Source organism: Albidovulum sediminicola (assembly GCF_025751575.1).
Lineage (GTDB): Bacteria > Pseudomonadota > Alphaproteobacteria > Rhodobacterales > Rhodobacteraceae > Albidovulum > Albidovulum sediminicola.
In genome coordinates this window covers 1-110,295 of sequence record NZ_JAOWLA010000009.1, presented here as the reverse complement: position 1 = coordinate 110,295, position 110,295 = coordinate 1, and the positions used below count along the sequence as shown (strand labels likewise).

The 110,295-nt window shown below is 67.3% G+C and carries 110 protein-coding genes, 1 tRNA gene, 1 other RNA gene and 1 riboswitch (1 of these 113 only partly in view); of the genes, 68 read left to right on the top strand and 44 right to left on the bottom strand.

Annotated elements, in window-relative coordinates:
- Positions 1–71 carry the 3' end of a glutathione synthase gene (gene gshB, locus OE647_RS11100; RefSeq protein ID WP_263721794.1) on the top strand. The gene continues 898 nt to the left of window position 1, outside the view, so the window shows 71 of its 969 coding nt (coding positions 899–969); its start codon lies off the left edge, out of view; its stop codon occupies positions 69–71.
- 455 nt (positions 72–526) lie between these two features.
- Here gshB and OE647_RS11095 read toward each other — a convergent pair whose 3' ends face one another.
- Positions 527–2,041 carry a YifB family Mg chelatase-like AAA ATPase gene (locus OE647_RS11095; RefSeq protein ID WP_263721793.1) on the bottom strand — a complete coding sequence of 505 codons (1,515 nt, stop codon included), beginning with the start codon at positions 2,039–2,041 and terminating at the stop codon, positions 527–529.
- 57 nt (positions 2,042–2,098) lie between these two features.
- Positions 2,099–2,974: a glutathione S-transferase gene (locus OE647_RS11090; protein WP_263721792.1), complete on the bottom strand. Its 876-nt coding sequence runs from the start codon at positions 2,972–2,974 to the stop codon at positions 2,099–2,101.
- Between the two features lie 153 nt (positions 2,975–3,127).
- On the opposite strand from OE647_RS11090, the gene coaBC reads away from it, so the two are divergent.
- From coaBC to OE647_RS11050, 8 genes are all read left to right on the top strand, one after another.
- Positions 3,128–4,333 (top strand): bifunctional phosphopantothenoylcysteine decarboxylase/phosphopantothenate--cysteine ligase CoaBC, encoded by a 1,206-nt coding sequence (gene coaBC / locus OE647_RS11085; RefSeq protein WP_263721791.1) that lies wholly within the window; start codon positions 3,128–3,130, stop codon positions 4,331–4,333.
- Between the two features lie 49 nt (positions 4,334–4,382).
- Positions 4,383–4,850, top strand: a complete 468-nt coding sequence (dut, locus tag OE647_RS11080) for a dUTP diphosphatase (protein WP_263721790.1) — start codon at positions 4,383–4,385, stop codon at positions 4,848–4,850.
- On the top strand, positions 4,847–5,884 hold the full coding sequence (locus OE647_RS11075; RefSeq protein WP_263721789.1) for a HesA/MoeB/ThiF family protein: 1,038 nt from the start codon (positions 4,847–4,849) through the stop codon (positions 5,882–5,884). The genes dut and OE647_RS11075 overlap by 4 nt, the downstream gene beginning before the upstream one ends.
- Before the next feature lie 61 nt (positions 5,885–5,945).
- Complete coding sequence (locus OE647_RS11070) at positions 5,946–7,970, top strand: M3 family metallopeptidase (RefSeq protein ID WP_263721788.1); 2,025 nt, start codon at positions 5,946–5,948, stop codon at positions 7,968–7,970.
- Positions 7,971–8,076: 106 nt separating this feature from the next.
- A complete protein-coding gene (locus OE647_RS11065; protein WP_263721787.1) occupies positions 8,077–9,156 on the top strand; it encodes an NAD(P)/FAD-dependent oxidoreductase in 1,080 nt (359 codons plus the stop codon).
- Positions 9,157–9,158: 2 nt separating this feature from the next.
- Positions 9,159–9,815, top strand: coding sequence for a class I SAM-dependent methyltransferase (locus tag OE647_RS11060; RefSeq protein WP_263721786.1), 657 nt, complete (start codon positions 9,159–9,161; stop codon positions 9,813–9,815).
- Positions 9,816–9,910: 95 nt separating this feature from the next.
- Positions 9,911–10,246 carry a carboxymuconolactone decarboxylase family protein gene (locus tag OE647_RS11055; protein ID WP_263721785.1) on the top strand — a complete coding sequence of 112 codons (336 nt, stop codon included), beginning with the start codon at positions 9,911–9,913 and terminating at the stop codon, positions 10,244–10,246.
- 81 nt (positions 10,247–10,327) lie between these two features.
- Positions 10,328–11,095, top strand: coding sequence for a glycoside hydrolase family 25 protein (locus OE647_RS11050; RefSeq protein WP_263721784.1), 768 nt, complete (start codon positions 10,328–10,330; stop codon positions 11,093–11,095).
- A gap of 58 nt (positions 11,096–11,153) precedes the next feature.
- Here OE647_RS11050 and OE647_RS11045 read toward each other — a convergent pair whose 3' ends face one another.
- Both OE647_RS11045 and OE647_RS11040 read right to left on the bottom strand, forming a co-directional pair.
- Positions 11,154–13,655 carry a GcvT family protein gene (locus OE647_RS11045; protein WP_263721783.1) on the bottom strand — a complete coding sequence of 834 codons (2,502 nt, stop codon included), beginning with the start codon at positions 13,653–13,655 and terminating at the stop codon, positions 11,154–11,156.
- Positions 13,656–13,780: 125 nt separating this feature from the next.
- Positions 13,781–14,413: a TetR/AcrR family transcriptional regulator gene (locus OE647_RS11040; protein WP_263721782.1), complete on the bottom strand. Its 633-nt coding sequence runs from the start codon at positions 14,411–14,413 to the stop codon at positions 13,781–13,783.
- A 125-nt stretch (positions 14,414–14,538) separates the two neighbouring features.
- On the opposite strand from OE647_RS11040, the gene OE647_RS11035 reads away from it, so the two are divergent.
- On the top strand, positions 14,539–15,789 hold the full coding sequence (locus OE647_RS11035) for a Zn-dependent hydrolase (protein ID WP_263721781.1): 1,251 nt from the start codon (positions 14,539–14,541) through the stop codon (positions 15,787–15,789).
- A 90-nt stretch (positions 15,790–15,879) separates the two neighbouring features.
- Positions 15,880–17,337 carry a dihydropyrimidinase gene (gene hydA / locus OE647_RS11030; protein WP_263721780.1) on the top strand — a complete coding sequence of 486 codons (1,458 nt, stop codon included), beginning with the start codon at positions 15,880–15,882 and terminating at the stop codon, positions 17,335–17,337.
- Between the two features lie 44 nt (positions 17,338–17,381).
- On the opposite strand, the gene OE647_RS11025 is transcribed toward hydA, so the two are convergent.
- Complete coding sequence (locus OE647_RS11025) at positions 17,382–17,777, bottom strand: cupin domain-containing protein (RefSeq protein ID WP_263721779.1); 396 nt, start codon at positions 17,775–17,777, stop codon at positions 17,382–17,384.
- A gap of 74 nt (positions 17,778–17,851) precedes the next feature.
- On the opposite strand from OE647_RS11025, the gene OE647_RS11020 reads away from it, so the two are divergent.
- From OE647_RS11020 to OE647_RS11005, 4 genes are all read left to right on the top strand, one after another.
- The gene (locus OE647_RS11020; RefSeq protein ID WP_263721778.1) at positions 17,852–18,652 is read left to right on the top strand and encodes an ABC transporter ATP-binding protein; all 801 of its coding nucleotides are present in this window, start codon (positions 17,852–17,854) and stop codon (positions 18,650–18,652) included.
- 129 nt (positions 18,653–18,781) lie between these two features.
- Complete coding sequence (locus tag OE647_RS11015) at positions 18,782–19,645, top strand: ABC transporter permease (RefSeq protein WP_263721777.1); 864 nt, start codon at positions 18,782–18,784, stop codon at positions 19,643–19,645.
- Positions 19,642–20,493 (top strand): ABC transporter permease, encoded by an 852-nt coding sequence (locus OE647_RS11010; RefSeq protein WP_263721776.1) that lies wholly within the window; start codon positions 19,642–19,644, stop codon positions 20,491–20,493. Before OE647_RS11015 ends, OE647_RS11010 begins: the two co-directional genes overlap by 4 nt.
- Before the next feature lie 20 nt (positions 20,494–20,513).
- Positions 20,514–21,494, top strand: a complete 981-nt coding sequence (locus OE647_RS11005) for an ABC transporter substrate-binding protein (RefSeq protein ID WP_263721861.1) — start codon at positions 20,514–20,516, stop codon at positions 21,492–21,494.
- 88 nt (positions 21,495–21,582) lie between these two features.
- Here the strand turns inward: OE647_RS11005 and OE647_RS11000 are convergent, their stop codons facing one another.
- The gene (locus tag OE647_RS11000) at positions 21,583–21,858 is read right to left on the bottom strand and encodes a glycine zipper 2TM domain-containing protein (protein ID WP_263721775.1); all 276 of its coding nucleotides are present in this window, start codon (positions 21,856–21,858) and stop codon (positions 21,583–21,585) included.
- Positions 21,859–22,015: 157 nt separating this feature from the next.
- On the opposite strand from OE647_RS11000, the gene OE647_RS10995 reads away from it, so the two are divergent.
- The 5 genes from OE647_RS10995 (at position 22,016) to OE647_RS10975 (ending at position 27,742) form a co-directional block, all read left to right on the top strand.
- On the top strand, positions 22,016–22,189 hold the full coding sequence (locus OE647_RS10995) for a hypothetical protein (protein WP_263721774.1): 174 nt from the start codon (positions 22,016–22,018) through the stop codon (positions 22,187–22,189).
- 82 nt (positions 22,190–22,271) lie between these two features.
- Positions 22,272–23,582, top strand: a complete 1,311-nt coding sequence (locus OE647_RS10990; RefSeq protein WP_263721773.1) for a helix-turn-helix transcriptional regulator — start codon at positions 22,272–22,274, stop codon at positions 23,580–23,582.
- Between the two features lie 66 nt (positions 23,583–23,648).
- Positions 23,649–23,918, top strand: coding sequence for a hypothetical protein (locus OE647_RS10985; protein ID WP_263721772.1), 270 nt, complete (start codon positions 23,649–23,651; stop codon positions 23,916–23,918).
- 2 nt (positions 23,919–23,920) lie between these two features.
- Positions 23,921–26,611, top strand: a complete 2,691-nt coding sequence (locus tag OE647_RS10980) for a sensor histidine kinase (RefSeq protein ID WP_263721860.1) — start codon at positions 23,921–23,923, stop codon at positions 26,609–26,611.
- Positions 26,612–26,677: 66 nt separating this feature from the next.
- Complete coding sequence (locus OE647_RS10975) at positions 26,678–27,742, top strand: FliM/FliN family flagellar motor C-terminal domain-containing protein (protein ID WP_263721771.1); 1,065 nt, start codon at positions 26,678–26,680, stop codon at positions 27,740–27,742.
- Here the strand turns inward: OE647_RS10975 and OE647_RS10970 are convergent.
- Genes OE647_RS10970 through OE647_RS10960 form a run of 3 tightly spaced genes read right to left on the bottom strand, consistent with a single transcriptional unit; the run spans position 27,739 to position 29,043 of the window.
- Positions 27,739–28,164: a protein tyrosine phosphatase family protein gene (locus tag OE647_RS10970; RefSeq protein ID WP_263721770.1), complete on the bottom strand. Its 426-nt coding sequence runs from the start codon at positions 28,162–28,164 to the stop codon at positions 27,739–27,741. The two genes, OE647_RS10975 and OE647_RS10970, sit on opposite strands and share 4 nt — an antisense overlap.
- A gap of 10 nt (positions 28,165–28,174) precedes the next feature.
- Positions 28,175–28,606 carry a DUF6691 family protein gene (locus OE647_RS10965; RefSeq protein ID WP_263721769.1) on the bottom strand — a complete coding sequence of 144 codons (432 nt, stop codon included), beginning with the start codon at positions 28,604–28,606 and terminating at the stop codon, positions 28,175–28,177.
- A complete protein-coding gene (locus OE647_RS10960; RefSeq protein ID WP_263721768.1) occupies positions 28,606–29,043 on the bottom strand; it encodes a YeeE/YedE family protein in 438 nt (145 codons plus the stop codon). The genes OE647_RS10965 and OE647_RS10960 overlap by 1 nt, the downstream gene beginning before the upstream one ends.
- Positions 29,044–29,190: 147 nt before the next feature.
- Between OE647_RS10960 and OE647_RS10955 the strand changes: the two genes are divergently transcribed.
- Complete coding sequence (locus OE647_RS10955) at positions 29,191–29,514, top strand: TraR/DksA family transcriptional regulator (protein ID WP_263721767.1); 324 nt, start codon at positions 29,191–29,193, stop codon at positions 29,512–29,514.
- Positions 29,515–29,558: 44 nt separating this feature from the next.
- Here the strand turns inward: OE647_RS10955 and OE647_RS10950 are convergent, their stop codons facing one another.
- Positions 29,559–29,774, bottom strand: a complete 216-nt coding sequence (locus tag OE647_RS10950) for a hypothetical protein (RefSeq protein WP_263721765.1) — start codon at positions 29,772–29,774, stop codon at positions 29,559–29,561.
- 156 nt (positions 29,775–29,930) lie between these two features.
- Here OE647_RS10950 and OE647_RS10945 point away from each other — a divergent pair, with 156 nt between their 5' ends.
- Positions 29,931–30,191: a DUF2312 domain-containing protein gene (locus OE647_RS10945; RefSeq protein WP_263721764.1), complete on the top strand. Its 261-nt coding sequence runs from the start codon at positions 29,931–29,933 to the stop codon at positions 30,189–30,191.
- A gap of 277 nt (positions 30,192–30,468) precedes the next feature.
- The gene (locus OE647_RS10940; RefSeq protein ID WP_263721762.1) at positions 30,469–30,606 is read left to right on the top strand and encodes a hypothetical protein; all 138 of its coding nucleotides are present in this window, start codon (positions 30,469–30,471) and stop codon (positions 30,604–30,606) included.
- Here the strand turns inward: OE647_RS10940 and OE647_RS10935 are convergent.
- A complete protein-coding gene (locus OE647_RS10935; RefSeq protein ID WP_263721761.1) occupies positions 30,576–31,448 on the bottom strand; it encodes a hypothetical protein in 873 nt (290 codons plus the stop codon). The two genes, OE647_RS10940 and OE647_RS10935, sit on opposite strands and share 31 nt — an antisense overlap.
- A gap of 88 nt (positions 31,449–31,536) precedes the next feature.
- Here OE647_RS10935 and OE647_RS10930 point away from each other — a divergent pair, with 88 nt between their 5' ends.
- The 4 genes from OE647_RS10930 (at position 31,537) to OE647_RS10915 (ending at position 34,905) form a co-directional block, all read left to right on the top strand.
- Positions 31,537–33,225, top strand: a complete 1,689-nt coding sequence (locus OE647_RS10930; protein WP_412174946.1) for an ABC transporter permease — start codon at positions 31,537–31,539, stop codon at positions 33,223–33,225.
- A gap of 66 nt (positions 33,226–33,291) precedes the next feature.
- Positions 33,292–33,367, top strand: a tRNA-Thr gene (locus OE647_RS10925).
- A gap of 95 nt (positions 33,368–33,462) precedes the next feature.
- On the top strand, positions 33,463–34,386 hold the full coding sequence (locus OE647_RS10920) for a DMT family transporter (protein ID WP_263721759.1): 924 nt from the start codon (positions 33,463–33,465) through the stop codon (positions 34,384–34,386).
- Positions 34,387–34,437: 51 nt separating this feature from the next.
- Positions 34,438–34,905 carry a CAP domain-containing protein gene (locus OE647_RS10915; protein WP_263721758.1) on the top strand — a complete coding sequence of 156 codons (468 nt, stop codon included), beginning with the start codon at positions 34,438–34,440 and terminating at the stop codon, positions 34,903–34,905.
- Between the two features lie 10 nt (positions 34,906–34,915).
- Here OE647_RS10915 and dtd read toward each other — a convergent pair whose 3' ends face one another.
- From dtd to OE647_RS10895, 4 genes are all read right to left on the bottom strand, one after another.
- Positions 34,916–35,359, bottom strand: a complete 444-nt coding sequence (dtd, locus tag OE647_RS10910; RefSeq protein ID WP_263721757.1) for a D-aminoacyl-tRNA deacylase — start codon at positions 35,357–35,359, stop codon at positions 34,916–34,918.
- Complete coding sequence (locus OE647_RS10905; protein ID WP_263721756.1) at positions 35,359–36,282, bottom strand: carbohydrate kinase family protein; 924 nt, start codon at positions 36,280–36,282, stop codon at positions 35,359–35,361. Before OE647_RS10905 ends, dtd begins: the two co-directional genes overlap by 1 nt.
- Before the next feature lie 230 nt (positions 36,283–36,512).
- Entirely contained in the window at positions 36,513–37,499 is a 987-nt protein-coding gene (locus OE647_RS10900) for a DUF2927 domain-containing protein (RefSeq protein WP_263721755.1), read from the bottom strand.
- A 104-nt stretch (positions 37,500–37,603) separates the two neighbouring features.
- Positions 37,604–39,343: a pseudouridine synthase gene (locus tag OE647_RS10895; RefSeq protein ID WP_263721754.1), complete on the bottom strand. Its 1,740-nt coding sequence runs from the start codon at positions 39,341–39,343 to the stop codon at positions 37,604–37,606.
- Between the two features lie 105 nt (positions 39,344–39,448).
- Here OE647_RS10895 and OE647_RS10890 point away from each other — a divergent pair, with 105 nt between their 5' ends.
- The 3 genes from OE647_RS10890 to OE647_RS10880 all read left to right on the top strand — a co-directional run bounded on the left by OE647_RS10890 (position 39,449) and on the right by OE647_RS10880 (position 41,442).
- Positions 39,449–39,907 carry a nucleoside deaminase gene (locus OE647_RS10890; protein WP_263721753.1) on the top strand — a complete coding sequence of 153 codons (459 nt, stop codon included), beginning with the start codon at positions 39,449–39,451 and terminating at the stop codon, positions 39,905–39,907.
- Positions 39,908–39,951: 44 nt separating this feature from the next.
- Positions 39,952–40,833 carry a sulfotransferase domain-containing protein gene (locus OE647_RS10885; protein ID WP_263721752.1) on the top strand — a complete coding sequence of 294 codons (882 nt, stop codon included), beginning with the start codon at positions 39,952–39,954 and terminating at the stop codon, positions 40,831–40,833.
- 378 nt (positions 40,834–41,211) lie between these two features.
- Positions 41,212–41,442: a hypothetical protein gene (locus OE647_RS10880; protein ID WP_263721751.1), complete on the top strand. Its 231-nt coding sequence runs from the start codon at positions 41,212–41,214 to the stop codon at positions 41,440–41,442.
- A 48-nt stretch (positions 41,443–41,490) separates the two neighbouring features.
- Here the strand turns inward: OE647_RS10880 and OE647_RS10875 are convergent, their stop codons facing one another.
- Entirely contained in the window at positions 41,491–42,183 is a 693-nt protein-coding gene (locus OE647_RS10875) for a metal-dependent hydrolase (protein WP_263721750.1), read from the bottom strand.
- Between the two features lie 80 nt (positions 42,184–42,263).
- On the bottom strand, positions 42,264–43,301 hold the full coding sequence (locus OE647_RS10870; protein ID WP_263721749.1) for an acyltransferase family protein: 1,038 nt from the start codon (positions 43,299–43,301) through the stop codon (positions 42,264–42,266).
- Between the two features lie 183 nt (positions 43,302–43,484).
- Between OE647_RS10870 and gatC the strand changes: the two genes are divergently transcribed.
- From gatC to rpmG, 6 genes are all read left to right on the top strand, one after another.
- A complete protein-coding gene (gatC, locus tag OE647_RS10865; RefSeq protein WP_263721748.1) occupies positions 43,485–43,772 on the top strand; it encodes an Asp-tRNA(Asn)/Glu-tRNA(Gln) amidotransferase subunit GatC in 288 nt (95 codons plus the stop codon).
- A complete protein-coding gene (gene gatA / locus OE647_RS10860; protein ID WP_263721747.1) occupies positions 43,769–45,256 on the top strand; it encodes an Asp-tRNA(Asn)/Glu-tRNA(Gln) amidotransferase subunit GatA in 1,488 nt (495 codons plus the stop codon). Before gatC ends, gatA begins: the two co-directional genes overlap by 4 nt.
- A 32-nt stretch (positions 45,257–45,288) precedes the next feature.
- Complete coding sequence (locus OE647_RS10855) at positions 45,289–45,846, top strand: hypothetical protein (RefSeq protein WP_263721746.1); 558 nt, start codon at positions 45,289–45,291, stop codon at positions 45,844–45,846.
- 2 nt (positions 45,847–45,848) lie between these two features.
- Positions 45,849–46,517, top strand: coding sequence for an N-acetylmuramoyl-L-alanine amidase (locus OE647_RS10850; protein WP_412174945.1), 669 nt, complete (start codon positions 45,849–45,851; stop codon positions 46,515–46,517).
- Positions 46,518–46,528: 11 nt separating this feature from the next.
- Positions 46,529–46,926: RNase P RNA component class A (gene rnpB, locus OE647_RS10845), an RNA gene on the top strand.
- A gap of 159 nt (positions 46,927–47,085) precedes the next feature.
- Complete coding sequence (gene rpmG / locus OE647_RS10840; RefSeq protein WP_017928995.1) at positions 47,086–47,253, top strand: 50S ribosomal protein L33; 168 nt, start codon at positions 47,086–47,088, stop codon at positions 47,251–47,253.
- Positions 47,254–47,390: 137 nt separating this feature from the next.
- Here the strand turns inward: rpmG and OE647_RS10835 are convergent, their stop codons facing one another.
- Positions 47,391–48,170, bottom strand: a complete 780-nt coding sequence (locus OE647_RS10835) for a Bax inhibitor-1/YccA family protein (RefSeq protein ID WP_263721745.1) — start codon at positions 48,168–48,170, stop codon at positions 47,391–47,393.
- Between the two features lie 112 nt (positions 48,171–48,282).
- The gene (locus tag OE647_RS10830; RefSeq protein WP_263721744.1) at positions 48,283–48,528 is read right to left on the bottom strand and encodes a DUF1127 domain-containing protein; all 246 of its coding nucleotides are present in this window, start codon (positions 48,526–48,528) and stop codon (positions 48,283–48,285) included.
- Between the two features lie 118 nt (positions 48,529–48,646).
- On the opposite strand from OE647_RS10830, the gene OE647_RS10825 reads away from it, so the two are divergent.
- A complete protein-coding gene (locus OE647_RS10825; protein ID WP_263721743.1) occupies positions 48,647–49,504 on the top strand; it encodes a LysR family transcriptional regulator in 858 nt (285 codons plus the stop codon).
- On the opposite strand, the gene OE647_RS10820 is transcribed toward OE647_RS10825, so the two are convergent.
- Complete coding sequence (locus OE647_RS10820) at positions 49,486–50,451, bottom strand: NADPH:quinone oxidoreductase family protein (protein ID WP_263721741.1); 966 nt, start codon at positions 50,449–50,451, stop codon at positions 49,486–49,488. The genes OE647_RS10825 and OE647_RS10820 overlap by 19 nt on opposite strands.
- 333 nt (positions 50,452–50,784) lie before the next feature.
- Here OE647_RS10820 and OE647_RS10815 point away from each other — a divergent pair, with 333 nt between their 5' ends.
- The 3 genes from OE647_RS10815 (at position 50,785) to OE647_RS10805 (ending at position 53,505) form a co-directional block, all read left to right on the top strand.
- Positions 50,785–51,147, top strand: a complete 363-nt coding sequence (locus OE647_RS10815; protein WP_263721740.1) for a helix-turn-helix domain-containing protein — start codon at positions 50,785–50,787, stop codon at positions 51,145–51,147.
- A 62-nt stretch (positions 51,148–51,209) separates the two neighbouring features.
- Complete coding sequence (hisN, locus tag OE647_RS10810) at positions 51,210–52,016, top strand: histidinol-phosphatase (RefSeq protein WP_263721739.1); 807 nt, start codon at positions 51,210–51,212, stop codon at positions 52,014–52,016.
- Positions 52,017–52,167: 151 nt separating this feature from the next.
- Positions 52,168–53,505: an 8-oxoguanine deaminase gene (locus OE647_RS10805; protein ID WP_263721738.1), complete on the top strand. Its 1,338-nt coding sequence runs from the start codon at positions 52,168–52,170 to the stop codon at positions 53,503–53,505.
- 75 nt (positions 53,506–53,580) lie between these two features.
- On the opposite strand, the gene guaD is transcribed toward OE647_RS10805, so the two are convergent.
- Complete coding sequence (gene guaD, locus OE647_RS10800; RefSeq protein WP_263721737.1) at positions 53,581–54,864, bottom strand: guanine deaminase; 1,284 nt, start codon at positions 54,862–54,864, stop codon at positions 53,581–53,583.
- Positions 54,865–55,013: 149 nt separating this feature from the next.
- On the opposite strand from guaD, the gene mgtE reads away from it, so the two are divergent.
- From mgtE to OE647_RS10780, 4 genes are all read left to right on the top strand, one after another.
- Positions 55,014–56,399, top strand: coding sequence for a magnesium transporter (mgtE, locus tag OE647_RS10795; protein ID WP_263721736.1), 1,386 nt, complete (start codon positions 55,014–55,016; stop codon positions 56,397–56,399).
- Positions 56,396–56,950: a 5-formyltetrahydrofolate cyclo-ligase gene (locus OE647_RS10790; protein ID WP_263721735.1), complete on the top strand. Its 555-nt coding sequence runs from the start codon at positions 56,396–56,398 to the stop codon at positions 56,948–56,950. Before mgtE ends, OE647_RS10790 begins: the two co-directional genes overlap by 4 nt.
- Positions 56,951–57,039: 89 nt before the next feature.
- Complete coding sequence (locus OE647_RS10785) at positions 57,040–57,852, top strand: TIGR00282 family metallophosphoesterase (RefSeq protein ID WP_263721734.1); 813 nt, start codon at positions 57,040–57,042, stop codon at positions 57,850–57,852.
- Between the two features lie 72 nt (positions 57,853–57,924).
- Entirely contained in the window at positions 57,925–59,703 is a 1,779-nt protein-coding gene (locus OE647_RS10780; RefSeq protein ID WP_263721733.1) for an SLC13 family permease, read from the top strand.
- Between the two features lie 6 nt (positions 59,704–59,709).
- On the opposite strand, the gene OE647_RS10775 is transcribed toward OE647_RS10780, so the two are convergent.
- The gene (locus OE647_RS10775) at positions 59,710–61,479 is read right to left on the bottom strand and encodes an SLC13 family permease (protein ID WP_263721732.1); all 1,770 of its coding nucleotides are present in this window, start codon (positions 61,477–61,479) and stop codon (positions 59,710–59,712) included.
- Positions 61,480–61,627: 148 nt separating this feature from the next.
- On the opposite strand from OE647_RS10775, the gene OE647_RS10770 reads away from it, so the two are divergent.
- The 3 genes from OE647_RS10770 to OE647_RS10760 all read left to right on the top strand — a co-directional run bounded on the left by OE647_RS10770 (position 61,628) and on the right by OE647_RS10760 (position 64,028).
- Positions 61,628–62,371, top strand: coding sequence for a YebC/PmpR family DNA-binding transcriptional regulator (locus OE647_RS10770; protein WP_263721731.1), 744 nt, complete (start codon positions 61,628–61,630; stop codon positions 62,369–62,371).
- A 112-nt stretch (positions 62,372–62,483) separates the two neighbouring features.
- Positions 62,484–63,086, top strand: a complete 603-nt coding sequence (locus OE647_RS10765; RefSeq protein ID WP_263721730.1) for a LysE/ArgO family amino acid transporter — start codon at positions 62,484–62,486, stop codon at positions 63,084–63,086.
- Positions 63,087–63,122: 36 nt separating this feature from the next.
- A complete protein-coding gene (locus OE647_RS10760) occupies positions 63,123–64,028 on the top strand; it encodes a DMT family transporter (protein ID WP_263721729.1) in 906 nt (301 codons plus the stop codon).
- Positions 64,029–64,043: 15 nt separating this feature from the next.
- Here the strand turns inward: OE647_RS10760 and choV are convergent, their stop codons facing one another.
- From choV to choX, 3 genes are all read right to left on the bottom strand, one after another.
- Positions 64,044–65,087: a choline ABC transporter ATP-binding protein gene (choV, locus tag OE647_RS10755; protein WP_263721728.1), complete on the bottom strand. Its 1,044-nt coding sequence runs from the start codon at positions 65,085–65,087 to the stop codon at positions 64,044–64,046.
- A complete protein-coding gene (gene choW / locus OE647_RS10750; protein WP_263721727.1) occupies positions 65,084–65,944 on the bottom strand; it encodes a choline ABC transporter permease subunit in 861 nt (286 codons plus the stop codon). Before choW ends, choV begins: the two co-directional genes overlap by 4 nt.
- Before the next feature lie 91 nt (positions 65,945–66,035).
- Positions 66,036–66,962: a choline ABC transporter substrate-binding protein gene (gene choX, locus OE647_RS10745; RefSeq protein ID WP_263721726.1), complete on the bottom strand. Its 927-nt coding sequence runs from the start codon at positions 66,960–66,962 to the stop codon at positions 66,036–66,038.
- Between the two features lie 213 nt (positions 66,963–67,175).
- On the opposite strand from choX, the gene betI reads away from it, so the two are divergent.
- The 4 genes from betI (at position 67,176) to OE647_RS10725 (ending at position 71,030) form a co-directional block, all read left to right on the top strand.
- Entirely contained in the window at positions 67,176–67,778 is a 603-nt protein-coding gene (gene betI, locus OE647_RS10740) for a choline-binding transcriptional repressor BetI (RefSeq protein WP_263721725.1), read from the top strand.
- A 3-nt stretch (positions 67,779–67,781) separates the two neighbouring features.
- Positions 67,782–68,774: a threonine ammonia-lyase gene (locus tag OE647_RS10735; protein ID WP_263721724.1), complete on the top strand. Its 993-nt coding sequence runs from the start codon at positions 67,782–67,784 to the stop codon at positions 68,772–68,774.
- A gap of 10 nt (positions 68,775–68,784) precedes the next feature.
- Positions 68,785–70,434 carry a choline dehydrogenase gene (gene betA, locus OE647_RS10730; protein ID WP_263721858.1) on the top strand — a complete coding sequence of 550 codons (1,650 nt, stop codon included), beginning with the start codon at positions 68,785–68,787 and terminating at the stop codon, positions 70,432–70,434.
- 62 nt (positions 70,435–70,496) lie between these two features.
- Complete coding sequence (locus OE647_RS10725) at positions 70,497–71,030, top strand: DUF1003 domain-containing protein (RefSeq protein ID WP_263721723.1); 534 nt, start codon at positions 70,497–70,499, stop codon at positions 71,028–71,030.
- A 9-nt stretch (positions 71,031–71,039) separates the two neighbouring features.
- On the opposite strand, the gene OE647_RS10720 is transcribed toward OE647_RS10725, so the two are convergent.
- Positions 71,040–71,666, bottom strand: a complete 627-nt coding sequence (locus OE647_RS10720; RefSeq protein ID WP_263721722.1) for an aminotransferase class IV family protein — start codon at positions 71,664–71,666, stop codon at positions 71,040–71,042.
- On the bottom strand, positions 71,630–72,760 hold the full coding sequence (locus OE647_RS10715) for an aminodeoxychorismate synthase component I (protein ID WP_263721721.1): 1,131 nt from the start codon (positions 72,758–72,760) through the stop codon (positions 71,630–71,632). The genes OE647_RS10720 and OE647_RS10715 overlap by 37 nt, the downstream gene beginning before the upstream one ends.
- 212 nt (positions 72,761–72,972) lie before the next feature.
- Here OE647_RS10715 and OE647_RS10710 point away from each other — a divergent pair, with 212 nt between their 5' ends.
- Entirely contained in the window at positions 72,973–73,212 is a 240-nt protein-coding gene (locus OE647_RS10710) for a YdcH family protein (protein ID WP_263721720.1), read from the top strand.
- 16 nt (positions 73,213–73,228) lie between these two features.
- On the opposite strand, the gene OE647_RS10705 is transcribed toward OE647_RS10710, so the two are convergent.
- The 3 genes from OE647_RS10705 to purD all read right to left on the bottom strand — a co-directional run bounded on the left by OE647_RS10705 (position 73,229) and on the right by purD (position 77,233).
- The gene (locus OE647_RS10705) at positions 73,229–74,623 is read right to left on the bottom strand and encodes a helix-turn-helix domain-containing protein (RefSeq protein ID WP_263721719.1); all 1,395 of its coding nucleotides are present in this window, start codon (positions 74,621–74,623) and stop codon (positions 73,229–73,231) included.
- Between the two features lie 63 nt (positions 74,624–74,686).
- Positions 74,687–75,901: a multidrug effflux MFS transporter gene (locus OE647_RS10700; RefSeq protein ID WP_263721718.1), complete on the bottom strand. Its 1,215-nt coding sequence runs from the start codon at positions 75,899–75,901 to the stop codon at positions 74,687–74,689.
- A gap of 69 nt (positions 75,902–75,970) precedes the next feature.
- A complete protein-coding gene (gene purD, locus OE647_RS10695) occupies positions 75,971–77,233 on the bottom strand; it encodes a phosphoribosylamine--glycine ligase (protein WP_263721717.1) in 1,263 nt (420 codons plus the stop codon).
- 67 nt (positions 77,234–77,300) lie between these two features.
- On the opposite strand from purD, the gene xseA reads away from it, so the two are divergent.
- Positions 77,301–78,803, top strand: coding sequence for an exodeoxyribonuclease VII large subunit (xseA, locus tag OE647_RS10690; RefSeq protein ID WP_263721716.1), 1,503 nt, complete (start codon positions 77,301–77,303; stop codon positions 78,801–78,803).
- A gap of 6 nt (positions 78,804–78,809) precedes the next feature.
- Here xseA and OE647_RS10685 read toward each other — a convergent pair whose 3' ends face one another.
- Together OE647_RS10685 and OE647_RS10680 are read right to left on the bottom strand one after the other, a co-directional pair.
- The gene (locus OE647_RS10685; RefSeq protein ID WP_263721715.1) at positions 78,810–79,199 is read right to left on the bottom strand and encodes a hypothetical protein; all 390 of its coding nucleotides are present in this window, start codon (positions 79,197–79,199) and stop codon (positions 78,810–78,812) included.
- 59 nt (positions 79,200–79,258) lie between these two features.
- Positions 79,259–80,329, bottom strand: a complete 1,071-nt coding sequence (locus OE647_RS10680; protein ID WP_263721714.1) for an alkane 1-monooxygenase — start codon at positions 80,327–80,329, stop codon at positions 79,259–79,261.
- Between the two features lie 90 nt (positions 80,330–80,419).
- On the opposite strand from OE647_RS10680, the gene ftsY reads away from it, so the two are divergent.
- The 3 genes from ftsY (at position 80,420) to OE647_RS10665 (ending at position 83,161) form a co-directional block, all read left to right on the top strand.
- Positions 80,420–81,568 carry a signal recognition particle-docking protein FtsY gene (gene ftsY, locus OE647_RS10675; RefSeq protein WP_263721713.1) on the top strand — a complete coding sequence of 383 codons (1,149 nt, stop codon included), beginning with the start codon at positions 80,420–80,422 and terminating at the stop codon, positions 81,566–81,568.
- Between the two features lie 81 nt (positions 81,569–81,649).
- Positions 81,650–82,549 carry a DMT family transporter gene (locus OE647_RS10670; protein ID WP_263721857.1) on the top strand — a complete coding sequence of 300 codons (900 nt, stop codon included), beginning with the start codon at positions 81,650–81,652 and terminating at the stop codon, positions 82,547–82,549.
- Between the two features lie 3 nt (positions 82,550–82,552).
- Complete coding sequence (locus OE647_RS10665; protein WP_263721712.1) at positions 82,553–83,161, top strand: inner membrane-spanning protein YciB; 609 nt, start codon at positions 82,553–82,555, stop codon at positions 83,159–83,161.
- 8 nt (positions 83,162–83,169) lie between these two features.
- Here OE647_RS10665 and OE647_RS10660 read toward each other — a convergent pair whose 3' ends face one another.
- Positions 83,170–83,871 (bottom strand): glutathione S-transferase N-terminal domain-containing protein, encoded by a 702-nt coding sequence (locus tag OE647_RS10660; protein ID WP_263721711.1) that lies wholly within the window; start codon positions 83,869–83,871, stop codon positions 83,170–83,172.
- Positions 83,872–83,937: 66 nt separating this feature from the next.
- The gene (locus OE647_RS10655) at positions 83,938–84,192 is read right to left on the bottom strand and encodes a hypothetical protein (RefSeq protein WP_263721710.1); all 255 of its coding nucleotides are present in this window, start codon (positions 84,190–84,192) and stop codon (positions 83,938–83,940) included.
- Positions 84,193–84,291: 99 nt separating this feature from the next.
- Positions 84,292–84,370: riboswitch (SAM riboswitch) on the top strand.
- 45 nt (positions 84,371–84,415) lie between these two features.
- Here OE647_RS10655 and metZ point away from each other — a divergent pair.
- Entirely contained in the window at positions 84,416–85,591 is a 1,176-nt protein-coding gene (metZ, locus tag OE647_RS10650) for an O-succinylhomoserine sulfhydrylase (RefSeq protein WP_263721709.1), read from the top strand.
- Positions 85,592–85,687: 96 nt separating this feature from the next.
- Positions 85,688–86,785, top strand: coding sequence for a GTP cyclohydrolase FolE2 (folE2, locus tag OE647_RS10645; RefSeq protein ID WP_263721708.1), 1,098 nt, complete (start codon positions 85,688–85,690; stop codon positions 86,783–86,785).
- An 87-nt stretch (positions 86,786–86,872) separates the two neighbouring features.
- Here the strand turns inward: folE2 and OE647_RS10640 are convergent, their stop codons facing one another.
- The gene (locus OE647_RS10640) at positions 86,873–88,432 is read right to left on the bottom strand and encodes a trimethylamine methyltransferase family protein (protein ID WP_263721707.1); all 1,560 of its coding nucleotides are present in this window, start codon (positions 88,430–88,432) and stop codon (positions 86,873–86,875) included.
- Positions 88,433–88,557: 125 nt separating this feature from the next.
- Here OE647_RS10640 and OE647_RS10635 point away from each other — a divergent pair, with 125 nt between their 5' ends.
- Positions 88,558–89,457 carry a LysR substrate-binding domain-containing protein gene (locus OE647_RS10635; RefSeq protein ID WP_263721706.1) on the top strand — a complete coding sequence of 300 codons (900 nt, stop codon included), beginning with the start codon at positions 88,558–88,560 and terminating at the stop codon, positions 89,455–89,457.
- Between the two features lie 37 nt (positions 89,458–89,494).
- On the opposite strand, the gene OE647_RS10630 is transcribed toward OE647_RS10635, so the two are convergent.
- Genes OE647_RS10630 through OE647_RS10620 form a run of 3 tightly spaced genes read right to left on the bottom strand, consistent with a single transcriptional unit; the run spans position 89,495 to position 92,968 of the window.
- Positions 89,495–89,788 carry a helix-turn-helix domain-containing protein gene (locus OE647_RS10630; protein ID WP_263721705.1) on the bottom strand — a complete coding sequence of 98 codons (294 nt, stop codon included), beginning with the start codon at positions 89,786–89,788 and terminating at the stop codon, positions 89,495–89,497.
- The gene (locus OE647_RS10625; RefSeq protein ID WP_263721704.1) at positions 89,785–90,498 is read right to left on the bottom strand and encodes an AraC family transcriptional regulator; all 714 of its coding nucleotides are present in this window, start codon (positions 90,496–90,498) and stop codon (positions 89,785–89,787) included. The genes OE647_RS10630 and OE647_RS10625 overlap by 4 nt, the downstream gene beginning before the upstream one ends.
- Positions 90,499–90,520: 22 nt before the next feature.
- Positions 90,521–92,968, bottom strand: coding sequence for a GcvT family protein (locus tag OE647_RS10620; RefSeq protein ID WP_263721703.1), 2,448 nt, complete (start codon positions 92,966–92,968; stop codon positions 90,521–90,523).
- Between the two features lie 189 nt (positions 92,969–93,157).
- On the opposite strand from OE647_RS10620, the gene OE647_RS10615 reads away from it, so the two are divergent.
- Positions 93,158–94,072, top strand: coding sequence for a LysR substrate-binding domain-containing protein (locus OE647_RS10615; protein WP_263721701.1), 915 nt, complete (start codon positions 93,158–93,160; stop codon positions 94,070–94,072).
- 9 nt (positions 94,073–94,081) lie between these two features.
- On the opposite strand, the gene OE647_RS10610 is transcribed toward OE647_RS10615, so the two are convergent.
- Positions 94,082–94,408, bottom strand: coding sequence for a hypothetical protein (locus tag OE647_RS10610; RefSeq protein ID WP_263721700.1), 327 nt, complete (start codon positions 94,406–94,408; stop codon positions 94,082–94,084).
- Between the two features lie 399 nt (positions 94,409–94,807).
- Between OE647_RS10610 and OE647_RS10605 the strand changes: the two genes are divergently transcribed.
- The 4 genes from OE647_RS10605 to OE647_RS10590 all read left to right on the top strand — a co-directional run bounded on the left by OE647_RS10605 (position 94,808) and on the right by OE647_RS10590 (position 99,184).
- Positions 94,808–95,260, top strand: a complete 453-nt coding sequence (locus OE647_RS10605) for a universal stress protein (RefSeq protein ID WP_263721699.1) — start codon at positions 94,808–94,810, stop codon at positions 95,258–95,260.
- Between the two features lie 658 nt (positions 95,261–95,918).
- On the top strand, positions 95,919–96,335 hold the full coding sequence (locus OE647_RS10600) for a universal stress protein (protein WP_263721697.1): 417 nt from the start codon (positions 95,919–95,921) through the stop codon (positions 96,333–96,335).
- A 48-nt stretch (positions 96,336–96,383) separates the two neighbouring features.
- Positions 96,384–98,024 (top strand): BCCT family transporter, encoded by a 1,641-nt coding sequence (locus OE647_RS10595; RefSeq protein WP_263721696.1) that lies wholly within the window; start codon positions 96,384–96,386, stop codon positions 98,022–98,024.
- Positions 98,025–98,104: 80 nt separating this feature from the next.
- Positions 98,105–99,184, top strand: a complete 1,080-nt coding sequence (locus OE647_RS10590) for a threonine aldolase family protein (RefSeq protein ID WP_263721695.1) — start codon at positions 98,105–98,107, stop codon at positions 99,182–99,184.
- Between the two features lie 23 nt (positions 99,185–99,207).
- Here OE647_RS10590 and OE647_RS10585 read toward each other — a convergent pair whose 3' ends face one another.
- Positions 99,208–100,797: a trimethylamine methyltransferase family protein gene (locus tag OE647_RS10585; RefSeq protein ID WP_263721694.1), complete on the bottom strand. Its 1,590-nt coding sequence runs from the start codon at positions 100,795–100,797 to the stop codon at positions 99,208–99,210.
- A gap of 178 nt (positions 100,798–100,975) precedes the next feature.
- Here OE647_RS10585 and OE647_RS10580 point away from each other — a divergent pair, with 178 nt between their 5' ends.
- On the top strand, positions 100,976–101,890 hold the full coding sequence (locus OE647_RS10580; protein WP_263721693.1) for a LysR substrate-binding domain-containing protein: 915 nt from the start codon (positions 100,976–100,978) through the stop codon (positions 101,888–101,890).
- Here OE647_RS10580 and OE647_RS10575 read toward each other — a convergent pair.
- The 3 genes from OE647_RS10575 to OE647_RS10565 are packed head-to-tail and all read right to left on the bottom strand — an operon-like array spanning position 101,874 to position 106,458.
- Complete coding sequence (locus tag OE647_RS10575; protein WP_263721692.1) at positions 101,874–102,608, bottom strand: aspartate/glutamate racemase family protein; 735 nt, start codon at positions 102,606–102,608, stop codon at positions 101,874–101,876. The genes OE647_RS10580 and OE647_RS10575 overlap by 17 nt on opposite strands.
- 56 nt (positions 102,609–102,664) lie before the next feature.
- Positions 102,665–104,119 (bottom strand): aldehyde dehydrogenase family protein, encoded by a 1,455-nt coding sequence (locus tag OE647_RS10570; RefSeq protein WP_263721691.1) that lies wholly within the window; start codon positions 104,117–104,119, stop codon positions 102,665–102,667.
- Positions 104,116–106,458, bottom strand: coding sequence for an FAD-dependent oxidoreductase (locus tag OE647_RS10565; protein ID WP_263721690.1), 2,343 nt, complete (start codon positions 106,456–106,458; stop codon positions 104,116–104,118). The genes OE647_RS10570 and OE647_RS10565 overlap by 4 nt, the downstream gene beginning before the upstream one ends.
- Positions 106,459–106,568: 110 nt before the next feature.
- Between OE647_RS10565 and OE647_RS10560 the strand changes: the two genes are divergently transcribed.
- Complete coding sequence (locus OE647_RS10560; RefSeq protein ID WP_263721689.1) at positions 106,569–107,462, top strand: LysR substrate-binding domain-containing protein; 894 nt, start codon at positions 106,569–106,571, stop codon at positions 107,460–107,462.
- Positions 107,463–107,505: 43 nt separating this feature from the next.
- Here the strand turns inward: OE647_RS10560 and OE647_RS10555 are convergent, their stop codons facing one another.
- Positions 107,506–108,423, bottom strand: a complete 918-nt coding sequence (locus OE647_RS10555; protein WP_263721688.1) for a LysR family transcriptional regulator — start codon at positions 108,421–108,423, stop codon at positions 107,506–107,508.
- Positions 108,424–108,523: 100 nt separating this feature from the next.
- Between OE647_RS10555 and OE647_RS10550 the strand changes: the two genes are divergently transcribed.
- Both OE647_RS10550 and OE647_RS10545 read left to right on the top strand, forming a co-directional pair.
- Entirely contained in the window at positions 108,524–109,360 is an 837-nt protein-coding gene (locus OE647_RS10550) for a hypothetical protein (RefSeq protein WP_263721687.1), read from the top strand.
- A gap of 5 nt (positions 109,361–109,365) precedes the next feature.
- Entirely contained in the window at positions 109,366–110,121 is a 756-nt protein-coding gene (locus tag OE647_RS10545) for a sulfotransferase-like domain-containing protein (RefSeq protein ID WP_263721686.1), read from the top strand.
- Positions 110,122–110,295 lie beyond the last annotated feature (174 nt).

Below are 110,295 nucleotides of genomic sequence, written 5' to 3'. Positions count from 1 at the left end.
TCGCCGCGATGATCTGGGAGGTCATCGAGGCGCGCCGGGAAGGGCATCGGGCCTCAGGTTCCGGGTCCTGAACGCCACCCTGCGCGTGGCCGTCAAACCTGCGCTGCCGCGGCAGACCGACCCGGTCGCCGTGCGCGAGTCGTACGTTCGGAGTTCGGCTGACGCTGGCCCGGATAAGCGGCGCGGGAAATTTCGTTTGTGCGCCAGCGTAACGGCTTGCGCCCAAACATCCCTTCCCCGCCGCATGCGAGGACCCGCAGACCGTAGGGGATAGCCTTATTGTCGCGGGTCATGGCGCTGATGACGTTGCGCTCGGGGCGTGGCGCCGGGGGCGGGCGCAGTCCGGCTGGCCGACCAGTAGCACGCGACAACGCCGCGTCGGGCGACGGTGCCCTGGCGCCCTTCACCGACAAGACGGGACCGGGGGCCTTGCCGCGCTGTCGCCAGGCGACCGATGTCCTGCCGCCGTTCGAACGGTTCAGGGAACTGACCGACCGCGCGCCGGGGGATGGGCGCGACCCCGCCGCTAGAGCGTCTTCGCGAGCGTCAGGCGATAGCTGACCGCTTCGGCGACGTGGGGCTTGCGGACCCTGGCCGAGCCGTCAAGGTCCGCGACCGTGCGGGCGACGCGCAAGACCCGGTGGTAGCCGCGCGCCGACAGGCCGAAGCGCTCTGCCACCTTCAGAAGCAGGTCGCGCCCCTCTGTGTCCGGCGCCGCGATTTCTTCCAGAAGCGCGCCCTCGGCTTCGGCATTGACCCGAACCCCCGGCTGATCGCGAAAGCGCAGCGTTTGCACCTCACGCGCTGCGGCCACCCTGCTGGCAACAGTGGCGGAGCTTTCGCCGGTCGCGGGCAGGTCGAGGTCGGCAAAGGCGACCGGGGGAACCTCGACCCGAAGGTCGATCCGGTCCATCAGCGGACCCGAGAGTCGGCCCAGGTAATCCTCGCCGCAGCCGGGGCTTTTCGCGCAGGCGCGGGCGGGATCGGAAAGATAGCCGCAGCGGCAGGGGTTGGCGGCGGCCACCATCAGGAAGCGGCAGGGGTAGCGCACATGGGCATTGGCGCGGGCGACCACGACCTCGCCGCTTTCGATCGGCTGGCGCAGGGTTTCAAGGACGGGCCGGGGAAATTCGGGCAGTTCGTCCAGGAAAAGGACGCCGTTATGGGCCAGGCTGACCTCTCCCGGCTTGGCGCCGCGCCCGCCGCCGACGATCGCGGCCATGGAGGCGGTGTGATGCGGTTCACGAAAGGGCCGCGCGCGGCTGATGCCGCCTTCGTCCAGAAGACCCGCGAGCGAGTGGATCATCGAGGTCTCCAACGCCTCGACCGGGGACAGCGGCGGCAGGATGCCTGGGATGCGCGCGGCCAGCATCGATTTGCCGGACCCGGGCGTTCCCACCATCAGCAGGTGATGGCGCCCCGCCGCCGCGATTTCCAGCGCGCGCTTGGCGCGTTCCTGTCCCTTCACGTCGCGCAGGTCGCGGGTGCCCGCGCTGGCGCGGACCTCGCCCGGCGTTGCGGGGGCGATGGGCGCCTGGCCGGTGAAGTGGCGCAGGACCTCGGCCAGGGAGGCCGCGGCAAAGACCGGCGTCGCCCCGACCCAGGCGGCTTCCGGACCGCAGGCCCTGGGGCAAAGAAGCTGCCGTTCCTCCTCCGCCGCGGCCATGGCGGCGGGAAGGGCGCCCGCCACCGCGACCAGCCGGCCGTCCAGAGACAACTCCCCCAGCGACACGGTCGTCTCGGCGTCCTCGCGCGGGATGATGTCGATCGCGGCCAGCAGGGCCAGGGCGATCGGCAGGTCGAAGTGCGAGCCTTCCTTCGGCAGATCGGCGGGCGACAGGTTCACCGTGATCCGCTTCGACGGCAGCGCGATCGAGAGCGCTGACAACGCCGAGCGCACGCGGTCGCGCGCCTCGCTCACCGCCTTGTCGGCCAGCCCGACGATGGAAAAGGCCGGAAGGCCGTTGGCGACGGCGCACTGAACCTCGACGGTTCGCGCCTCGACCCCCTCGAAGGCCACCGTGAAGGTGCGCGCCACCATCCGCCCGTCTCCGCTACCCCTGCGCCAAGGGGTAGCGGGGCGAGGGTTTAGGAATGGTTAACGCGCGCTTTCCACCATCGCCATGAACCTCGGCCAGACCTCCGGGTCGTGGAGCGTCTTGTCGCGGCAAAACGCGTTGCAAAAGCCCCAGACGCGGCCGTCGAGGCGCAGGAAATGGGTGACGGGCTTGCCCGAATAGGGACAGGCGTCGTTCAGCGAAGGCCCTTCGCAGGCCTCGGCCACCAGGGGCGCCGGGCCGGGCCAGGGGCGCTCGGCGTAGGGTTTGTAATAGCTCGGCTGGACCAGGTTTTCGGCCCGGCCCATGGCGCGCCACCGGCGGAAGGACGGATCGGCCAGATGCGCATCGACATAGGCCTGGGCTGCCGCCGACACCGGCAGGTTGTAGGTGGCGATGCGGGTGGCGACCGGGGCAAAGAAGGCATCCGCGCCGCTGTAGCGCCCGAAAAGCCAGGGGCCCTCCACGCCGAAACGGTCGTGGGCGCGCGCCCAGATCAGCTCGAGCCGGGCGAGTTCCGCCAGAACCTCGGGACGCGGCGCGCTGTCCTCGTAGCTTTTGAGGAGGTTCATCGCGCAATCGCCCCTGAGCGCGGTGAAGCCCGCGTGCATCTCCGCGACCATGTAGCGCGCCATGATCCGGGCCGCAGGGTCCGTCGGCCAAAGCCCCGCGTCCGGGTGGCGCTCCGCCAGGGTTTCGAGGATGGCGATGCTTTCGCCGATGACCTCGCCCTCGGGCGTCTTGACCGCGGGCACAAGCCGGGCCGGGGCGAAATCGGCCAGCAGTTTCTGCACCTCGTCGGTGTAGAGAACGCAGCGCCGCGTCGTCGCCGGGATTCCGAACTTTTCAAAGAAGAGCCAGCCCCGGAGCGACCAGCTCGAATAGCTGCGGTCGCCGATGGCGAGTTCGTAGGTCATCTGCGCCTCCTTGTTCGGCGCGACCCTAGTCGCGGGGCGCGGGGAATGCACACCATGAATTGTGGCCGCGGTCATCACGGATCGTGAACGATGCCCCGGCTTGTCATTACCCGCCCCCGCGCCTAATCCTGAGGCAGGCAAGGGAGAGGGCCGATGCTGACAGGCAAGCGTATCCTTCTGGTGATCGGCGGTGGAATCGCGGCCTACAAGGCGCTCGACCTGATCCGGCGCCTGCGCGAACGGGGCGCGTCGGTGACGCCCGTCCTGACCTGCGCGGCGGAGGAGTTCGTGACCCCCCTTTCGGCGGGTGCGCTGGCGGGGGCGAAGTGCTTCCGCCACCTTTTTGACCTCACCGACGAGGCCGAGATGGGGCATATCGAGCTGTCCCGTTCCGCCGATCTGGTGGTCGTGGCGCCGGCGACGGCGGACCTGATGGCGAAGATGGCGGGGGGGCATGCGGACGACCTGGCCTCCACCCTTCTGATGGCGACCGACAAGCGGGTTCTGGTCGCGCCGGCGATGAACGTGCGGATGTGGCTGCACCCCGCCAATCAGCGCAACATCGCGGCGCTGAAACGCGACGGCATCCTTTTTGCCGGTCCGAACGAGGGCGACATGGCCTGCGGCGAATACGGGCCCGGCCGGATGGCCGAACCGTTGGAGATTGTGGCGGCGGCCGAGGCGGCGCTGGGAGAGGGGCCGCTGAAGGGCCGCCATGTCGTCGTGACCTCCGGCCCCACGCATGAGCCCATCGACCCGGTGCGCTACATCGCCAACCGATCGTCGGGCGCGCAGGGAACCGCGATCGCGGCGGCGCTGCGCGATCTGGGCGCGCGGGTCACATTCGTGACCGGCCCCGCCTCGGTTCCGGCCCCGGGCGGGGTCGCGGTCCAGCGGGTCGAGACCGCGCGGGACATGCTTGCGGCGGTCGAGGCGGTGCTGCCTGCCGATATCGCGGTTTTTGCCGCAGCGGTCGCGGATTGGCGCGTCTCGAACGCCGCCGGGTCCAAGATGAAGAAGGACGGGTCGGGTCGTGCGCCCGCGCTTGAATTCGCAGAGAACCCCGACATCCTCGCGACGGTGTCGCGAATGACGCAGGGGCGGCCCGCGCTTGTCGTGGGCTTCGCCGCTGAGACCGATGACGTGATCGCCCATGCGACCGCCAAGCGCGCGCGCAAGGGCTGCGACTGGATCGTGGCCAACGATGTCTCGCCCGCGACGGGGATCATGGGGGGCGGTGAAAACGCGGTGACGCTGATCACTGCCGCGGGGGCGGAGGAATGGCCGCGGCTGCCGAAGGACGAGGTCGCGCGGCGGCTGGCCCTGCGCATCGCCGAAACCCTGGGGACGAGTGGCTAGGGCGGGTGCCTCCGGCGGGAGTATTTGGGCCAGAATGAAGGGGTAGGCGATGGTGCCGGTGATCCGGGTGATGCGAGAGGACTGGGCCGATCCGGCCGTGGACCTGCCGCGCTATGAAACGGTGGGCGCGGCGGGCGCGGACATTCGCGCGAACCTGCCGCCGGATCTGCGGGTCGAGGGGATCGTGCTGGCGCCCATGGCGCGCGCCTTGGTGCCGACAGGCCTCAGGATCGAGATCCCCGAGGGCTACGAGGCGCAGATCCGCCCACGCTCTGGCCTCGCGCTGAAACACGGCATCTCGCTGGCCAATACGCCCGGTACCATCGACAGCGATTATCGCGGGCCGTTGGGGGTGTTGCTGATCAACCTTGGGGCGGAGCCATTTGTTATCGCCCATGGCGACCGGATCGCGCAGATGATCGTAGCGCCCGTCGTCCAGGCCCGGTTCGAGGCCGCCGGGACGCTGGGCGAGACGGCGCGCGGGGCGGGCGGCTTCGGCTCGACGGGGCGGTCATGACCGTCCTTCTGATCGCGGCGTTCCTGGTGGCGCTCGGGCTGGTGCTGAAGTTCCCGGCCCAGATCGTCTGGGGGATGCTCCTGGTGCTTTGGGGCGCCGTGGTGTTGGCCCATCTTCTTTTGCCTCAGGGGCATGCGCTGGCGCGGGCGTTGGGTGGGAGCTTCGAACACTGGCTGGTCGCGGGTGGGGTCGTGGCCATGATCCTGACCTATCGCAAGGGGCTGGGCGTCCTGCGCGGGCGCGTCCGGCCGGCGCCGCCGCCAGCCCAGACGGGCGCCTTCAGCCCGGCCGAACTGGACCGCTATGCCCGCCACATCGTGCTCAGGGAGGTCGGGGGGCCGGGGCAGAAGCGCCTGAAGGGCGCGAAGGTGCTGGTCGTGGGCGCGGGCGGGCTGGGGTCGCCCTCGCTGCTGTACCTGGCAGCGGCGGGGGTGGGAACCATCGGTGTGATCGACGATGACATCGTGTCCTCCTCAAACCTCCAGCGGCAGGTGATCCATACCGACGCCCGCATCGGCCAGCCCAAGGTCTTTTCGGCCGAGGCGGCGATGAAGGCGCTGAACCCCTTCATCGAGATAAGGCCCCATAACCGGCGGCTTTCGGAGGCCGAGGCGCCCGCGCTTTTTGCCGGGTACGACCTGATCCTCGACGGGTCGGACAATTTCGACACCCGCTACATGATCAATGCCGCGGCGGTCGCGGCGGGCAAGCCGCTGATCTCGGCCGCGATCACCCAGTGGGAGGGGCAGATCTCCCTTTACGATCCCGCGCGGGGCGCGCCCTGCTACGCCTGTATCTTCCCCGAGCGCCCCGCCGACGGGCTCGCCCCGGCCTGCGCGGTCGCGGGTGTCATGGGGGCGCTTCCGGGCGTGGTCGGCGCGATGATGGCGGTGGAGGCGATCAAGGAGATCACCGGCGCGGGCGAGGGGCTGCGGGGCCGGATGCTGATCTATGACGCGCTTTACGCCGAGGCGCGCGGCATCACGTTGAAGCGCAACCCCGACTGTGCGGTCTGCGGCGGGGTGCACGGCTGATCGGGCGCTCTGGCAATTCGCCGGGCGCGCCCCTAGCTTGCGTGGCAAACAGGAGACCCAGATGACGAACCCGCTGCTTGCCCCCTGGACCGGCGCCTATGCGCTTCCGCCCTTCGCCGCGATCCGGGACGAGGATTTCGGCCCTGCCTTCGATGCGGCGCTGGCCGAGGCGCGCGCCAGTATCTCGGCGATCGCGGACAGTGAGGCGCCGCCGAGCTTTGCCAACACCATCGCCGCGATGGAACTGGCGGAGGAGACGCTGTCGCGCGTGGCGGGCACGTTCTACAACCTCGCGGGTGCCGACAGCACGCCTGCGCGCGAGGCGCTGCAACGCGAACTGGCGCCGAAGCTTTCGGCCTTCGCCTCGGAGGTCACGATGAACGAACGGCTTTTCGGCCGGATCGAGGCACTGTGGCAGGCGCGCGAGACCCTTGGGCTTGCGCCAGAGGAGGCCCGGGTGCTGGAGCTGACGCGGCGGAGCTTCGTCCGCGCGGGCGCCAAGCTGGAAGGCCCGGCGCGGGACCGGATGACCGAGGTCAAGGCACGGCTCGCCGTACTGTCCACCGAGTTCACGCAGAACCTTCTGGCCGATGAGCGCGACTGGTTCATGGCGCTGGAGGAGGCGGACCTGGAGGGCCTGCCCGATTTCGTCGTGGCCAGCGCCCGCGCCGCCGCCGAGGAACGCGGGCGCGCGGGGCATGTCGTTACGCTCAGCCGGTCGCTGATCGTGCCGTTCCTGCAGTTTTCCGCCCGCCGTGGCTTGCGCGAAAAGGCCTATGAGGCCTGGGCCGCGCGCGGTGCTGGCGGCGGCGCCACCGACAACCGCGCCATCGCGGCTGAGATCCTGGCGCTCAGGGAAGAGCGGGCCAAGCTTCTGGGCTATCCCAGTTTCACGGCCTACAAGCTTGAAACCGAGATGGCGAAATCGCCCGAACGTGTCCGGGAGCTTCTGCTTCGGGTCTGGGAGCCCGCCCGCGCCAAGGCGCTGGAGGACGCGGGCATCCTCGCCGGCATGATGCATGAGGACGGGATCAACGGCGCGCTCGAAGCCTGGGACTGGCGTTACTACGCCGAAAAGCGCCGGGCGCGGGATCATGCGCTGGATGAGGCGGCGCTGAAGCCCTACCTCTCGCTCGATGCGATGATCGGCGCGGCCTTCGACTGCGCCACGCGGCTTTTCGGCCTGTCGTTCAGGCCGTTGGAGGTCGATCTTTATCACCCTGACGCCCGCGCCTGGGAGGTGACACGCGATGGGCGCCATATGGCGGTCTTCATCGGCGACTACTTCGCCCGCCCCTCGAAGCGCTCTGGTGCCTGGTGCTCGGCCTTCCGCCAGCAGCGCAAGCTGGGGGGCGAGGTGCGCCCCGTGGTCGTCAACGTCTGCAACTTCGCCAAGCCCGCCAAGGGGGAACCGGCGCTCTTGTCCTGGGACGATGCGCGCACGCTCTTCCACGAATTCGGCCACGCGCTGCACCAGATGCTGTCGGACGTGACGTTCGAGAGCATTTCCGGCACCTCGGTCGCGCGCGATTTCGTCGAATTGCCGAGCCAGCTTTACGAACACTGGCTGGAGGTGCCGGAGGTGATCGAGGCCCACGCCCGCCATGTGCGCACAGGCGAGGCGATGCCGAAGGACATGCTGGACCGGCTCCTGGCCGCGCGGAACTTCGACCAGGGGTTCGCGACGGTGGAGTATGTGGCTTCGGCCCTTGTCGATCTGGCCTTCCATGAGGGCGCCGCGCCCAAGGACCCGATGGCCGCGCAGGCGGCAGTGCTGGAGGGGATCGGGATGCCCTCTGCGATCCGCATGCGCCACGCGACGCCTCATTTCGCCCATGTCTTTGCCGGCGACGGCTATTCCTCGGGCTATTACAGCTACATGTGGTCCGAGGTCATGGACGCCGACGCCTTCGAGGCTTTCGAGGAAGCGGGCGATCCCTTCGACCCGGCGACGGCGAAGCAACTGGAAACCTGGGTGCTGTCCGCTGGCGGCTCGCAAGAGGCCGAGGCGCTTTACACCGGGTTCCGGGGCCGGATGCCGGGGGTGGAGGCGCTCTTGCGCGGGCGGGGGCTGGTTGACTGCTGACACGCTGGTGTCAGCAGTCCCGGCGCGGGGCCGGGTGAAGTGAGTTTTGCAAGGGCCTCACCCGCAGCCCTTTTTTCTTTCCAGAACGGAGTGACGTGGTGCGGCCATGACAACGGATTTCCTGATCATCGGTGGTGGGATCGCGGGCGTATCGGCGGCGGCGCGTCTGTCGCATCTGGGCTCGGTCACGCTGGTCGAGGGCGAGACGGCGCTGGCCTGGCACGCCTCCGGCCGGTCCGCGGCGCTTTACGAGCCGGGCTATGGCCGTGGCGCCGTCAACGACCTTACGGCGGCCAGCGGCAGCTATCTGGCGGAGGCCAACGGCGGCGTCCTGTCGCCGCGCGGGCTCCTGCTGGTCGGCGGGCCCGGGGAGGACGCCGCATTCGCCGAGGAGGCGGGGGCGATGAACCTTGCCCGTATCCCGGTTGACGAGGCGCGCGCGCTGGTGCCGATCCTGTCGCCGGAACGGGTGACGATGGCGGCTCACACCACGCGGGCGCAGGACATCGACACCGACCTCTTGATCCAGAACTTCGCGCGCGAGGCGCGGGCCAATGGCGCGCGGCTTGAAACCGGCCGCCGTGTCACCGGAATCGAGCGTCTGGACGCTGGCTGGCGCGTGGTGACGGCCGGGGGCGATCTTGTCGCGCGCGTCCTGATCAACGCCGCCGGGGCCTGGGCCGACGATGTTGCCCGCATTGCAGGGGTCGTGCCGCTGGGCCTGCGGCCGTTCCGCCGCTCCATGGCGCGCATCCCGGCGCCGGGCAGGCAGGATGTCGCGGGCTGGCCGATGGTCTTCGGCGCGGGGGAAACCTGGTACATGAAGCCCGACGCTGGCGCGCTGATCGTCTCTCCGGCCGAGGAGCATCCGATGGAGCCCCATGATGCCTGGGCCGACGACATGGTCCTGGCCGAGGGGCTGGCGCGCTACGAGGAGTTCGTGACCGAACCCGTCACCCGGCTTCTGGCCTCCTGGGCGGGGCTCAGGACCTTCGCCCCTGACCGGGTCCTGGTGATCGGCGAGGACCCCGAGGTCAAGGATTTCTACTGGCTGGCCGGGCAGGGCGGCTACGGGTTTCAGACCTGCGCCGCCGCCAGCCGCCATATCGCCGATCTGATCGGCGGCTGCGCGCCCGAAATCGGCGCGCGGGCCACGGCGGCGCTTTCGCCCGCACGGTTGCGCTGACGATGGCGCCGCGCAAGCTGATCTTGCCCTACAGCGCCCCGGGCGAGGGGGACGATGCGCGCCGGTTTGCCCCCTCCGCCGGGCGAAATGCGGCGGCCATCGTCGCGGTGTTGGGCCGTCATGCGCCCGGACGCGGACGGGCGCTGGAACTGGCCGCAGGCACAGGCCAGCACTCGGTTGCCTGCGCGCGGGCTTTCCCCGGCCTCACCTGGCAGCCGACCGACGGGTCGGAGGATGCTCTGGCATCGATCGCGGCCTGGCGCGCGGAGGCAGGCCTGCCCAACCTCGCCGCGCCGGTGCTTCTTGATATCTCCGAGCTGGATTGGGGGCGAAGCCTTGGCGGGCAAGACCTCGTGTTCGCCGCGAACCTTCTGCATCTGATCAGCCTGGCCGAGGCGCAGTCGGTCCTGGGGGGCATGGCGCGGGTGCTGGTGCCGGGTGGCACGGCGGCGCTTTACGGGCCCTTCCGCCGGGGCGGCGCGCTGACCAGCCCAGGCGACATCGCCTTTGACGCCAACCTTCGCGGCCAGGACCCGGCGATCGGCTACAAGGACGATGCCTGGGTCCTCGCCACCGGCGAGACCGAAGGGCTTTTGCCCGTGACGGTCGAGGAGATGCCTGCGAACAACCTGTGTTTCATTTTCCGCCGTCCGGTGTGACGCAGAGTTGCATTCGTTTTCTTGAATGACATGACCTTGATCAAGGCGCGCGCCATCGGACCATGGAAGATCGCGGCAAAACGCAAGGAGTTCTCATGTCCTACAAGGAAAAGATCGACGAGATGCGCAGCGAGCTGCGCGTTCTGAACCGCACCATCCCCGGTGCGATGGGCGGCTTCGGGACACTGTCGAAGGCGGTGAAGGAAAACGGCCCGCTGAGCGTGAAGGAAAAGGAATATGTCGCGCTCGGCATGGCGGTGGTCATGCGCTGCGAGCCTTGCATCAACTTCCATGTGGAGGCGCTGATGAAAGCTGGCGCCACGCGCGAGGAACTGGGCGACGTCCTGGCCATGGCGATCCAGATGGGGGGTGGGCCGTCGGTCATGTATGCCGGCCATGCGCTGGCCTGCTGGGACGAACTCGCGGCCTGAGGGCGCGCCTTTCGGGACGGTGACAGAAACGCCTTTTGAGCCTATGCTGCGCCTAAACGCGAACAACAGCGTGAGGCAGACATGCGGGCAGTTTCCAGTCTTCTCTTGATGGCCATCACCGCCGCCGCGCTGGCGGGCTGCGGTGGCGGCCATCCGCGCGGCATCCCGAGCCGCTTTGACGACGCGGATCCCTACGCCTGGCGGCAGAACGCGCCCGACACCTACCCGGTGCACGGGATCGACGTGTCGCGCTGGCAGGGCGCGATCGACTGGCGCCGGGTCGCGGGGTCCGGCGTGAGTTTCGCCTTCATCAAGGCGACGGAGGGCGGCGATGTTGCCGACCCGCTTTTCGCGCATCACTGGCAGGGCGCCGCCGCCGCAGGCATCCCCACGGGGGCCTATCACTTCTATTACCATTGCAGGGGCGGGGCGGAACAGGCGCGCTGGTTCCTGGAAAACGCGCCGCCGCGCGCGGGCACGCTGCCACCGGTCCTGGACATCGAATGGACCCAGTCGCGCAACTGCCCGAGCCGCCCGGACCCCGAGACCGTTCGGGCCGAGGCGCAGGCCTTCCTGGATACGGTGACGCTCGCCTGGGGCAAGACGCCGATTATCTACACCACCGTCGATTTCTGGGAAGAGAACGAGCTTTGGCGGCTGGGCAACTACCCGTTCTGGCTGCGCTCGGTCGCGGGCCATCCGCACGATACCTTCGGGCACCGGGGCTGGACCTTCTGGCAGTACACCGGCACCGGGCTTGTGCCAGGGGTGCGCGGCCAGGTCGATCTGAACGCTTTTGCCGGAAGCGAGGGCGCCTGGCAGGCCTGGCTCGCGGCCGCGACGCTCTGACGCGAAAGGGGCCGGTTTCCCGGCCCCTTTCCTAAATTGGTTGCGATCGGTCGGGCGATCAGCCGTTGACGCGGATGCGCTCGTTCTTCGGGTCGAAGGGGCTGTCCTCGACCACCTCCGCGTCCCATTCCTGGCGCAGCATCCGCACCTTCAGCTTGGTGCCCACGGCGGCGAGGTCGGGGCGGACATAGCCCATGCCGATCTGCTTGCCAAAGGCGACCGAGTAGCCGCCCGAGGTCAGGCGCCCGATCTTTTCGCCGTTCAGAAGCAGCGCTTCCTTGCCCCAGGGATCGGTGTCCGACGGACCGTCGATCAGGAGCGTGACGCACATGGCGCGGATGCCGGTGTCGAGCATCGCCTGCTTGCCGTGGAAGTCCTTCGACATGTCGATGAACCGGTCCAGGCCCGCTTCGGCCGGGGTCGCGTCGCGGCCAAGCTCGGTCCCGAAGGCGCGGTAGGATTTTTCCTGCCGCAGCCAGTTCTGGGCGCGTGCGCCGACCAGCTTCATGCCGTGCTTTTCGCCCGCGGCCAGCAGCAGATCCCAGAGGTAGCGCTGCATCTCGATCGGGTGGTGAAGTTCCCAGCCAAGCTCACCGGTGTAGGCCACGCGGATCGCGTTGACCGGGCACATGCCCAGTTCGATCTTGCGGGCCGACAGCCAGGGGAAGCGCTTGTTCGACAGCGCGGTGTCGGGATCGGCATCCTTGATGATCTCTTTCAGGATGTCGCGCGACTTAGGACCCGCGATGGCGAAGACGCCCCACTGGGTGGTGACATCGTTGATATCGATGTGGCCACCACCGTTCGCCATGAAGTCCTCGGCCGACTTCCTGAGGAAGTCCGCGTCATAGGCGGTCCAGGCACCGGCGGAGACGAGGTAGTAGTCGTTCTCGCCGTTGCGGACGATGGTGTATTCGGTCCGCGTGGTACCCGCCGAGGTCAGCGCGTAGGTCAGGTTGATCCGGCCGATCGCGGGCAGCTTGTTGCAGGTGAACCAGTCCAGGAACTCGGTCGCGCCGGGGCCACGCACGGTGTGCTTGGTAAACGCGGTCGCGTCGATCAGGCCGGCGGTCTCGCGGATCGCCTTGGCTTCATCGACGGCGTATTGCCACCAGGCGCCGCGCCGGAACGAACGGCTGTCGTGGTCGAACGACGCGGGCGCGTCCTTCGGCCCGTAGTAGTTCGGGCGTTCCCAGCCGTTCACCTGGCCGAATTGCGCGCCAAGCGCCTTCTGGCGGTCATAGACCGGCGCGGTGCGCAGCGGACGGCAGGCTTCGCGCTCTTCGTCCGGGTGGTGCAGAACGAAGACGTGGTCGTAGCACTCCTCGTTCTTGCGCGCGGCATATTCGGTCGTCATCCAGCTGCCGTAGCGCTTGGGGTCGAGCGAGGCCATGTCGATCTCGGCCTCCCCGTTCACCATCATCTGGGCCAGGTAGTAGCCGGTGCCGCCCGCCGCGGTGATCCCGAAGGAGAAGCCCTCGGCCAGCCACATGTTGCGCAGGCCCGGGGCGGGGCCCACCAGCGGGTTGCCGTCCGGCGTGTAGCAGATCGGGCCGTTGAAGTCGTCCTTCAGGCCCACGGTTTCCGAGGTCGGGATCCGGTGGATCATCGACATGTATTCTTCCTCGATCCGCTCCAGGTCGAGCGGGAAGAGGTCGGCGCGGAAGCTTTCCGGCACGTCGTAGAGGAAGCGGGCCGGGGCACCCTTTTCATAGGGCCCGAGGATCCAGCCGCCGCGCTCTTCGCGGACGTACCACTTGGCGTCGGCGTCGCGCAGCACCGGGTGCTCCGGGTTGCCAGCGGCGCGCCAGGCTTGCAGTGCCGGATCGGGTTCGGTGACGATGTACTGGTGCTCGACCGGGATCGCGGGGATCTTGATGCCCAGAAGGCGGGCGGTGCGCTGGGCGTGGTTGCCGGTGGCGGTGACGACGTGTTCGGCGTGGATCTCGGCCTTTTCCTCACCCGGGACCAGGTTGCCGCCCTTCTCGACCATCTTCGTGACCGAGACGATCCATTCCGAGCCGGTCCAGCGGTAGCCGTCCACCTGCCACTTGCGCTCGATCGTGACGCCCAGCTGGCGCGCGCCCTTGGCCATGGCCTGGGTCACGTCGGCGGGGTTGATGTAGCCGTCCTGCGGGTGGAAGAGCGCGCCCTTCAGGTCCTCGGTCCGGACCAGCGGCCAGCGCTCCTTGATCTGGGCGGGGGTCAGGAATTCATGATAGACCCCGGCGGTCTCTGCGACCGACGAATAGAGCATGTATTCGTCCATCCGCGCGTCGGTCTGCGCCATGCGCAGGTTGCCCACGACCGCGAAGCCCGCGTTAAGCCCGGTTTCCGCCTCGAGCGTCTTGTAGAAGTCGACCGAGTACTTGTGGATGTGGGTCGTCGCGTAGGACATGTTGAAGAGCGGCAGCAGACCGGCCGCGTGCCAGGTCGAGCCCGAGGTCAGCTCGTCCCGCTCCAGCAGCATCGTGTCCCAACCGGCTTTCGCAAGGTGATAGGCGATTCCGCATCCGACGGCACCGCCGCCGACGACTAGGGCTTTGACATGGGTCTTCATGGGCCGACTCCTCGGGGGAAATGATTGGCTCCTAATTGCCAGAGGCGTGGTTATTCTGAAAGGTCAGCCCGACGCTTGTTGATTTAAAAGCGACACAAGCACTCGTCGTTTTCGGCGCCACCGCCTCAGAGCGCCCCGATGCCGCGCAGGATGATCGACCTGACGCTTTCCTTGGCTTCTTTCCATTGCCGGTCCGACAGCGGCTTGCCGCCGTTCAGCGTCTCGATCTGGTGACCGAAATCGGCGTAGTGCTGGGTCGTCGCCCAGAGCATGTAAAGCAGGTGCCGGGGATCGATCGACGCCATCTTGCCCTCGTCGATCCATTTCTGGATCAGCTTCGCGCGGCCCCCCGTCCACTCCCTGAGCGTCGTTTCGAGGTAGTCCTGGATCACCGGCGCGCCGTGCATCACCTCGCTGGCCCAGACCTTGGAGCCGAACGGATGGCGGCGGGAGATTTCCATCTTGGCGTCGATATAGGCGCCGATCGCCTCGACCGGGCCGGGCGCGTCGTCGAAACTGTCGGCCGCGTGCAGCCAGATCTCGAAGATCTGCTGCACGACCTTGCGGTAAAGCTCTTCCTTGGTGGCGAAGTAGTAATGCAGGTTGGCCTTCGGCAGCCCCGCCATGTCAGCGATCAGCTGCATCGTCGCGCCGCCGAATCCGGCCTCGGCAAAGACCTTTTCGGCGGCCGACAGGATGCGCGCCTCGTTCTCCTGCCGGATCGCGCCGCGCTTGGATATGCGTTCGACTTCGGCCATGGCCCCCAAGATAATCGTTGACCGGTTGGTCAGGTTGTGGTGGTCTCAACCTTGACCATATGGTCAGGAAGCGAGTCGCCGCAAGGGGCATCAAGACCCCGGCAGGGCGGCCAAGGGAGATAGCTATGGCAGCACCCGGAGAAAACCTCCGCATCGATTCCGCGCGGCTGTGGGACAGCCTGATGGAGATGGCCAAGATCGGCCCCGGCATCGCGGGCGGCAACAACCGCCAGACCCTGACCGATGCCGACAGCGAAGGCCGCCACCTGTTCCAGAAATGGTGCGAGGGCGCCGGCATGACCATGGGTGTCGATGCCATGGGCAACATGTTCGCGACCCGTGCGGGCGAGGACCCGGAGGCGCTTCCGGTCTACATGGGATCGCACCTCGACACCCAACCCACGGGCGGGAAATACGACGGCGTTCTGGGGGTCCTGGGCGCGCTGGAAGCGGTGCGGACGATGAACGACCTGGGCATCCGGACCAAGCACCCGATCGTCGTCGTCAACTGGACGAACGAGGAGGGCACGCGCTTCGCCCCCGCCATGCTCGCCTCTGGCGTGTTCGCGGGCAAGCACACGCAAGACTGGGCCTATGAGCGCGTCGATCACGACGGCAAGACCTTCGGCGACGAACTGAAGCGCATCGGCTGGGTCGGCGACGAGGCCGTCGGCGCCCGCAAGATCCATGCGCTGTTCGAGTTGCACATCGAACAAGGTCCGATCCTGGAGGCCGAGGGCAAGGACATCGGCGTCGTCACCCACGGGCAGGGCCTGCGCTGGATCGAATGCACGGTCACGGGCAAGGAAAGCCACACCGGATCGACGCCGATGCATATGCGCAAGAATGCGGGCCGGGGTCTCGCGCTGGTGACCGAACTCGTCCACGAGATCGCGATGAAGAACCAGCCGAACGCGGTGGGCGCGATCGGCCATATCGATGTCTATCCCAACAGCCGCAACATCATCCCCGGCAAGGTCGTCTTCACTGTCGACATGCGGACCCACATCCTGCCCAAGCTGAACGCCATGGTCGAGGAGTTGATGGAGCGCGCGCCGAAGCTCTGCGCCGATATCGGCGTGGGGTTCGAGGCCAAGATCGTTGGCCAGTTCGATCCCCCCGCCTTCAATGAGGGCTGCGTGAAGGCCGTGCGCAACGCGGCCGAGCGGCTTGGCTACAGCCATATGGATATCGTCTCCGGCGCCGGTCATGACGCCTGCTGGATCAACGACGTCGCGCCGACCGCGATGATCATGTGCCCCTGCGTGGATGGCCTGAGCCACAACGAGGCCGAGGAGATCAGCCCGGAATGGGCGGCGGCGGGGGCGGATGTGCTGTTGCACGCGGTTCTGGAGACCGCGGAGGTCGTGAGGTGAGGCGAGGCCGGGGGCTCTGCCCCCGGACCCCCGGGATATTTTTGAAAAGAAGATGGAGCGGCACGCCGCTTTCCGGACAGGGAGTGAAACATGGCGACCACAGTCATCAAGAACGGCACCATCGTCACCGCCGATCTGACCTACAAGGCGGATGTGCTGGTCGAGGGCGGCAAGATCACCCAGATCGGCGAGAACCTGAAAGGTGACAAGGTTCTGGACGCCACCGGCTGCTACGTCATGCCGGGGGGGATCGACCCGCATACGCACCTGGAGATGCCCTTCATGGGCACCTATTCCTCGGACGATTTCGAAAGCGGCACGCGCGCGGCGCTGGCGGGCGGGACGACGATGGTGGTGGACTTCGTGCTGCCCAGCCCTGGTCAGGGGCTGCTGGACGCCAAGCAGATGTGGCACAACAAGTCGGGCCGGGCGAATTGCGACTATTCCTACCATATGGCGGTGACCTGGTGGGGCGAGCAGGTCTTTGACGAGATGAAGACGGTGGTCGACAAGGAAGGCATCACCACCTTCAAGCATTTCATGGCCTACAAGGGCGCGCTCATGGTCAACGACGACGAGATGTACGCCTCGTTCCGCCGACTGGCGGAACTGGGCGGTATCGCGCTGGTGCACGCGGAAAACGGCGACGTCGTGGCCGAGCTTTCGGCGAAGCTTCTGCGCGAGGGCAATGCCGGGCCGGAAGCCCATGCCTATTCCCGCCCCCCGCAGGTCGAGGGGGAGGCCACCAACCGTGCGATCATGATCGCCGACATGGCCGGCGTGCCGCTTTATGTCGTCCACACCTCTTGCGAGGATGCGCATGAGGCGATCCGGCGGGCGCGGATGCAGGGCAAGCGGGTCTGGGGCGAGCCGCTGATCCAGCATCTGACGCTGGATGAGTCCGAGTATTTCAACAAGGACTGGGACCACGCCGCGCGCCGGGTGATGTCGCCGCCCTTCCGCAACAAGAAGCATCAGGACAGTCTTTGGGCCGGGTTGCAGTCGGGCTCGCTGTCGGTGGTGGCGACGGACCACTGCGCGTTCACGACCGATCAGAAGCGCTTCGGCCTCGGCGATTTCACCAAGATCCCGAATGGAACCGGCGGGCTAGAGGACCGGATGCCGATGCTCTGGACGCATGGCGTCAACACCGGGCGGCTGACGCCCAATGAGTTCGTGGCCGTGACCTCGACCAACATCGCCAAGATCCTGAACTGCTATCCCAGGAAAGGCGCGGTCCTTGTGGGCGCGGACGCGGATCTGGTGGTCTGGGACCCGGAACGCACGAAGGTGATCTCGGCGAGCACGCAGCAATCGGCGATCGACTACAACGTCTTCGAGGGGCATGAGGTCAAGGGCCTGCCCCGCTACACGCTGACGCGCGGGATGGTGGCGGTTAATGACGGCAAGGTCGAGACCCGTGAGGGCCATGGCGAATTCGTGCGTCGCGAGGCCGGAAACCCGGTCAACCGGGCGCTGTCGTCATGGAAGGAACTGACCTCTCCGCGGCCGGTCGAACGTAGCGGCATTCCGGCGAGCGGGGTGTGATGGGTCGCTTCCGACATGGCGCGCCCCGCCGCCGGGCGCCGCGGTCAGGGCACCAGTGCTTCGAGTTCGGGCAGAAGCACGACGCTTTCCTGTTCGTTCGGATCGGTGCGGGCGATGACGGCGGTGCAGGGTTCCGGCCCCGGGTTGAAGGGCAGGTGCGGCATGTCGGCGGGGATGTAGATCAGGTCGCCGGCCTCGGCCTCCATCCGGTGCTGGAGCCGGTCGCCCCAATACATGACCGAGCGGCCCGCGATCTGATAGATCGCGGTTTCGTGGGTGGCGTGCTTGTGGGCGCTGGCCCGGCCGCCGGGCGGGATGGTCAGAAGATGCATGCAGATCGCGTTGGCGCCGACGCTTTCGCGGGCGATCCCTGCGTCATAGGTGAAGCCTTGCTTGCCGGCGTAGCGATCGGCCGGCCGGATCTTGCGGCACTCGGTCATGGGAATACTCCTGCACTGTCGCAAGGATGGTACCACAAAGCGTGGCAGGCGGGGAAACGGGAAGGAATGCGAGCGTGAGGGATTCGATCGGCCAGAGCGCGCCGGTGATCGAGGCGAAGGGCCTGGGGCTGACGTTCCAGACGGGCGACGGCCCGGTCCATGCGCTGAAGGATGTGGACCTGACGATCGGCAAGGGGGAGTTCGTCAGCTTCATCGGCCCCTCGGGTTGCGGCAAGACCACGTTCCTGCGGTGCATCGCGGCGCTGGAACACCCGACCGAGGGAACGCTGACGGTCAACGGGATGGCGCCCGATGCGGCCCGCCGGGCGCGCGCCTACGGTTATGTGTTCCAGGCGGCGGGGCTTTACCCTTGGCGCACGATTGCGGGGAATGTGAAACTTCCGCTGGAAATCATGGGCTATTCCAGGGCCGATCAGGAGACGCGTGTTCGAAATGTGCTGTCGCTGGTCGATCTGGACGGCTTCGGAAAGAAGTTCCCCTGGCAGTTGTCGGGCGGCATGCAGCAGCGCGCGTCGATCGCGCGGGCGCTGGCTTTCGATGCAGATATCCTGCTGATGGACGAACCCTTCGGCGCGCTGGATGAGATCGTGCGCGACCGGCTGAACGAGGAACTCCTGAAGCTCTGGGCGCGGACGGAAAAGACCATCGGCTTCGTGACCCACTCGATCCCCGAGGCCGTCTATCTGTCGACGAAGATCGTGGTGATGAGCCCCAGGCCGGGGCGGATTACCGATGTGATCGAAAGCACCCTGCCGCGGGAGAGGCCGCTCGACATCCGGGATTCGAAGGAGTTCATCGAGATCGCCCACCGCGTGCGCGAGGGCCTGAGGGCGGGGCACGGCGATGAGGCCTGAGATCCGCAAAGGCGACCTGCGCCGGTCCCGGCTTACGGCAGGGCGCGGGGGGCTGTCTGCCCCCCGGCCACCGGCAGCGCCGGCGGCCCCCCCCGAGGATATTTGGAAAAAGAAGAAGGGGGGCGGCGCATGAGGTTCGTGCTGCCGGTCTTCGCCGTGCTTCTGGCGATCGTCGTGCTGTGGTACGGGGCGGCGGTCAAGATGAACTCCGTCTGGACCTACGACCAGGCCGCGCGGGCGGAGCTGGAGGTGTCCTTCGCCGAGGTTCTGGCCGACACGATGGTGCAGGAGCGGCCCGTGCTGCCGGCGCCGCACCAGGTGGCCCTGGGGCTTTGGCAGGGGCTGTTCGGTCAGAAGGTGACCTCCAAGCGGAGCCTTGTCTATCATGGGTGGGTGACGCTGTCGGCGACGCTGGTGGGCTTCGGGATCGGCACCGGGCTTGGCATCCTTCTGGCGGTGGGGATCGTCCACAACCGGGCCATGGACATGTCGGTCATGCCCTGGGCCATCGCCAGCCAGACGATCCCGATCCTGGCGATTGCGCCGATGGTGATCGTGGTTCTGGCCTCGGTCGGGATCACCGGGCTTTTGCCGAAGGCGGTGATTTCGGCCTATCTGTCGTTCTTCCCGGTCGTGGTCGGCATGGTGAAGGGGCTCAGAAGCCCGGACGGGATGCAGCTCGATCTGCTGAGAACCTACAACGCGGGGCGCTGGGCGACGTTCTGGAAGCTGCGGCTGCCGGCCTCGATGCCCTATCTGTTCGCCTCGCTGAAGGTGTCCATGGCGGCCTCGCTGGTGGGGGCGATCGTGGGGGAACTGCCGGCGGGGGCGACCGCGGGCCTGGGCGCGCGGCTCTTGTCGGGCAGCTACTACGGTCAGACGATCCAGATCTGGGCCGCGCTTTTCACAGCGGCGATCCTGGCCGCGGGGCTCGTGATCGTCATCGGCGTGATCGAGCGGGCGGCGCTGAAGCGGATGGGGATGGCGCGATGATCTGGCTGGCGGGTGCAATCCTTTTCTGGCTGTCGGCTTGGGCCTTCAATGTCTGGGCCTCGCACCAGCCCTTCGCGCGCACTGGCGCCGGGCGGTTGGCGATCCCAGCGCTGTTTGGCGTGACGCTCCTGGTCCTGTGGGAGGGTGCTGTCCGAGGGCTCGATGTGCCCGGCGTCATCCTGCCCGCGCCCTCGGTCATCTGGGGGACGATCACCGGGTCGGTTCCGGTGCTGTGGCAGGATTTCGTGCAGACGATCCTGAAGGGAGGGCTGTCGGGCTATGTCATGGGTTGCGGGACCGCGGTCCTTACCGCGATCGCCATCGACCGCTCGCCCTTCCTGCAACGGGGGCTGCTGCCGGTCGGAAATTTCGTGGCAGCGCTGCCGATCGTGGGGATCGCGCCGATCCTGGTGATGTGGTTCGGCTTCGACTGGCAGTCCAAGGCGGCCGTCGTCGTCGTCATGGTCTTCTTCCCGGTGCTGGTGAATACCGTCGCGGGGCTGGCCGCGACCGAGCGGATGCAGCGGGACCTGATGGCGACCTATTCGGCCAGCTACTGGCAGACGCTGATGAAGCTTCGCCTGCCGGCCGCCATGCCGTTCATCTTCAACGGGCTGAAAATCGCGACGACGCTGGCGCTTATCGGTGCGATCGTTGCGGAATTTTTCGGCTCTCCCATCAAGGGGATGGGGTTTCGGATCTCGACCGCCGTGGGACAGCTTGCGCTGGACATGGTTTGGGCTGAGATTGCCGTGGCGGCCCTTGCCGGTTCGGCATTCTACGGGCTTGTGGCGCTGATCGAGAAAGGCGTCACCTTCTGGCATCCGTCGCAGCGTGCGCGGAGCTGACAACAGGGAGCAAGGCAATGATGAAATGGACGGTTTCGGTTCTTGCGGCGGGGCTTATGGCCACTGCGGCGCAGGCGGCCGACGACGTGACGCTGCAGTTGAAATGGGTCACGCAAGCCCAGTTCGCGGGGTACTATGTCGCCAAGGACAAGGGCTTTTACGACGAAGAGGGGCTGAACGTCACCATCCTTCCCGGCGGGCCGGACATCGCGCCCACGCAGGTCATCGCGGGCGGCGGGGCCGATGTGATGATCGACTGGATGCCCTCGGCGCTGGCGGCGCGGGAAAAGGGGTTGCCGCTTGTCAATATCGCGCAGCCGTTCAAGTCCTCGGGCATGATGCTGACCTGCCTTAAGGAAACCGGGATCACCAGCCCCGAGGATTTCAAGGGCAAGACGCTGGGGGTCTGGTTCTTCGGCAACGAATATCCCTTCCTGTCCTGGATGAGCCAGCTTGGCATTCCCACGACGGGCGGCGCGGACGGGGTCGAGGTTCTGAAGCAGGGCTTCAACGTCGATCCGCTGCTGCAAAAGCAGGCGGCCTGCATCTCGACCATGACCTACAACGAATACTGGCAGGTGATCGACGCAGGCATTGGCGCGGACGACCTTGTCACCTTCAAATACCAGGACATGGGCGTCGCCACGATGGAGGACGGGCTTTATGTGCTTGAGGACAACCTCAAGGACGCAGCCTTTGAGGACAAGATGGTGCGCTTCGTCCGGGCCTCGATGAAGGGCTGGAAGTGGGCCGAGGAAAACCCCGACGACGCCGCGATGATCGTGCTCGACAACGACGAGACCGGCGCACAGACCGAGGCACATCAGAAACGCATGATGGGCGAGGTCGCGAAGCTGACCGCTGGCTCGAACGGCGCGCTTGATCCGGCCGATTACGAGCGCACGGTCGCCACGCTGCTGGCGGGTGGTTCCGACCCGGTGATCTCCAAGGCGCCGGAAGGGGCCTGGACGCATCAGATCACGGACAAGGCGCTTCAGTAACGGGCTGGCGCGACAAGACCAAGGGCGCGGGGCGGTGACGTCCCGCGCCTTTTTTCTTTGGCGCGCGCGCGCCCGGCCGGGAGATCCGTCAGGGGCAGCGGCGGACGTCGTATCTGCCATCGCCCCGCGCATAGGCGCATTCGTCGGTCGCGTTGTTGCGTGCGACAAGGGTGCCGATGGCGGCCCCGGCAAGGACGCCCAGCACGATCCAGTCGTCATCGTGGCTCAGCGCGTCCGCCGTCAGCCCGCCGATGGCCGCGCCCGCGACGCCCCCCGCGATCATGCGGTCGCGGCGGTTCCAGTCTTCGCAGGCGGCCAGGGTGAACAGCAGGACAGTCGCGATCGCCAGGCTTGGGAGTTTCATTGCGATCTCCTTTCGCGGAAAAACGTAAGGTAGCAGCCCGTCGGGAGGCGGAATTGATATCGCTCAATTCCCGGCGGCGCCCTGGGCTTTAGTATTGCTCTTGCGACGGGATCGCGCTCTATCTGCCTTAGGCAGGTCTACCGAGGGGGATGATGGCATGGACATGAAATCGGGTCGTGGGCAGCGGGCGCGCGTGGCCTGTGCCCTCGCGGCGGTCACGGCGCTGGCGCTGGTCGCTGGCTGCAACCGGGACAAGGTTGAACTGACCCAGTGCGAGGGAGGTGTAGCGGAGATCGCGCGGACCGCGGATGTCGCGCCGCCAAGCTGCTGAGCCGTAAATCGCCGCGCAAGCCCCTACCTTTCCAACGGATTCCTGTTAATCTTCGGCTCGTACGCAGGGGAGGGGTGTAGGCGTGTCACGCGGTGCGCTGACAGGGTCGCGGGTCCGGGAACGCCGGGCGCTGGCTGGGTTGAGGCAGGCGGACCTTGCGCGCGCCGTGGGGATCTCTGCGGCCTATCTGAACCTGATCGAACACAACCGGCGCCGGGTCGGCCCCGATCTTCTGACGCGCCTTTCCGTGGCGCTGGGGGTGGACGAGGCCGCGCTGGCCGAGGGCGGCGAAAGCGCGCTTTTCGACGCCCTGAGGGAGGCGGCCGCGGGCGCCGCGCCCAGCGAGGTTCCGCCGGAGACCGAGCAGATCGAGGAATTCACCGGGCGTTTCCCCGGCTGGGCCGCGCTTCTGGCGGCCCGGCAGCGGCGCGTGGGCGAATTGGAGCGCACGGTCGAGGCGCTGACCGAACGCATGGCGCATGACCCCTATCTCTATGCCTCGCTGCATGAGGTCCTCTCGGCCGTGACCTCGGTCCGGTCGACCGCTGCGATCCTGGCCGAGACGGAAGATATCGAACCGCGTTGGCGGGCGCTGTTCCACCACAACCTTGGCAACGACTCCTTGCGCCTGTCGGAGGCGGCGGCGGCGCTCGTGGCCTATCTCGATGTCGCCAAGGAGGCCGAGACCGGCCCCTCCTCCCCGCAGGAGGAGGTGGAGGCGTGGCTGGCGGCTCAAGGCTACCACATCGCGGCGCTCGAACGGGCCTCCGCGCCCGCGCCGGAGAGCCTGCTCCAAGGCGCGGGCGAGCTTGCGACCATGCCCGCCCGGCGCCTGGCCACGCAATACCTTGAACGCTATCGCGAGGACGCGGTCGCCATGCCGCTCAGGACCTTCCGCGCCGCGGTCGAAGCCCATGGGCAGGACCCCGCCGCCCTTGCCCGCACCTTCGGCGCCGGCCTTGCCCCAGTGTTCCGGCGCCTGGCCAGCCTGCCGCCGGAGGAGGGCCTGCGCCCCGCCGGGCTGGTTGTCTGCGACGCGGCGGGCGCCTTCGTCTTTCGCAAGCCCGCACCGGGCTTTGCGTTGCCGCGCCATGGGGCGGCCTGCCCGCTCTGGCCACTTTACGAGGCGCTGGCACGCCCGGGTATCCCTATCCGCACGGTGATGGAGGTCGCCGGTCGTATCCCCCAGCGCTTCGAGGTTTTCGCGATCGGAGAATACAGCCATCCGCAGGGCTTCGATGGCCCGACGGTCGCGGAGGCGGCCATGCTGGTCCTGCCCGCCGCGACCGCGCGAACCGATGCGGAGCGGTTGGTTGGGCCCGCCTGCCGCATCTGTCCACGCATGGACTGCGCCGCCCGGCGTGAGCCCTCGATCCTCGCGGAAGGGGTGTGACGGTTTCCTTTGACAGCCGGGGCGGGCTGTCGCGATGATTGCCAAAAGCAGGGGATGAGGGGATCCATGAGCCGCAAGCCAAGGCCGCTGTTTCTTGAGCGCCGAAGCTACCGCCGCCGCCGGCTTGCCGATGCGGCGCGCGTGCTGCCGATGCTGGGGCTCGTGCTGATCCTTGTTCCCATCCTCTGGCTACCCGCAGCGACGCCGGAACCCGACACTGGCCGGGGCGGCGTCTACCTGTTCGCGGTCTGGTTCGTGCTGATCCTTGCCGCCTTCGGCCTGTCGCGCGTGCTTCCCGCCGAGGATGACACCAAGCCCGACGAAGAGGAGGGCTGATGGTGCCGTTCAACATCCTGGTCGCGGTCTGCCTGTGCTATGTCGGGCTCCTGTTTGCGGTCGCCTGGGCGGCGGAGCGGCGCGCGGCCAAGGGACGGGCGCGCTGGCTTCGTTCGCCCGCGATCTACACGCTGTCCCTGTCGATCTACTGCACCGCCTGGACCTTCTACGGGGCGGTGGGTTACGCCGCGCGCTCGGGTCTCGAGTTCCTGACAATCTACCTCGGCCCCTCGCTGGTCATGGTCGGCTGGTGGTGGTTTCTCAGGAAGCTCGTGCGGATCGGGCGCAGCCAGCGCGTGACCTCGATCGCGGACCTGATCTCCTCTCGCTACGGCAAGTCGAACCTTCTGGGCGTGATCGTGACCCTGATCGCGGTCGTTGCAGCCACGCCCTATATCGCGCTTCAGCTTCAGTCGGTGACGCTGTCCTTTGCCGTCTTCGCCTCCGGCGCGCCCATCGGCTGGGGGCTGACCGACCAGGGGGCGACGGCGCTCTGGGTGGCGGGGGGGCTCGCGATCTTCACCATCCTCTTCGGGACACGCAACCTTGATGCGAACGAGCGCCACCATGGGGTCGTGACCGCGATCGCGCTTGAGGCGGTGGTCAAGCTCGTGGCGCTACTGGCGGTCGGCATCTTCGTGGTCTGGGGCGTCGCGGGAAGCTGGGGCGAGGTCTTCGCCCGCATCGATGCCTCGCCCATCGCGGACTGGTCGCTGAAACCCGACCGCTGGATCGGCCTGACGATGGTGTCGGCCGCGGCGGTGCTGACCCTGCCGCGCATGTTCCAGGTCATGGTGGTGGAAAACTCGGACGAGCGCCATCTGGCCACGGCCTCCTGGGCCTTCCCGCTTTACCTGATGCTGATGAGCCTCTTCGTGGTGCCGATCGCGGTCGTGGGTCTGTCGGTCCTGCCGCCAGGGGCGAACCCCGATCTTTTCGTCCTGACTCTGCCTCTGGCCTTCGATCAGGGCAAGCTGGCGATGCTCGCCTTTCTTGGCGGGTTCTCCTCGGCCACCTCGATGGTCATCGTCGCGGCGATCGCGCTGGCCACGATGGTGTCGAACCACGTCGTGGTGCCGCTCTGGCTTGCCTTGCGCGAAGGGGGCGCGCGGGCGCCCGGCGATGTGCGCGGCATCGTCCTCATGTCGCGGCGGGTCTCGATCGCGGCCATCCTTGCGCTGGGATATACCTATTATCGCCTGTCGGGCGGATCGGCGGCGCTGGCGGCCATCGGCCTGATCGCCTTCGTGGGCGTCGCGCAGATCCTGCCGGCGATGATCGGCGCGATCTTCTGGCGCGGCGCCACCGGCCGGGGCGCGGCGCTTGGCCTGGTGACGGGCTTTCTCGTCTGGCTCTACACGCTCTACCTGCCCTCCTTCGGGGAGGAGGGCCTCCTGTCCCATGCCGTCCTGACCGAGGGTCCGCTGGGCCTGGCCTGGCTGCGGCCGCAGGCCCTTTTCGGGTCGGAGGCGCTGGACCCGCTTCTGCATGCGGTCTTCTGGTCGCTGTCGCTGAACACCGCGACCTTCATCGCGGGCTCCCTCCTCAGCTTCCCGACGCCGCTGGAACGCTTGCAGGGCCTGGCCTTCGTCAATGTCTTCGATCATGCGCCGGGCCAAGGCGGCTGGTCGCGCGGCGGCGCCGAGGCCGAGGATCTGCTCGCCATGTCGCAGGGCATCCTCGGGGCAGAGGAGGCGCAGGAGTTCTTCCGGGCGGAGGCCGCGCGCCAGGGTCGGGCCGGGTTCCTGCCCGACACCACGCCGGAGTTCATTGAACGGCTCGAACGGCGCCTTGCCGGCTCGGTCGGATCGGCGACCGCGCATGCGATGATCGCGCAGTTCGCCGTGGGCGCGGCGGTTTCGGCGCAGGACCTGATGGCCGTCGCCTCCGAAGCACAGCAGATCATGGAATATTCCGCCCAGCTTGAGGCGAAATCGGCCGAGCTTGCCCGCACCGCGCGCCAGTTGCGCGACGCGAACGAGAAGCTGACCGAACTGTCGGTGCAGAAGGACGCCTTCCTCAGCCAGATCAGCCATGAGCTGCGCACGCCCATGACCTCGATCCGCGCCTTCTCCGAAATCCTGATGGATGAGGACCTTCCCGGCGAGATGCGCAAGAAATACGCCGGTATCATCCAGGATGAGGCCACGCGGCTGACGGGGCTCCTGAACGACCTGCTCGACCTCTCGGTCCTGGAAAACCGCAAGGTGCAGCTGAACCTGCGGGTGGCGAACCTCTACGACCTGATCGAGCGGGCCCTGCAATCGGCGGGATCGACGCGGCCGGAACGGTCCTTCATCATCCACCGGGATATGGCCTCGGAACATTTGCCGGTCATTACGGATACCGACCGGCTGGTGCAGGTCTTCATCAACCTTATCTCGAACGCGCGGAAATACTGCGATGCGGACCGGCCGGAGCTATGGATCAAGGTGCGCCGCAAGGCGAACCGGATCGAGGTCGACTTCGTCGACAACGGGTCGGGCATCGCGAAGAAGTCCCAGACGCTGATCTTCGAGAAGTTCGCGCGCCTGACCGATACCAGCCGGGCTGGCGGCGCCGGGCTGGGGCTCGCGATCTGCCGGGAGATCATGGTCAACCTGGGCGGCTCGGTCGCCTATCTTCCGGGGCAGGGCGGCGCGGCGTTTCGCGTGACGCTGCCGGTACGCAAGGCAGCGGGGGCGGCGGCCTGAACGCCTTCAACCAATTGATAACGGCTCTGTGCGACATCTCGGGAACAGAGGCGAAAGGCGTCCGGGATGGCTGAGGCCACGGCATCAGGTGTGAAGCGCAAGCTGTTGGCGGGGCGGGGCGCTACCCCGGGCACGGGGGCTGGCCGCGCCTTCGCGCAGGCACTGGCCCGCGGGGCGCATGAGCTTTTCGGCCTGCCGCTTCGGGTGCGCGCGCAGTCCGAGACGCTGCGTTCACTGGCCGAATTGCCGGAGCTTTTGGAAGATCACGCGCTCCTGACCTTGCTTGATGGTCCGGGGGAGGCGGTCGGGCTTTGCGCGCTCGGGTCCGGCGCGCTGTCAGCGCTGATCGAGACCCAGATGACCGGACGACTCGCCCCCGCCCCGCCCCCCGCGCGGCGCCCGACGCGGACGGATGCGGCGATGCTGTCTACCTTCGTGGAGGCCGCGATGATCGCCCTGACCGATGAACTGGCAAGCAGCGCGGAACTGACCTGGGCCGGTGGGTTTCACTATGCCTCCTGCCTTGAGGACCCGCGTCCTCTGCCGTTCTTGCTGGAGGATGGGGCTTTCAAGGTCCTGCGGCTGGATCTGGCGCTTGGGGCGGATGCCGCGCGCGAGGGAACGATCCTTCTGGCACTGCCGGCAGAGGGGCGCGGCGCGGCGCCCGCCCCGGCTCCCGGCCATGACGACGCTGCTGGCTGGTCGGCTCGGCTGGAGCGCGCGGTGCTCGCGGTGCCGGTGACGGCGGTGGCCGTGCTGGGGCGGGTCCGGCTGACGGCGGAGGGGATGCTGGACCTGCGGCCCGGTATGCTCCTTCCCCTGGCAGCCGACTGTGTCGGGCAGGTCTCGCTGGAGGTTTCGGGGGACGGCTGTGTCGCGCGCGGGCGGCTTGGGCGCTATCGGGGCCAGCGGGCGCTCCGAATCGCCGAGTTGACGGCGGGAGAGGCGCCGGAACCCGCACCCTCTGTCGTGCCGATCTACCCACTGGTGCAGGGGCCTGGGCCTTCACTCGCCAGGGTTCGGCCGGTCGTCCCGCCAAAGGACGGTGCCGAGCAGCCAAGCCTGGCTGAACGGCAAGCGCCCGAGCGCGAGGCCGCTCCAGCTCTGCGGCGGGCTGCTGCGTCGGGTTAACGCTGCGCCAGGTCGGCCAGGCGGGCGCGGAACGGTTCCAGATCGTAGCCCCACTGGGCGGGTCGCGCGATCAGTTCGTCGGTCGGCAGCTTGCCGGCCTGGCTCAGCGCCCAGGCGATCGAGGACCGGTTGCCGGAGGCGCAATAGGCGAAGACCGGGCCCCGCGCCTCGGCCTGGACACGGGCCTGGGTCGCGATGTTTTCCGGGGTGAGGGCGCCCGGGATCAGCGGGTTGTCGACAAAGACCATGCCCGCAGCCTCGACCGCGGCGCGAAGATGGACGGCCTGGATCGGCTCCGGGATCTCAGCGTCGGGGCGGTTGCAGATCACGCTCACGAAACCCGCCGCCTTCACGGCCGGAACATCCTCCGGCGTGATCTGCGGGGACACCGCGTAGTTTGGTGTCAGGTAGCGGAATTCCATCATCGTCTCCTCAACCGGCGGCGAGGCGGTCGATCCGCGCCCGCAAGACAGGTGCCGCGACCATACCCGCCAACATCGCGATAAGGAAGAGCAACGAATTCCAGCCGCCGAAGAGCAGGACCGCGACCGACGGGCCAGGGCATAGGCCCGCGAGACCCCAGCCGAACCCGAAGGCGAGAGAGCCCAGCACAAGGCCGCGGTCGGCGTCGCGGAAGGGGGGCGGGCTCAGCGGTCCGCCGAACACCGCCGTTTTGCGCCGGGGCGCGATCCGCCAGGCGATCGCCATGGGCACGATGGCCGCGGCCAGCACGAAGGCCAGGGTCGGGTCCCAGTCGCCGAAGATGTCGAGCCAGCCGATCACCTTGGTCGTATCCGTCATCCCCGAGACCAGAAGCCCCGCGCCGAAAAGCCCGCCGCAGCCGAAGGCCGCCAGAAGCCGCATCACGAAATCCCCAGGAGGTGACGGAAGAAGATGACCGACAGGCCGCCGCCCACAAGATAGAAGACGGTCGCCACGAAACCCCGGAAGGACAGGCGCGACAGGCCGCAGACCCCATGCCCGGAGGTGCAGCCGTTGGCCAGCCGCGTGCCCGCGCCCACCATCAGCCCGGCCGCGATCAGAATGACGGGCTGGCTGGTCAGGTTGGTCGCCGGCCGCCCGATGACAAGCCAGAGCAGCCCCGGCACAAGCGCGAGGCCAAGAAGAAAGGCGAGGTTTTCAAGCGCCGAGGACCGGCTCGCGCGCTGTTCGCTGCCGTCGGCAAGCCTGCCGATGATGCCAGAAGCGCCCATGATCCGGCCGTTCAGCAACAGATAGGCCGCCGCGGCCGTGCCGATCATCGCACCGCCGACCAGGCCCCAGATCCAGTCTGCCTGCATATGCTGTCCCTCCCCCCACAGGGTTTCGATATCGCCGCGTCGGGGTAGGTTGCAATCGAAGAATGCTCCCCGCCTCCGGATTGACTTGCATCAATGCCCGGACTGCCAGAGGCTGCGTAACTAGGCCAAAGGCTTCAGGAGACGCAGATGAAATCCGTCGCAACGCGCAAGGCAGAACTCGAAACGCGCCGTTCGGTGCTGATGTCCCGGATCGAGGAGATCGGCGAGGAGTTGGACGCCCACGATTCCAAGGATTGGGAAGAGCTTGCCGTCGAGCGCGAAAGCGACGAGGTGCTGGAGGATCTGGGGATCTCGGCGCAAAACGAACTGCGCATGATCGAGGCGGCGATGCACCGCATCGAAGAGGGCGAATACGGCTATTGCGTCAAATGCGGCAGCAAGATCGCCGAGGAGCGGCTCAACGTGGTTCCCGCGACGCCCTTCTGCCGGACCTGCGCGCAGAGCCGCTAGACGGGACAGCGCCGTCGGCCCGGCGCGGCACGATCGGGCAACGCTTATCCCAGAACGATCCCGACGACGACCATCATCAGCCCGATGGCCGAAAGCAGAAGTGCGCCGAGGTTCCAGGCGATCACGCGCTGGAGCTTGGCGCGAAGCGCCGCCTCCTCAAGGCCCGCGCGCCGGGCCGTCGCAACCGTGACGATGCAGGCCACGAGGCCCGCAAGCCCCAGCAGTGTCACCGCCGCGCCCGTCCAGATCAGCCAGCCCATATCGCCTCCTTGCCGCTTTGCGATGCCCTAGCGCGCGGCGCGGCGCGGGGCAAGCCTTTGCCGCGTCGCAGCCCGGCGCAAGCCGTCTGAAGCGGCCCCTTGAAGCGCCGCGCGCGAGGCTTTAGTCAGGACGCCTGTCCGAAAGGGAGTCCGAGGATGAACCAGCCCGTGTCCGATGCCGCCTACAACGTCACCGCCGACGAGCTTCGGCAGTTCATCGAGCAATACGAACACCTGGAGGCCGAGAAAAAGGACATCACCGAGCAGCAGAAGGAAGTCATGGCCGAGGCCAAGGCCCGCGGCTACGACACCAAGGTGATGCGTAAGATCATCGCGCTCAGGAAGCGCGACAAGGACGACATCGCCGAGGAAGAGGCGGTTCTGGAAATGTACAAGGCCGCGCTCGGCATGGGCTGACGCGCCGGGCGGTTTGTCCGTCCCGTCGTCAAACCGAGGAGTTGCAATCATATGCGCCCGTCATGGAGGGGCCCTCGGAACAGGTTCTGAGGGACGCCATGACGGGCCTTGCCGTACTTGGCCACTCCACGAGACCTAAGGCCCAGGCCTCAGTGGCTGCCCGGTCGAAAGCCCCGCCCAGTTCGTTGGCTGCATCAAGGACGAAACGGGGTTTGACGCGGTCAACCCCCTCGATTTCCAGCCGGGCACGGGCATCATTTCCGCGCCGGACGACCGCATGGCCTGGGTCTCGATCCAGCTTTCCGAGGAAACGAACATGCCGCTGGTCGATGGCTACGCGACCCACGGCCTGATCCGCTTTTCGGGTTCCCAGCCGGTCGCGCGTCAGGGCCAGAGGAACTCGACCTGCGGATGATCCGCGATCGCGGCCACGTCTTCCGCATAGGCGCCGGTGATCTGATCGACCAGGGTCTGGGTCCAGCCGGGCAGGTCGATCTCCTCCTCATCGGCGCCTTGGCGCAAATGGGTTTCCAGCAACGCGGCCGTAATCGCGCGGCGGGTTCCGGTATAGCGCGGCGCGGCCTTCAGGCTGCTTTCCAGCACCGCGAGCCCTTCGGCCGTCAGAAGGGTGGCCAGAAAGTCGCTTTCGCCCTCCAGCGCGACGGCTGGATCGAGCCCGGTCATGCGGTGCAGCACCTCGGGCCAGACGAAGGGCAGATCCTCGTCGCACCAAAGGACGAGGCGCGCGTCAGGCACACGCTCGAAGATGCGTTCGATCACCGGGCGCCAGCGCATCTCAAGCGGGTGGGCCGCGCCCATCACGTCGCGGTAGCTTTGCCCGCGTTGCATCCCGACAAGGGCGGGCACCAGCGTGGCGGGATTGCGCAGCGCGATGTGGAACTCGCAGCGGCCCGCCTCGAAGACGCGCGACAGCGCCGCGACATTGCGGGGGGCGTTGGCGTAAAGCCCTTCTTCGCCGATCGAGTGCATCGGGATCGACATGAGAAAATCGTGGCTGAAGATCAGCCGGTTCGCCGGCGTGCCGTCGAGAAGGTCCTCGATGATCATCTGACCGGCGTCCTGGCCCAGAAGCCCACCCGACAGCGACTGCATCGCGCGGCGCAGGACGGGGCGGAACTGGGCGGGCGAGGGGACAGCGACGCCGCGTTCGACCAGCGTTCCGCGATTCTTCAGAAGGGCCTTCAGGATGCGGCCCTCGTCGGTGCAATGCGCGCCGATGTGATAGATGACCTGCATCCGTGGAACGCCCCCGCCGACAACTGACGGGGTCGGACAGTATACGGGCTTTCTGGACAGGAAAACCGCTTTCCGCTAACCCCGGCGCATGACGCAAGACAGTTCGGCCCCGATCCCTGGTTCGACGGCGCTCCGTGCCCGGCACGTGACGGGCAGCGGCCTGTGGTCGCTTGCCGCGCTCGGCATCGCCGCGCTGGTGCTTTTGCCCATCCTCTCGGTCGTGACCATCGCCTTCCACCCGAGCGAGAATATCTGGCCGCATCTTCTGTCCAGCACCCTGCCGCGTTACCTGGCCAACACGGCGGTGCTGACGCTGGGCGCGGGCGCGCTTTCGGCGGCGGTGGGGGCCGGGGCGGCCTGGCTGATCACGATGTACCGCTTTCCGCTGTCGCGCCTGATGGAATGGCTGCTCCTGATGCCGCTGGCGATCCCGGCCTATGTCGGCGCCTATGCGCTGGTGGATTTCCTGGAGTATTCCGGCCCCGTGCAGAGCGCCCTGCGCGAGGCGATGGGCTGGAGTTCGGCGCGCGACTACTGGTTCCCCGATGTCCGCTCGCGCCTGATGGCGATCGTCGTGCTGTCGGCGGCGCTTTACCCCTATGTCTACATGCTGGCGCGCGCGGCTTTCCGCGAACAGTCCGCCGGAAGCTACGAGGTCGCCCGCGCGCTTGGCGCGGGGCCTGTGGGGCTGTTCCTGCGCGTTGGCCTGCCGCTGGCGCGCCCCGCCATCGCCGCAGGCTCGGCCATCGTGATGATGGAAACGGTGAACGATTTCGGCGTCGTCGATTTCTTCGGGGTGCAGACGCTGACGACGGGGATCTTCTCCGTCTGGCTCGAATCGATGAATGCGGGCGGGGCGGCGCAGATCGCCTGCGTGATCCTGACCATCATCCTGATGCTGGTGGCGCTGGAAAAGGTCAGCCGCCGTCATTCGCGCTACTACCATTCCGCGCGCCAGCCGCGCCCGATCGCGCGGGTTCAGCTGAAGTCCGGCGCAGGGCTTCTGGCGCTGGGCCTGTGCCTCGTGCCCTTCGCGGTCGGCTTCGTGCTGCCCGTCGCGGTGATCGGCGCCCATGCGCTCGACAATCCGGAGGCTTGGGTGAGCAAGGGGTTGGGTCGCGCCTTCGTCAACACGCTGACCGTGTCGGGTGGGGCGGCGCTTGTGACGGTGTTTGGCGCGCTCCTGATGGTCTACGGGGTGCGGCTGACGGGGCGGCGGCTGCCGCGCGTTCTGCTGCCCGCCACGACGATCGGCTACGCGGCCCCCGGCGCGGTTCTGGCGGTCGGCATCCTGATCCCGATGGCGGCCTTCGACCATCTGGTGGCGGACGCGGTTCTTGCGCTGACCGGGGTCGATCCGGGGCTTCTGATCACGGGCTCCGCGGCAGCGATCGTCTTTGCCTATTCGGTACGTTTCTTCGCCATCGCGCAAGGGGCGCTCGATACCGCCTTCGGGCGGGTATCGCCCTCGCTTCCGATGGCGGCGCGTTCGCTGGGGCGGACGGCGGGCGGCTCCCTCAGGGAGGTCTATCTGCCCTTGATGAAGGGGTCGGTCGGGACCGCGCTGCTCCTGGTCTTCGTGGACGGGGTCAAGGAACTGCCCGCGACGCTGCTGCTGCGGCCGTTCAACTACGACACGCTGGCCACGCGGGTGCATGAAAAGGCCAGCCTTGAAAACCTCGGCGACGCCTCGCCGCCGGCGCTTCTGGTGATCGGGGTCGGGCTGCTGGCGGTCGGCCTGATGGCGCGCGCGCAGATGCGCCCCGGCGCGCGCTGAGCCTGCCGCCGCCGTCGCAAGCCCGATTGCGCCCCTGCGGGCAATGGTCTAAATGGGCTAAGGCGTGCCGCGTTAGCTCATCAGGTAGAGCGCGGGCTTTGTAACCCCGAGGTGGTCCGTTCGAGTCGGACACGCGGCACCATCCTTTCAAACGGTGACGGCAAGGGCGCGCCCTGGCGCGATCTTGCCCCTTGCCATTCGCGCGGCTACAGGCTCCCTTCGCGCAGGAGGCCCCTCATGAACCCGCTCTTCGGCATCTCGCTCAAGGTCTGCTCCGTCGTCGTCTTCATGGCGATGGCCGCGCTCATCAAGTCGACCGACGGCGCGGTTCCGGCGGGGGAGGTGGTCTTCTTCCGCTCCGCCTTCGCGATCCCGGTGATCCTGGTCTGGCTGATCTGGCGCGGGCAGCTGCGCGAAGGGCTTTATTCCAGGAACCCGCTTGGCCATGTCTGGCGCGGGCTTTGCGGAACCTCGGCCATGGGGTTGGGCTTTGCCGCCCTGCCGCTCCTGCCGCTGCCCGAGGTCACGGCGATTGGCTATGCCGCGCCCCTCCTGACGGTCATCTTCGCGGCGATGTTCCTGGGCGAGGAGGTGCGCGCCTTCCGCATCGCGACGGTGGCGCTGGGGCTGATCGGGGTACTCATCATCCTGTCACCGCGCCTTTCGGGTGTTTCCGACGGAGCAATCGACAACGGACAGGCCTTCGGCGCGATGCTGGTGCTGACCGGTGCGGTCTTTTCGGCCCTCGCGCAGGTCTTTGTCCGCAAGCTGGTCACCGGGGAAAAAGTCACCGCGATCGTCTTCTATTTCTCGATGACGGCGACCGTGATCTCGCTTGTCACGCTCCCCTTCGGATGGGTCGTGCCGACGGCCGGGACGGCGGCGATCCTGGTGCTGGCGGGGCTTCTCGGCGGGGTGGGGCAGGTGCTGCTGACGTCATCCTACCGCTATGCGCCGGCCTCGGTCGTGGCGCCGTTCGAATATGCCTCGATGGTGCTGGCGCTTCTGGTGGGCTACTTCGTGTTCAGCGAGGTTCCGACCGCCGTCGTGCTGGGCGGGGCGGCGATCGTGGTGGCGGCGGGCATGCTGATCATCTGGCGTGAGCGCCAGCTTGGGCTGGAACGCGCCCGCCAGCGTCAGTCGATGACCCCGCAGGGTTGAGCCGCGCGGCGTTCCGCTCTAGCCTCGGATCATTGTCGATCGGGGGCCCAGATGCGGAAATTCCTGACCATCCTGACCATACTTGCCGCAACCTCCGGGGCGGCTTCGGCGGCCCAGTGCGAGATGCCGGGCGCCACCGGGGCCGAGCTTCAGGCGGTTCTGAGCGCGATCAACGGCCATCGCAAGGCCGCCGGGCGCGCGCCGCTCGGGCGTGACGCGATGATCGACGCGGCCGCCCAGGCCCATGCCTGCGACATGGCGGTGAAGGCCAATCTGACCCACAACGGCAACGGCGGCCCCAAGCGGCGCATGCGCAAGGCCGGCTGCAAGGCGCGCATGACCGGGGAGGCGATCGCGATGGGCCAGGGCAACGCGGCGGAGGTCGTGCAGACCTGGATGGATTCGCCCCCGCACCGGAAGATCCTGCTGCTGGCGCAGGGAAAGAACGCGGGCCTTGGCGTCGCGCGCGCGGCCAACGGGCGGCTTTACTGGGTCTTCGACGTGGCGAACGGCTGCTAGGCCGCGCGCCTCAGGCCGCCGTGTCGAGCCAGATCGTCACCGGGCCCTGGTTGACCAGTTCCACATCCATGTCGGCGCCGAATTCGCCATTGGCCACCGTGATGCCAAGCGCCCTCAGCCGGTCGGAGAAGTAGGTGTAAAGCCGCTCGCCCTCGGCCGGGGTGGCGGCGGTCGAGAAACCGGGGCGGTTCCCGCGCGAGGTATCGGCGGCCAGCGTGAACTGGCTGACCACCAGCGCCGCGCCGCCGGTGTCGGCCAGCGACAGGTTCATCTTGTCCGCCGCGTCCTTGAAGATGCGCAGCTTGACGATCTTCTGGGCCAGCTTGTCGGCCTCGCCCTCGGTATCGCCCTGCATGGCGCAGACCAGGATCATGAGGCCCGCCCCGACCTCTCCGGTCGTGCGGCCCGCGACGCTTACACGGGCGCGGGAAACCCGCTGGACCAGCGCGCGCATCAGGCGATCTCCTTCCGCCAGGGCGGGTTCGCGCCGGGCCGGGAAACGGTGACAGCCGCCGCCGCGATGCCTAGGTCGAGCGCCGCATCCAGCAACGCCGCATCGGCTCCGGCCAGCCGGTCCTTGGTCAGCGCGCCCGCCTCGGCCAGCGCCGTCAGAACACCCGCGTTGAAGGTGTCGCCCGCGCCAACGGTGTCAGCGACGGTGACCTTGCGCGCGGGGCGGAAGCGCGCGCCCTGGGCGGTAATGGCATGTGCGCCCGCAGCCCCTTCGGTGACGAAGATGACCTTGGGGCCGCGCGCCAGCAACTGGCGGGCAAGCGCCTCGATCTCGCCCTCGCCGAGGATCCAGCGCAGATCCTCGTCCGAGACCTTGACGATGTCGGCCGCGCCCAGCATCCGGTCGATGCGGGCGCGATAGGCGGCCGCATCGGTGATGAAACCCGGGCGGATGTTCGGGTCGATCATTGTCACGCGGGCCGGCGCCTCGCGCAGCATCAACGCCTCATAGGCAGATCCGCAGGGCTCGGACACCAGGCTGATGCCGCCGAAGAACAGGGCGTCGACCTCGGCCGGAATCGCGGGCAGCGCCTCGGGCGAGAGCATGCGTCCCGCCGTGCCTTCGTCATAGAAAGCGTAGCTCGCCTGCCCGTTCACCAGCCGGACAAAGGCGAGCGTGGTGGGGCGGGCAGAACGGGGGCAAAGCGCAGAGCCGACCCCGGAGGTGCCAAGCGCGGAGGCCAGCATCTCTCCGAACAGATCGGTGGAGAGTCCGGCGAAGAAGCCCGCGGGCGCGCCCAGACGGCCAAGCGCAATGGCGGTGTTGAAGACGGCGCCACCGGGGTAGGGAGCGAATGCGGCCTCACCCTCCCGGCTTTCGCGCGGCAACATGTCGATCAGCGCTTCTCCGCAGCACAGGATCATGGGCACCTCCGATGGTTCGGCCCTTCCTAGCGGGCGTTTGCGCTACCATCAACGTCATATTGATGCGCGCCGCGGCGGAAGACCCGGGGCCGGGCGGCCGCGAAAGCCAACATCGTCCCCCAAGCGCGCGCCGATGGCGGCGGACCCCTGGCCAGTTCATACTGGCCGGGGATCCACGAGCCCTTCGGCGAACGCGCCGTGCTGGCAGAGTGGCCGGTGTGGCAGGCGGATCAGGGAAGCGCGGCGATGGTGTCGCCGCCCATCAGTTCGACCGCGATCTCCTCGACCGTCGGGCCGGCCTCCGACAGGCTCATGCCCGCTTGCAGGCGGCGGTCGTAGAGGATCCGAAGCATCAGTTCGTCCTGCCGCGTGAGGGTGGCGAATTCGTCGTTGTCGTTGAAGATCGAGGGCCGCGCCTTGGGGCTGTCGTTCACCAAACCCAGCCCTTGGGCGATCTCCTCATGGATGCAGGACAGGCGGAGAAGGTCGGGCAATTCCCCCCGGATCACCGCCAGCGCGCGGATGTATGTGCTGCTTTGCGCGGGAGAGAAGCTGAAGACCGTGCAATAGGTGTCCGGGCTCATCTCGATGGCCGATGCCAGCGCCTCGGGCGCCATGTTCGGCACGATGTCGAGCAGGCGTTGCCCGGCGTTGCGCCGTTCGTCCTCATTCAGGACGAGGACGGTGAAGTTCGGGGCGAAGCCGGTCATGCGGATCGGCAGGCCGGTCAGATCGCTCAGATGCGAAAGATAGCCCGCGATGGTTGCGCGGTCCGCGGCGCGCTGCGCGGCGGGAACGGAGGTGCCGAAGGCAACCTCCAGCCGGACCGCGCCCTGCCAGCGGTGCAGGGAGCTTTCGACCGGGCGGGCGACCAGGCGGCCGTTCTCGCGCTGAAACTCGTCGAAGAAGGCGATGCGTTCGAAGTTCCGCACCAGGTCGGCGCTGTCGAAGGGCGTGTCGTCGCCGCCACCATCGGTGCGCAACTGCCCCCGCGCCAGCGCCGCCGTCTCGATCCGCCGGTAATAGGCGCGCGCGGCCAGGCTGTTCTCGGAGAGCGGCAGGACGTCAGGTTCAGCCGGGGGCGTGTCGATGGTCGAGGGGGCGGGCGTGGTCGCGGGGACGCTGGCCATGTCGCAGCCAGTGGCCGTCAGGGACACCGCCAGCGCCAGGGCAAGCCGGACGCCGTGCGCCGTTGTCTTCGCGGAACTCCTGCTCAATACGCCCCCCTGTTTTGCGGGCCGCCGCTTTTTGCGCGCCAGAGTGCCACGTCGCCCGGGGCGGGCCAAGCCCCAAGCTGGGGTCCCTCGCGCCAGTCTCAGGCTCAGGAGGGTTTCTTGGGCCCGCGCTTCGGGCCGTCCCCACGCGGCCGGGGTGCCCCATCGCCCCGGTCGGGGCGCGGCTTGCCGAAGTTCCCGCGCGGCCCGTCAGAGCGAGGCCCGTCAGAGCGGGGTCTGTCCGAGCGGGGTTTGTCGGAGCGCGGCCCGTCCGAGCGGGGTCGATCGGAACGCGGTTTGTACTTGCCGTCCGAGGGTTTGCCAGACGCTGGGCGTGCGCCGCGGTCCGGGCGGTCGCCTTCCGGGCGGGGGCCATCGGACCAGGGTTTGCGGGGGCCGCCATAGGGCTTGCCGTCCGTGCGGGGTTTGCCTTCGGACCGGGGTTTGCCTTCAAAGCGTGGCTTGCTGCCCGGTTTGCCCGGACCGCCTTGCGGCCGGTCCGACTTCTGCCAGGGGCGTGCTGCGCCCTCGCCGCGACCCTCGCCGCCGCCGGCACGCTCGCCGCGGGGCTTCCAGCCGGACCCGCCCTTGTCATCGTCGCGGGGGCCTTTCGAATAGGGCGCGCGCGGCTTGCGCTCTGAGCGGTCGCCCCAGGGCTTGTCGCCTGCGCCCTCGCGCGGGCCCTTTGCATAGGGCGCACGTTTGGCGCGATCCCCCGAGCCCGGGCCCTCGCCCGTATCGCGGTCGAAGCGCGGTTTGCGGGGGGCGTCGCCCTCGGCGCGCGACCAGCGCGGCTTGCGCTCGCCTGCGCCGGCGTCCTCGGCCAGCGGGCGGGGTTTCGGGCGGAACGGCTTGTCCCCGCGCTCCGCATCACGCTCGAAGCGCGGCTTGCGCGGGGCGCCGTCGCGGCCCGCGTCATCGCGTCGGGCGTCATCCCCGCCAAAGGATTTGCGCGGGCCCCCATCTTTGCGCGGGCCCCCATCTTTGCGCGGGCCTCCGTCTTTGCGCGGACCCCCGTCTTTACGCGGCCCCCCATCTGCGCCACGCCGCGCTGCACCGTCCCGGCCACGCGCGGGCCGTTCGCCCTTGTCGTCCTCGGTGCCTGCCAAGCCCTCGAACAGGGGGCCGAGTTGTTCGCGCAGCACCCGGCGCTTCACCTCGATCACTTCGCCCGGCTTCATCTGGTTCAGCCGGAAGGGGCCGTAGCTGACGCGGATCAGCCGGTTCACGATCAGGTTGACCTCGGACATGGCGCGGCGGATCTCGCGGTTCTTGCCCTCGCGCAGGCCGACGGTCAGCCAGGCGTTCGCGCCCTGTTGTTTGTCCAGCGTGATGTCCATGGGCAGGAATTCCTCGCCCTCGATGGTCACGCCACGGCGCAGGGGATCGAAGGTCAACTCATTCGGCCGCCCGTTGATGCGGACGCGGTACTTGCGCAGCCACCCGGTCGAGGGCAGTTCCAGCCGCCGCTTCAACTCCCCGTCGTTCGTGAGCAGCAAGAGGCCTTCGGAATTGAGGTCGAGCCGGCCGACGCTCATCACCCGCGGCAATCCGTCGGGAAGGGTGTCGAAGACCGTCTGGCGGCCCTTCTCGTCCTTCTCCGTGGTCACGAGGCCGAGGGGCTTGTAATAGAGCCACAGCCGCGCGGGCTGGGGCGCGTCGATGGCCTGACCGTCCAGCGTGACCTTGTCGCTGGGCAGCACGTCCAGCGCGGGGCTTGCGACCGGCTTGCCGTTCACCTTGACCCGGCCCTCCAGGATCATCCGCTCCGCGTCCCTGCGGGAGGCGACGCCGGACCGGGCCATTACCTTGGCGATGCGTTCGCCCTGTTTTGCGTCTTCGGTCATCGGCTGGCCCTTTCGGCAGGGAGGAATCGAAGGGCACCCCTTAGCGCCGAATCACTCAAACGGAAAGCGGTTGCGCGAAGGCGGGGCGCGCGGCATGACGGAAACATGAGCGGATTTCGCAGTCATATGGACCGGGCGCTGGAGGAGGCGCGGGCGGCGGCCTCGCGCGGAGAGGTCCCGGTGGGCGCGGTCGTGGTCGGCCCCGACGGGCGCGTTGTCGCCGCTGCAGGCAATCGCACGCGCGAACTGAGCGATCCGACCGCCCATGCGGAGGTCCTGGCGCTGCGCGCGGCCTGTGCGGCGGCGGGGTCGGAGCGGTTGCCGGGCCATGATCTTTATGTGACGCTGGAGCCCTGCCCGATGTGCGCGGGGGCGATTTCCTTCGCGCGGATCGCGCGCGTCTACTATGGGGCCGAGGACCCGAAATCGGGCGGTGTCGCCCATGGCGCGCGGGTGTTTTCGCATTCGCAGTGCCACCACGCCCCAGAGGTGTATGATGGCATTGGCGCCGCCGAGGCCGCGCGCCTGCTGAAGGGGTTCTTTGAAGGACGCCGTGACGGGTAGCCGCGCCCGGCGTCACTGCGGCGCTTGATCGCCAAGGGGGGGAGATGACGCAGCCAGTGCCGACGCGCAGCAAGGTCTATCGGGGCCGGCTGACCGATTCCACGATCTGGGACAGCTTTGCGCTGCGCGACGACGACGTGTTCGTCGTGACGCCACCCAAATCGGGAACGACCTGGACCCAGGCCATCGTGCTGATGCTGATCCACGGGCGGCCCGGCATGGACAAGGTGCTGGACCAGATCTCCCCTTGGCTCGACTGCGGGTTTCGCGACACGGTGGCGCGCGCGGCCACGCTTTCCGCCCAGGACCACCGGCGTTGCATCAAGTCCCACACGCCCTTCGACGGTATCGCCTATGATCCCGCCTGCACCTATTTCGCGGTCTACCGCCATCCGCTGGACGTTCATTTCTCCATGCGGCGGTTCGCGCTCTCGATGAATGTCGATCTGATCAACGACCGCTTCCCCGACGATGTTTCCGAAGGGTTTCGCATGTATCTCGACGATCGGTCCAGGGACGGCGGGAATGACGACATGACGCTCGATTCCGTCGTCTATCATTACCGCTCCTTCCGGCGGTGGGCGCATCTGCCCAATGTCCACTTGCTGCACTATGCCGACCTGAAGCGCGACCTCAGGGGGCAGGTCCTGCGCATCGCGGAGATCCTTGGCTATCGGCATCCCGACGCGCTGGTCGATGCGATCGTCGAAGGCGCGCGCTTCGATACGATGAAGCGGAACGCCCGAGAGATTGTGCAGGCGCCCGGCGATACGTTGGATGAAGCGGTCTCGTTCTTCGCCAGCGGGACGAACAACAAGTGGGAAGGGCGGCTGTCGCCGGAGCAGGTCGCCCGCTACGACCGGCGTGTGCGGGAGCTTTTGCCGGAAGAGGATCTGCGCTGGCTGGAATGGGGCTCCGCGTCCTGAGCGGTTGCTGTGCCATTGTGTCGCAGGTGGCACATACAATCGGCAATCCGCGGGCGGTACAATTCCGCGCTTTGTATGGGCGCGCATTCGGACAATATGGCGTCATCCCGCAACTCAAGGACAGGAGGGCGCATGATGACGGCATATCTTAACGTACTGCGCCAGCGTGCGGGAATCCGACGACTGTCCGCCACTACCGGCTTCGGCACGACTCCCTGCTGAGACTGGACCGCTCCGGCCATTGATGGCCGGGTCCCCCCGCCCCCCCAAACCAGATGACCGTGTGACGCACGCCGGGCCTGCGCCCTTCGTTCGTACCCGGTTCCCATCCCCACCCAAGGGCCGTTCCCCACCCGGGCAACGGCGAAGGAGACCGCTATGATTCTCGACCTCGAACCCGAGCGGCGTCACTTTCCCGCCGCAGACCTCGGCACGCTGCTGGAGCGTCACGGGCCCGTGCGGGTCACTGCCGCGCTGGCCGTCGCGCTCTTCCGCCACCTGCGGCGGCCGCGCGTGATCACCGTGGACGACCTGCCGCCGCGGCTGCGCCGTGACGTCGGGTTGAACTGGGACCCGCCACGGCCGCGCCCCTGGGATCTGAGGCTGTGACCGGGCGATGGTCGCGGCGGGGCAGAGCGCCCCCGCCGCGGTCGTCGTTCATAGCGTGATTGGCACCAGCACCTCGGGCTCGATCACATCGACGCCCGGGAGCCCCTCTTTGAGCACCTGCGCATTCTGTTCGAGCGCGGGGAAGGTGCGGTAATGGCAGGGGATCACGGTCTTGAAATTGAAGAACTTCCCGGCCGCGTAGGCGGCGGCCTTCATGTCCATGGTGTAGAAGCCGCCTGCGCACAGGATGCCGATATCGGGCCGGTGGTAGTCGCCCATCCAGCCCATGTCGGCCATGATGTCGGTGTCGCCGCTGACGTAGATCGTGCGACCCTCGCCCGCGATCATGTAGCCGGATTCGTGACCGGCATAGACCGGGCCATCCGCCCCGCCGACCGAGGAGGAGTGGCAGGCGTTGACCATTGTCACCCTCGCGCCGTTCAGCTCGGCGGTGCCCCCCTTGTTGAAGCCGATGGTCGCGATGCCGTGCTTGCCTTCCCACCAACTCATCAGGTCGTAGATGCCGACGACCGGGATCGACAGTTCCTGCGCGATCGCGACCGCGTCGGCGGTGTGGTCGCCGTGGCCGTGGGTGATCAGCACATGGGTGGCGCCCTCGATGGCCGCCGCGCGTTTTTCGGCCGGGAACATCGGGTTGCCGGTCAGCCAGGGGTCAATGAGGATCACCGCCCCTTCGATTTCGATGCGGAAGCCGGAATGGCCAAGCCATGTGATCTTCATTCACTCCTCCTTTGCCTGCGGCTTGGTTCAAGGCTAGGGGCGCCGGTCCCACTGCGCAACGTTCCGCGAGGGCCGCTGGCTCAGATTTTGGCCGTGATATCGCCGCGCGCGGCCGCGGACCGGCGCTTGTACCATCGCTGGTAAGGTATTTCTCCGAACTGGTCGAGCGCGATCGAAACCGTCACCGAGACCGCAAGCATCGCCAGCATGATCGCGGGTGAAGTGTAAGCGTAGGTGCCAAGGATCGCCTCGAAGACCCTGCTGGTGACTGAGTAGACAAGGATGTGGACCAGGTAGAGAAGGTAGGATGCGTCACCGAGAACCTGGAATGCCCTTGGGGTCCTGAAGCGAACCCCGACTGCCCCATACACCAGAAGTGCAGAGGGGAGTCCCGCGGCGATTTCCCGAGAGGGGAAACTGAAAGGCAGCCAGCCAGCCAGCAGCGCGATACTCAACGCCAGACCAAGCGCGAGCGCCGGGCCTGCAAGTGGTAGTCGCCCTCGACGATGGGCAATGGCGATAGCAACGCCGTAAAGGAACTCGGCATTTCCGGAATACAACACAACATTGAGCCATTGCTGCGGTTCAGTCGCGCTAAGGGTGTAGTACTGGCTGACACCGACCCAGACAAGCAAGGAGCCAACGAGGGCCCGGGGGCCGAACTTGAAGAATGTCGCGGCGAAAATCGCATAGAAGACGATCTCGATCGACAATGTCCACGCAATCGGAACGATTTGCCCCGGAAGCGGCAACAAGAGCGCGGAAATGACGACCTGTTGCCCCTCGGGGATTCGGCCTAAGCCGCCCGAACCCAGAGCCAATACGACACGCGCGGCGATGTAGAGGCTCAGAATGGCCCAATAGGGCGGAAAGATCCGCCAGAATCGCGCCAGGAGGAATTTCTTTGCCCCCTGTCCGGCCTTGGGCGCAGCCGCGTGATAGATAATGAAGCCACTGATAACAAAGAATATATCGACACCGATTTCGCCGTGGAGAAAGGCTGTGAACAGTCCCGGATCGAATCCTTGGTCCCTCGAGGCGACAGCGAGGTGGAAGCCAGCGACCAGCAGCGCCGCGATGCCGCGAAGGGCCTGTATTCCGTCCAGTCTGCTTCTCACACCAAAATCCCCTCCTTGGGCTCGCGTTCCCATCCCGAATGGTACCGCAATCGACTCGATTGGAAATGCATGGCCGGTACGCCGGTGGCGGGCATCGGACCCCACTCTTGTGGTGGGTCGCTTGCAGCGCGGCGGGCGCGCGGCTAAAGGGGCGGGGCAGGACGCAGGAAAAGAGGTGCCCCCATGTCCATCGACATCGACACCGCGCGGAAGGTAGCGCATCTGGCGCGGATCGCCGTGAAGGAAGAGGATCTACCGGCGCTCGCCGGTGAGCTGAGCGCGGTTCTGAACTTCATGGAAGAGCTGAACGAGGTCGATGTGGACGGCGTGGAGCCCATGACCTCGGTCACGCCGATGCGCCTGAAGCGGCGCGAGGACGTGGTGACCGAAGGCGGCATGCCCGAACGGATACTCGCGAACGCGCCCGATGCGCGCGAAGGCTTCTTTGCGGTGCCCAAGGTGGTGGAATGACGATGCTGAACGAACTGACGATTGCCGAGGCCCGCGACCTTCTGCGCAAGGGCGAGACGACCGCTGTCGACCTGACGATGGCCTGCCTGACCGCGATCGACGCCTCCGATCCGCTGAACGCCTTCGTCCACAAGACCCCCGACATCGCGCTGGAGCGCGCACGGGCGGCGGACGCGCGCATCGCAGCCGGTGAGGTGCCCGCCATGTGTGGCATCCCGGTGGGGATCAAGGATGTCTACTGCACCAAGGGCGTGCTGTCGCAGGCGGCCTCGAACGTGCTGAAGGGGTTCCGGCCCGAATACGAATCCACCGTCACGCAGCAACTGGCCGATGCCGGCGCGGTGATGCTGGGCAAGCTCAACATGGACGAGTTCGCCATGGGCTCGTCCAACGAACATTCCTGCTACGGGCGCGCAGTGAACCCCTGGCGTCGGAGCGGCGACGACACGGCGCTGACCCCGGGCGGGTCCTCGGGCGGATCGGCGGCGGCGGTCGCGGCGGACCTGTGCCTGGCGGCGACCGGCACCGACACCGGCGGCTCGATCCGCCAGCCCGCGGCCTTCACCGGTACCGTGGGGATCAAGCCGACCTATGGGCGCTGCTCGCGCTGGGGCGTGATCGCCTATGCCTCCTCGCTCGACCAGGCGGGGCCGATGACGAAATCGGTGCGCGACGCGGCGATCATGCTGGGCGCGATGGCGGGCCACGACCCCAAGGATTCGACCAGCGCCGATATTCCGGTCCCGGATTTCGAGGCTATGCTGACCGGCGACATCCGCGGCAAGAAGATCGGCATTCCGCGCGAATACCGGATCGAGGGCCTTCCCGCTGAAATCGCGGCGATCTGGGACCAGGGCACCGCGATGCTGAAGGACGCGGGCGCCGAGATCGTCGACATCTCGCTTCCGCACACGAAATACGCGCTGCCCGCCTATTACGTCGTGGCCCCGGCCGAGGCGTCCTCGAACCTCGCGCGCTATGACGGGGTGCGTTATGGCCACCGCGCCAAGCTCGGCCAGGGCGACGGCATCACCGAGATGTATGAGAAGACCCGCGCCGAGGGCTTCGGCCACGAGGTCCAGCGCCGCGTGATGATCGGGACCTATGTCCTTTCGGCCGGGTTCTACGACGCCTATTACAACCGTGCCCGCAAGGTGCGCGCGCTGATCAAGCGCGATTTCGAGAATGCCTTCGCCGACGGGATCGACGCGATCCTGGCGCCGATCTCGCCCTCCGCCGCCTTCGGGCTGGGCGAGGTGGGCGACAGTGACCCGGTGGCGATGTACCTCAACGACGTCTTCACCGTGACGCTGAACTTGGCTGGCCTGCCGGGCGTGGCCGTTCCGGTCGGGTTGAACGCCCAAGGGTTGCCGCTGGGCCTGCAACTGATCGGCCGACCCTGGGAAGAGGGCGATCTGCTGAATCACGCCTATGTGCTGGAACAGGCCGCGGGCTTTGTTTCCAAGCCGAAGAAATGGTGGTAATCGCGCTTCGAACCACGTTTTCGAGGAAGAAAATGCGCCTACCCTTTGCCCTCGTCGCCGTTGCAGCGCTTGGCGCCTGCGTATCGCCCGGTGCCAATGACAGTTACGCTGACTACCAGCGTAACTATCAGGCTGGCGCGGAGCCCGGCGCCAGCGCAACCGACGTGGCCGTTGCCGAGGCCGCCGCGCCCGAGGCGGGCCATGTCGGCATCTCTGACGAGCAAGACTTCGGCGCCGTCGCCTCGCGCGAGACGATCGAGAGCGACAAGCAGCGTATCGCCGCCAACCGCTCGCAATACCAGCAGGTCGCGCCCACGGCCTTGCCGGAGCGCACGACCACCTCGGCGCCGAACCTCATCTCCTACGCGTTGAATGCGCCGAGCCGTCTGGGGCAGCCCTACTACAAGCGCGGCGGGCTGACGCTATCGAACCACGAACGCGCCTGCGCGCGCTACCAGTCGCCCGAGGATGCGCAGATCGCCTTCCTGAAGGCGGGCGGGCCGGAAAAGGACCGCAAGAACCTTGATCCCGATGGCGACGGCTTTGCCTGCACCTGGGACCCGCGGCCGTTCCAGAAGGTGCACGGGTAACGGTGCCGGGCCTGCCCTCTCCGAACTACGGCGAACGCCGCGGGGGGGCGCGGCCCGACCTTGTCGTGATCCACTACACCGCCATGCCGACGGTCGAGGAGGCGCGTGCGCGGCTCTGCGACCCGGAGGCCGAGGTCTCAGCCCACTGGCTGATCGCCGAGGACGGCGCGGTCGAGCAACTGGTGGAGGAGGCTTGCCGCGCCTGGCACGCGGGCGCGGGCGCTTGGGGCGCGGTGAGGGACGTGAACTCCCGCTCGATCGGGATCGAGCTTGCGAACCCCGGCGACACCCCCTTCCCGGAGCCGCAGATGGCGGCGCTGGAGCGGCTTCTGGCCGCCGTCATGGCGCGCTGGTCGATCCCGGCGGAGCGGGTGATCGGCCATTCCGACATGGCGCCCGACCGCAAGGGCGACCCGGGGCCGCGCTTCGACTGGCGGCGGCTGGCGCTTCAGGGCCTGTCGGTCTGGCCGGGGGCGGGCGACGACACGGCGGACTTCGCGACCTCGGCCCGTGGCTTCGGTTATCCCGATCTGGCGCCCGAAGCGCTGCTTGCTGCCTTCCGCCTGCGCTTCCGCCCCCGGGCCAGCGGCCCGGAGGCGCCAGAGGACCGCGCGATGATGGCGGACCTTGCCGCGCGCTTTCCCGTTGACGGCGGGCGCACGCGCGCCTAACTGAGCCTCGCGCGGAGGACCGGATGACCGCGGGGGGCGCGAGTCCCGCGAGGAAAGTCCGGACTCCATGAGGCAACGGTGCCGGGTAACGCCCGGCCGGGGAAACCCGAGGGAAAGCGCCACAGAGATGAAACCGCCCGCGTCCGCGCGGGTAAGGGTGAAACGGTGGGGTAAGAGCCCACCGCGGACCTGGCAACAGGGACGGCACGGCAAGCCCCACCGGGAGCAATGCCAAATAGGGGCCTCGCGCGGGGGCCGGTCCGGCAACGGAGACCGCCCGCAGGGACGCTTCAGCCCGAGAGGCCCGGGTTGGCAGCTTGAGCGCGTCGGTAACGGCGGGCCGAGAGGAATGGTCATCCAGAGGGGTTCGCCCCTTGGACAGAATCCGGCTTACAGGTTCTCCGCGCATTTCTGCCCTTCGGTTAAGGAGGGCGGCAACGGTAGCCTTCAAAGCGTCGCCTTTCCCGCGCTTTGTCTGTTGACTCTGCCGCCGCCATCCGTAAAAGGCGGGCTTCAAGAGATTTGCGGGCTGCGCCGTTCGGGCGATGTCCGAAGCAGGAGAACGACAATGGCGAAGCCGACGACGATCAAGATCCGTCTGAACTCGACGGCGGGCACCGGGCACTTCTATGTGACCAAGAAGAATGCCCGCACCATGACCGAAAAGATGGTTGTGCGTAAGTACGACCCGGTCAAGCGTGAGCATGTCGAATACAAGGAAGGCAAGATCAAGTAAGATCTGCCGTCCCGTAGGACGTCCAAGGGCCGCGCCGCAAGCGCGGCTTTTTCTTTGCCTGGCCGCCCGCGCGCCGGGCGTACAAACGAAAAGGGCCGGGGAAATCCCCGGCCCTTCGACATTTCCGAAACCTCAGATCACTCGCGATTGCCGAGGAACTGCAGGAGGAACATGAACATGTTGATGAAGTCGAGATAGAGGTTCAGCGCCCCCATGATCGCCGACTTCGCCAGCCATTCGCTGTCGCCGTGATGGGCGTGGGCGATGTAGGTGTTCTTGATCTTCTGCGTGTCGTAGGCGGTCAGGCCCGCGAAGATCAGAAGGCCAAGGGCCGAGATCGCGAACTGCATCGCCGAAGAGGCGAGGAAGATGTTCACGATCGAGGCGACCAGAAGGCCGATCACGCCCATGATCAGGAACGAACCCCAGCCCGAGATGTCCTTCTTCGTCGTGTAGCCCCAAAGCGAGAGGCCCGCGAAGGCGATCGCGGTGATCAGGAAGGTCTGCACGACCGAAACGCCGGTGTAGACGGCAAAGATCCAGCTGATCGACACGCCCATCGCCGCGGCGAAGGTGTAGAAGAACAGCTGTGCCGCCGCCGAGGAGATACGGTTGATCATCGCGCCGAAGGCGAAGACCATGATCAGCGGCAAGAACATCACGACCCATTTGAGCGGCGATGCGTAAAGCGTGACGCCTAAATCGGTCAGATAGCGGGTCGCGCCAATCTGCGCGGCCGCGTTCGCGGGGTCGGTCGTCACGGTCAGCCCGCCGATTGCCCAGGCCGCGGCTGCCGTCAGGACCATCCCTACGGACATCAGGCCGTAGACCTTGTTCATATGGGCGCGAAGCCCTTCGTCGATCGCAAGCGTGCCGGTTCTCGCGCGGCCTACGCCGATCGTATTGAAGTCAGCCATCAAAGCCTCCTGCTGCGTTTCCTTTGGTGGCGCCCCTCGCGAGGCACCCCTCGCAGGGAAATATCGGGAAGCGGCCCGTCAATTTCAAGCTTTTCCGGCCGTTTCCGATGAATTACCTCAGCCAGTTTTTCGGCACGTCCCAGACCGGCCGGCCCCGTTCGGCGCGCGCCTGTTCCGGGGTGATTCCGATGTCCCTCAAGAGGTGCGGCTCCAGATCGGCCAGAGAACGACGGGTCCTTGCGAAGGCAAGGGTCCGACGCAGGCGTTGAAGGAGCCGAAGGGGCGAGCGCGCATTCGGGCGGACATTCTGGCGGGCGGCATCCGGGCAAGCGGCGGGGCAGGTGGCGGCATGTTCCATAATGCATCTCCGTTCATGATTGTTTGGGCGAGCTTCATGATTGCTCTTGATATATATCGCCGCATGTGATCCATTTTGGAAATGAATGTTGGTTGTAGAAATCATCACGGATTTTGATATGCCAAGAAACCTGGACCTCACCGCGCTCCGGGCCTTCGCGACCGTCGCCGAAACCGGCGGCGTGACGCGCGCGGCGGGTTTGCTGAACCTTACGCAATCGGCTGTCTCGATGCAGATCAAGCGGCTGGAACAATCGCTCGGACGGGATTTCTTCGTGCGCGCCGCGCGCAAACTGACCCTGACGCCCGAGGGCGAGCAGCTTCTGGGCTATGCGCGGCGCATGCTGGAACTGAACGACGAGGCGCTGAGCCGCCTGACCGATGCGGGTTTCGAGGGCGAGCTTCGGCTGGGTGTGCCCCATGACATCGTCTACCCGGCGATCCCGCGCATTCTCGGCCGTTTCGCGGCGCTTTACCCGCGGGTGCGGATCAACCTGATGTCCTCCTTCACGAACCTGATGCACGAGGCCTTCGCGCGCGGCGAACTCGACCTCATGCTGACGACGGAGGAGGTCATCGCGCCGGGGGGAGAGGAACTGGCGGCGCGCGACCTGGTCTGGATCGGCGTCGAAGGGGGCATCGCCGGGCAGAACCGCCCCTTGCGCCTGGGGTTCGAGGAGATCTGCCGCTTTCGCGCGATCGCGCAGGCCGCGCTCGATGACGCGGGCATCCCCTGGGAGATGGGATTCAGCGGCCGCTCGAACGAGGCCGTCATGGCGATGGTGGCGGCTGATCTGGCGGTCTCGGTCAGGATGCGCGGGGCGCTGCCCAGCGGGTCGGTCGATATCGGCGATGCCGGGGGGCTGCCGCCGCTGGGGCTGGTGCGCATCGGGCTTTACGACGCGGGCGCCGAAAAGGGCCCCGTGGTCGAGGCCCTGAAGGACGAACTGCGCTTGGCCTACTGCTGCGTGATCTGAATCACGACCTTTCCAGTCGAGCGCCGGTCGCGCAAGAGCGCGAGCCCCTCGGCGGCCCGCTCCAGCGGCAGGACATGGCTGACATGCGGATGCAGTCGCCCCTCGGCGTACCAGCCCAGAAGTGTGGCCAGCGATGCCGTCAGCAGGTCGGGGCGGAACTTCAGGTAGCCGCCCCAGTAGAATCCGATCAGCGACAGGTTCTTGACCAGGAGGTGGTTGGCGGGCACCTGCGGCACCTTGCCGGAGGCGAAGCCGATGGCCAGAAGCCGCCCGTCCGGCCGCGTGGCCCGCATCGCCGCCTGGAACAGGTCGCCGCCCACCGCGTCGTAGACGACATCGGCCCCGCCGAGCGCCTTGACCTCGCTCCGCAGATCGGCGCCCGCGTCGATCAGGTGATCGGCCCCGGCCTGTTTTGCAACGGCCAGCTTGTCCTGCCCGCGGGCGACGGCGATGACGCGCGCGCCCATGAGCTTTCCGATCTCGACCGCGGTCAGCCCGACGCCGCCCGCCGCGCCAAGCACCAGAAGCGTTTCACCGGCAGCCAGTCGCGCGCGGTGGCTGAGCGCCAGATGGCTCGTGCCGTAGGCGACCAGAAAGGCCGCGGCGTGGTCGAAGGGCATGGAATCGGGGAGCGGCACGCAGGACCCGGCCGGCACGCAGACATAGTCCGCCAGCCCGCCGGACCCGGCAAATGCCGCGACCCGTGTGCCGACCGCCGGGGCGGTCACGCCCGGTCCCAACTTTTCGACGGTGCCCGAAAGCTCCATCCCCAGGGCGAAGGGCGGGGTGGGGCTGTCCTGGTAGGTACCCTCGGACATCAGGAGGTCCGCGAAGTTCAGCCCGCAGGCCGCGACCCTGATCCGCACCTCGCCCGCAGCGGGTTCGGGCAGGTCCGCATCGACAAGTATCGGGGCGGACCCGTACGCGGTGATCTGGAAACTCTTCATGGTGCCTCCTCGGTTGAGCAGACCTTGCCGGGGCGTTTCGCAAAGGTCCAGAGGCGCTTTGCGCAGGGCAGGGACGGACGGCCCCAAAGCGTTTGCCATATTAATGACAGGATGTTAGTCTCCTTCTGCGGGAATTGGTGTTAGGTGAGCGCGTATCCGGGTAGTCCTGCGATGCCCTCGCCAAGGCTTCGCGGGCCGAATTCCCCTCAGACACGAGAACAATGCGTCAGGGCGGCATCCAGATTATCGACCTTCGGCATTTCGTGATGCGCAAATTTTCCGGGCAATAGAAAGGCGCCGTGTAGGGCGCATGATGGGGAAACGGAGAGGACCATGAAGCATCCCGTTGACGTTCATGTCGGCAAGCGCGTGCGGCATCGCCGCTGGATGGTGGGCATGACCCAGCAACAGCTTGCCGAGAAGGTCGGCATCAAGTTCCAGCAGATCCAGAAATACGAAACCGGGATGAACCGCATCTCCGCGTCCCGCCTTTGGGATATCGCGGAGGCGCTCTCGGTTCCGATCAGCTTCTTCTTCGAGGGGCTGGACTCCGGCGTCGCGCCGACGGACGAGGTCGGCGGCGATATCCTTGCGGACAAGGAGGCGATGCTGCTCGTGCGGTCCTACTACGCCATCCCCGAGCCGCAGCGCCGGCGGCTCTTCGATCTGGCCAAGGTCCTGTCCGACGCCGCCTGAGGGGCCATTGACCTTGACGGTCGGCATGGCTACCCCCGAGACATCGCAGCGCCGGGGGTTCCATGCCGTCCTTGTCCTTGTCCGATGAAGAGCGCCGCACGCTCATCGACGCGGCCCATCGCCTGGCCGATGTGGCCCGGCGCGAGACGCTGGCCCATTTCCGCTCTGCCGCGCTCTCGGTCGAAAGCAAGGGGGCATCGGGTTTCGACCCGGTGACGGAGGCCGACCGCGCTGCGGAACTGGCGATGCGCGCGCTTCTGGCGGAGCTTCGGCCCGACGACGCGATCTTCGGCGAGGAATTCGGGCGGCGGGACGGCACATCGGGGCTGACCTGGGTTCTCGACCCGATCGACGGGACCCGCGCCTATATGTCGGGGACGCCGACCTGGGGGGTGCTGATCGCGGTCTCCGACCCCTCCGGCCCGGTGCTGGGCGTGATCGACCAGCCCTATATCGGTGAGCGGTTCATCGGCGGTCTGGGCCTGGCGGAACTGTCGGGCCCCGCAGGCCAGCGGGCGCTGCGCGCGCGCCCCCCCCGCCCCCTGTCGGAGGCGGTCCTGTTCACGACCTTCCCCGAGGTCGGCACGCCCGAAGAGGGCGCGGCCTTCCGCCGTGTCGCGGCCGAGGCCCGTCTGACGCGCTACGGGATGGATTGCTACGCCTACGCGCTGCTTGCCGCCGGGCAGATCGACCTGGTGATCGAGGCGGGGCTTTCCGCCTATGACATCCAGGCGCCGATCGCGGTGATCGAGGCCGCTGGCGGCATCGTTACCGACTGGCAGGGCGGGCCCGCGCATGCGGGCGGGCGCGTGATCGCCGCCGCGAACGCACAGGTTCATGCAGAGGCCTTGCGGGCGCTCGCCGGTTGATCTTCGCGACCCGGACGAAAGTGTTTTCGCCGCGCGGGGCTGGCTGGTAGCGGCGTTCTGCCCTAGGCTGCGCGGGCCGGGGCGAGTCCTTCCCCCTTCTGTCGCCCGGCCGTTCCCGATCCGCCGAAGGGGTGGCCAACAGGGGGAACGCATGGCTGAGAGTCTGATCCGAAATGCCGATACCGTCGTCACCATGGACGCGGCCCGGCGCGAGATCACCGGGGGCGATGTCCTGATCCGCGACGGCGTGATCGTGGCGGTGGGCCAGGGGCTGACCACGACCGGGACGGTGATCGAGGCGCGGGGCGCGGTCGTCACGCCGGGCCTGGTGAACACGCATCACCATCTTTACCAGACGCTGACCCGCGCGGTGCCGGGCGGGCAGGATGCGCTCCTGTTCGGCTGGCTGAAGACGCTTTACCCGATCTGGTCGCGCTTCGGCCCGGAAGAGATGCGGGTCTCCGCCCTGGTGGGGCTGGCGGAACTGGCGCTGTCGGGCTGCACGCTGACCTCGGATCACCTCTACCTTTACCCGAACGGTGCGCGGCTTGAGGACACGATCGATGCGGCGCGCGAGATCGGGATGCGCTTCCATCCCACGCGGGGCGCGATGTCGATCGGCGAAAGCGCGGGCGGCCTGCCGCCCGACGCGCTGGTCGAAGCGGAGCCCGCGATCCTGAAGGACATGGAACGCGTGGTGGATGCGTTCCACGATCCGGCACCCGGGGCGATGGTGCGGGTGGGGCTGGCGCCCTGTTCGCCCTTCTCGGTCAGCCGCGATCTGATGCGGGAGGCCGCCGTTCTGGCGCGCGACAAGGGTGTGATGCTCCACACCCATCTGGCCGAGAATGACGAGGATATCGCCTATTCTTTGGCCCAGTTCGGCTGCCGTCCGGGTCAATACGCCGAGGATCTGGGCTGGACGGGCGCCGACGTTTGGCACGCGCATTGCGTGAAGCTCGACACGACCGAGATCGACCTTTTCGCGCGCACCGGGACCGGGGTCGCGCACTGCCCCTGTTCCAACTGCCGCCTTGGGTCCGGGATAGCCCCGGTTCGGGCGATGCGCGATCGCGGCGTGAAGGTCGGGTTGGGGGTGGACGGGTCGGCCTCCAACGACGCGGGCAACCTGATCGGCGAGGCCCGCCAGGCGATGTTACTGCAGCGGGTGGCGCGCGGGGCCAATGCGATGAGCGCGCGCGAGGCGCTGGAGATTGCGACGCTTGGCGGGGCGAAAGTGCTCGGTCGGGACGATTGCGGATCGCTGGAGCCCGGAAAGCGGGCGGATATCGCGATCTGGGATGTCTCGGGCATCGAGGCGGCGGGGGCCTGGGACCCGGTGGCGGCGCTCGTCCTGTGCGGACCCACGCGGGTGCGAGATCTTTTCGTCGAGGGGCGACCGGTCGTGCGCGGCGGGCAGGTCGTGACCGTTGACATGGCGCGGGTGATCGAAACGCAGAACCGGCTGGCGCGGCGGCTGGCGGGGTAAGCCAGGTACGGCGGGGGGCTGTCTGCCCCCCGCACCCCCCGAGGATATTTGCGAAAAGAAGAAGGGATGCAGGCGCTAAAGGACCGGCTTGCCGTTGATCCAGACGGCGCGGATCGCGCGGTCGTCGCCCATCATGATGGTGGGAAAGAGCGCCTCCCAGATGTCGCCGGCGCGGGCCGCGCGCTGGGCGATGGCCGGGGTGGAGGCGAGGTCGATCACCGCAATGTCCGCCTCCATCCCCGGGGCGAGGTTGCCGATCCGGTCTTCGGCCCGCAGCGCGCGGGCAGACCCTTGGGTGGCCAGCCACCAAAGCTCGGCCGGGTGGAGCGCGCGGTGACGGAGTTGCGCGACCTCGTAGGCGGCGGCAATCGTTCGCAGCATCGAGAAGCTGGACCCGCCGCCGGTGTCGGTGGCGAGCCCCACCCGGTAGCCGCCGCGCGTCATCCCGTCCATGTCGAAGAGCCCCGATCCGATGAAGGTATTCGAGGTCGGGCAATGGATCAGGCTTGCGTCCACGTCCTTCAACCGGGCGTGCTCGCGCGGCTCAAGATAGATCGCGTGGCCATAAAGCGCGCCGGGGCCCAGCAGGCCGAAGCGTTCGTAGGTATCGAGGTAGTCGCGTGCGGTTGGGAAGAGCGCGCGGACCCAGGCGACCTCGTCGGTCTGTTCGGAGAGGTGCGTCTGCATGAGAAGCCCCGGGCTTTCGGCCCAGAGCGCGCCGAGCGCTTCGAGTTGCGCTTCGCTCGATGTGGGCGAAAAGCGCGGGGTGAGAACGTAGTTCAGCCGTTCCACCCCATGCCAGCGGTCACGCAGGCGCTTGCTGTCGTCATAGGCCGATTGCGGCGTGTCGCGGAGGCCCTCGGGGGCGTTGCGGTCCATGCAGGTCTTTCCGGCATAGGCGCGCGCCCCGCGCCGCCGGGCCTCCTCGAAGAAGGCCTCGACGCTTTCGGGGTGGATCGTGCAATAGGAACAGACCGTCGTCGTGCCGTTCGCGATCGTCAAATCGAAATAGGTTCGCGCGATTCCGGCCGCGTAGGCTGGATCGGAGAAGCGCATTTCCTCGGGGAAGGTGTAGCTGTTCAGCCAGTCGATGAGCCGCTTGCCCCAGCTCGCGATCATCGCGGTCTGCGGATAATGCGCATGGGCGTCGATGAAACCGGCCGAGATCAGCGCATCGCCGTAATCGGTCACGCGCGCCCCGGGATGCGCGCGGCGCAGGTCGTCGGCCTCGCCCACCGCGGCGATGCGGCCCGCCTCGATCAGGACGCCACCGCGCGCGGAATGACGCCCGGCCTCCGGTCCTTCGGTCGTCGGGTTGCCCGCGAAGCGCAGGGTCTGGCCTAGTAGAAGGTCCGCCATGTGGTCCCCGTTTCCCTTCCTGTCGCTGCTGTCATCGGTCTGTCGTGCGCGCAGTCTAAACGCAGGCAGCACGCGGGGGAATCCGCCCTTTGCCCCTGTTTCTTTGAAAGTGCTTCCGATAATGTCGCCGTAATCACGAGGGGAACGGAATGACGGACGCGCAAGAAACCGAGCTTGACCGCGATGAGGACGAATACGCGCTCGACCAGAAGGTCGTGAACGCGATCCTCGATGCGGTCGAGGCGGGGGATGCCGCCCGCATCGACGCGCTGATGGAGCCGCTCCACGCGGCCGACATCGCCGACCTTTTCGAACAGATCGGATCCCAAGACCGCGCCGCGCTGCTGTCGCTCTGGTCACGCGGCATCGACGGGGAGATCCTTTCGGAACTGGGCGACTCCATCCGCGAGGAGGTGATCGAGGCACTGCCGGTCGAGGTTCTGACCGAGGCGGTGCGCGAGCTTGATTCCGACGATGTCGTCGACCTTCTGGAAGACCTTGAGGAACCGCAGCAGGAACGCATCCTGGGCGCGCTGGAGGAAAGCGACCGCGCAGCAGTCGAACAGTCGCTGACCTATCCCGAATACTCCGCCGGCCGCTTGATGCAGCGCGAGGTCGTGACCGCGCCGGAAGACTGGACGGTGGGCGACGCGATCGACTTCCTGCGGACGGCAGAGGAGCTTCCCGATCAGTTCTATCATGTGATCCTGGTCGATCCGCGCTGGCATCCGGTGGGCTATGTGACGCTGGGCAAGCTTCTGTCCTCCAGGCGCAGCGTCCAGCTTCGCGACATTTCCGAGGACAGTTTCCGCGCCATCGAAGTCTTCGACGAAGAAGGCGACGTGGCCTATGCGTTCAACCAGTACCACCTGATCTCCGCCCCCGTGGTGGACGGCGACGGGCGGCTAGTCGGCGTCATCACCATCGACGACGCCATGGCCGTGCTGGACGAGGAGCACGAGGAAGACGTGCTGCGCCTGGCAGGCGTGGGCGAGGAAAGCGCGATCTCGGACGGGGTCATCGACACCGTGCGCCAGCGCGCGCCCTGGCTTCTGGTGAACCTTTTCACCGCCAATATTGCGGCGCTCGTGATCTCGCTTTTCTCCCACACGATCGAGGCATTGGTGGCGCTTGCGGTGCTGATGCCGATCGTGGCCTCGATGGGCGGCAATGCCGGAACCCAGTCGCTGACCGTCGCGGTGCGGGCGCTGGCGACCAAGGACCTGACGAGCTCGAACGCGGGCCGCGTGGTGCGGCGCGAGGCGATGGTGGGCGCCATCAACGGCGTCCTCTTCGCGCTGATCATGGGCATGGTAGGCTACCTTGCCTTCGGCTCCTGGGTGCTGGGCGGCGTCCTGGGGGCGGCGATGGTCATCAACCTCGTGGTCGCGGCGCTTTCGGGCATCCTGGTGCCCTTGACGCTCGACCGCTTCGACCTTGACCCGGCACTGGCGTCGGGAACTTTCGTGACCACGATGACGGATGTCGTGGGCTTCTTCGTGTTTCTCGGACTGGCGACGGTGATCCTTCTATGACCCTGACTGAAATCAAGCAGGCCGCGCGGACAGAGGCCTTTGCGCGGCGCAAGGCGGCTTTTGCCGCGCGCAGGCCCGAAGACGGGGCGCGGCTGATCGGCGTCCTCGCCGAACATACGGGCAAGACGCTGGCGGGCTATATGCCGATGCGGACCGAGATCGACTGCCTACCCGCGATGGCGGCCCATGGCGGCCCCGTCGGCGTGCCCGTGATCCTGGGCGCCGGAACGCCGCTGAAGTTCCGCGAGTGGCATCCCGGCGCGATCATGGTGGCCGGAGAGTTCGGCGCGCTGATCCCCGAAAGCGGCGATTGGGTCGAGCCGCAGGTTCTGGTGGTGCCGCTTCTGGCCTTCGACCGGCGCGGCTTCCGCCTGGGCTACGGCGGCGGCTTCTACGACCGCACGCTCGAAGGTCTGCGGGCGCGCGGGCCTGTGACCGCCATCGGCTTCGCCTTCGCCGCGCAGGAGGTCGCCGAGGTGCCGATCGAGCCGACCGACCAGCCGCTCGACCTGATCGTGACCGAGGCGGAGGTCTTCGCCCCGGTCCGGTGATCCCCACGTCCCGTCGCTGTCCCGGCCGTCCTCGCCGGGACAGGCGAAGCACGCTTGCCCTTCCGTGACGGCGGCCTTAGTCAGGGGGCATGAAACTTCTTTTTCTTGGCGATGTGATGGGCCGCGCGGGCCGCGCGGCGGTCTCGGGGCGGCTCAAGGCGCTCCGGGCGGACTGGGGCCTCGACTTCGTCGTGGTGAACGGGGAAAATGCCACCTCCGGCGCGGGGCTTTCGGCCGAACACGCCAAGGCGCTGCTGACGGCCGGGGCCGATTGCGTGACGCTGGGCGACCACGCCTTCGACCAGAAGGATATGCTGTCCTTCATCGAGAATGAGCCGCGCATCCTGAGACCGCTGAACTACGCCCGTACCGCGCCGGGCAAGGGCGCGCGGGTCTTCACCGCGGCGGGCGGGCAGAAGGTCCTGGTCGCGCAGGCGCTGGGCCAGGTCTTCATGAAGCGCCCCTTCGACGATCCGTTCTCGGCCCTCGATTCCGTCCTGCGCGCCCATCCCCTTGGCGGCGCGGTGCAGGCGGCCATCGTCGATTTCCACGCCGAGGCGACGAGCGAGAAGATGGCCGTGGGCCACTGGTGCGACGGACGCGCGAGCCTGGTGGTGGGCACCCACACCCATGTGCCGACCGGGGACGCGCAGGTGCTGCTGGGTGGAACCGGTTACCTCACCGATGCGGGGATGTGCGGCGACTACAATTCCGTGATCGGGATGGAGAAGCTGGAGCCCATGCGCCGCTTCGTCACCGGCATGGTCAAGGAACGCTTCAGCCCCGCGAATGGTGAGGCGACGCTGTCGGGCGTCTATGTCGAAACCGATGACCGGACGGGGCTTGCGCAAAAGATCCGCATGATCCGGCTCGGCGGCCGGCTTGAACAAGCCTTCCCGTGAGCAATTGAGACGAGCGCGCTTGATTGCGCTTCGCGTTTCTGTATGGCTCAAGCCATACGGTCCGGAGACATGATGTTCGACCTCGATCTTCCCCAAACCGCAGAAGCCTTCATTTCCATGGGTATCCTTCTTGCGATGCTCATCATGTTCGTTCGCGAAACCTTTCCGGTCGAGGTCGTGGCGATCGGCGGCGCGGCGGTGATGCTGGTACTGGGCATCCTTCCCTACGCCGATGTCGAGGCGGTGCTGTCGAACAACGCGCCCTGGACAATCGCGGCCATGTTCATCATCGTCGGCGCGCTGGTCCGGACCGGGGCCCTCGAAACGCTGAGCACGGTCGCGGCCCGGAATGTCGAAAAACACCCGGTCCGCACGCTGGTCAGCGTAGGGCTGCTGGTGACCGGGCTTTCGGCCGTCGTGAACAACACGCCGCTTGTCGTCGTGATGATCCCGATCTTCATCACGCTGTCGAAGAAGCTTGCGGTGGCGCCCTCGAAGATGCTGATCCCGCTCAGCTACATGACGATCCTCGGCGGGACGATCACGATGATCGGCACCTCCACCAACCTTGTCGTCGATGGCGTGGCCCGCGCACGGGGGCTTCAGCCCTTCGGGATCTTCGAGATCACGCCGCTCGGGATCTGCGTGGCGATCGCGGGGCTCACCTATATCGGGATCTTTTCGCGCAGGCTTCTGCCGACGCGGGATTCGATGTCGGCCCTGTTGGCCGATCGCTCGAAGATGAAGTTCTTCACCGAGGTCGCGGTGCCGGAGGAGTCCGAGCTTCTGGGCCAGACGTTGGACGAGGTCGACATCTTCAAGCGTGGTAACGTGCGCGTGGTCGATGTGCTGCGCGGCGATCTTTCGTTGCGGCGGGATCTGCGCTCGGTCCAGTTGCAGGCGGGCGACCGGGTCGTCCTGCGCACGCCGATGTCCGAGATCCTGGGCCTTCAGTCCAGCAAGCAGGTCCGCATGGTGGACAAGCTGTCCTCGGTCCAGACCGAAACGGTGGAGGTCCTGATCACCCAGGGCTGCCACATGGTCGGCCGGTCCCTGGGCTCGATGCGCCTGCGGCGGCGCTACGGGGTCTATCCGCTGGCGGTCCACCGCCGGAACCAGAACATCGGCCGCCAGCTTGACGACCTGATCGTGCAGGTGGGCGACACGCTTCTGCTGGAAGGCGCGCCCGAGGATATTTCCCGCCTGGCCTCCGACATGGAGCTTGTCGATGTGGGCCGCCCGTCCCAGCGCGCCTACCGGCGCGGGCATGCGCCCATCGTGATCGCCGTGCTTGCCGGCGTGGTGCTTCTGGCCGCGCTCGACATCGCGCCCATTCAGCTTTTGGCCTTCGTGGGCGTCGCCATCGTGCTTGTCACCGGCTGCATCGACGCGGACGAGGCCTTTGCCTCTGTCGATGGGCGGCTTCTGGGGCTTTTGTTCGGGATGCTGGCGGTGGGGGGCGGGCTGGAGCATTCGGGCGCGGTCGACATGGTCGTGACCCGTGCCGCGCCCATCCTTCAGGACCTGCCACCCTTCGCGCTGGTCTTCTGCGTCTATGTCGCGACCTCGGTCCTGACCGAGATCATCTCCAACAACGCGGTCGCGGTGATCATCACCCCGGTCGTCATCGGCCTGGCGCAGACGATGGGCGTCGATGCGCGGCCGCTGATCGTGACCGTGATGATCGGCGCCTCGGCGGCATTCGCCACGCCGATCGGCTACCAGACAAACACGCTGGTCTACGGCCCCGGCGGCTATCGCTTCACCGACTTCGTCCGCTTCGGCCTGCCGATGAACCTGATCTCGGCCATGGTCTGCACGATCGTCGTGCCGCTGCTTTACGACTTCTGAGCCGCCTCAGAGCGGCCAGAAGACCAGAATGGCGGGCAGGCCCACCGCGATGACGATCACCTCCAGCGGCAGGCCCATGCGCCAGTAGTCCCCGAAGTGATATTGGCCGGGGCCAAGGATCAGCATGTTGTTCTTGTGGCCGATGGGGGTGAGGAACGCGCAGGACGCAGCGACCGCGACCGCCATCAGGAACGGGTCGGGCGATGCGCCCAGGGCTTCGGCCATCGCGATTCCCACCGGGGCGGCCACGATCGCGGTCGCGGTGTTGTTGAGCACATCCGAGAGCGTCATCGTGACCACCATCAGGAGCCCGACCGCGACCCATGCGGGCGCCCCCGCACTGAGCCGGATCAGGCCGGATGCGATCAGTTCCGTGCCGCCGGAGGTTTCCAGCGCCGCGCCCAGCGGGATCATGGAGCCCAGCAGAACGATGACCGGCCACTCGATCTGGTCATAGACCTCGGCCAGCGGCAGGATGCGATAACCCACGTAGCCCGCCACGACGCAGCCCAGCGCCACGGGCAGATCCACAAACCCAAGGCTCGCCGCAAGGACCGCCAAGGCGAAGATGCCGACCGCCGCGGCGGTCTGGTCCGGGCGGGTCACGGGGCGGTTGCCCTCGGCCATTGGAAGGCAGCCCAGCCAGTCGATGACCCGCGCGGCACTGTCGCGGGGCGCCAGAAGCAGCAGCACGTCGCCCGCGCGGATCGTGGCCTTGCGCAGCGGTCCGCTGACCGCGCGGCCCTGCCGCGAGATCCCCATCAGCGCCGTGCCTCGGCGCCAGATCAGCCCGACCGATTCCGCGCTCTTGCCGACGATCCGGGCGCCCGCCGGCACGGCGGCCTGCACCAGGACGAGCCCTGCCTTTTCAGCCTCGAGGTAGTGCTTGCGGCGGTGATCGGCGAAGTCGAGGCCCAGCCCCGCCCGGAGCGTGTCCAGCGCCTCTGACCCGGCCTCAAGCCGGATGACGTCACCGGCAAGAAGCTCCATCTCCGCCGTGGGGCTGCGCCGCGCGCGCCCGTCGCGGATGACCGCCACCAGGATGGCGCCCGCGCGGTCGGCCTCTTCCTGGAGCGCGCCGAGCGGTTTGCCCGCGATCCTGGCGTCGTCCGGGATCACCAGCTCGGCCACGAAGGCGGAAAGTTCCGCCGGGGCCGCGCGCTCTTCGCGGGCGGGGATCATGCGCCAACCGATCAGCGCGACGAACACGAGCCCCGCCAGCGCGACCACGCTGCCGACGGGGCTGAAGTCGAACATCGAAAACGAGGCGCCCAGGGCATCCTGCCGGATGGCGGCAACGATGATGTTGGGCGGCGTGCCGATCAGCGTGACCATCCCCCCGAGGATTGTCGCGAAGGAAAGCGGCATCAGCGAGCGCCCTGGCGCGCGGCCCTCCTGCCGGGCCGAGGAGACATCGACGGGCATCAGGATCGCCAGGGCCGCGACATTGTTCATGAAGGCCGACAGCACGCCGCCGATCGCGCCCATCATCGCGATATGGCCCCCTAGTTTTCGGCCGGGCCGGATGAAGCGGCGTGTGATCATCATCACCACGCCCGCCCGCGTCAGCCCGGCGGAGACCACGAGGACAAGCGCGACGACCAGGGTCGCGGGATGGCCGAACCCCTCGAACGCCGAGGCGGCGGGCACGACACCCAGAAGGACGCCCGCCAGAAGCGCGGCGAAGGCCACCGCGTCGTAGCGCCACCGCCCCGAGATCAGCGCCGCGAAGACCAGCGCGAAGAGGGCGAAAAGAATGATCTGATCTTGGGACATCAGGCGCCTCCTGCCCCCATAGAACCCGTCCCCGGGGTTCCGGGCAAGGGCCGAGCCGGGGGTGCAGCGGCGCGCGTGCTCAGCGGGGTTGCGGCCCCCCTCCTGCCTGACATATAGAGGCGCGCGAGAAATTCCGACGGAGAAGGTCATGGCGGGCCATTCAAAATGGGCCAACATCCAGCACCGCAAGGGGCGGCAGGATGCGGCACGCTCGAAGCTGTTTTCGAAACTGGCGAAGGAAATCACCGTCGCCGCGAAGATGGGTGACCCTGACCCGGACAAGAACCCACGCCTGCGCCTGGCGGTAAAGGCGGCCAAGGCCGTGTCCTGCCCGAAGGACGTAATCGACCGCGCGATCAAGAAATCGCTGGGCGGCGATGCCGAGGACTATACCGAAATCCGCTACGAGGGTTACGGCGTCAACGGGATCGCGATCATCGTCGAGGCGATGACCGACAACCTGAACCGCACCGCGTCGAACGTACGCAGCTACTTCACGAAGTGCGGCGGCAACCTCGGCCAGACCGGCTCGGTCAGCCACAGCTTCGACCGGGTGGGCGAGATTTCCTACCCCGCCTCTGCCGGTGATGCCGACACGGTGATGATGGCGGCGCTCGACGCAGGCGCCGACGATGTCGAATCCGACGAGGACGGCCACTGGATCTACTGCCAGGTCGAGGACCTGTCGGCGGTCTCCGACAAGCTGGAGGAGATCCTGGGCGAGTCGACCGAGTCCAAGCTGATCTGGAAGCCGCAAAGCCGCACCGTCGTCGACCTGGAGACCGCGCAGAAGCTGATGCGCCTGGTCGACCTGCTCGAAGAGGATGACGACGTGCAGACCGTGACCCACAACTTCGACGTTCCCGACGAGGTCGCCGCCCAACTGGCGTAAGCGCGCGGACAGGACGATCGAGCGGGGCCGGCGACGGCCCCGTTTCAGTTTGGGGGTAGCGGCGGCGCAAGTCGGTCCGGGCCCCGGGGCGGGTAGGTTTTCAGGGGATCACATGCAAGCGCCCTTCATCGCCGGCTTCCAGCTTGGGCTCGGGCTGATCCTCGCGATCGGCGCCCAGAACGCCTTGGTGCTGCGGCAGGGGCTGCGGCGGGAGCATGTCTTCGCGGTGGTCCTCTTTTGCGCGGTCTCGGACTCGCTGCTGATCGGGATTGGCGTTTCAAGCTTCGGCCTGGCCCGCGACGCCACGCCATGGCTCGGTCCGGCGCTGCTTTGGGGCGGCACCTGCTTCCTGATCGCCTACGGCGCGCGGGCGGCCTGGCAGGCCTGGCGTGGCGGGCAGGCGCTGCGCGTGGACGGCTCCAGCGGGGCGGCTTTGCTGCCGACCCTTGCGACGGTCGCGGCCATGACCTGGCTCAATCCGCACGCCTGGCTGGACACGGTGGTCTTCCTGGGGGCGGTCTCGGCGCAGTATCCGGGCCAGGGGGTGGCTTTCGGGCTCGGGGCCGCAGCAGCCTCTTTCCTCTTCTTCTTTACGCTGGGCTACGGCGCGCGGCTTTTGCAGCCGCTCTTCGCTAGGCCCGGGGCGTGGCGGCTGCTTGACCTTCTGATCGCGCTCGTCATGTGGTCGATCGCGTGGCGGCTTGCGACGGGGTGACTTGCGGCCCCCGCGCTTTTGCTGTCATGTCGCGCCATGTCGTCCTCTGATGCCAACAGCCCCCTGGCGGGGATCGCCTGGATGTTCGTGACCGGGCTGAGCTTCGTTGCCGTGACCGCAACGGTCCGGCACCTTGGCACCGATCTTCCGGCGGCCGAAGGCGCTTTCATCCGCTTTGCGTTCGGCCTTCTGTTCCTGGCGCCTTCGCTGGTGCTGGCGGTCCGCACGGGGCTGCCGCGCGCGGCCCTGCCGCTGGTCCTGGGCCGGGGCGCGCTGCACACGATGGCCGTGATGCTGTGGTTCTTCGCCATGGCTCGCATCCCGTTGGCGGAGGTGACGGCGATCGGCTACCTCAACCCGATCGTGGTAACCGCCGGGGCGGCGCTGTTCCTGGGCGAGCAGATCGCGCTCAGGCGGATCGCCGCGATCGGGGTCGCGCTTCTGGGTGCGATCGTGGTGCTGCGCCCGGGCCTGAGGGAGATCACGCCAGGCCACTGGGCGCAACTGGGCGCGGCGGTGTTCTTCGGCACCTCCTACCTGCTTGCCAAGCAGCTTTCGGGCATGGTGCGGCCTGTAGCGCTGGTGGCCTTCCTGTCTCTGACCGTGACGATCGGCCTTGCGCCCTTCGCCGCCGTGGTCTGGATCACGCCGACGATGGAGCAACTCTTTTGGCTCGGCATCGTGGCGGTCTTCGCAACCCTTGGCCATTACACCATGACGCGGGCCTTCGCGGCGGCGCCGTTGACGGTGACGCAGCCGGTGACCTTCCTGCAACTTGTCTGGGCGACGCTGATGGGCGCGCTCGCATTCGGCGAGGCGGTCGATCCCTATGTCTTGGCCGGGGGCGGCATGATCATCGGCGCGATCAGCTACATGACATACCGCGAGGCGCGCTTGCGCCGCCGCGTGACGCCGCCCGCCCCCGAGGCGGCGCGGCTTTAGCCGGCCTGTCCCGTCTTAGCCGCGCGGGTCCAAGAGCCGGGCGATGACGGTACGGCGCGACACCTGCCCGACGATCTGCCCGTGTTCGACCACCTCGAGCGCGCGCGTCTCGTCCTTGAGCTGGGCCATCACGTCCTTGATGGGCGTGTCGATGTCGGTGCGCCCGGCGGTGGGAATGGCGTTCGGCGTCGGTTCGACCGCATCGCGTGCGGTCAGGACCGAGAGCGGGTTCATGTGGTTCACGAAATCGGCGACGTAGTCCGAAACCGGGTTCGCGATGATCTCCCGCGCGGTGCCGCACTGGACGATGCGCCCGCCCTCCATCAGTGCGATGCGGTTGCCGATCTTGAAGGCCTCGTCGAGGTCGTGGCTGACGAAGATGATCGTGCGCTGAAGCTTCTGCTGAAGCTCCAGCAATTCGTCCTGAAGCCGGGTACGGATCAGCGGGTCGAGGGCCGAGAAGGGCTCGTCCATCAGCAGGATCGGCGCTTCGGTGACGAAGGCGCGGGCCAGGCCCACGCGCTGCTGCATGCCGCCCGAAAGCTCGCCCACCTTGGCGTCGGCGCGTTCCGACAAGCCGACCAGCGCCAGTTGCGCATCAACGCGCTCGCGCATCTGCGCGGGCTCCATCCCCGCGAGTTCGAGTCCGAGGCCCACGTTTTCGCGCACGGTGCGCCAGGGAAGCAGGCCGAACTGCTGAAAGACCATCGCCACGCATTCCCGGCGCACCTTCAGCAGGTCTTCGCGCCCGGCGCTTCCGATCTCGCAGCTCCAGCCGTCGTCATGAACGGTGACCGCCCCCCGGCAGACGGGGTTCAGCCCGTTGACCGCCCGCAGGAGCGTCGACTTACCCGAGCCGGACAGGCCCATCAGCACCAGGATCTCTCCCTTCGCGACGGTGAGAGAGCAGTCGTGGACGCCCAGGATCTGCCCGGTCTTCTGTTGGATCTCGGAGCGGGAAAGCCCCTGGTCCATCAGCGGCAGGGCGCGTTCTGGGTGATCGCCGAAGACGATGTTGACCTTGTCGAACTCGACGGCGATTTCGGGCGCGGCGTTCATTTCGCGTCTCCCTTGCGCAGCATGCGGTCAAGGACGATGGCCACGACCACGATGACGAAACCGGATTCGAATCCCAGCGCCGTATTGACCGAGTTCAGGGCGCGCACGACCGGCACCCCCAGCCCGTCGGCCCCGACCAGCGCCGCGATCACCACCATGGACAGCGAGAGCATGATGGTCTGGTTCAGCCCGGCCATGATCTGGGGCAGGGCGTAGGGCAGTTCCGCCTTGATCAGCACCTGCCGCTTGGTGGCGCCGAAGGCGGTCAGCGCCTCGATCAGGGCCGTGGGCGTATTGGAGACCCCCAGGTGGGTCAACCGGATCGGCGCGGGAACCACGAAGATCACCGTGGCGATCAGCCCGGGCACCATGCCCAGCCCGAAGAAGACGATCGCCGGGATCAGGTAGACGAAGGTTGGCAGCGTCTGCATCAGGTCGAGGATCGGCTGCATCGCGGCGTAAAGCCGCGGCCGGTGGGCCGCTGCGATGCCGATGGGCACGCCCACGCCCATGCAAACGACGCAGGAGGAGAGGATGAGCGTCAGGCTCTCCATCGTCTCGTCCCAGTAGCCCTGGTCGAGGATGAAGAGGAACCCCAGGCCGACGAGCACGCAGACCTTCCAGCGGCGTTGCAGATACCATGTCAGCGCCACCGCCAGGGCGATCAGGATAAAGGGATGGGGTGCCTCAAGGCACCACAGGATGGCGGCGATGAGTTTTTCCATCATCTCCGCGATGCCGTCGAACAGCCATTTCAGATTGGCCTTCATCCAGTCGAAGATCGCCTTGGCGAGCTTGCCCACAGGGATCTTTTCGTCCGTGACGATTCCCAGCCAGATCTTGGTCAGCCAGTCCATGATTGTCCCCCGATTATCCGTTCACGGCCATTGGGCGGCGGCGACTTCTGCGGTCGCCGCCGCCGGTCGGGGCCTTCGCCCCGGCAGGACCTTACTGAAGCGCCGCCGTGACGGCCGCCATGGCGTCGCCGCCATCCTTCGTGGTCACCCCGTCGAGCCAGGGGCCAAGCACGTCCTGATTGGCGGCCAGCCAGGCCTTGGCGGCATCGCCCGGCTCCTCGCCGTCGTTCAGGATCGCGCCCATGATCTCGTTTTCCATGGCCAGCGAGAATTCCAGGTTCGACAGCAACTTGCCGGTGTTCGCACATTCGGTGATATAGCCCGCCCGCACGTTGGTGTGGACTTCCGCGCCGCCGAAGTTCGGGCCGAACCAGTCGTCACCGCCCGACAGATAGGTCATCTTGTAGTTGGCGTTCATCGGGTGGGGTTCCCAGCCCAGGAAGATGATCGGCTTGTTGTCGTCGTTGTGCTTCTCGACCTCGGCCAGCATCCCCTGTTCGGAGCTTTCGACGACGTCGAAGCCCTCAAGCCCGAAGGCGTTCGACCCGATCATGTCGAGTATCAGGCGGTTGCCGTCGTTGCCCGGCTCGATCCCGTAGATCTGGCCCTCCAGCGCATCCTTGTTCGCGGCGATGTCGGCAAAGTCGGCGATGCCCATCGCGGCCCCGGCCTCGTTCGTGGCCAGCGTGTATTTCGCGCCGACCAGGTTCACACGGACCGTGTCCACAGTGCCCGCGTCGCGGTAGGGGGCGATGTCCGCCTCCATCGTCGGCATCCAGTTGCCGAGGAACACGTCGATGTCGCCTTCGGCAAGGCCGGTGTAGGTCACCGGGACCGACAGCACCTTCACGTCGGTCTCATAGCCGAGCGCATCAAGGATCGTGGCCGTCACCGCGGTTGTCGCAGTGATGTCGGTCCAGCCGACATCGGAGAAGGTGACGCTGTCGCAGCCTTCGGAAAGTGCGGGGGTCGCGGCGGCAAGGGCGGCGCCGGCAAGCAGGATCGAACGAAGGGTCATCAGGTACTCCCTGTTTTCTTGATTGGCGCGTCAATTAACCGCACCTTGGCCAAGTTTGGCAAGCGAAATGTTTCACGCCCCGGCAGCGGGGCGCAGCCCAAGACTACGCGAAGGGGGGCAACGTGGGAACCCGGAGCCTGCGGGCACGATTTTTCTTGATTGACGAGTCAACAAACGCTCTTGTAGCCCTTGGAGGACAGGAGGAGCGTGAAAATGCCCAAGATCGGGATGGAGCCGATTCGCAAGGAAGCGCTGGTGAAGGCGACGATCGTCGAGATCGGGCGCACCGGTTCGCTCGACGTGACGGTCAGCCAGATCGCCAAGCGCGCGGGGATGTCCTCGGCGCTGGCGCATCACTATTTCGGCTCGAAGGAACAGATCTTCCTGGCGGCGATGCGCCACATCCTGACGCTTTACGGGGCAGAGGTGCGCGGGGCGCTGGCCGTGGCCGAGGGGAACCGGGGCCGCATCGCCGGGATCGTGCGCGCCAGTTTCTCGACCGCCAACTTCCGGCGCGAGGTGATCGGGGCGTGGCTGAATTTCTACGTGCTTGCCCAGACGGTGCCGGAGGCCAAGCGGCTCTTGTCGATTTACCACCGGCGGCTGCACTCCAACCTCTGTCACGAACTGCGCCCGCTGATCGGTGCGCGTGCCGACGGCGTCGCACGGCATGTGGGCGCGCTGATCGACGGCGTCTACCTGCGTGAGGCCCTGAAGGTCACGCCCCAGGATGCCTCGGCCGCGGTCGAAAAGGTCATGTCCTACATCGAACTTGAACTGAGGGGTGAGCACGATGAGCCCCCGGCGCATGGTTGACGCATGATCCCCACACCCGCAGAGCTTGCCGCGGCCTTTGCCACGACCCGCGAGCGCACGCAGCGCACGCCCCTGATCGCCGTGCCCGCCCTGGCGGAGGCGACCGGCGCGGCCGCCGCCTTCGTCAAGGCGGAAAGCCTGCAAACCGCGGGCTCCTTCAAGATCCGCGGGGCGACCTGGCGGCTCACGCGGCTTTCGCCGGAGGAGCGGCGGGCCGGGGTGGTCGCCTATTCCTCGGGCAATTTCGCGCAAGGTCTGGCGGCAGCGGGCCAGGCCGAGGGCGTGCCCGTGACGATCGTGATGCCGGTCGATGCGCCCGAGGCCAAGCGCCGCGCGACCGAGGCCTTGGGCGCCCGCGTCGTCCTCTCCCATCACGGAGACCGCCCACGGGAAGAAGCCGCCTCGGCGCTGGCGCGGGAGATCGCGGCCGCCGAGGGGCTGGTGCTTCTGCACCCGTTCGACGATCCGGCGATCGTCGCGGGACAGGCAGGTGCCGCGCTGGAGGCGCTAGAGCAACTGGTGGCGTTCGGCGCAAGGGCGGATGTCGTTGCCTGTCCGGTGGGCGGCGGCGGCCTGATCGGGGGCGTGTCTCTGGCCTTTCACCATGCCGATCCGCAGGCGCGCGTGATCGCGGTCGAGCCCGAGGGCTACGACGGCATGGGCCAGTCGTTGGCGGCGGGGGAGCGTCGCCGCGTCGCTTCGGGCGGGGCGACGATCTGCGATGCCCTCCAGGCGACGGAGCCGGGCGAAGCGCCCTTTGCTGCGGCCCGCCATGCGGGGGTGCGGGGGCTTGCGGTCGGCGATGCCGAGGTGCGCGGTGCCATGCGCTTCGCTTTCGAGCGGCTGAAACTCGTGCTCGAACCCTCGGGCGCGGTGGCGCTGGCGGCTGCTCTTTCGGGGCGGTTGCCGGTCGATGGAAAAAACCTGCTGGTCTTCGTGACCGGCGGCAACGTGGCCTTCGATCGCTTCGCGGCGATCCTGGCCCAGCAGGATTAGGGACGTGAGTATGGAAGCGGATTATGTGATCGTCGGGGCGGGCTCGGCAGGATGCGCGATGGCCTACAGGCTGAGCGAGGCGGGCCGGTCGGTCATCGTGATCGAACATGGCGGCTCCGACGCAGGGCCCTTCATCCAGATGCCCGGCGCTTTGTCGTACCCGATGAACATGCCCATGTACGACTGGGGCTTCCGCAGCGAACCCGAGCCGCATCTGGGCGGGCGCAAGCTTGCCACGCCGCGCGGAAAGGTGATCGGCGGGTCGTCCTCGATCAACGGGATGGTCTTCGTGCGCGGCCACGCGCGCGACTTCGAACATTGGGCCGAAAGCGGCGCGGCGGGCTGGTCCTATGCCGACGTGTTGCCCTATTTCCGGCGTATGGAAACCTGGCACGGCGGTGAGCCGGGCGAGTTTCGCGGCACCTCCGGACCCTTGCACGTGTCGCGCGGGCCCCGCACCAATCCCCTTTTCCACGCCTTCGTCGAGGCGGGCCGCCAGGCGGGCTATGAGGTGACGTCCGACTACAACGGTCAAAAGCAGGAAGGCTTCGGCCCGATGGAGGCGACGATCTACAAGGGCCGGCGCTGGTCGGCGGCCAACGCCTACCTCAAGCCGGCGCTGAAGCGGCCGAACTGCACGCTGACCCGCGCCTTTGCGCGCCGGGTGGTGATCGAGAACGGCCGCGCCATCGGGGTCGAGGTTTCTCGCGGGGGGGCAATGGAGGTCATCCGGGCGCGGGCCGAGGTCATCCTGGCGGCGTCCTCCATCAACTCTCCGAAGATCCTGATGCTGTCGGGCATCGGCGCGGCGGGCCACCTGGCCGAACACGGCATTCCGGTCGTGGCCGACCGCCCCGGCGTGGGCGCGAACCTCCAGGATCACCTGGAGATCTACATGCAGTTCGCCTCGCGCCAGCCGATCACGCTCTACAAGTACTGGAACCTTTTCGGCAAGGCTTGGGTGGGGGCGCAGTGGCTGCTGACCGGGGGCGGGATCGGCGCCTCGAACCAGTTCGAAAGCTGCGCCTTCATACGCTCGGACAAGGGCGTGGACTATCCCGACGTCCAGTACCACTTCCTGCCCATCGCCGTGCGCTATGACGGCAAGGCGGCGGCCGAGGGGCACGGGTTCCAGGCCCACGTCGGGCCGATGCGGTCGAAGTCGCGCGGCGCGGTGACGCTGCGGTCGGCTGATCCGGCGGACGCGCCGCGGATCTTCTTCAACTACATGTCGCATCCCGACGATTGGGCCGAGTTCCGCAAATGCGTGCGCCTCACGCGTGAGATCTTCGGGCAGGACGCCTTCGCGCCCTTCGTGAAGCACGAGATCCAGCCCGGCGCCGGGGTGGCCAGCGACGCGGAAATCGACGCCTTCATCCGCGAACATGCGGAAAGCGCCTATCACCCCTGCGGCACCGCGCGCATGGGCCGGCGCGACGACCCGATGGCCGTCGTCGATCCCGAGTGCCGGGTGATCGGGGTCGAGGGGCTTCGGCTTGCCGACAGCTCGATCTTCCCGCGCATCACCAACGGCAATCTCAACGCGCCGTCGATCATGGTCGGCGAAAAGGCCTCGGACCACATCCTGGGCAAGGGCATGCTGTCGCCCGCGAATTCCGAACCCTGGCTGAGCCCCCGCTGGGCGGCGGCGCAGCGCTGATCATTCGTCCCGCTGCGGGGGCGGCCGTGCTATCGTGCGGCCGATCCGCAGCGGAGGCAAAGATGGACAAGAAGGTGCGCGACCTGGCGGAGCGGCTCCTGAGTCGCGGCTACGACGACCTGCCGGAGCGCGAGCAACGTGTTCTGCGGCGCATCGCGGCGCGGGCGGCGATTTCGCGCAACATCAACGTGGCATTTCACGAAAGGCTGACCTTCGGTCAGAGGATCGCCGACCGCGTCGCGGCCTTCGGCGGTTCCTGGCGCTTCATCTTCCTCTTCGCGGTCGTGATTCTCGGCTGGGTGGCCCTGAACGCCTGGATTCTGGCGGTGCCCACCGATCCCTATCCGTTCGTCTTCCTCAACCTGATCTTGTCGATGCTCGCGGCGATCCAGGCGCCCGTCATCATGATGTCGCAGAACCGGCAGGCCGCGAAGGACCGCGTCGCGGCGGGTCATGACTACGAGGTCAACCTCAAGGCGGAGCTTGAGATCATGAGCCTGCACGAAAAGCTCGACGCCCTGCGCCAGCGCGAACTGGTGGAGCATTTCGCCCGGATCGAGGCGCGGATTGCCACCTTGGCTGAGCGCCGGCCCTAGGCGGGCGGCTCAGCCCATGACCAGTGTCGGGATCAGGCCGCGCAGCGCGTTGCCCAGAAAGACCCGCGCACCAAGAAGATCGCCGGGGCTCAGCAGCGATTCGCGCGCACGGCCTTGCGCCAGAAGCTCGGCCCGGAGCACGCCCGGCAGCAGGCCCGATGTAAGCGGCGGGGTCAGAAGGACGCCGCCCCGCTCGACGAAGACATTCGTGATCGTCCCCTCGCAGACCTCCCCCCGCTCATTGAGGAAGATCACCTCGTCCAGCCCCTCTGGCAGGCGCGCGCGGGCGCTGTCATAAAGCGCGCGCTCGGTTGTCTTGTGGCGCAGAAGCGGCGCGTCGGACGTGAGGCGCGCGCTGGCCAGCCCCGCCACCCAGCGCGCCGGATTGGGGGCAAGCGGCCCGGTCGTGACCTCGGCGTCGCCCGCTTGGCCGATGGTCAATCGCACCCGAAGCGGTCCCGGACCCGACACCGTCGCCAAGGCCGCCTCGATTGCGCCCCGGTCCCAGCGAAAGCCTAGCACGCTGGCCGACGCCTTCGCGCGCGCCAGATGCGCCTCCAGCCGGCGAAAGCCGGTGCCGTCCCAGCCGAAGGTCTCGATCAGGCGGGTGTCAGGTCGGCAAAGCGGGCTTTCCACAGGGCCTCCTCCCATTCGCCTTCGGCGGTTGAGTCTATGACGATGCCGCCGCCCACGCCGAAGCCGACCTCATCGCCCGCAAGCGTCATGGTGCGGATGGCGACGTTGAAGGCAGAGGACCCGTCCGGCCCGATCCAGCCGATCGCGCCGCAATAGATGCCGCGGGGGCCTGCCTCCAGCTCATGGATGATCTCCATCGCGCGGATCTTCGGCGCGCCGGTGATCGAACCGCAGGGAAAGAGCGCGCGAAAGATCCCCGAGGGCGTCGTGCCGGGCAGCAAGGTGCCGGTCACATGGCTGACCATCTGGTGGACGGTCGCATAGCTTTCGATGGCGAAAAGCGCTGGCACGCGGACCGAGCCGACCTCCGCGATGCGCGAGATGTCGTTGCGCAGCAGGTCAACGATCATCAGGTTCTCGGCGCGGTTCTTGACGCTTTCCTGAAGCCCGAGCTTCAGCGCCGCGTCATGGGCCGGGTTCGTCGCGCGGGGCGCCGTGCCCTTCATGGGGTGGGTCTCGATCCGGCCTCGGGCATCTGTTGCGAAGAAAAGCTCGGGCGAGCGCGACAGGATCACCGGGGCCTCGGGCAGGTCCACGAAGGCACCGTGCGCGACCGTCTGGCGCTGGCGCAGCGCCCCGTAAAGCCCAAGCGGCGTGCCGGTGACGGGCGCGCGCATCTGCATGGTCAGGTTGACCTGATAGACATCGCCCGCCGCGATATAGTCCTGAACGCGGCCAAGCGCCTGCGCGTGCTCCGCCGCGCCCCAGGCTGGGGTCGCGCGCCCGATGGTCGCGCCGCCTGCCTCCGCCGTTGCCCGCATCAAAATATCCTGTGCGGAGGTGGGCGCGTCATAGACCCCGAAATGCAGGAGCGGCCCGTCGGTCTGTTCCGGCATCAGCCGCGCCAGCTTCGGCTCCAGCGCATGGCCAAGCTCGTAGCGCGCATAGCCCGCAAGCCAGACGCCCTCGGCCCGCGCCGCGTCCAGCGCCGCAAGCGCGGCCTCGACCTCGCCGGCGGTGTCGGCGCGGATCAGGCGCCTGGGACTGTCGAACAGCGCGGGCTCGCCGCGAGGGCCGTTTTCGAGAAGGATCATCGGTCTTTGTCTGGGCCTGAACTGGGGCCGGAAGCGGGATCGGCCCCGGGGCGGAATCGTGCCGCAAGTTGGCCCGATGGCCGCCCGGTTGCAAGCGTTACCCCGCCGCTTTGACGCCCGTTCGCGGCGTGCGCGATTTGATACGTGTCAAGGTGGACCGGGCAAGGCCCGCCTAGGATCGCCCCCAAGACACGAACAAAAAGGAGCGCGCGATGTCGAACACCCCGCACGAACTGGCCGAGGAATTCCCGGGCCTTGCCGAAAAGATCCACGGCCTGAAGGCTGGCAACGCCCATTTCGCCCGCCTCGCCGATGAATACCACGACCTTAACCGGCAGGTGCACCGGGCCGAGACCAATGTTGAACCGGTTGACGGGATGACCGAGACGCTGATGCGCAAGAAGCGCGCGGCGCTGAAGGATGAAATCGCCAAGATGCTGGCCGACGCCTGAGGCATTCCGTCCCAAATCACTCCACCTCGTAAGGCAGAAGTCCCCGCCGCGAGGGATCGACGCGCAGGCGTCGTTCCAGCGGCGGGACCGATCGCTGATGACACCCGCGCCGCTCGCAGATCCGGCAGGAAATGCCGATCGGCTCATAGGCGCGGGCGTTCGTCAGGTCCAGGTCGTCGGCATAGACCAGCCCCTTGGCGTGGCTGATCTCGCACCCCAGACCGATGGCGAAGCGGCGCACCGGCGCGTTGAACGATCCCCCCGATTTCGAAATGTCGCGCGCCAGACACAGGTAGCGCACGCCGTCGGGCGTTTCGGCCAGCTGGCGCAGGAAACGCCCCGGGGTCTCGAACGCCTGATGCACGTTCCAAAGCGGGCAGGCCCCGCCGAACCGGGCGAATTGCAGCCGCGTGGCCGAATGCCGCTTGGTGATCGTGCCGGCCTGGTCGACGCGCACGAAGAAGAAGGGGATGCCCTTCAGCCCCGGCCGCTGCATGGTCGAGAGCCGGTGCGCCACCTGCTCGATCGAGGCGCCGAAGCGGTCAGCCAGGCGTTCTAGATCGTGCCGGGTCTCCTCCGCGGCCTCAAGGAAGGCGCGATAGGGCAGAAGCGCCGCCCCGGCGAAATAGTTGGCGAGCCCGATCTTTGCGATGGCGCGCGCGGCCTCGGTCTGGAAACGGGCAAGATCCAGCGTCGCCTCCAGCAGGTCGTCATGGGTGACAAGGGCAAGCTGGTGCAGGATCTGGAACCGCTGCGTCGGCGCCGCCGCGCGGGTCGATAGCGTCAGCCGCCCCTCGCCGGCTTCGCGCAGCGCGGCGGTGTCGGCGAAATCGACGGCGATGCCGCGTGTCTCCAGTGCCTCCACCGCCCGTGCGACCGGGTCCCCAAGCTTGCCGCCGGGGGCCGCGAAACGTTCCGCGGCATGATCCACGGCATCGATGTAGTTGTCGCAGTAGTGGAAGAAGTCGCGCACTTCCTCCCAAGGGGAGGCGAGGGTGGCTGCGTCCTCCCGCCCCAGTGCCTCGTCGAGGGAGGCGAGGCGTTCGTGGCTTTGCCGGTAGGCGCGGTGCAATTCCAGGAAGGCGCGCGCAAAGGCCGGGGCGTTCGAGGCGGTCAGGCGCAGGTCGGCCAGCGGCGGCGCAAGCTCGGCAAAGACCGGATCGGCCAGGGCCTCGCGCATGTCGCTGACGATCCGTTCGGCATCGCCCGAGGACAGCTCGGTCACGTCAAGGCCGAACTCGCCTGCCAGGGCCAGGACGACGGTGGCCGAGACCGGGCGGTGGTTGTTCTCCATCTGGTTGAGATAGGGCAGGGACACGCCGAGCTTCTGGGCAAAGGCCCGCTGGGTCAGTCCCAGGCGCGCGCGCGTCTCGCGCAGCTTGACGCCGGCATAGAGTTTCTGCGTGGCCACGACGCGCTCCGGAAGGGTTTGCCAACCCGGACGGTAATGTTTGCAAAAGTGCCGTGCAAGCGGCTAGCGGCCGATCGCGTGCCGCCGCGCGATCACGCCGAGCGCGGAGAGGGTGGCCGCAGCCGACGTCAGGGCCATGATCCACTGGAGCGGCGCCGCACCCGTGCCGGGGGCCAGCACCGCGCCCGCCAGGGCCGAAAGAAGCGCGCCCCCGCCCAGCATCATCGCGCCCCCCAGACCCGATGCCGTCGCCGCCAGGTGGGGCCGGACCGACAGCATGCCGGAGGTCGCATTCGGAATGACCATCCCGTTGCCGAGCCCGACCAGCGTCATCAGCCCGAAGAAGGTCCATTGGGTGGTCAACCCTGCATAGGTCAGGACCAGTGACAACGCAGTCCCGGCGGTCGTGATCAGCGTGCCCCAAAGCACCATGCGGTCGATCCCGACCGGGCGCGAAAAGCGACCCGACAGGAAGTTGCCCGCCGCATAGCCGATGGCCGGCGCCCCGATGAAATAGCCCAGCGTGTCGGAGGCAAGGCCAAAGACCTCGGTCCCGACGAAGGGCGCGCCACCCAGATAGGCGAAGAACGCCCCCGAACACAGCGCGGAGGCCATGCAGTAGCCCCAGAACCGGGGCGAGGCCAGAAGCTCGGGGTATTCGCGCATTTGCTTGCCGATCCCGGCTGAACGATGGGTCTGGGTTTCGCCCAGGTCGGCCCAGCACAACAGGGTGATCGCCAGCCCCGCGATCGCAAGCGCCCAGAAGCTCGCCTCCCACCCGAAGGCGCGGTCAAGCTCGCCGCCGATGGCCGGACCGATCATCGGAACGATGGCCATGCCCATCGTGACATAGCCGATCATCGAGGCCGCCTCCTCCGGCGGGACCATGTCGCGGATCATCGCCCGCGAAACCGCGAAACAGACGGCGACGACCGCCTGCACCATGCGGCAAAGAAGGAAGGCTTCGACCGTGGGGGCGTAGATGCAGCCGACCGTGGCCAGCACGAAGATGATAAGGCCGCCCAGGATCACCGGCCGCCGCCCGATCCGGTCGGCCAGCGGCCCGATCAGGATCTGAAGGGCTGCATTCACCCCGAGATAGCCCGCGATGGCCAGGTTCATGACATGGGCGTCGGTGTCGAAGGTTCGGGCCATCGCCGGAAGCGACGGCAGGAAGATGTTCATCGACAGAGCGGAGATGCCCGCAATGAGGATCAGGGTCGAGATATGCGGTGGGGTGGACCGGACAAGGAACCGGCTCGTCGGACGATCACTCATGCAAGACTGCTAGGACCGCGCCCATCCCTTGTCCACTGACAAAATTGTGGCCCGCACAATCGCGCGGACTCAGAGCGCGCGCCAGCCGATGTCGCGGCGACAGAATCCTTCGGGCCAGTCGATCGCGTCCACCATCGCGTAGGCGCGCTCGCGCGCTTCGCGCAGGGAAGCGCCGCGCGCTGTGACGTTCAGGACGCGCCCACCGGTCGCGACGACCGCGCCGTCCCGCTCCGCCGTGCCCGCATGGAAGGCCATGTGGAAGGAATCCTCCGGCAGCGCATCAAGGCCGCGGATCGCCGTGCCCTTGCGGTAGGCGCCCGGATAGCCCTCGGCCGCCATCACCACGGTCAGCGCGTGGTCGGCCGCCCAGTTGACCTGCGCCTCGGCCAGCCGCCCCTCGGCGCAGGCGAGCATCAGGTCGAGCGCCTGCGCGCCCAGCCGCGTCATCAGCACCTGGCATTCGGGGTCGCCGAAACGGACGTTGTATTCCACCAGCCGTGGGGCCCCGTCCTTGATCATCAGACCCGCGTAAAGCACGCCCTGGAAGGGGGTGCCACGGCGCGCCATCTCTGCAACGGTGGGCTTCACGATCTCTTCCAGCGCGCGGCGCGCGATTTCGTCCGACAGGACCGGGGCGGGGGAATAGGCGCCCATGCCGCCGGTGTTGGGGCCGGTGTCGCCTTCGCCCACGCGCTTGTGGTCTTGCGCGGTGCCCACCGGCAGCACGTCCGTCCCGTCGCAGAGGATGAAGAACGAGGCCTCTTCACCTTCCATGAACTCCTCGATCACGACCTCGGCCCCGGCGGCGCCGAAGCTGCCGCCGAACATGTCGTCCAGCGCTGTCAGCGCCTCGTCCTCGGTCATGGCGACGACGACGCCCTTGCCCGCGGCCAATCCATCGGCCTTGACCACGATGGGCGCGCCCGTGCGCCGGACGTAATCCACGGCCGTCGCCTTGTCGGTGAAGCGCGCGTAGCCCGCCGTCGGCGCGCCGGAGGCGTCGCAGATTTCCTTGGTGAAGGACTTGGACGCCTCAAGCCGCGCGGCTGCGGCCGAGGGGCCGAAGGTCAGCACACCGGCGGCGCGCAGCGCGTCGGCCACGCCCGCCGCCAGCGGCGCCTCGGGCCCGACGATCACGAAATCGATCGCGTTTTCCTCGACAAAGGTCACGACCGTCGTGCCGCTCAGGATGTCGATGTCGGCGCATTCGGCGATCGCCGCGATCCCGGCATTGCCCGGCGCCACGATCAGCCGGTCGCACTTCGGGTTTTGCTTGACCGCCCAGGCCAGCGCATGTTCGCGCCCGCCGCCGCCGAGGATCAGAATGTTCATGCGCCCGCTCCCTTGGCCTTCGTTCGCGGGCGTTCTAAGGTGGGGGACAACAGGATACAAGCGCCCCATGGACCTTCTCGAAGACAGCGCCCCGCGGGGCAACCAGCCGGAATACACGGTCTCTGAAATCTCGGGCGCGGTGAAGCGCGTGATCGAGGGCGAATTCGCCCATGTCCGGGTGCGGGGCGAGATATCCCGCGTGTCGCGCCCGTCCTCGGGGCATCTTTACTTCGACCTCAAGGACGACCGCGCGGTGATCGCCGCGGTTAGCTGGAAGGGCCAGGCCGCGCGGATGAGCGTGCGCCCCGAAGAGGGGATGGAGGTCATCGCCATCGGCCGCCTGACCACCTTTCCGGGGCAGTCGAAATATCAGCTGATCGTCGAGGATCTGGTGCCCGCCGGCGCCGGTGCGCTGATGGTCATGCTGGAAAAGCGCAAGGCGGCGCTGGCGGCCGAGGGGCTTTTCGATGCCGCGCGCAAGAAGCCGATCCCGTTCCTGCCGGGCGTCATCGGGGTCGTCACCTCGCCCTCGGGCGCGGTGATCCGCGACATCCTGCACCGTTTGCGCGACCGCTTCCCGCGCCGGGTGCTGATCTGGCCGGTGGCCGTGCAGGGCGAGAAATGTGCCCCCGAGGTCGCGGCGGCGATCCGGGGCTTCAACGAATTGCCTGCGGATGGTCCTGTGCCGCGCCCCGACCTGATCATCGTCGCGCGGGGCGGCGGCTCGATCGAGGACCTTTGGGGCTTCAACGAGGAAATCGTGGTGCGCGCGGCGGCGGCCTCGCGCATCCCGCTAATCTCCGCCGTGGGGCATGAGACGGACACGACGCTGATCGACCATGCCTCCGACCGGCGGGCGCCCACGCCCACGGCGGCGGCGGAAATGGCGGTGCCGGTCCGGATGGAACTGCTGGCCTGGGCGTCCGAGCAGGGCGCGCGGATGGTGCGCGCGACGCGCCTGCGCCAGGATCAGCGTGCGCAGCGCCTTTCGGATCTTGCCCGCGCGCTCGGACGACCCGAGGCGCTTTTGGACCCGGCGCGGCAGCGCTTCGACAACTGGTCCGACCGGCTGGGGCCGGCGCTGCTGGCGGCGGCCACGCGCAAGCGCGCCGCCTTCAACGCGAGCGCGGCGCGCATGCAGCCGGGATTGCTGACGGGCTTCATCGGGCGCGAACGGCGGCTCTTGGCCGAGCGCGCCGAGCGGCTGGCGCCCGCGCTGGCGCGCCTGGCCCGCGACGCAGGGCGCGATACCGTGCGGCGGCGCACCGAGGTCGATCAACTTGGCGCCCGCCAGACCGCCGCGCTGCGCCAGAAGCTCGATGCCCTGTCCGAACGCCTTGCCGGCCTTGACCGGATGCGCCAGACGCTGGGCTACACGGAAACGCTCCGCCGCGGCTATGCCGTGGTGCGGGGCGAAGGCGGGGTGCTGACGACCCGCGTGGCGGCCGAGGCGGCCGGGGCCTTGGAGATCGAGTTCCAAGATGGTCGCCTGTCGGCCGTCACGGGCGGGGGGACGAAGCCGAAGAAGCCGCGCGACGAGCCGCCCCCGTTCCAGGGCAGCCTGTTCTAGCGCGCGTCAGACGCCCACCTGCGGTCCGCAGGCCATCGGCGCCCGGCTCTGGTAGGTCGAGATCAGCGGCTCGCCCTCAAGGTCGTCGCCGCTCCAGGCCGCAAGGCCTCCGTCGCGGCGGCGGAACTGCCAGCAGGAGGGCTCGGTTCTGTCTTCATAGGTGAAGCAGATCATGTCCCCGTCGGGTGCCCAGGTCCCCTCCTGGCAGGTGCTGCCGAAGGTCCAGATGACGCGGCGGCCGGGCAGGTACTGTTCGGTGCCGTAATAGGTGCCGCCGCTCGAGTAGGTGATCGTGCGGCCGGTCGTGAGCGCCTCGAACTCCCCGGCGGTCAGGGGCAGGTCGTCGGCGGCCATCGCGGGGCCGGACAAAAGGGCCAGAAGCAGGGCGCCGCGCATGGCAAGCTCCAATCTGGTGTCGCGTCAGCATCGCATGCCTCGGCGCCATCGCGAAGGGGTCAGAACCGTTGCGGTTCTTCCGGCGGCAAACGGCGGTCCATGATCCGGCGCCAAAGGCGGGGAAACAGCGCCGCCGTCGCCATCACTGGCAGTGAATGGGGCAGGAGCGGCGCCTGACCGCCCGGCGAAAGCTCCAGCTCGGCGAAGCTCAGGCCCGGGCGCAGGTGATGGCTCGCGTGGCGGTTCGCGTTCAAAAGCGCAAGCCCGCTGAAGCCCTGCGGCGCATCCCAGCTGTGCTGGGGTCCGACAGGTTCCGGCGCGCCGTCCGCGCCGGTCTTGCGCAGCAAGCCGTAGTGCTGGACATAGTCCGACAAGAGGATCTGCGACTGCGCATGTGCGCAAAGCGCGAGCCAGACCAGGACACCGGCCAGTCCGAAGACGGCCCCGATCGCCAGGAGGACCGCCAGCGCCCCGCCGACATAGATCGCATAGGGGTTGATGCGGCCGGCCTTCCGCCCCAGACGCGGCCGCATCAGGAACTTCTCCATCTCGTAGCCCGCGCGGAACGCGCCGGGCCAGGCACGGGCCGCGAAGGCGTAGAAGCTTTCGCCCCGCTGGGCGGTGTTGGGATCGTCCGGGGTCGCGACGAAGCGGTGGTGGACCCTGCGGTGGGCCGAGGTGTGGTGGCCGAAAAGCAACGTGATATAGACCCACATGCCAAGCCGGAAAAGCCGCCGGTCGCTCCTGTGGATCAACTCATGGGCGTTGGCGTTCGACACCTGGCCGAACCACAGCCCGAAGGCGAGGAAGGTCGCGAACCACCCCCAGAGCCCGTGCCCGGGTGTCGTCAGCGACCAGAGCACCAGCGGGATCATCAGGAAATGCACGGCGGCGAGCGTCACTGGCAGCCACAGCGTCAGGCGCCGGTCCTCGGCCCCGCCCATGATCCCGCGCGGCACCACTTCCGCCTCGTCCAGAAGGAACGTGGCCCCCGTGATCCAGAGGAAGGCCGAAAGGCCGAACCCCCCGCCGAATAGCGCGGCCAGCCCCAACAGGACCACCGGCAGAGCGCCCGCCACCGCGAAACGGACGAACGGGTCGATCAATCTGGCAGCAAGTGGCCTGGGCATCTGCGGATCCGGTCCTTTCTGACGACGGCGCCACTCTTCCATCCCCGGGCCAAAAAGACTAGGTGGAGACAATCACGGACGGGGTATGCAATGGCGTTTTTCTCGAAACTGAAGGAACGGCTCTTCAAATCCTCCTCGAAGCTGGAAGAGGGGCTGGAGGCGATCGTCGCCGAAGCGCCCGACGCGGCCCCCGACGAGACGCCCCCTAACGCACCCCCAGCGGCACCCATCGAAACGCCACCGCCCGCGCCACGCGAACAGCCGCAGCCGCCCACGGAAGCGCCTGTGCCAACGCCTGCAGAAATTCCCGTACCGCCCTCGGAGGTCCCGGCCTCCGCCGCGCCGCTGGCCGAAAAGCCCGGGATCCTCGGGCGCCTTTTCGGACGCGCCGAGCCGGCCGAGCCGCGCCGGGTGCTGGACGACGCGATGCTCGAAAGCCTGGAAGAGGTGTTGATCCAGGCCGACATGGGGGTCGAAACCGCGTTGCGCGTGACCGCCAACCTGGCGGAGGGCCGGATGGGCCGCAAGCTCTCGGTCACGGAGATCAAGGGCCTCCTGGCGGGCGAGGTCGCCCGGATCATGGAGCCTGTCGCCCGCCCGCTGCCGCTTTACGCGAAAAAGCCGCAGGTCGTGCTGGTGGTCGGCGTCAACGGGTCGGGCAAGACCACGACCATCGGCAAGCTGGCGAGCCAGTTCCGCGCCGCGGGCAAGAAGGTCGTGATCGCCGCTGGCGACACCTTCCGCGCTGCCGCGGTCGAGCAGTTGCAGGTCTGGGGCACCCGCGCGGGCGTGCCGGTCATGACCGCGCCCGAGGGCTCGGACCCCGCGAGCCTCGCCTTCGACGCGATGGACCGGGCCGAACGGGACGGCGCTGACTTGCTCCTGATCGACACTGCCGGGCGGCTCCAGAATCGCCAGGACCTGATGGAGGAACTGGCAAAGATCGTCCGCGTCATCCGCAAGAAGGACGCCTCCGCCCCGCACAACACGCTGCTGGTTCTGGACGCGACGACCGGCCAGAACGCGCTCAGCCAGGTCGAGACCTTCCGCAAGCTCGCCGATGTGTCGGGCTTGGTCATGACCAAGCTCGACGGCACCGCCAAGGGGGGCGTTCTCGTGGCCCTTGCCGACCGCTTCGGCCTGCCCATCCACGCGATCGGCGTGGGCGAACAGATCGACGATCTTGCCCCCTTCGACCCGCAGGACTTCGCCCGCGCCCTTGTCGGGCTGAACGACTGAGGCCGGGATGGGCCCGGCCTCTTCATTCTGGCGCAAATACTCCGGGGGTCCGGGGGCAGAGCCCCCGGCGCGTCTCGATTGCTGAGCGACTGGCTCGTTTCGCTCGAAGGGACCGATGCCGGGCATCGCCTGGCGATGGGCCTCGCGCTCTGGGCGGCGTTCACACACGCGCTCTTCGGGGCCTTGCAGAAGGGGCGCCACGACCCTTGGCTCTCGCGCGCGGCGATCGATGCCTCCTACGCGCTCATGGCGCTTCCCATGGCGCTCTTCCTGGTGCCCTGGCCCGAGCCACACCTCTGGCCGATCCTGGCGGGCGCCTTCGTGATCCATGCCGGATACAAGCTTGCGCAGGCGGCGACCTATTCGCGCGGTGCCTACACGGTGGTCTATCCGGTGGTGCGGGGCACCGCGCCGCTCTTTACCGTGCTGGGCGCGGGGGTGCTTTTGGGCGAACACTTCACGCCCGGCCAATGGCTGGGCGTCGCGATCCTGGTCACGGGGATCTGGGGCTTTGCCGCCTACAATTACCGCACCCTGACCCTCGGGCGCGACACGCTGGCGCCGGCCCTGCTGCTGGCGGTCCTGACCGGGGGCTTCGTCGCGCTCTATTCCACCTATGACGCCTTCGGTATCCGCGCCACCGCCGACCCCTTTACCTTCCTGGCCTGGTTCTTCCTGATCGACGGCGTCTTCATGCCGGTCTGGACCTGGCGGCGCTGGCGCCTCCTGCCGTCCTCGGCGATTCCAGCCCTCGCGCTGCGCGGCCTGGTGGGCGCGGTCGTGGCCTGGGCGAGCTTCGGCACCTTCATGCTGGCGACAAGGCTCGACAAGGTGGGGGAGGCGGCGGTATTGCGGGAAACCTCCACCCTGTTCGCCGCCCTGATCGGCTGGCTGATGCTGGGGGAGGGGGTCGGGCCGCGCAGGCTGGGCCTGATGATCCTGATCGCGGCCGGAGCCGCGGTCGTGAAACTGGCGGGGTAGAACGTGGCCGGACGCAAGATCAACCCGTGGCTGAAGCTGGCGCTGGAATTCGGGCCGGTGCTCGCCTTCTTCGTGGCCTTCACGCGCTTCAAGGACGCCCATGTCATCCTTGGCGGCACCAGCTATGGCGGCTTCATCCTGGCGACGGCGCTTTTCATTCCGCTCATGATCGCCGCGACGCTGGTGCTCTGGCGGCTGACCGGACGCATCGCCGCGATCCAGATCGTGACGCTTGTCCTCGTGATCGTCTTCGGGGGGCTTTCGGTCTGGTTCAACGACGAACGCTTCTTCAAGATGAAGCCGACGATGATCTACCTGCTTTTCGCGGGTGTTCTGGGCTTCGGGCTCCTGCGCGGCACCTCCTACCTCGCGCTGGTGATGGAAGAGGTGATGCCGCTGGAGCATGCGGGCTGGATGATCCTGACCCGCCGCCTGGCCGCGTTCTTCGCCGCCCTTGCGGTCCTGAACGAGGTCATCTGGCGCACGATGTCCGACCAGGCCTGGGTGAACTTCAAGACCTTCGGCCTGACCGCCGCTGTCTTCGTCTTCTTCATGGCGCAGGGCCGGCTGCTTCAGCGCTACGGCATCAAGGACGGAGAGAAGGACGGCTGAGCCCGCCCTTAACCGCCGAGGATCTCGCGCCGGTAAGCCAGTTCAGCCGCGTTTTCCTTGCGCAGTTCAGCATGGAGCAGCCGCCCACGTCGCAGCGCCGGGCGCGCGCCCAACTGGCGCAGCCAGCGCGCGACATGCGGCATCTCCTCCAGCACCTGCTCCTGCCGGATCCATTGCGAGGCCCAGGGCCAGGCGGCGAAATCCGCGACCGAGAGGAAATCGCCCGCGATGAATTCATGGTGGGCGAGTTGCCGGTCAAGCACGGCGTAAAGCCGCGCGGTTTCGGCGCGGTAACGGTCCTGAGAATAGGTCGCGTCGAGTTCGGGACGCGCGCGCGGCACCACGCGCAGGAAGTGATGCGCCTGCCCGGCCATTGGCCCCAGCCCGCCCATCTGCCACATGAGCCATTCGAGGACGCGCAGTCGCTCCCGTTCGGACGTGCCGAGGAAGCGCCCTGTCTTGCGGCCCAGATAGAGCAGGATGGCCCCGCTTTCGAAGATCGATACCGGCTCGCCGCCGGGGCCGTCCGGATCGACGATCGCCGGAATGCGCCCGTTGGGCGAGATCTTCTGGAACGCGGGTGCGTGTTGCGCGCCGTGGTCGATGTCGATCAGGTGCAGCCGGTAGGGCAGCTCCATCTCCTCCAGCGCGATGGTCAGCTTCCAGCCGTTGGGGGTGGGCCAGAAATAGGCGTCGATGGCATCGGTCATTCAGGGTCCCGTGGGTTTGGGCGCCAAACGCCCGCCGTCTGGTAAAGGGGGTGACGCCAGACGCGCTCAAGGCTCCAGATCGTCAAGCGCCGCGCGGCTTTGAAGGAAAGCGCGCAGCGACCAGTAGCAATCCGTCTCGGTCGCTGCGCGGCAGGTGACGACCTGGCCGTCGACCTCAAGGCGCCAGACCGACGGGTCGGAGGCGAGTGCGCGGATCGGATAGGCCGTGCCGGCGTAGTTGACCGATCCGACCTCGGGGGCCTGGCCCGCTGGGGCACAGGCGGCCAGGGTCAGGGCGAGGGCAATCAGGGGACGGGGCATGGGGGGACCTCCTTTTCCGTCTGTCGCGCGACTTTCTCCCAACACCGGCCGGCCCACAACCCCCCGGCAGCCGGTTGACCTTGCGCGCGCTTCGCGCTATCGCCCTGCTGTGGCGATTTGTTCACCGGATTGCGGGCCACGTTAAACATGCCGCTAAAAAGGTCGGTGGCCATTGGCCCCCACCCGTCCCGGTGGGGGCTTTTTTGTTGCCGGAGGAACGGCCATGACTGACTGGAAGACGCGCACCAAACTGATCCACGCCGGGGCCCGGCGCAGCCAGTATGGCGAGATGTCCGAGGCGATCTTTCTGACCCAGGGCTTCGTCTACGACAGCGCCGAACAGGCCGAGGCGCGCTTTATCGAGAGCGGGCCGGACGAGTTCATCTATGCCCGCTACGGCAACCCCACCGTGCGCATCTTCGAAGAGCGTATGGCCGCGATCGAAGGAACGGAGGACGCTTTCGCGACCGCCAGCGGCATGGCCGCCGTCAACGGCGCGCTGACCTCGATGCTGAAGGCCGGGGACCATGTCGTCGCGGCCCGCGCGCTCTTCGGGTCCTGCCTCTATGTCCTCGAAATCCTCGGCCGCTTCGGGGTCGAGGTGACGCTGGTCGACGGCACCGACCTGGACCAGTGGCGCGCCGCGGTGCGCGAGGGGACCAAGGCGGTCTTCCTCGAATCGGTCTCCAACCCGACGCTAGAGGTCATCGACGTGAAGTCGGTGGCCGAGATCGCCCATGCGGTCGGCGCGACGGTGGTCGTTGACAACGTCTTTGCGACGCCGACCTTCTCGAAGGCGGTCGAACTGGGCGCCGATGTCGTCGTCTATTCCGCGACCAAGCATATCGACGGGTCGGGCCGCTGCCTGGGCGGCATCGTCTGCGGAACAAAACACTATATCCGCAAGGTGCTGGAGCCCTATCTGAAGCACACCGGCGCGGCGCTGAGCCCGTTCAACGCCTGGGTCATGCTCAAGGGGATGGAGACGCTGGACCTGCGCGTGCGTCAGCAGGCGGCCTCCGCGCTGGCGATCGCCGAGGCGCTGAACGGCCATGATAAGCTGGTCCGCGTGATCTATCCCGGGCTCAAGGACCATGCCCAGCACGCGATCGCCATGGAGCAGATGGGCGCTGGCGGCACCGTCGTCACGCTTGAGGTCGAGGGCGGGCAGGAGGGCGCGTTCCGCTTCCTCAACGCGCTTGAGATCGTGACGATCTCCAACAACCTTGGCGACGCGAAGTCGATCATCACCCATCCCGCGACGACCACGCACCAGCGCCTGCCAGCCGAACAGAAGGTGCTGCTGGGCATCACGCCGGGTCTGGTGCGTCTGTCGATCGGGCTTGAGGACCCGGAGGATCTGCTGGCCGATCTGACCCGTGCCTTGGCGGCGGTGTGACGTCGCAATATATTTGCAACTGTTCGTGTAGGGTTGGACAAGAGACCCCACACACCCACATAATACGTCGTGCCCCTCTGGGCCTGGGAGATGCCGATGAACTTCGTGGGCGAGATTGACCGCGAACCCGATCGCGCCGACGCCGAAGAGGCGCTTCGGCTTCTCCGGCGCTGGGCGGTGAACGCGGATCCGACCGAGGTCGCGCGGCTCGACCCCGCGATCGCGCGGCTTCTGCCGGGGCGCGAGGTCGGGAACTACCCCGATCTCTCGCGCGTCTATCCCGACGACTTCGTCGCCGATGCCGACTACCGCGTCACAATGCCGGACCTGCAGAACGGCCCGTCGAGCCTCATCGTCGGGGCCAAGGCGCAGATCCAGCATGTCGGTATCTCCAACTTCCGCCTGCCGATCCGCTTCCACACCCGCGACGGCAGCGACATCACGCTGGAAACCTCCGTCACCGGGACGGTCAGCCTGATCGGCGAGAAGAAGGGCATCAACATGAGCCGCATCATGCGGTCCTTCTACGCCCATGCGGAGCGCACCTTCTCCTTCTCGGTGCTGGAGGCGGTGCTGGAGGATTACAAGAGCGACCATGACAGCATCGACGCGCGGCTGATGATGCGGTTCTCGTTCCCCGCGCGCGTCGCCTCGCTGCGCTCGGGGCTCAGCGGCTGGCAGTATTACGATATCGCGCTTGAACTGGTGGAGCGTGATGGGCTGCGCAAGCGGATCATCCATCTCGACTACGTCTATTCCTCGACCTGCCCCTGTTCGCTGGAACTGTCCGAGCATGCCCGCCAGTCGCGCGGCCAGCTTGCGACACCGCATTCGCAGCGTTCCGTCGCGCGCATTTCGGCGGTGGAAAGCGGCGGCAAGCGGCTTTGGTACGAAGATCTGATCGACCTGGCCCGTGCCGCGGTGCCGACCGAAACGCAGGTCATGGTCAAGCGCGAGGACGAACAGGCCTTTGCCGAGTTGAACGCGGCCAATCCCATCTTCGTCGAGGATGCGGCGCGCAGCTTCGCCGAACGGCTGCTGGCCGATGAGCGGATCGGCGATTTCCGGATCGTCGCGAGCCATCAGGAAAGCCTGCATTCGCATGATGCGGTCTCGGTCCTGACCGAGGGTTCGACCTTCGTCTCGGAAAGCATTGACCCTCGGCTTTTCGCATCGCTTCACAAGATCGGCTGACATTCGGCGCGGCCTCGGCCCGCAGGCGGGTCTGGCCGGTGATGCGAGCGCGTGCCCTGGACGGTGCCAGCGCCAGTGCCGTTTCGCTCAGTACCATTCGTCTGGCATCGCCGCCTTGCGCCGGGCGATGAACGCCCCCAGTTCCCCTTCGATTGCGGGGTCGATGGCAGGCGGCGCGTAGGCGGCGAGCATGGCCTTCCAGCGCGCGTTGGCGCGTTCCTCGGCGCCTTGGCGCCCGCCCTCGGCCCAGGTCTCGTAGGGGCCGGCCTCGGCGATGCCGGGCAGGAAATTCGCGGTCGCGAAATGCTCTGTCGTGTGCCGGGTCGACAGGAAGTTCTCACCCGGCCCAGCCTCGCGGTAGGATTCTCGCGTCAGCGTCTCGGGCGTAACCGCCATGCCCGCGACGAGCTTCAGCATGGCGCCGCAGCAGTCGAGGTCCATCACGAACTTCTCATAGCCCATCGTCAGCCCGCCTTCGAGCCAGCCCGCGGCATGCCAGACCTGGTTCGCGCCCGACAGGATCGTCGCCCACATGGCCGATGTGCTGTCCGCCATGGCCTGGCCGTCCGCCGCGTTCGCCGCGGTGATCTGCCCGCCGCCGGAACGGACCGGCACCCCGAGCCTGCGGCCAAGCTGCCCCAGCGCCAGCGTCACGAGGTTCGCCTCGGGCGTGCCGAAGGTCAGCGCGCCAGATCTCAGGCTCATGGTGTTATGGAAGCTGCCGTAGACGACGGGGCAGCCCGGACGCACGAGCTGCGCCAGGGCGATCCCGGCCATGGCCTCGGCATGGGTCTGCGCGGCGATGGCGGCGGGCGTGACCGGCCCCATCGCGCCACCGAAGATCGCCGGTGAAACGCAAACGCATTGCCCGGCCTCGGCATAGACCCGCAGCGCGCCCGACATCGTCTCGTCGAAGACGAGGGGAGAGTTGACGTTGATATTGCCCTGCATCACCGCGTTTTCCGCGACGAACCCGGCACCGAAGACGATCCGCGCCATCTCGATCGAGTCCCTGGCCCGCTCCGGCGCGGTGACGCCCCCCATGAAGGGCTTGGCCGACAGCGTAAGATGGGCGTGGACCATGTCCAGGTGGCGCTTGTTCACGGGAATGTCGGTTGGTTCGCAGACCGTGCCGCCAGAGTGCTGGAGCCAGGGAGACATCCAGGCGAGCTTCACGAAGTTGCGAAAATCCTCGATTGCCGCGTAGCGCCGCCCCCGGTCGAGGTCGGTCACGAAGGGGGAGCCATAGCCCGGCATCAGCACCAGGTGATCGCCGCCAAGGATCACGGAGTGGCGCGGATCGCGGGCGTGCAGCGTGAACTCCGCCGGGGCCGTGGCGCAGATTTCTGCGGCCTGACCGCGCTGGAACCGCACCCGTTCGTTTTCGACCCGGCAGCCCGCCGCCGCGAAGAGCCGCCGCGCCTCCGCATCGCCCCGGAACTCGATCCCGATCTCGGTCAGTATCCAGTCGGCCTGCTCTTCGAGGGCGGCCAGCGCCTCCGCATCCAGAAGCTCACAGGCCGGTATCCGGCGTCGGACGGCGCCCGCCGCCGTGGGGCCGGTATCGCCGGCCCTGCGCCTTGCCCGGCCGCCGCGCCTGCCTGGGGTTGCGGTGGGCGGGGTTGCGCGTCCTTCCGAGGATAGCAATGCTAGACCCTCCGATCTGTGGCCTGGGTCGCCGCAGCGCCCGTATAGGCGTTCGTAGAGCCAGTCCTGCCGCAAGAACAAGCGAAACGAATTGCATGGATGGTATAGGAAAATTATACGGAAGCATGCGGTTTCAGCACTACGACAGTCTGCGCATCTTCAGCATCGTCGCGCGTCACGCAAGCTTTGCGGCCGCGGCGGAAGAGCTCAACCTGACCAAGGGCGCCGTCAGCCACCAGATCCGTGGGCTTGAACACGCCCTTGGTTTCCCGCTTTTCAACCGGCTTCCCCGCGGCATTTCCCTGACCCCCAAGGGACAGGAGCTTTGGATGACGCTCGGGGTGGCGTTCGATGCCGTCGAGGCGCGGATCGCCGACCTGCGCGAGGCTCCGGCGCGTCCCGTGACCATCGGGGTGACCACCTATTTCGCCTCGCGATGGCTCTCGCCGCGGCTGATGCTGTTCATGAAGGCCCATCCCCGCGTGCGGCTGCGCATCCAGCCCATGATCGACCTGTCGGAACTGGGGGCGGAGGGTATCGACCTTGCCATTCGTTGGGGCTGCGGGGACTGGACGGATGTGGCGATCCGACCGCTGTTCCTCTGCCCGGCCTTTGCAACCGGCGCGCCCGAGGCACTTGCGATGATCGACGACCTCGGGCTCGAAGCCGCGCTGGGGCGCTTGACGCTGCTGGCCGATCGCAGCGGCGCGCGGGCCTGGGCGGATTGGCACCGGGTTGCGGGTTTGCGCTATTCAAGCCGGACGGACATGCTGACGATCGCCGACCCGAACGTACGGGTGCAGGCGGTCATCGACGGGCAGGGCATCGCCCTGAACGACGCGCTGGTCGCGCGTGATTTGGGGGACGGGCGGCTGCGGCGGCTGAGCAGCCATCAGCTGGACAATTACGGGTATTTCCTGGCCCATGAGCCCGGTGCTACGCGCAACCCGGACGTGGCCGCCTTTGCCGAATGGCTGCTTCAGGCTTCCGCCACCGGCGCGTCGGATACCCTGCTGGGCGTCTAGCCCCGCGGCCGCCCAGGCGCTGCCCGGAGGGATGGTTTCACTCAGGGCCGCCGATGCCGCGCTCGAGCCAGGGCGACAGGCCAAAGTGACGCCGGTAGGACCTAGAGAAATGATCGGGGTTGTTGAAGCCGCTGGCGATGGCGACCTCGATCAGCTTCATGTTGGTCTGCAACAGAAGCGCGCGCGCCTTCTCCAGGCGCAGCTTCGTCAGATATGACTTTGGTGAGGTGCCGAGGTGCCGCGCGAAAAGACGCTCAAGCTGCCGGCTGGAAACGCCGACCCGCCGCGCGATGGCCTCGGGGCGGGTCTGCAATTCGATCTCGCGGGTCATGATGCCGATGGCTTCCGCGACCTTGTCGTTGCGGCTGGCCAGCCGGCAACTGTTGCCGATGGTCTGCTCCTGCCGCCCGCAGCGTGCGCGGAATAGACCAGCCGGTCGGCGACCCAGGTGGCGACATCCGTGCCCTGCTCGCGGCTGATGAGATGGATCATGATGTCGAGCGTCGATGCCCCGCCCGCGCCGGTGAAGCGCGCCTCACCCATCTGGAAGACGCCGCGGGTGATTTCGAGATCGGGGTGGACCTCCTTCAACGCGGCCTGGCAGGACCAATGCGCAGCGGTCTCGTGGTCGTCAAGCAGGCCCGCGCGCGCCAGAACGAAGGCCGCGCGGCGTAGACCCCCGACGGTCACGCCCTTGCGGGCTTGGCGGCGCAGCCATGCCTGCACGGGCAGCGTCCCGGCCGATACGAAGTCGTCCCCGCCGAGAACGATGACCGTGTCCCGGCGGTCAAGGTTCGAAAGCATCCCATCGGCCGTGAAACCCAACCCGTTCGACGCCACGACCGGGTTGCCGTCCTCGCTCAGCGTCGTCCAGGTGTAGCGCGCGGTCCCGTCGAAGCTGTTCGCCTCCTTCAGGGCGTCGAGTGCGGCACAAAGATCGAGCGCGGAAAAGGAGCGGAGAAGAAAGAAGACGTAGCGCTTGGGTTCGCGCCGAAGAACCGGCTCGGCGGACGCCGTGGCGATGTTCATCGGTTTGGTCATGGCCCGTCTCCCCCATCAGGCCTCACGCACGCATCTTCGTGCCATCCGGGTCGTAGACAGGCCCGCCCAGAACTTCGGCGTCGTAGAACTGACCCAGCATCTCCACCTGGACCTTCGCGCCTGGCGCTGCGTGCTCTGCCGCGACATAGGCCAGCGCCATCGACTTGCCGACGTGGTGCGCGTAGCCGCCCGAGGTGATGTATCCGACCGCGCGGCCGTCCTTCAGCACCGCCTCATCGACCGTCACGTCGATCTCGCTGTCGATGGCGAGCGTGACGAGCTTGCGTTTGGCACCCTCGTCCCGGAACTTCAGGGTTGCTTCCTTTCCGACGAAGTCCTTCTTCCAGTTGATGAAGACATCGAGCCCGGATTCGATCGCGTTGAAGTCCGGCCGGAACTCCAGCGCCCAGGCGCCCCAGCCCTTTTCGAGCCTGAGCGACATCAGCGCGCGGTTGCCATACCAGCGATAGCCAAGATCGGCGCCCGCCTCCTCGATCGCCTCGGCGAGTTTCAGAAGATATTGCGGGCGGCAGTAGATCTCATAGCCAAGCTCTCCCGAGAAGCTGATCCGGTTGAGGATCACTGGAACGCCGCCGACGAAGGTCTTGCGCGTGTCGCGGAACCTGAAGGCCGCGGAGGAGACATCGTCACGGGTGATGCGCGCCAGCAGATCCCGGGACTTCGGGCCAGAGATCGCGACCCCGTGCCAATCGGCTGTCACATTCGCATAGGCGACGTCCGCCGGCAGGTCCTTTTCGAACCAGCGGCGGTGGGCGTCCTGCATCGCGCCCGATCCGAAGACCATGAAGTGATCCTCGGCAAGGCAGGCCACGGTCAGGTCGCCGTAAAGCCGGCCCTTCGGGGTCAGCATCGGGGACAGCGCGATGCGGCCGGGTTTCGGGATGTAACCCGCCATGGTCCGGTCCAGATAGGCCCGCGCGCCGGCGCCCTTGAATTCGTGCTTGGCGAAGTTCGCGACCTCGATGCCCGCGACGCCCTCGCGCACGGCCTTCACCTCGCGCGCGACATAGTCGAAGGACCGGTTGCGCTCGAAGGTCGGATCCTCCCAGGCGTCCTCGGGGCTGTCGGCGAACCAGAGCGCGTGTTCGAGTCCGAAGGACGGCCCCATCCGCGCGCCCTTCGCGGTCAGCCGGTCGAAAAGCGCGGTCGTCTGCTGCATGCGGCCCTTTGGCAGCGTTTCGTTCGGGAAGGTCATCACGAAACGACGCTCGTAGTTCTCGCAGGACTTGATGGTGCCCCAGTCGGGCGAGGCCCAGTCCCCGAACCGCGCCACGTCCATGGCCCAGACGTCGATCGAGGGCTCGCCGTCGATCATCCACTCGGCCATCGTCAGGCCGACGCCGCCGCCTTGGCAGAAACCTGCCATGACGCCGACCGCGCACCAGTAGTTGCGCATGCCCGGCACCGGGCCGATCATCGGGTTGCCGTCGGGGCCGAAGGTGAAGGGGCCGTTGATCGCTTGGCGAATGCCGGCATTGCCAAGCGCGGGGATGCGCTCGAAGCCAAGTTCGAGCCGGTCCGCGATCCGTTCCAGATCCGGCTGCAAGAGCTCATGCCCGAAGTCCCAGGGCGTGCCCTCCACCTTCCAGGGCGTTCCCTTGGGCTCGTAAGTGCCCAGGAGCATCCCGTCGCGTTCCTGGCGGAAGTAAAGGTTCGCCTCATAGTCGAAGCCGCAGGGCAGTCGGCTGCCCGCATTGGCGATCGCGTCGATCCGTTCGGTCAAAAGGTAATGGTGCTCCATCGGCTGTACGGGCAGATTGAGGCCCGCCATCTGGCCGACCTCGCGCGCCCAGAGGCCGCCGCAGTTCACCACATGCTCCGCGTTGATGGTGCCGTTGGGCGTGGTCACGTCCCAGGTGCCATCGGGCCGCTGGGTCGTCGCGGTGACCGGCGTGTAGGTGAAGTAACGGCCGCCATAGTGGCGTGCGGCCTTGGCGAAGGCATAGGTAGTGCCCGAAGGATCAAGGTCGCCGTCCTGATCGTCCCAAAGGGCTGCGTAGTAGTATTTCGGGTCAATCAGGGGATGCCGCTCGGCCACTTCCTTGGGCGATATGAACTCCTGGTTCAGGCCCATGTAGCGCGCTTTCGAACGCTCGCGCTTCAGGTAGTCGTACCAGGTCTTGTTGGAGGCGAGGTAGAAGCCGCCGGTCAGGTGCAGCCCGACGGACTGGCCGGAGAGCTCCTCGATCTCCTTGTAAAGGCCGATCGTGTAGCTTTGCAGGCGCGAGATATTGGGGTCGGAGCTGATCGTGTGGATCTGGCCCGCCGCGTGCCAGGACGAGCCGGAGGTCAGTTCGTTGCGCTCCAGCAGAACGACATCCTTCCAGCCGAACTTCGCGAGGTGGAACAGGATCGAGCAGCCGACGACGCCGCCGCCGATGATGACGACCTTGGCATGGCTCGGCAGCGCCTTCTGCCCGGTGGATTCTTCCTTGATGATCTCGGGCATCGTGGCCTCTCAGGTCGTGAGTTTCGTGGCGGTGCAGGGCGTTCGGGGCCCGGCGTCGGCTTTCGCGGCCACAAGGGGCGCGCGGGCGCGTCCCGCCATCGGCGGCTTTGGCAGAAGCTGACCGACCCTAGGGTGTGGACCGGCGGTTGTGACCGTTGAAAATGGCGATGGATAAGATAGAAACAGATTATGCGAAAGCTCTGGAAACTCGTCTCCTCCTCCCGAAACCTCGTGGTGTTCGAGGCAGCGGCGCGGCTTGGTTCCTTCACCAGGGCAGCGGATGAAATGAGCACCCAGCAACCCTCCGTAAGCGCCGCGATCAAGCAGCTTGAGGAAGGATTGGGCGTAAAACTCTTCCATCGGGGGCACCGGAAGGTCGAACTGACCAGCGCCGGGCACCGGCTTTACTCGGATGTCTCGCGCGCACTGGGTGAGATCGAGGCCTCGGTTCTGGCCGTTCACCGCATGGGGCGCGACGAGCATGTCACGCTGAACGCCTCCTCGGCATTCTCATATTATTGGATGATGCCAAAGCTGCCGGATCTGCGCGCGCGCCATCCCGCGATCGACCTGCGATTGCAAAACAGCGACCGTGAGCCCGACCTTGATGCGGAGAATATCGACCTTGCCGTTCGCCTTGGCGACGGCGACTGGCCGGGCTGTGCAGCGGCGCGGATCGCGGATGAGGTAATCTTTCCCGTCGTCAGTCCGAGCTTCGCGCTGGGCGCGGGCGGCATCGGAACCATCGCGGACATGGCAGAGCAGCGGCTTATCCACCTGGAGGAGCCGGTGCGCGTGCGCCCGACCTGGGCGCATTGGTTCGCCCACCACGGCGTTGTCCGGCAGGATCTGGACTCGGGCCTCCGGCTGAACGACTACGCCCTTGTGCTTCAGGCCGCCGCCGCGGGTGAGGGCTTCGCCTTCGGCTGGCGGCACATCGTTCGCAATCTGATCGAGCGGAAACTGCTTGTCGGACTAGAGGAATGGGCCTGGCGCACCGACAACGGGATCTACCTTGTGTGGTCGACCGAGCGTCCGCTGTCGCCGCATGCCTGTCTGGTGCGGGACTGGATCATCTCGGTCTCGGAGTACCCGAACCGCTGAGCAAGGGCCTCAGAATCCCAGGACCGTGGTCCATCGGAAGATGCGGACGTCCTCGGCCCCGTCGAGCACCTGCGCCAGCCGGGCCAGATCGCAACCGGGGGTGTCGGCGACCCGGCACAGGATCGCGCCGTCGCCGGAACACCGCAGTGCTTCGAGCGCGAGGCCGCACGCGGCCATGGCTCTGGCGATCACCGCGAGCCCGGACCAGGGATCGGTCACGAGAAACTCGATCTCGAACGTCACTGCGGTTCCTGGAAATCCCGCGCGGGTCGCGTCGATCTGCGAAACCGGGATCGGACAGTTCGGAATAGTCTGTGAATGGTTGCCGTCAGCCACCTTAACCTCCATCGCGCTCTTGCGCATGTCTGTCGAAGGGGCGGATGCACCTTCGCTTTAGCTGCATTTGTTTTGCGCCCGCAATCTGAACGTCAAATCGGCGCATCGTCGGTGACGCTTCGTAGGGTCTCGTCCGCGTCCGGTCAAGGCCCTTCCCGCAGCGGCCTTCGGCAGGGCGGATGCGATGCGACCCGGCGGTGTCCTGGCAGCCGGCTGAGCCCGCGGTGAGGATCAAGACCTGGGTTCGTGCCTGAACGACGTTTACCTCAATGCGCGAAGTGCTGTACCTTCGGCTGGGGCGCCGGAAGGGCGTCTTGCGCGGTCCCTTCGGCTTTTGGCCGATCGATGCCGTCGGTGCGGCGACCCGCCACTTGCTTGTCCACCAAGGGAGAGATGAGAATGATTGAGAAGCTTCTGGTCGCGGTCGATGGCTCCGGTCATTCGCTCAAGGCCGTTGAATATGCGGCGGAAATCGCGGCGGCTTGCAACGCGAAACTTCTCATCCTGACGGTATTGAGGCCGCGCCAGACCCCGAAGGTATCGGAGGAGTTGCGCAAATACGCGCAACTGGAGCAGATCGCAGGGGCCGAGTACGAAGCGATCAAGCTTCTGTCGCGCGAGTTGCTCTCCGAGGCCGAGGACATCGCCCGGACGAAGGGCGCGACTGACATCGCCAAGGTGGTCGAAACCGGCCCGGTCGCGCGCACCATCGTGGACGTCGCGAAAAAGAACGGCGTCAGCATCATCGTCATCGGCTCGCGCGGCCTCGGAAACATCGAGGCAACCTTGCGCGGGGGCGTTTCCCATCGCGTCGAACTGCTGGCGAAATGCCCCGTCCTTACCGTCAAGTGACGGTTTGGGGCGGAAGAAGAGGAACCCGCCCGTTACGGCCCGATCACGCTGCTGATCGGCTGAGAAGTCTGCTGTGGGGCATCTCCGGTCATCGAGGAGATGGTCGAGGCCACGACGGCCAAGCCCCTCGACGGGCTCCCGGACTGCCCTAAAAAGCGGCCGCCGCGGATTTCCTGCACGCCGCCACCTTGCGCGCTTCGCCGTCAGCCTCGGCCTGCCTGTGACGTGGACGGTGGCCGTCGCAGGATGGAGCGTGAACCTGCCCTCCGACTGGCGCCTCCTCTGAATCCGAGGCTGTGGCCGAAGCCCCGGAAAAGCACATCAAGGGCCTGTGAAGCACCTGCACGCCAGACGCGAAGGCCGCTTCGCTCAGGCTGGCTGGGTTGCACGCTAGTCCGACACCGGTCTGCACCCGGACCGCCCGATTTGGCTAATCGGGGAAAATGTTGTTATAATACAACATGCGGCTCGCAAAATGGGCGGATGCCGCAAACGGCCCAATGGCAGGCATGCCCGTCCTTGATCGCATCAGGCATGCCGACCGGCTGGATCAGGGCTATCCCCGTTCTGTTGGCCGGAACCGGGCACGCGGGCCGTGAGAACCCCGTCAAGAGCGCCAAGGGGAGAGCGCTTATTCTGGCGCGAAAGGGAGGACGAAGTGTTCAGCAACATCATGGTTCCCGTGGATTTGCGGCATCTGGACAGGGTGTCGACGTCGCTCCAGGTGGCGGCCGATCTCGCGCGGCTTTATTCCGCGCGGGTGTGCTATGTCGGGGTCGCCAGCGCGGAACCCAGCGATCTTGGCCACCGCCCCGAGGAGGTCGCCGCGCTCCTTTCCGGATTTGCCAAGGCGGAAGCCGACAGGCATGGCCATCGCGGCACGTCCCATCTGGTCATCAATCACGACCCGACCACGGAACTCGACAAGGCCCTGCATGACACCGTCGAGCAGATCGGTGCCGATCTGGTGGTGATGGCCACGCATGTCCCGAATGTGACCGACTACATCTGGGCGTCACATGGCGGCACCCTGGCGCTGCATTCGCGCGTGTCGGTCATGCTGGTGCGTGGCTGACGGCCCGGGAACCGAAGATAACAGAACACTGCGAGAGGAGGCGGCCCCATGGACGAACAGGACAGCACACAAGGCATCCCCATCCCGGAAGGCGCGGCGGATCTCATCGACACCGATTACATGATCGGTCAGGACAACATCGAGGGCCAGCTTGGCCCCTTCGGCTTTGACGTTCACAACCCCGTCTTCCTCGTCTCGGGCCTGAGCATCGTGGCCTTCGTCTTCTACGCGCTTGCCTTGCCGGAGCAGGCCGGCTCGGTCTTCGGTTGGCTCCGGCCCTGGCTCACCTCGACCTTCGACTGGTTCTTCCTGGGGGCGGCGAATATCTTCGTCGTCTTCTGCCTGTTCCTGATTGTCAGCCCATGGGGTGCGGTGCGCCTTGGCGGCAAGGAGGCGAAGCCCGACTACAGCTACATGGGCTGGTTCGCGATGCTCTTCGCCGCCGGCATGGGCATTGGCCTGATGTTCTTCGGCGTGCTGGAGCCGGTCTACCACATGGCGATCTCAGAGCCGCTCGGCGTTGCCTCCCCCATCGCCGAGGATGGCACGATCATCCCCGAGAACGTCGAGGCGGCCAGGAACATGGGCCTTGCCGCGACGATCTACCATTGGGGGCTGCACCCCTGGGCGATCTATGCGATCGTGGCGCTTGCGCTTGCTCTGTTTACCTTCAACAAGGGGTTGCCGCTGACGATCCGCTCGGCCTTCTACCCGATCTTCGGTGAGGCGATCTGGGGCTGGGTGGGCCATGTCATCGACATTCTTGCCGTCTTCGCGACGCTCTTCGGGCTGGCGACCTCGCTTGGTTTCGGCGCGCAGCAGGCGAACGCCGGGCTTGAGCATATCTTCGGGATACCGAACACCATCACGGTGCAGGTGCTGCTGATCACCGTGATCACCGCGGTGGCGCTCGGATCGGTGTTGCGCGGCCTGGACGGTGGCGTGAAGGTACTGTCCGAGATCAACATGGCAATCGCGGCGCTGCTTCTCGTCTTCGTCCTTCTGGCCGGGCCGACCGCGACGATCTTTGCCGATTTCATCAGTGGCCTCGGCGCCTATGCGACCTCGATCGTGCCGCTGTCGAACCCCTTCGGACGCGAGGATACGAGCTACATGCAGGGCTGGACGGCGTTCTATTGGGCCTGGTGGATCAGTTGGTCCCCCTTCGTCGGCATGTTCATCGCCCGCGTCTCGCGCGGGCGCACGGTGAGGGAGTTCATCATCTGCGTGCTGCTGATCCCCTCGCTCGTCTGCGTCCTGTGGATGGCCGTCTTCGGCGGCGTGGCCATTGATCAGGTGCTGAGCGACCCCACCGCCAGTTCGGTGAAGGCCTATGTCATCGACAGCTATGTGCCTGAACTGTCGCTTTTCGCGATGCTGGAAGGCTTGCCGCTTGCCACGATCACCTCCGTCATCGGCATCATCCTGGTCATCGTGTTCTTCGTGACCTCGTCGGACTCCGGTTCGCTCGTGATCGACACGATCACCGCTGGCGGCAAGGTCGATGCGCCGCTGCCGCAGCGGGTCTTCTGGTGCACCTTCGAGGGCGCCGTGGCGATCGTGCTTCTTGTGGGCGGGGGACTGGGGGCGTTGCAGGCAATGGTCATTTCGACCGGGCTGCCCTTCACGGCGGTCCTTCTGCTCATGTGCTGGGCGACCTTGCGGGGGCTGATGAGCGAAGCCCGCTGACGCGCCGCCTTTGACCTTGTCTGGTCAACCCGCTACGCAGGAAACGTGCATGCGCGCCCGCTGGATGGCGGGCGACGGGCGTGGCGACCAGCAACCGGGTGACGATGACCAGCGCATCACGAACTGTCGATCTCAGATCCGACACCGCGACACGGCCCTCCCCGGCGATGCGCCGGGCGATGGCCGAGGCGGAGGTCGGCGACGAACAGCGGGGTGAAGACCCCACCACCCTCGCCCTTGAGGCGCGCACCGCTGCCCTTCTGGGGCAAGAGAAGGCCCTGTTCCTGCCGTCTGGGACAATGTGCAACCAGATCGCCTTCCTCGTGCATTGCCGCCCGGGGGACGAGATTATCTGCGCGGCCAACGCACATGTCTTCGGATCGGAAGGGGCGGGCGCCGCGGCGTTGGCGGGGGCGCAGGTCCGCCCCATCGCGAGTGCGAGCGGCATCTTCGGGGCCGCCGAGGTCGAGCCGCTCTTGCGCGCGCCCCGCCCGCGTGCGCCCCTCAGCCGCGTCATCAGCATCGAGCAGACCACCAACCGTGGCGGCGGCCGGATCTGGCCGCAGGCCGCGATCGCGGAGCTTGCCGGGCTTGCTCGGTCGCGCGGGCTCGCCCTGCACATGGATGGGGCGCGGCTTTTCAATGCCGCCGTGGCCGCGGGCGTTCCGGCCGCCGAATTCGCCCATGCCTGCGACAGCGTCTGGATCGATCTTTCGAAGGGGCTGGGCTGCCCGTTCGGGGCGGTCCTGGCCGGGCCGGCCGACTTCATCGATGAGGCGCTGGCCTGGAAACACCGGCTTGGCGGGGCGATGCGCCAGTCCGGGATCATGGCGGCGGCGGGCCTCTACGCGCTCGACCACAATATCGAGCGGCTCGCCATCGACCACGCCAACGCGCGGCGTTTCGCGGAGCGGCTGAGGACAGTGCCAGGGCTTCTGGTGACGCCGGTGGAGGACGCGACCAACATCGTCTTCCTGGACCTTTCGTCAACGCGTTCAGGGGCCGCGCAGCTGGCAGACCGGCTTGCAGCGGAGGGCGTTGCCGTGAACGTCGAGGGGCCGTCGATACTGCGTATCGTCACCCATCTGGATGTCTCGCAAACCGATGTCGACCGAGCGGCGGCGCTGATCGCCGAAATGATCACCGGGGCTTCGGCCTGAGACGGGGCCAGCGGCGGCCACCCTCAGCCCCAGGTTCGCGGCCAGTCGGCGTTCGGGCGCATGCGGTTGCGTGGCAGGAGGACCGGGTATCTCGCGCGGATCGCCTCGTCGATCGCGCGGGGGATGTATTCCGGATAATGCGCGCCAAGCGTCTGATCGACCTGGTCGATGGCGCGGTCAAGCGCGGTCCGGCGGCCCTTTTCGGCCCACTCGCTCGGGCTCATCCGGTCGCCAAGCTTCGGATAGACGTAATCACGCTCCATCAGGTGCATGGTCTGCCCATGGGCGAGGAAATGGCCCGGGCCGTCCAGACAGACCTCGCGGATGACATCGACCGAAACGGTGTCCTCGTTCACGTCGATGCCGCGCACCGTGCGCAGCGCCGCCCCGATCGAGTCATTGTCCATCGCCAGGCTTTCGAGCGAGAAACCCATGAGCGAGGCGACCATTCCGCCCGCCTCATACATCAGGTTGGCGCCGGAATTGGCGGTGACGACGTGGTTGAGGCCTTTTTCGTAGCCCGACTGCGCGTCCGGCATCTTGCTGTCGGCGATGCCCGCAGGGATCCCCGAAATCAGCCCGTAATACCGGCTCATCTGTCCGCAGGCCGCTGTCAGCAGCGCCTGTTCGCCGCTGCCGCAGCACATCGCCCCGGTGCGTAGGTCAGACACGAATGGCCAGAAGCCAAGGATCACCGGATTGCCCGGCGCGACCGCGTCGACATAGATCATGCCGGCCAGGAGCTCGGCCAGGATCATCACCACGTTGCCGGCCAGCGCCGCCGGGCCAGTGGCGCCGGCTTGACCCAGCGAAACGAGCATGATCGGCATGCCGGCCTTCGCGCCGACCTCCAGGCAAAGGCAGCTGTCGGCCGCCCATTTCAGCGGCGAGACCGTGAAACAGCAGGACATCGACACGAATGGCCGTTCGCGCCACGCCTTCTCGCTTCCGGCGAGCAGATGCATCACGTCCAGAGAGGCTTCGAGCTGCCGCACGCCGCCCCAGCTGGTGCCGACATGTTTCGACGTTCCGGCCAGGCTCGCGTAGCAGGTGTTGAAGTCCATCTCGAAGAAGTCTTCGATCTCGCGCGGGACCACGGTGCGCTGGAAGAAGTGGATGTTGTCGAGCGTATCGACCAGGCGCGAACAGTCGTAGAGGTCGTGAAGCGTCGTGCCGCGATAGGCGCCGGTGCGCGGGTTGACCATGTTGACCGTCGCCCCGGCGGTGCCGCAGTAAAAGCGGCTGGCCTGCATGTGCATGTCGTGACGCGGATCGCGCCCGGCAAGCAGGAAGTCGCGGTTGATGCGGGGGATGTAGTCCTCGACCAGGGCGCGGGGAAAGGTGATGCGGCCGTCGTCGCGGTAGATGCAGCCGATCCGGGTCAGGTAGTCGACCGTCGAGGGCAGGCAGTCGCCGATGCCCACCGTTTCCAAAACGTCAAGCGCGGCCCGGTGGATGCGCGCCATGTCGGTCTCGCTTAGCGGGCGGAAGTGGCGGGGGTTCTCCATGCCGCCGCGCACCGGACGCAGATCGAACTCGCCAGGTGCCGCCCTCAGGGCACGGCGCGCCGCGCGCCCGCCGCGCCGTGGTTCGGTCACTTGCATCTGGTTCATGGCGGCGCCCTTTCCACTGTGGTTTCGTGTCGCATCTGCATTGTGTGACTGGCGCAAATTCCTACAATTGATAGTTTTTTGGCGATCGGTAACCGCAGCTTACCGGTCCGGCCGCCGGCCTGGGCGGCGAGAGCCAAGGGGGGGCCGCGCATTGAATGGACGCCAGCCATTCCGCTCATTGCCACCGCTCAACGCGCTGAAGGGATTCGAGGCGGCGGCAAGGCTGCGCAGCTTCCGCAAGGCGGCGGATGAGCTCAACCTGACGCATGTCGCGATCAGCCATCAGGTCCGCCAGCTTGAGGACGACCTTGGCTGCGCGCTCTTCCTGCGGGAGGGGCGCTCGGTCGCCCTGACCGAGGAGGGGCGGGTCTTCTACGACTATGCACGGCAGGCGCTCGAGACGCTGGTGACCGGCGCCGGCATCATCAGGCGGCACGGTCCGGAGGCCGATCTGAGGATCGAGACCTATGTCACCGTGGCGATCCGCTGGCTGTCGCCGCGGCTCTCGCGCTTCCATGCCGCTCACCCCGAGATTAACTTTTCGCTGAACACGCGGCGCACGGAATGGTGGTTCGACGAGGCCAATACCGACATCGCGATCATGTATGTCGACCGTGACCTGCCGGGTAGCCTGCGCGCGCGCAGACTGTTCGAGGGCACGCTCTATCCGGTGTGCAGCCCGTCGATCCTCGCTGCGCTGAGCCCGGTGGTGACGCCATCCGACCTCCTCGGCCTGCCGTTGATCGAGGTGTCCTCGGCGCCCAACGATTGGCGCGACTGGTTCCGGGCCGCCGGCATCGAGAATGCCCCGGCGTTGCGCTACACGAAGGTCGATACCTACGCGCTGGCGTTGGAGATGGCGATCGCCGGCGCCGGGGTCGCGATGCTTAACGGTCCCTTCGCGGAAGAGGAACTGCGGCGGCGAGAACTGGTGCTGCCGGTCGATCTGGTGGCGCGCTCGCGCGGCGACTGGGCGGTGCTGTACCGCGCGGATCGCGAACGTGACCGCAAGATCCGCGCCTTCGCGGATTGGCTTGTCGCCGATGTCGAGGCCGAGCGCGCCCGGAGCGCGGTCGTCAATAGTGGCCGCTGAAGCGACGGCGCATGACCGAGGCGGCGCCGAAACCGATCAGAGTGGAGATATCGAAGACGGGCAGGCCTGTCGCCTGCTGCACCGCATGGGCATAGGGCGGAAGGTCCGTGCACTCGAAGAGCAGCGTGCCGATCTTGGGGTGTGCGGCAATCAAGTCGCGCGCGGCCGCGACGACCTCGGCCTCGACCGCCTCGAAATCGAGCGCGCCAGATTGATCATGCACCGCGGCCTTGAAGGCCGGCCGGTTTTCGAGCCCGGTGATATGGAAGGCGACTTCGGCCCCCCCGAGCGCGATTTCCATGTGCCTTTCCGTCAGAGAGGCCGCGCTGGCCGAGATGATGCCGACCGACTGCCCCGGCGCCAGACCGCGCGCGGCGAGCGGCAGTTGCAAGAGGCTCGACATGAAGACCGGCACCGGCAACGCGGCGGCCATGCGCTCCTGGAACAGGACCATGAAGCCGCAATTGCCGAAGACCGCGCGCACCCCTTGGGCGACGAGCCTGCGGCCTGCCTCCAGGAAGGGCTCCGCCAGCCGCGAGTCGGGCGTGTAGATCAAGCTGTCCATGGTGGCGCCGCGCACGACTTCGTATAGCACCGGGAAACCGAAGCTTGAGGGATTGCCGGGGGTGCCGGGCGGGTAGGGGATCGCGCAATCCATGACGATGATGCCGACCGGGGCGCCATAGATGTCACGGCCTTTCTGTGCCTTGTAGATCAACGGCGGTTCCTCGTTCTGGAAAATGCCGGGCGCTTGCGGAACGCCCGGCACATGGATCAGAAGGATTGCAGGCGCTTCATGCCGACGTTCTTCGACTGATAGTAGCTCGCCAGCGCTTCGACGCCTTTTTCTCGGCCGATGCCGGAGTTCTTGAAGCCGCCGAAGGGGGTCTCGACACCGCCGACGCCCCATTCGTTCACATGGACCTGTCCCGCCTCCAGCCGCTCCGTCGTCCAGATCGCCCGGTCGAGGTCGTTGGTGAAGACCACCGCCGCCAAACCGTATTCCGTGCCGTTCGCGATCGCTAAGGCCTCGCGCGGGTCGGAGAACTTCAGGACCGAGAGCACCGGGCCAAAGATCTCCTCCTTGTTCACCCGGTCTTCGGGGGACACGTCGGCCAGGATCGTCGGGGCCATGAAATTTCCCTCGCGGTCCAGTTTGCGGCCGCCCGCCACCGCCCGGGCGCCTTGCTGAACGCCGATCTGCGCGTAGGTGTCGACCTTGGCGAGTTGTTCGGCCGATATCAGTGGCGTGATGTCGGGGTCCTCCATCCCGGCACCGATGCTGAGGCCGCCGGCCATGGCGGCGAGGCGTTCCACCGTCTCGTCGTAGAGGCTGTCATGGACGACGAGGCGTGACATGGTATCGCAACACTGGCCGGTGTTGAAAAAGATGCCCGCCTGGGTTTGGGCCACGACGTTGTCCAGATCCGCGTCGCCATAGACGATACCCGGGGTCTTGCCGCCAAGTTCGAGCACCGCGGGGATCAGGCTTTCGGCGGCGGCATGAGCGACCTTGCGGCCGGTGACGACCGAACCGGTGAAGACGATCTGGTCGATGTCAGAATGGCTGGCGAGCGCCGCGCCCGCCTCGTGGCCGTAGCCGCAGATCAGGTTCACCGCGCCTTCCGGCAGTCCGACCTCCTCGGCCAGTTCGGCCAGGACATAGCCTGCTGTCGGGTCGAGTTCGGGCAGTTTGACCACGCAGGCGTTGCCGGCCGCCAGCGCCGCCGACAGCGACCGCGCGATCATGTTGAGCGGGAAGTTCCAGGGGATGATATGGGCGCTGACGCCGTAGGGGTAGGGAACCACGTAATCGACATAGCCATCGCCCAGCGGGATGTAACGGCCTTCGATCTGCGCGGCGAGCCCGCCGTAATACTCGAAATACTTGGCCGAGCCCTCCACCTCGCCGCGCGCCTCCGAGATGCGCTTTCCGGCGTCAAGCGAGATGAGCGTAGCGATCTCCTCGGAGCGTTCGCGCAGCTTGCGGCCGATCTCGGCCACCATGCGGCCGCGCGCCATCGGGCGCTTGTCGATCAGCGCGCGCGACGTGACGCAGCGCCGCGCCGCAGCCACGGCGCTGTCCACATCGGCCGCCGTTGCCCGCGCCACTTCGGAGAGCGGCCGGCCCGTCGCGGGGTCGAGCAGCGTGATCCGCCCGCCTGCCGCGCCGTCGACCCATTTCCCGCCAATATAGTTCCGCCAGTAGTCCTTCATCGCAGCGCTCATGTCAGTGCCCTTTCCTTGGTCTTGTCCCGCATCGCGGCGGGGTTTTTGTCGGTTGGCGCCGCGGGATGCCAGACGCCCATGACGCGAACTTCCAGCCTGCCCTCCCAGGGGGCGAGCAATGCGAAGGCCAGCGCCTTGTTGCCCAGATGCCCCCATCCGGCCGAGGTCGTGCGCCCGACGATCCGCCCGGTGCCGTCGCGGACCGGCTCGACCCCGTGCGGCATCGTCTCAGCCCCAGCGATCTGAAGGTGGACGAGCTGCTGCGCCGTCTCTGGCGCGCCAGCAGCCGTGGGCGGCGGCATCTCGACATTCAGCTCTGCGGGCCAAGTCGGCTCCGCGCTTTCCAGTCGTAGCGACTCGAGCGCCCGCGCGCCGATGAGGACGGCGCCCGGTTCCAGCGCGAGGAACACATGGCGCAGCATGTCGGCGTGGACATGGAGCCGATAGCCCGGCAGGCCGAAGGGATTGCAGCGATGGGCGCGAACCGGCGCGTAGCCGACGGTGATCGCGCGTACCGCGCCGGGCGGGAAGGCTCCGTCTTCCAGCGCCGCCCCGGTCGCCTTCTGCAAGTGCTGCCGTGCGGACGGCCCGCAAAGGAGGAGCGCGCCTTCGGACGCGGTCAGGTTTTCGATCCGCGGGCTGTTCCCGATGGGGGCGGACTTCAGCAGCGCATCGAGCACCCGGCGCTCCGCCACGGCGGAGGTCGTGAGAATGAAGCGGTCCGCGCCCTCCCGCGTGACGGTGACCTCGGCCTCGATCCCGCCCCGCGAGGTGAGAAGAAAGCCTGCCGCGGCATGGTCCGGCGCGGGCAGGTCGACCGAGAGGATGCCGGCCAGAAAGCCTTCCGCACAAGCGCCAGAGACACGGATCAGCGCGCCATGGCTGACATCCGCAAGCGCGACACCGGTGGCCGCCGCGCGGCATTCCCGGCCTACGGCCTCATGCCAGTTGGGCCGGTAGAACGAGGGAGCGTCTTGCATCCCTTCGGGCGCGTACCAGTTGGGCCGCTCCCATCCGGCGACGGCGCCGAAGCGCGCGCCCCGCGCGGCCAGCAGGTCATGGAGCGGCGTCGTGCGCAGCCCGCGCGCCGCTGGCAGCTCCTCGCCCGGCTTGGGCAGGAGGTAGGTATGCTCATAGGCTTCCTCGACCTTGCGGGCGGACCATTCGCGCGTCGCCCATTCGCCAAAGCGTCGGGAATCGCAGCACGCCATGTCGATCGAGGGCGCGCCCTCAAGGATCCACTCCGCCATCTGCCAGCCGATCCCCCCGGCAAGCGTGATGCCAAAGGGATTGCCCTCGGCGAGCCAGAGGTTCTTTCGCCCAAAGGCGGGCCCCACCGTCGGCAGGTCATCGGGCGTGTAGGGCATCGCGTAGTTGACGACGCGCCGCACGCCCGCCCTGCCGAGTGCGGGCACCCGTTCCACCGCGCGTTCGAGATAGGGCAGGAGTTTCTCCATCTCGTCGGGGAAGGGCTCGGCCATCCCGGCGGGCGGGTCCTGGACGAAGCGCGCCTCGCCGCGTCCGTCATAGGCCCCGACCAGCAGGGCATCACCCTCCTGACGGCAGTAGAAAACATCCTCGGGATCGCGCATGACCGGCATTTCCGGCAGACCCGCCCGGCGCCGCTCGACGAGTTCCGCCAAAGGCTCGGTCACGAAATACTGGTGCCGCACGGGCACGCATTGCGCGGTCAGCCCGACCATTCCGGCGACGCGCTGGGCATGGTTGCCCGACGCGGCCACGACATGGCGGGCAAGGATCGTTCCCATCGAGGTCTCGGCGCGCCAGAAGCCGTCCGCGTGCGGCACAAGTGCGGTGACCTCGCAGTTCCGATGCAGCCTTGCGCCGCCCTTGCGCGCCCCGGCGGCCAGGCTCTGGGTCAGGTCGGCAGGGGCGATATGCCCGTCCCCGGGGTTGTAGAGCCCGCCGAGGACCCCTTTGGTCGTCATCAGCGGCCAGAGCGCGCCGATCTCCTCGGGTGTCAGCAACTGTGCCTCGACGCCGGTGGCCTCGGCGACCCCCAGATAGCGGCGGAACTCGTCAAGCCGCCCAGGGTGAGTGGCCAGCCGCAGGTTGCCGCAGGGGTGAAACCCGGGCGACATGCCGGTTTCCGCCTCAAGCCGGGCGTAAAGGCCTGCCCCGTAGCGATTGAGTCGGCTGATGGTGGGATCGAGCGTGTAAAGGATGACATGACCCGCGGCGAAGGCGGTCGCGCCCGAGGCGAATTCGTGCTTTTCACAGAGCACGACGTCGCGGCAGCCCTTCTTCGTCAGGTGATAGGCGATGGAGCAGCCAACCGCGCCGCCGCCGATGATGAGGACTTCGACTTTCTCCTGCACGATCCGCCTCCACCTTGGTCGTCGGCGGCAGCATAGGAACCTTCCCGAGCCCTCGAAAAACGGATAATCCTCATGTCGGGTATGAACCAGATTCATGGGGTGGGCAGGGTATGGCACGGCGTCTTCCACCGCTCTATCCGCTGCGGGCGTTCGAGGCGGCGGCGCGCCATGGCAGCATCTCAGCCGCCGCGCGGGAACTGTCGCTGACCCAAAGTGCGGTCAGCCACGAAGTCAAAGCGCTTGAAACCTATTTCGGGACGTCCCTGTTCCGGCGCACGCGCTCGGGCCTCGTTCTGACACGGCGCGGCCAGACGGTCTTCGCGACGGCGCAGGGCGCCTTTGCCGATCTCGCCTTGCTCGGGACGGACAGCGAGAGCCGCGATCTTTCCGGAACGGTGACGATCGCCGCCCCGCCGCTGTTCTGCGCGCATTGGCTGCTGCCCCGGCTCGACCGTTTTTCCCTGGCCAATCCCGGTGTCGCGTTCCGGCTCCTCAATGTGACGCTTGACCGGCCCGAGCTGCTGCAAGAGGTCGATATCGCGATCATCTGGGGAAATGGCGTACCGGAAGGCCATGACGGAATGAAGCTGATGGCGGCGACGCAGATGCCCGTCGTGAGCCCCGCGCTGATGGCCTCCGCCGGGGCGGCGGACCCGGAGAAGACCCTCCGGGAAAACCGCATCCTTCACGAGGGCGACACGCGGATGTGGCGAAACTGGTGCGAACTGGCCGGGGTCCGGATGGCCGAAAACCCCGATGAATGGGTGTTCGACGATCCCGCGCTCATGATCGAGGCCTGCATGCGCGGCCACGGGATTGCCCTAGGGACGCTGCCCCTGATCGACGGGCTGCTTGCCGAAGGCCGCCTGGTCGCCCTGTTTCGCGAGGCGCTCCCCGCGCCCTTTCACTACTACCTGATCAGGTCGGCCCCGCCCTCGCCGGGGCGGGTGCCGGGCGTGGTTTTCAGCTGGTTGAAGGGCTTTGCGGGCGGGGTGGAGCCCTGACGTTACCGCGCCCGCCGCAGGCCGGTTCCCGGCAGCCTGCGGGTCAGCCGACCCGGCGCGCATACAGGCTTGAAAGAAAGTCCAGGCATTTCCGGGTGCCCTTGTTGAAGTCACCCTTTCGCGTGCCGACGGCGTAGAGCTTGGTCGGCCGCGTGATCAGGTGGTCGGTGACCCTGACCAGCGCGCCGGAGGCGACGTACCTGTCGACGAACCCCGACCATCCCAGGGCCAACCCCATTCCCGCGGCGGCGGCCTCCAGCAGGTAGACGTAGTTGTCATAGGTGTCCGTCGCCGCAGCGGGCGGAACCGCATCCAGGGCGCCGAACCAGGTGTCCCAGGTCGCCCAGCCAAAGTTGTTCTTGGTTAGCGCCAGGCGCGGCACCCCTGCCCAATCCGGGGGCGGCCGGCGAAGGATCGCGTCGAACTCCTCTGCAAACGAGGGCGAGGCGACCGGCACGAAGCTTTCATCCACCACGGCAACGCTGTGGCGGTCGGGCTGGATCTGGGAATACCGGAACACGATATCCGCCCCGGCATGGATCATCGCGGGGATCGCATCGTATTCGCAGGTCAGGATCTTGACGTTCACATCGCTGCCGATGGCGCGCCGCATCTCCCGGAACACCGGCATCAGCAGCAGGTGCGAGACCTCATGCGTGCAAGCGATGGTGATATCGCGCGAGGAGGCGCGAAGCGCCTGGCGCGCGGCGGTCAGCGTTCCGAGCGCCGAGGAGACGACATCCAGGTAGGTCTTGCCCGCATAGGTCAGCGACACGCCGCGCCCAAGCCGTTCGAAAAGCCGGACGCCCAGATCATCCTCCAGATGCTTCAGATGACGGCTGATCGCGGACTGCGAGGTGTTCAATTCCTCTGCCGCGCGTCCGACGCCACCCAGGCGCGCGACGCTTTCGAACGCGATGAGCGTGCTGGAGGAGGGGATGCGGAAGCGTGGCTGACTCATATCATTTTTGATACGATAATCGCTACAAAAGGCAATGGATATCGAGCATTCAGAGGGCGAAAAATATCGTCAGGCCGATGACCTGCGGGAGCGGATATCCATGATCAAATACGAGAAACCGAAGCACTGGGCGATTCCCCGGAACAAGCTTTTCCCCCACCAGGTGGGGTTCACCTGCCCGCCGATCGATTGGGACGCCGCCCCTTCGGATTTCCTCCGGATGGCGCCCGAGACCGTCGGCGTCCATGGCTGGATGCTGCATGTCCCGGATTACCGGCACCAGTTGGACCAGCGGAAGCAGAACTTCGGCATGATGGAGGATTTCGTCCAGTGCATGGCAAACAACGGCGCCAATGTCTGTGGCCAGGTCGGATCGAACTGGGTGCATGCCTCGGGGCTGGGCGTCGAAGGCATCCGCCAGCACTGCGAGATGCTGAGCGAGAAATACGAGACGCCGTTCCACATGGCCGGATATGCGATGGTCGAGGCGCTGCGCGCGATGAACGTCGAGAAGGTGGCGCTCAACGCCGCCTATCACCGGCCGGGCTGGTGGCAGGGAACGGTGAACTTCTGGAAGGAGGCCGGTTTTGATGTCCTCTGGGCCGGCAACTTCGTCGATCAGGGCTGGTTTGAAACCCAGGAAGAGGTCGACGGCATGCACTGGTGCTTCGACGGCGATCTGGCCCGCAAGAGCTTCGAATACGTCGCCGACAAGGCGCCTGATGCCGACGCCTACCTGATCAACGGAATGTGCAATTTCCGCCGCGCCGGCGACGGGCTCGCGCAGCGTCCGGTCCATCTGGAGGCCGATCTCGAAGCGCTGCTCGGCAAGCCGGTCATCGGCCACGATACCGCGCTTTACTGGCGGATATTCAAGACCCTCGGAATTGCCCCCACCACCCGGCAGGGCGCTCTCCTGTCCTCGCTGAAAGGATGACAAGAATGCACAAGATCGTTGCCCTCTGGGCGGTCCCGCGGTCCACGTCGACCGCCTTCGAATGGATGATGCGCCAGCGCGGCGACATGGAATGCTTCCACGAACCCTTCGGCGAGGCGTGGTACCAGGGCGAGGCGCCTTTGTGGCAGCGCTGGAAGGAGGGTGACAAGACCACGCCGGGGCTGACGCTGGAAAGCGTCTGGGAAACCATCAAGGCGGCGGCCGAGAAGCGGCCGGTCTTCATCAAGGATTTTCCGCATTACATCAACCACATGTGGGATGCGGACTTTCTGTCCAACTTCACCCATGCGTTCCTGATCCGCGATCCCGCCAAGACGATCACCTCGCTTTACGACAAGTGGCCGGATTTCGATGAGGGCGAGGTCGGCTTTCCCGAACAGCGCGCGCTCTTCGATCTGCTGAGCGCGATGACCGGCAAGGCGCCGACGGTGATCGACAGCGACGATCTGCTCGAAGCGCCCTATGAGATGACGCGGGCCTTCTGCGAGGGCGTCGGGATCCCCTTCATCCCCGAAGCCCTGACCTGGGAGCCCGGCGCGGATACGGGCCAGTACAGCTGGTGGGACGGCGGGTCCTTCCACGCGAATCTCAAGGCCTCCACCGGGCTCAGGCCGCAGACGCGCAAGTATGTGACGCTTGAAAACACGCCGCCGCGCGTTCAGCAGGTGCACCGGCGCATGAAGCCGCACTACGACCGCCTGCACAAGCACCGGCTCCGGGCCGAGGCCTTCGCGCAATGAAGGACGCTGTGAACCAGGGGCCGCGCCCGAACGGAGGCGCGTTGGGGAACCTTGCTCCGATTCCGGAGCTTTATGTTTCCTACGATTCCGCCCAGAAGCTGAAGCACGAGGCGGCGGCGTTGCCGTCTTGGGACCTGTCGCAGCGGCAGGTTTGCGACCTGGAGCTTCTGATGA

Coding starts and splice junctions, on each gene's coding strand:
- OE647_RS11095 (WP_263721793.1), bottom strand. CDS start 2,041: ATGGTGGCGCGCACCTTCACGGTGGCCTTCGAGGGGGTCGAGGCGCGA.
- OE647_RS11090 (WP_263721792.1), bottom strand. CDS start 2,974: ATGACCTACGAACTCGCCATCGGCGACCGCAGCTATTCGAGCTGGTCG.
- coaBC (WP_263721791.1), top strand. CDS start 3,128: ATGCTGACAGGCAAGCGTATCCTTCTGGTGATCGGCGGTGGAATCGCG.
- dut (WP_263721790.1), top strand. CDS start 4,383: ATGGTGCCGGTGATCCGGGTGATGCGAGAGGACTGGGCCGATCCGGCC.
- OE647_RS11075 (WP_263721789.1), top strand. CDS start 4,847: ATGACCGTCCTTCTGATCGCGGCGTTCCTGGTGGCGCTCGGGCTGGTG.
- OE647_RS11070 (WP_263721788.1), top strand. CDS start 5,946: ATGACGAACCCGCTGCTTGCCCCCTGGACCGGCGCCTATGCGCTTCCG.
- OE647_RS11065 (WP_263721787.1), top strand. CDS start 8,077: ATGACAACGGATTTCCTGATCATCGGTGGTGGGATCGCGGGCGTATCG.
- OE647_RS11060 (WP_263721786.1), top strand. CDS start 9,159: ATGGCGCCGCGCAAGCTGATCTTGCCCTACAGCGCCCCGGGCGAGGGG.
- OE647_RS11055 (WP_263721785.1), top strand. CDS start 9,911: ATGTCCTACAAGGAAAAGATCGACGAGATGCGCAGCGAGCTGCGCGTT.
- OE647_RS11050 (WP_263721784.1), top strand. CDS start 10,328: ATGCGGGCAGTTTCCAGTCTTCTCTTGATGGCCATCACCGCCGCCGCG.
- OE647_RS11045 (WP_263721783.1), bottom strand. CDS start 13,655: ATGAAGACCCATGTCAAAGCCCTAGTCGTCGGCGGCGGTGCCGTCGGA.
- OE647_RS11040 (WP_263721782.1), bottom strand. CDS start 14,413: ATGGCCGAAGTCGAACGCATATCCAAGCGCGGCGCGATCCGGCAGGAG.
- OE647_RS11035 (WP_263721781.1), top strand. CDS start 14,539: ATGGCAGCACCCGGAGAAAACCTCCGCATCGATTCCGCGCGGCTGTGG.
- hydA (WP_263721780.1), top strand. CDS start 15,880: ATGGCGACCACAGTCATCAAGAACGGCACCATCGTCACCGCCGATCTG.
- OE647_RS11025 (WP_263721779.1), bottom strand. CDS start 17,777: ATGACCGAGTGCCGCAAGATCCGGCCGGCCGATCGCTACGCCGGCAAG.
- OE647_RS11015 (WP_263721777.1), top strand. CDS start 18,782: ATGAGGTTCGTGCTGCCGGTCTTCGCCGTGCTTCTGGCGATCGTCGTG.
- OE647_RS11010 (WP_263721776.1), top strand. CDS start 19,642: ATGATCTGGCTGGCGGGTGCAATCCTTTTCTGGCTGTCGGCTTGGGCC.
- OE647_RS11005 (WP_263721861.1), top strand. CDS start 20,514: ATGAAATGGACGGTTTCGGTTCTTGCGGCGGGGCTTATGGCCACTGCG.
- OE647_RS11000 (WP_263721775.1), bottom strand. CDS start 21,858: ATGAAACTCCCAAGCCTGGCGATCGCGACTGTCCTGCTGTTCACCCTG.
- OE647_RS10995 (WP_263721774.1), top strand. CDS start 22,016: ATGGACATGAAATCGGGTCGTGGGCAGCGGGCGCGCGTGGCCTGTGCC.
- OE647_RS10985 (WP_263721772.1), top strand. CDS start 23,649: ATGAGCCGCAAGCCAAGGCCGCTGTTTCTTGAGCGCCGAAGCTACCGC.
- OE647_RS10975 (WP_263721771.1), top strand. CDS start 26,678: ATGGCTGAGGCCACGGCATCAGGTGTGAAGCGCAAGCTGTTGGCGGGG.
- OE647_RS10970 (WP_263721770.1), bottom strand. CDS start 28,164: ATGGAATTCCGCTACCTGACACCAAACTACGCGGTGTCCCCGCAGATC.
- OE647_RS10965 (WP_263721769.1), bottom strand. CDS start 28,606: ATGCGGCTTCTGGCGGCCTTCGGCTGCGGCGGGCTTTTCGGCGCGGGG.
- OE647_RS10960 (WP_263721768.1), bottom strand. CDS start 29,043: ATGCAGGCAGACTGGATCTGGGGCCTGGTCGGCGGTGCGATGATCGGC.
- OE647_RS10955 (WP_263721767.1), top strand. CDS start 29,191: ATGAAATCCGTCGCAACGCGCAAGGCAGAACTCGAAACGCGCCGTTCG.
- OE647_RS10950 (WP_263721765.1), bottom strand. CDS start 29,774: ATGGGCTGGCTGATCTGGACGGGCGCGGCGGTGACACTGCTGGGGCTT.
- OE647_RS10945 (WP_263721764.1), top strand. CDS start 29,931: ATGAACCAGCCCGTGTCCGATGCCGCCTACAACGTCACCGCCGACGAG.
- OE647_RS10940 (WP_263721762.1), top strand. CDS start 30,469: ATGGCCTGGGTCTCGATCCAGCTTTCCGAGGAAACGAACATGCCGCTG.
- OE647_RS10935 (WP_263721761.1), bottom strand. CDS start 31,448: ATGCAGGTCATCTATCACATCGGCGCGCATTGCACCGACGAGGGCCGC.
- OE647_RS10930 (WP_412174946.1), top strand. CDS start 31,537: ATGACGCAAGACAGTTCGGCCCCGATCCCTGGTTCGACGGCGCTCCGT.
- OE647_RS10920 (WP_263721759.1), top strand. CDS start 33,463: ATGAACCCGCTCTTCGGCATCTCGCTCAAGGTCTGCTCCGTCGTCGTC.
- OE647_RS10915 (WP_263721758.1), top strand. CDS start 34,438: ATGCGGAAATTCCTGACCATCCTGACCATACTTGCCGCAACCTCCGGG.
- dtd (WP_263721757.1), bottom strand. CDS start 35,359: ATGCGCGCGCTGGTCCAGCGGGTTTCCCGCGCCCGTGTAAGCGTCGCG.
- OE647_RS10905 (WP_263721756.1), bottom strand. CDS start 36,282: ATGATCCTGTGCTGCGGAGAAGCGCTGATCGACATGTTGCCGCGCGAA.
- OE647_RS10895 (WP_263721754.1), bottom strand. CDS start 39,343: ATGACCGAAGACGCAAAACAGGGCGAACGCATCGCCAAGGTAATGGCC.
- OE647_RS10890 (WP_263721753.1), top strand. CDS start 39,449: ATGAGCGGATTTCGCAGTCATATGGACCGGGCGCTGGAGGAGGCGCGG.
- OE647_RS10885 (WP_263721752.1), top strand. CDS start 39,952: ATGACGCAGCCAGTGCCGACGCGCAGCAAGGTCTATCGGGGCCGGCTG.
- OE647_RS10880 (WP_263721751.1), top strand. CDS start 41,212: ATGATTCTCGACCTCGAACCCGAGCGGCGTCACTTTCCCGCCGCAGAC.
- OE647_RS10875 (WP_263721750.1), bottom strand. CDS start 42,183: ATGAAGATCACATGGCTTGGCCATTCCGGCTTCCGCATCGAAATCGAA.
- gatC (WP_263721748.1), top strand. CDS start 43,485: ATGTCCATCGACATCGACACCGCGCGGAAGGTAGCGCATCTGGCGCGG.
- gatA (WP_263721747.1), top strand. CDS start 43,769: ATGACGATGCTGAACGAACTGACGATTGCCGAGGCCCGCGACCTTCTG.
- OE647_RS10855 (WP_263721746.1), top strand. CDS start 45,289: ATGCGCCTACCCTTTGCCCTCGTCGCCGTTGCAGCGCTTGGCGCCTGC.
- rpmG (WP_017928995.1), top strand. CDS start 47,086: ATGGCGAAGCCGACGACGATCAAGATCCGTCTGAACTCGACGGCGGGC.
- OE647_RS10835 (WP_263721745.1), bottom strand. CDS start 48,170: ATGGCTGACTTCAATACGATCGGCGTAGGCCGCGCGAGAACCGGCACG.
- OE647_RS10830 (WP_263721744.1), bottom strand. CDS start 48,528: ATGGAACATGCCGCCACCTGCCCCGCCGCTTGCCCGGATGCCGCCCGC.
- OE647_RS10825 (WP_263721743.1), top strand. CDS start 48,647: ATGCCAAGAAACCTGGACCTCACCGCGCTCCGGGCCTTCGCGACCGTC.
- OE647_RS10820 (WP_263721741.1), bottom strand. CDS start 50,451: ATGAAGAGTTTCCAGATCACCGCGTACGGGTCCGCCCCGATACTTGTC.
- OE647_RS10815 (WP_263721740.1), top strand. CDS start 50,785: ATGAAGCATCCCGTTGACGTTCATGTCGGCAAGCGCGTGCGGCATCGC.
- hisN (WP_263721739.1), top strand. CDS start 51,210: ATGCCGTCCTTGTCCTTGTCCGATGAAGAGCGCCGCACGCTCATCGAC.
- OE647_RS10805 (WP_263721738.1), top strand. CDS start 52,168: ATGGCTGAGAGTCTGATCCGAAATGCCGATACCGTCGTCACCATGGAC.
- guaD (WP_263721737.1), bottom strand. CDS start 54,864: ATGGCGGACCTTCTACTAGGCCAGACCCTGCGCTTCGCGGGCAACCCG.
- mgtE (WP_263721736.1), top strand. CDS start 55,014: ATGACGGACGCGCAAGAAACCGAGCTTGACCGCGATGAGGACGAATAC.
- OE647_RS10790 (WP_263721735.1), top strand. CDS start 56,396: ATGACCCTGACTGAAATCAAGCAGGCCGCGCGGACAGAGGCCTTTGCG.
- OE647_RS10785 (WP_263721734.1), top strand. CDS start 57,040: ATGAAACTTCTTTTTCTTGGCGATGTGATGGGCCGCGCGGGCCGCGCG.
- OE647_RS10780 (WP_263721733.1), top strand. CDS start 57,925: ATGTTCGACCTCGATCTTCCCCAAACCGCAGAAGCCTTCATTTCCATG.
- OE647_RS10775 (WP_263721732.1), bottom strand. CDS start 61,479: ATGTCCCAAGATCAGATCATTCTTTTCGCCCTCTTCGCGCTGGTCTTC.
- OE647_RS10770 (WP_263721731.1), top strand. CDS start 61,628: ATGGCGGGCCATTCAAAATGGGCCAACATCCAGCACCGCAAGGGGCGG.
- OE647_RS10765 (WP_263721730.1), top strand. CDS start 62,484: ATGCAAGCGCCCTTCATCGCCGGCTTCCAGCTTGGGCTCGGGCTGATC.
- OE647_RS10760 (WP_263721729.1), top strand. CDS start 63,123: ATGTCGTCCTCTGATGCCAACAGCCCCCTGGCGGGGATCGCCTGGATG.
- choV (WP_263721728.1), bottom strand. CDS start 65,087: ATGAACGCCGCGCCCGAAATCGCCGTCGAGTTCGACAAGGTCAACATC.
- choW (WP_263721727.1), bottom strand. CDS start 65,944: ATGGACTGGCTGACCAAGATCTGGCTGGGAATCGTCACGGACGAAAAG.
- choX (WP_263721726.1), bottom strand. CDS start 66,962: ATGACCCTTCGTTCGATCCTGCTTGCCGGCGCCGCCCTTGCCGCCGCG.
- betI (WP_263721725.1), top strand. CDS start 67,176: ATGCCCAAGATCGGGATGGAGCCGATTCGCAAGGAAGCGCTGGTGAAG.
- OE647_RS10735 (WP_263721724.1), top strand. CDS start 67,782: ATGATCCCCACACCCGCAGAGCTTGCCGCGGCCTTTGCCACGACCCGC.
- betA (WP_263721858.1), top strand. CDS start 68,785: ATGGAAGCGGATTATGTGATCGTCGGGGCGGGCTCGGCAGGATGCGCG.
- OE647_RS10725 (WP_263721723.1), top strand. CDS start 70,497: ATGGACAAGAAGGTGCGCGACCTGGCGGAGCGGCTCCTGAGTCGCGGC.
- OE647_RS10715 (WP_263721721.1), bottom strand. CDS start 72,760: ATGATCCTTCTCGAAAACGGCCCTCGCGGCGAGCCCGCGCTGTTCGAC.
- OE647_RS10710 (WP_263721720.1), top strand. CDS start 72,973: ATGTCGAACACCCCGCACGAACTGGCCGAGGAATTCCCGGGCCTTGCC.
- OE647_RS10700 (WP_263721718.1), bottom strand. CDS start 75,901: ATGAGTGATCGTCCGACGAGCCGGTTCCTTGTCCGGTCCACCCCACCG.
- purD (WP_263721717.1), bottom strand. CDS start 77,233: ATGAACATTCTGATCCTCGGCGGCGGCGGGCGCGAACATGCGCTGGCC.
- xseA (WP_263721716.1), top strand. CDS start 77,301: ATGGACCTTCTCGAAGACAGCGCCCCGCGGGGCAACCAGCCGGAATAC.
- OE647_RS10685 (WP_263721715.1), bottom strand. CDS start 79,199: ATGCGCGGCGCCCTGCTTCTGGCCCTTTTGTCCGGCCCCGCGATGGCC.
- OE647_RS10680 (WP_263721714.1), bottom strand. CDS start 80,329: ATGCCCAGGCCACTTGCTGCCAGATTGATCGACCCGTTCGTCCGTTTC.
- ftsY (WP_263721713.1), top strand. CDS start 80,420: ATGGCGTTTTTCTCGAAACTGAAGGAACGGCTCTTCAAATCCTCCTCG.
- OE647_RS10660 (WP_263721711.1), bottom strand. CDS start 83,871: ATGACCGATGCCATCGACGCCTATTTCTGGCCCACCCCCAACGGCTGG.
- OE647_RS10655 (WP_263721710.1), bottom strand. CDS start 84,192: ATGCCCCGTCCCCTGATTGCCCTCGCCCTGACCCTGGCCGCCTGTGCC.
- metZ (WP_263721709.1), top strand. CDS start 84,416: ATGACTGACTGGAAGACGCGCACCAAACTGATCCACGCCGGGGCCCGG.
- folE2 (WP_263721708.1), top strand. CDS start 85,688: ATGAACTTCGTGGGCGAGATTGACCGCGAACCCGATCGCGCCGACGCC.
- OE647_RS10635 (WP_263721706.1), top strand. CDS start 88,558: ATGCGGTTTCAGCACTACGACAGTCTGCGCATCTTCAGCATCGTCGCG.
- OE647_RS10630 (WP_263721705.1), bottom strand. CDS start 89,788: ATGACCCGCGAGATCGAATTGCAGACCCGCCCCGAGGCCATCGCGCGG.
- OE647_RS10625 (WP_263721704.1), bottom strand. CDS start 90,498: ATGACCAAACCGATGAACATCGCCACGGCGTCCGCCGAGCCGGTTCTT.
- OE647_RS10620 (WP_263721703.1), bottom strand. CDS start 92,968: ATGCCCGAGATCATCAAGGAAGAATCCACCGGGCAGAAGGCGCTGCCG.
- OE647_RS10615 (WP_263721701.1), top strand. CDS start 93,158: ATGCGAAAGCTCTGGAAACTCGTCTCCTCCTCCCGAAACCTCGTGGTG.
- OE647_RS10605 (WP_263721699.1), top strand. CDS start 94,808: ATGATTGAGAAGCTTCTGGTCGCGGTCGATGGCTCCGGTCATTCGCTC.
- OE647_RS10595 (WP_263721696.1), top strand. CDS start 96,384: ATGGACGAACAGGACAGCACACAAGGCATCCCCATCCCGGAAGGCGCG.
- OE647_RS10585 (WP_263721694.1), bottom strand. CDS start 100,797: ATGAACCAGATGCAAGTGACCGAACCACGGCGCGGCGGGCGCGCGGCG.
- OE647_RS10570 (WP_263721691.1), bottom strand. CDS start 104,119: ATGAGCGCTGCGATGAAGGACTACTGGCGGAACTATATTGGCGGGAAA.
- OE647_RS10560 (WP_263721689.1), top strand. CDS start 106,569: ATGGCACGGCGTCTTCCACCGCTCTATCCGCTGCGGGCGTTCGAGGCG.
- OE647_RS10555 (WP_263721688.1), bottom strand. CDS start 108,423: ATGAGTCAGCCACGCTTCCGCATCCCCTCCTCCAGCACGCTCATCGCG.
- OE647_RS10550 (WP_263721687.1), top strand. CDS start 108,524: ATGATCAAATACGAGAAACCGAAGCACTGGGCGATTCCCCGGAACAAG.
- OE647_RS10545 (WP_263721686.1), top strand. CDS start 109,366: ATGCACAAGATCGTTGCCCTCTGGGCGGTCCCGCGGTCCACGTCGACC.